The following is a 115,343-nucleotide window of genomic DNA, read 5'->3' on the forward strand; positions in this document are numbered from 1 at the left end:
CGCAAGATATCGTCAATTACCAATGTGGCGTCACCTTGCAGGTGCCGCGCACGGCTGACTACCCTTGGCTGGCCACGCTGATCAGCAAACGCGTTAAAAAGCTCAACCCGGATTTCGACCTCAAGCTTGAACGCCAGATCGTGCGCCACGTACCGGCGCAAATGGTGCTGATCCCCAGCAAACCCTAAATCCGCGCGCCCCCACAGTGCCTGCGGGTGGCCGCAGGTTGCGATCTTTTGATGGATCGCAGCCTGCTCCCTCCGTTAAAAAGTGCTACATCACGCCGGAATCGCCTTAGCCTTCGGCTCCCGCGCCCATACCCGATGCTGGCCAATGGCGGCAAAAAACGCTTTAACGTCCTTGGCGTCCTTGAGCACCAACAACCCTTCGTCCGCCTGCACATGCAGCACGTCCAGGAGCTGACTGGCTTCGCCGTGCAAGGCAATCGCCTTCAAGTGCTTGTAGGCTTCCAGCACATAATGCAAAGCCACCCCGTCGCCGCTGAGCGCCTTGATTGAGGCCGCACCGCCCGGCACATACACCGCGTCAAACGCCACCGAAGGCAAACCTTCCATCGACGCATCCACAGGCAACAACTTGCCATCGGCCGTTTTCACGGGCGCCGAAGTCGGCCCCAGTAATTTGGCGTGCGCGCCTTCTGCCGCCAGCGCCTGTTTGATGGCCTCAATCGCCGCACCATCAACACCGTTGGCCGCCAGAATCGCCACTTTTCGGGTTTTGATATTGCCCGGCAACAAGTTGGCCTGGCTCAACGCGGGCGACTGACTGAGGCTGGTTTTGCGTGCTGCGACCGTGCCCGCCTTGGGTGCAGGCAGCCCGAGGTTGTCAGCCACACGCTTGGCCAGCTCAAGATCAATGTTGGCCAGAATCTCATTCACTTGGCGTGCCCGAATGTGCTCGCGCTCGACCTTGCCCAACTCAAAGCTGTACGCCGAGATGATGTGCTCTTGTTCATGCTTGCTCATGCTGTGGAAAAACAGCCGCGCTTGCGAAAAATGATCGCTGAACGAGTCGCTGCGCTGGCGAATTTTGTTCGCATCAATGCGTTCCGGGTAGCTTTCAAACCCCCCATCGCGTGCAGCCGGCGGTGTTTCTTTCGGCCAGCCACCATCAATGGAGTTCGGCTCGTAAGACGCCCGACCGGTATGAATCGTGCTGCGATGCTGCGCATCGCGCTGGTTGTTATGGAAGGGCGCTACGGGGCGATTAATGGGTATCTCATGAAAGTTGGGCCCGCCCAGACGGCTGATCTGCGTATCGGTGTAGGAAAACAGTCGACCTTGCAGCAACGGGTCGTTGGAAAAGTCGATCCCCGGCACGATATGACCGGGGCAGAAGGCGACCTGCTCGGTCTCGGCAAAGTAATTGTCAGGGTTGCGGTTGAGCACCATCTTGCCCAGCGGGGTGATCGGCACCAACTCTTCGGGGATCAACTTGGTAGGGTCGAGGATGTCGAACTCGAACTTATGCTCGTCCGCCTCGCTAATGATCTGTACCCCCAACTCCCATTCCGGGTAATCGCCGACTTCAATCGAGTCCCATAGGTCGCGGCGATGGAAGTCGGTGTCTTTGCCTGCGAGTTTTTGCGCTTCATCCCACACCAGCGAACACGTGCCCGCGCTGGGGCGCCAATGGAATTTGACGAAATTGGACGTACCCTCAGCATTGATCAGCCGAAAGGTATGGACGCCGAAGCCCTGCATGCTGCGCAGGCTTTTGGGAATGGCGCGGTCAGACATCGCCCAAATCACCATGTGCGCAGACTCTGGCACCAGCGACACAAAGTCCCAGAAGGTGTCATGCGCCGAACCGCCTGTAGGAATCTCGTTATGCGGCTCAGGCTTTACGGCATGCACAAAGTCAGGAAACTTGATCGCATCCTGAATGAAGAACACCGGCATATTGTTGCCGACCAGGTCGAAGTTGCCTTCGTCGGTGAAAAACTTCACAGCAAACCCGCGGACATCACGCACGGTATCGCCGGAGCCGCGCGGCCCCTGCACGGTCGAAAAACGCACAAATACAGGCGTCTTTTTGCTCGGATCTTGCAGGAATCCTGCTTTGGTCAACGCCGAATGCGCTTCGTAGGTCTGAAAGTAGCCATGTGCGCCGGTGCCACGGGCATGCACGATGCGCTCAGGAATGCGCTCATGGTCAAAATGCGTGATCTTCTCGCGCATGATGAAGTCTTCCAGCAACGAAGGGCCTCGGGCGCCCACTTTGAGGGTGTTTTGATTGTCTGCAATCTTCACCCCCTGGTTGGTGCGCAGCGCTTGATCGGTCGCGTCATCCCTAAAAGGTTGGAGGCTGTCGAGTTTGACGTTCGTGTTGCCACGATCCAAGGTGTCGGTTCCGGCCATCTGGCTCTTGTTCGAAGACGGTTTTTTGCTGCTCATCAGACTAAACTCCTTGTTGGCAAAAGCCCCATTGGCCGGGCTTTGTAGACAAATGTCCCGAGACGGGAAGTGAGTTGCTCCACTAGTGACTGGCGGCCCTTGGCAGCGTTCCTTTTTTCTGACCTTTGATCGTCTTATTGCCAAATCAAAGGTTCGCGCACAAATAAATGCTAAGAACCTCTATACGGACAGGCTAAAATGCGCGCCCGGCTTACCGCTGATCTTCTTTTTACGCGCCCCACAAGGTTCGCTACGTGATTGAGTTTCATAACGTTCATAAAACTTACCGGGTCGCCGGTAAGGACATTCCCGCGCTGCACTCCACCAGTTTGCGTGTCGAGAGCGGCCAGGTGTTTGGCCTGATTGGCCACTCCGGCGCGGGCAAAAGTACATTGCTGCGCCTGATCAACCGCCTCGAAACACCGAGCGGTGGCCAGATCATCGTCGACAACGAAGACGTCACTGCGATGGACGCCAACGGCCTGCGCCGTTTCCGTCAGCAGGTGGGCATGATCTTCCAGCACTTCAACCTGCTGGCCTCCAAGACGGTGGCTGACAACGTGGCGCTGCCGCTGACGCTGGCTGGCGAACTGTCGCGCAGTGAGATCGAGCAGCGCGCCGCTGAACTGCTGGCCCGTGTCGGCCTGGCTGACCACGCCAAAAAGTACCCGGCGCAACTCTCGGGCGGCCAAAAACAACGGGTGGGGATTGCCCGCGCCTTGGCCACCAAGCCCAAAGTGCTGCTGTGTGACGAAGCCACCAGCGCCCTCGACCCGCAAACCACGGCCTCGGTGCTGCAATTGCTGGCCGAAATCAACCGCGAGTTGAAGTTGACCATCGTCCTGATCACCCACGAGATGGACGTGATTCGTCGCGTGTGTGATGTGGTCGCGGTTATGGATGCGGGCAAGATCGTGGAGCAAGGCCCGGTGGCCGATGTGTTCTTGCACCCCAAGCACCCGACCACCCGGCGTTTTGTGCAGGAAGACGAGCAAGTCGACGAAAGCGAACAGCGCGACGACTTCGCTCACGTGCCAGGCCGCATCGTGCGCCTGACCTTCCAGGGCGAAGCTACCTACGCACCTTTGCTGGGCACCATCGCCCGTGAAACCGGTGTGGACTACAGCATCCTGGCTGGCCGCATCGACCGCATCAAAGACACCCCTTATGGGCAACTGACCCTCGCCATCACCGGTGGCGACATGGACGCTGCTTTCGCGCGCTTCACCGCCGCCGACGTCCATATGGAGGTGCTGCGCTAATGGAAACCCTCTTGAGCTTCTTCTCTAATATCGACTGGTACGAAATCTGGCTGGCCACGGGCGACACCATGATCATGCTCGGCGGCTCGCTGCTGTTCACGGTGCTGCTCGGTTTGCCGCTGGGCATCCTGTTGTTCCTGTGCAGCCCGCGCCAGTTGCTCGAACAAAAGACCCTGTATGCAGGCCTGTCGTTTGTGGTGAACATTCTGCGCTCGCTGCCGTTCATCATTTTGCTGGTGGTCATGATCCCGTTCACCGTGCTGATTACCGGCACCTCACTGGGTGTGGCAGGCGCGATTCCGCCACTGGTGGTGGGCGCCACGCCGTTCTTTGCGCGGCTGGTTGAAACGGCCTTTCGTGAAGTGGACCGCGGCATCATCGAAGCCACTCAGGCAATGGGCGCCAACACGCGTCAGATCATTACCAATGCGTTGTTGCCCGAAGCACGCCCCGGCATCTTTGCTGCGATTACGGTGACCGCCATCACGCTGGTGGGCTACACCGCGATGGCAGGCGTTGTCGGCGCAGGTGGCTTGGGCGACTTGGCCATCCGCTTCGGCTACCAGCGCTTTCAACCTGACGTGATGATTGTCACGGTGGTGCTGTTGCTGATTCTGGTGCAAATTCTGCAAACCGTTGGCGATCGGCTGGTGGTGCACTTTTCGCGCAAGTAAGCGCGACCTCTCGTTAATAAACGTAACCGCCAGCTTCGCGGCTGGCAGGCACCTGAAGACAGGTGTTCACAAGGAGTTGCTGAATGAAGAAGTTATTTGCTGCTGTGGCCGCTGTAGCGGCGTTTTCGGCACAGGCCGACACGTTGACCGTGGCGGCTTCGCCGGTGCCGCACGCCGAGATTCTGGAGTTTGTGAAACCCGCGCTGGCCAAAGAAGGCGTGGACTTGAAGGTCAAGGTGTTCACTGACTACATCCAGCCAAACGTACAAGTGGCCGAAAAACGCCTGGACGCCAACTTCTTCCAGCATCAGCCGTACCTGGATGAATTCAACAAGGCCAAAGGCACGCAACTGGTCAGCGTGGCCAGTGTTCACCTTGAGCCACTGGGTGCTTACTCCGCCAAACACAAGAAGCTGGACGAGCTGCCAAGCGGCGCTAACGTGGTGATCCCCAACGATGCCACCAACGGCGGCCGTGCGCTGTTGCTGCTGGACAAGGCGGGCCTGATCAAGCTCAAAGACTCGACCAACATTCTGTCCACCATCAAAGACATCACCGAAAACCCGAAAAACCTGAAGTTCCGCGAACTGGAAGCCGCCACCATCCCGCGCGTGCTGACCCAGGTTGACCTGGCGCTGATCAACACCAACTACGCGCTGGAAGCCAAGCTGAACCCGGAAAAAGACGCGCTGGTGATCGAAGGCAGCGACTCGCCTTACGTGAACATTTTGGTGGCTCGCCCGGACGACAAAGACTCGGCAGACATGAAAAAGCTGGTTGCCGCACTGCACACGCCTGAAGTGAAAGCCTTCATTCTTGAGAAATACAAAGGCGCCATCGTCCCGGCGTTCTAAGCACTGCCCCTAAAAGCGGGTGCAGGCTGCGAGCAGTTGATTTTAAAAGCTCGCAGCCTGCGCCAGCGCCTACAGAAAATTTTGTCCCCCCCACTTACTTCCTCTCAACCAACCCCGGCAACTGGGCAACCATCTTTTGGTTGTTGAACGGTGCGCGGATGAAACCTCGCTGTGTGCCGTCCGGGCCAATCAGCGCCAGATTGCCGCTGTGATCGACCGTGTAGTTAGGCTTGCTGGTGTCCGCCGGAATAAACGGGATGCTCACCGCATTGGCCAACGTTTGCAGCGACTCAATGGAGCCGGGTGTCAGGCCCACAAACTGCGGGTCGAAGTAGCCCAGGTACTGTTTGAGCTGCTGCGGCGTATCGCGATTGGGGTCGACGCTGACCAGCACGATTTGCAGTTTGTCCTGCACCTCTTTAGGCAATTCACTTTTGATCTGACGCAGCTGGGCCAGGGTGGTCGGGCAGATGTCCGGGCAGAAGGTGTAGCCAAAGAACAGCAGGCTCCACTTGTCTTTCAGCTCATTCATCACCACCGGCTGGCCGTCCTGGTTGGTCATTTTCACGTCCGGCAGTTGGCGACTCTGCGGCAGCAAGATGATCCCCGCATCGATCAGCGTGGTGTTGTCGGCCTGACCTTGGCCCGACATGATTTTGTTAAACGTCAGGCCCATGATCAATGCCACCAGCGCAACGAGGATATAGACGGTTTTTTGAGTTTTAGTCATAGGTTCAACACTAAGTAGTGGTCGACAAGCAGCGCGATGAACAACGCAAACAGGTAGCAAATAGAGTACTTGAAGGTGTTGATCGCGGCGTGCGGCAGGGTGCCACGGTACAGCACCCACGCCCAATGCAGAAAGCGTGCGCCCAACCCCAGTGCACAGGCCAGATAGAGCACGCCGCTCATGTGGATCACAAACGGCAGCAAGCTCACCGCCAGCAGCACGCAGGTGTACAGCAGGATGTGGACTTTGGTGTAGTGCTCGCCGTGGGTCACGGGCAGCATCGGGATGTCGGCCTTGGCATATTCAGCCTTGCGGTGAATGGCCAGCGCCCAAAAGTGCGGCGGGGTCCAGGCAAAGATGATCAACACCAGCAGCAGCGGTTCGGCACTGATATGCCCGGTCACGGCAACCCAACCCAACAGCGGCGGCGCAGCCCCGGCCAGCCCGCCAATCACAATGTTCTGCGGCGTGGCGCGCTTGAGAAAGCCGGTGTAGATCACCGCATAGCCCAGCAAAGACGCCAGCGTCAGCCAGGCCGCCAGTGCGTTGGTGAACACCAGTAACAACGCCAACCCACAGACCGCCAGCAACAGGGCAAACGCCAGCGCCGACGCAGCAGACACGCGCCCCTGCGCCAGCGGGCGCTGCTGAGTGCGCGCCATCAGCGCATCAATGCGCCGGTCCACCACATGGTTAACGGCCGCTGCGCCGCCAGCGCACAAGCCGATGCCCAGGTTGCCGAACACCAGCACCGTCCACGGCACACCTGCGCGCGTGGCGAGAAACATGCCCACCAGCGAGGTGATGAGCATCAACACCACCACCTTGGGCTTGGTCAGCTCCAGATAATCACGCCACAACGCCTGACGCGGCCTTTCGCCAAGCAAGGTCGTCATGGCAGTTCTCCTTTGAGCAGGATGGGGCTGGGGGCCGGACGCCGGGGGCTGAAACGCCAACGGGCCAGACGTGGAGCTTTAACCCTGACCAGCGCCGTGCGCGCGTGGTAATTAACCAGCACCAGCGTCAGCAGCAACGCTGCACCACCCGCGTTATGTGCCACTGCGACGGCCAGCGGCAAACCGAACAGCACATTACTCAGGCCCAGGCAGATCTGGAGCGCCAGCGCTGACAGCAGCAACCCCGCCAGACGCGTCATGCCCACGCGGCGTAATTGCCAGGCCAGCCCCAGCAGTACCAGCGTCAGTAACAGTGCGCCCAGGCGATGGGTGAGATGAATCGCGGTACGTGCATCGCTGTCCAACTGGCCGCCCAAGTAATTGAGACCAATGTGTTGCGTAAGATGAAAACCGTTTGCAAAGTCGGCGTCTGGCCACCACTGACCGTGGCAGGTCGGCAAGTCGACGCAGGCCACCGCCGCGTAATTGGAACTGACCCAGCCGCCCAGTGCGATTTGCACAATGGCCAACACCAGCCCGGCCGTTGCCCAGCGCTGTAAACGCCGAGGCACGGCGAGGGCGGGCAACACGCCGGACAAACGCAACGTCAGTAAAAACAGCAGGCTCAGGGTCGCAAAACCGCCGAGTAAGTGCCCCGTCACCACCTGCGGCCACAGCTTGAGGGTGACCGTCCACATGCCAAACGCAGCCTGCGCCAGCACCACCACTAGAATGAACACCGGTAACTTGAGTGGCTGGTCGGCCACATGCCGTTGGCGCCAGGCACGCGCCGCCAGCAGGGCAATCACTAACGCCAAGGTGCCCGCAAAATAGCGATGCACCATCTCACTCCAGCCTTTTTCGACGTGCACGGGGGTGTCTGGAAAGTGCAGCTCGGCATGGGCCAACTGCGCATCCGTGTTGGGCACGCTGATAAAGCCATAGCATCCGGGCCAGTCCGGGCAACCCAGGCCTGCGTGGGTCAGACGGGTGTAAGCACCGAGCAATACCACCACCAGCGCCAGCAAGGTGGCAAACAACGCGAGGCGAAATCCGGCTTTGGCCATGGCGGTATTCCTATCCGATGTTGGACAGTTTCAACAGGTGGCGCAGGTCGTTGAGCACGTCCTTGCCTTTCACCCGTGGGTCGTAGCGCAGCACTAAATTGCCGTGAGGGTCGATGATCCACAGTTGCGCGGCGCCATTGCCTTGCGCGCCCTGTGTATAACTCGGCAGGTCCAGCGGGTAGCGCTGAAGTTGCGGGTATTCACGTTGCAGCAGGGCCGCGTAGTCATCCGCCAGCGGTTGGGCCATTGCCAACGCATGGGTCGCGCGTGAGGCATCGCGCCCCAGCCCCACTTGAATCTGTCGCGCCAGGTACACCAGTTGCTGGCAGTCCACAGCGCAGGTGCGCGGCGCCGTCACCAGCAATTGCCAGCGTGACTCCTGCGTTTGCACACCCAGCGCGGCGCGGTCCTGACCATTGCCAATCATTTCACCGTGATAGCTGCGGCTGTCGGGCACCCAGAACTTGAGCTTGTACATGCCCGTGGCCAATACCATCGGGCCAAGGGTCAGCAACAGGATAAGGAGCAGTTGCAATCGCCCGCGCCGCCGTGAAGCAGATGTCTGAGTGCGAGCCGTATCAGGCGGATTGATGGCCGTTCCCATGGCGTTTCTCCTGCGCGTTATGCCAACCGAGGTACAGATAAAGACCGCAAAGGGCCAACGCCATGGCGAACCATTGCACGGCATAGGCAGTGTGTTTTTCCGGGCCCATGCCCGTGGCAATCACCGACCAGTCGGCTTGATACGCCACAGGCCCTGGCTGAATACGAATTTCATCTGCACTGCCTGATCGCCCCAATTCGGCCCACAACCTGGCCGGGAATACGGCGGTTATCAGGCGTGGCCAGTCGGCGTGCGTCGGGTCGGCGTGCAACTGGAACGGCGCACCGGGTGATTCATACACCCAGCCTTCAAGTTCCAGCAGTTGATCGGGGGTGCTGAACACAGGCGGTGTACGCCGACTCGGCCACTCGATCCAGCCACGATTGAGCAACAGCCATTGACCGCTGGCCAGGTCCTGAAACGGTTGCAACAGCTCTACACCGACCTTGCCGTCCCGTATGCGGTTGTCCAGCAACAGGCTGTGTTGCGCATCCAGATGACCGCGCAATTGCACCCGTCGAAACGCCGGCTCAGGGCTGTTCAGCAATTGCTCCACGCTGAGCGGTGCAGCGTTGCGGTGCTGGGCATAGGTGTCGAGCAACTGGCGCTTTTGCTCTGCGCGCTGGAGTTGCCAAAACCCCAGCAACACCAACATGGGCAACAGCACAGCCACCACCAACGTGGGCACCAGACCTGGGCGAAAGACCGTCATGATCGGCCGCTTACAACACGTAAACAAACAGGAACAACGCCACCCACACCGCATCTACAAAGTGCCAGTACCAGCTTGCCGCCTGGAATCCGAACTGGTGCTCGGCATTAAAATGCCCGCGCACAATGCGAATCAGCATCACCAGCAAAATCAGGGTGCCGATGGTCACGTGAGCGCCGTGAAAACCCGTGAGCATAAAGAACGTCGCGCCATATACGCCCGAACCCAGCGTCAGCCCCAGCTCTTGATAGGCGTGGATATATTCCTCGGCCTGAAAGCCCAAAAACGCGATCCCCAACAGCACCGTCAGGCCCAGCCACACTTTCAATGCGCCGCGCTGGCCTTTGTTCAACGCGTGATGAGCGAGGGTCAGGGTCACGCTGGAACTGACCAGCAGCACCGTATTGAGCAGCGGCAAGCCCCACGGGTTGATGATGTCTTTGGGCGCGGGGTAGAGGACCGGATCGGGGCTGTGCAACAGCGGCCAGGCGAACTGGAAATTGGGCCACAGCATATGCGCCACCGCCTTGCTGCCTTCGCCGCCCAACCAGGGGCCCGAAAAGTTACGCACATAAAACAGCGCGCCAAAGAAGGCGGCAAAAAACATCACTTCCGAAAAAATAAACCAGGTCATGCCCCAGCGAAACGAGCGGTCCAGCTGTGGGCTGTACAGCCCGGCGCGGCTTTCTTTGATCACCGCCCCGAACCAGCCAACCATCATGTAAGCCACCAGCAGACTGCCGACGAAGAAAATCAACGGGCCATGGGACTCGGGGCGCGTGGCCTTGAGGTCGTTGAACCATGTGGCCAGGCCGCAGACCGTCACCAACAGACCGATGGTGGCAATGATCGGCCACTTGCTTTGAGCCGGGACGTAGTAGTGATCAGGGGTTGCCATGGAGCGTTCTCCTTATCGGGCTGGCCGGGCGACGTCATTGCCAGCAGCAGCGACGGGCGGTTGGCGCGCGGTGATATCGAACAGCGTGTAGGCCAGCGTCAGGTGCTTCACGTCCTTGGGCAGGTCGCGGTCGACGATAAAGCGCATCGGCATTTCAATGCGCTGCCCCGGTTGCAGCACTTGTTGGGTGAAGCAAAAACACTCGGTCTTGTGAAAATACTGCGCCGCTTGCGCCGGTGAGATGCTCGGCACCGCTTGCGCTGACATCGGATGGTCGGAGGGGTTGGACGCCACAAACACCATCTCGTAGACGCCGCCGGGGTTGACCACCAACTGTTCGCCCTTGGGGTAAAACTCCCACACCATGCCCAGATTATTGGTGGCCAAAAACTGCACCCGCACCTGACGGCGGGTGTCGACCACTTGCTCGCCTTCGTACTGCCCGGCGGTTTTACCGTTGATGCCAAATGCGCGGCACATCACGTCGTAGATCGGCACCAGGGCAAAGCCGAAGGCAAACATCACCACCACCATCAATGACAGGCGGATAACGAGACGCTTGATGGATGTTGAGTCGGCCATAGACGCTCCTGTTGCCTATAAAACCCCAACCCTCTCCCACCGGCAGAGGGTGGGTGAGGGCCAGCGGTTCACCTGATGTCTGGCGGAGTCGTAAAGGTGTGATACGGCGCGGGCGAAGGCACGCTCCACTCCAGGCCTTCAGCCCCGTCCCACGGCTTGGCCGGCGCTTTAGGCCCGCCGCGTATGCATTTGATGACAATGAACAGAAACAACAGCTGCGTGGTGCCGAACATAAACCCACCGATCGACGACACCATGTTGAAGTCCGCGAATTGCAGGTTGTAGTCAGGAATCCGTCTCGGCATTCCAGCCAATCCCACAAAGTGCATCGGAAAGAAGGTCAGGTTCATGCCCACAAACGACAACCAGAAATGCAGCTTGCCGAGGGTTTCGTCGTACATGTGGCCGGTCCATTTCGGCAACCAGTAATAGGTCGAAGCGAAGATGCCGAAGATCGCACCTGGCACCAGTACGTAGTGGAAATGCGCCACGACAAAGTAGGTGTCGTGGTACTGGAAGTCAGCGGGCGCAATGGCCAGCATCAACCCGGAAAACCCGCCGATGGTGAACAGGATCACAAACGCCACCGCGAACAGCATCGGCGTCTCAAACGTCAGCGAGCCTTGCCACATGGTGCTGGCCCAGTTGAACACCTTGACCCCGGTCGGCACCGCGATCAGCAACGTGGCGTACATAAAGAACAGCTCGCCCACCAGTGGAATGCCGACCACGAACATGTGGTGCGCCCACACGATAAAGGACAAGAAAGCGATGCTTGCCGTGGCATAAACCATCGAGGTGTAGCCAAACAGAGGCTTGCGCGAAAAGGTCGGGATGATCGCACTGACAGCGCCGAAGGCCGGCAGGATCATGATGTACACCTCGGGGTGCCCGAAGAACCAGAACACATGCTGGAACAGCACCGGGTCACCGCCCCCCGCAGCGCTGAAAAAACTGGTGCCAAAGTGGATGTCCATCAGCATCATCGTCACCACCCCGGCCAGCACGGGCATCACGGCGATCAGCAAGAACGCGGTGATCAGCCAAGTCCAGACGAACAACGGCATTTTCATCAGGGTCATGCCGGGCGCACGCAGGTTGAGGATGGTAGCAATGACGTTGATCGCGCCCATGATGGAACTGATACCCATCAAATGGATGGCAAAAATGAAATACGTCACGCTCTCGGGTGCGTACGTGGTGGACAACGGAGCGTAGAAGGTCCACCCGAAGTTCGGCCCGCCACCGGCCATGAACAAGGTCGATACCAGCAGCAAAAACGCGGCGGGCAGCAACCAGAAACTGAAGTTGTTCATGCGCGGCAGCGCCATGTCCGGCGCACCGATCATCAGCGGAATCATCCAGTTGGCCAGCCCGACAAAGGCGGGCATCACGGCGCCAAACACCATGATCAGCCCGTGCATGGTGGTCATCTGGTTGAAAAAGGCCGGTTCGACGATCTGCAATCCCGGTTGAAACAGTTCGGCACGAATGACCATCGCGAACGAGCCACCGAGTAAAAACATGCAGAAGCTGAACCACAGGTACAACGTGCCGATGTCTTTGTGGTTGGTGGTCAACACCCAGCGCATCAGGCCTTTGGCGGGGCCATGAGCATGGTCGTCGTGTGCAGGCCCGTGGTCATCAATAACAGCACTCATGTTCTGACTCCTTGCGCGCACATCAATGAACCGCTCATTTGCCTTGCGCCTGTTTCAGCGCGAGCACGTCTTTAGGGGTGACCATGTCGCCTTTGTTGTTACCCCACGCGTTGCGCTCGTAGGTCACGACCGCCGCCATGTCGACTTCTGACAGTTGCTTGCCGAACGCAGCCATTGCGGTGCCGGGCTTGCCGAAAAACACACGGTGCAAGTGGTCTTCAATAGGGCCGGTGGCAATCGGCGAGCCTTTAAGCGCCGGGAACATCGGCGGCAAGCCCTGGCCTTCAGCCTGGTGACACGCCACACAGGCGGTGTGATAGACCTTGTCGCCACGGGCGATCAGTTCCTCGCGGGTCCAGTCTTTACTGGTCAATTCCTTGAGTTGCGCAGCCTGGGCCTTGCGCTCCGCGAGCCAGGCGTCGTAATCGGGCCGGGTTTTAACGTCGACCACAATCGGCATGAAACCGTGGTCCTTGCCGCACAACTCGGCGCACTGGCCACGGTAGACGCCGGGTTTCTCGACGCGCGTCCAGGCTTCGTTGATAAAACCCGGTATGGCGTCACGTTTGACCGCGAAGGCTGGCACCCACCAGGAGTGGATAACATCGGCAGAGGTCACCAGAAAGCGCACCTTGGCGCCAATCGGCAACACCAGCGGCTCATCCACTTCGAGCAGGTAATGCTCATCCTTGGGGGCTTTGTTGTGGATTTGATCGGCGGGGGTGGCCAGATTGCTGAAGAACTCGACGTCCTGGCCCAGGTATTTGTAATGCCACTTCCACTGGTAGCCCGTGATCTGGATGTCGACATCCGATTCACTGCTGTCGTAGATGTTGATCAGGGTTTTGGTGGCCGGCACCGCCATTGCGACCAGGATGAGCAAAGGCACGACCGTCCAGAGGATTTCAACCGTGGTGCTCTCATGGAACTTGGCCGGTTCCTGCCCCGTGGAGCGACGATGAACAATCATCGACCAGAACATGGCACCGAAGACCAAAATGCCGATGACCACACAGATCCAGAAAATGGTCATGTGCAGGTTGAACACCGCATGGCTGACTTCAGTCGCACCGGGCGTCATGTTCACGGTCCAGGCGGCATGCGCCTGATTGAAAACAGACCACAACAACAGGCCCATCCATAGATGTGGATGTCGCTTCATTGCGGGTTCCCCTTTATTTTTCTTGTTATTGCGCCGGTGTGTACCTGCGTTACAAGGGGGCGGTTTTCAAACCAGTGAACCTTGACCGCCGAGCCTCGCCTGCTCAGGCAGTCGGGCATCATCAGAAAACGTTTACAAAATCGAGTATAGCCAGCGCCTTAAACCCCGCAATGTGAGGGGGCAAAACAGCGAAAAACTGACTCCAACGACAAATGGCACTCACTGCCCGGTCACAAAATGAATAACAATACGCGCCCTCTGAAAAAGGCCCTGGGTTTCACGTGGGCTATTTTTAACGATATTCCCTGTCTAGCGTTCCCCTGGAGTGCCCATGAACACCGCTGCCCTGCGCGAGCAGATCTTGCGTGCCCAACAGCATGAGGCCCTTACAGGCCTGCTCGCTCGCCAATTGGAAGACACGCTGCCACACCTTCACACAGCCATTCATCTGCCTGAACTCGACAAAAATGCGGTCATGACCCGGTTTGTCAGTGCCTACATCGCTCAGGTGCCTGACTTGCTGGACGCGGCCAACGAAGTCGCCCGCGAGGCGGGTATCGAATCGCAAATCAAGCCGGTGCTGAAGATTGCCGAGCAGTTTTTTCTTCAGCCACCTGCACTGATGGCCGGGCACGTCGGGCTGGAAAGTTTGCTGGATGAAGCGTACCTGGCGCACCGTCTGGTGGAAGAGGTCAACGACCTGTACATCAAGCACTTCCAACAGCCGCTGATCCCGCTGGACACCACCGTGGCCAACCTGATCGCGCACCAATTGATCGGCGAAACGTTCGCCAACCAATTGGACGAAGTGGTGCACCACGCCGTTGACGAGATGCTCAACGACGAAAGCTTTGCGCTGGAGTCGGTCGAAGCCTACCGCGAGAAGCTGATCAGCCCACAGACCGGTGCTGCCTGGAAACGCTGGCCGTGCCTGTCCAAGCAGTTGGGCGTCGGGCTGAATTTTTAACCTGACAGGCGGTGGTTAAAAGCGCGCTTTGGGCGTCGCACTCGGGATCGGGGTAGCGCCATCGAGCGGCAGGAAGGCACCTTTGTCCGCGTCGTACGCTTTAATGGCGCTGGTTTCGATGTCGTACACCCAGCCGTGAATGAACAGATGCCCGCTGGCCATGCGCGATGCCACTGAGGGGTGCGTGCGCAAATGCTGCAACTGGGCAATCACGTTTTCTTCGGTCAATACGTGCATGCTTTCGGCTTCGTTGGCGCAGTTACAGTTGTCCTGCACCATGGTTTTGGCCACTTCTACGTGGTGCAACCAGGCTTTAACGGTCGGCATTTTTTTCAAGCTGGCGGGGTTGAGCACGGCCCGCATCGCGCCGCAATCCGAATGCCCGCAAATGATGATGTGCTGCACGCCCAATGCCAGCACGGCGTACTCGATAGCGGTTGAAACACCGCCGTTCATCTGGCCGTACGGCGGCACTACGTTGCCCACGTTACGGGTCACGAACAGATCACCCGGCGCACTTTGAGTAATCAGCTCAGGCACGATGCGCGAATCTGCGCAGGCGATAAACATGGCGCGCGGGCTTTGTGCGGTGGCCAGTTTTTTGAAGAAGGCTTCTTGTTCGGGGAAGATTTCGTGATGGAAATGCAGAAAGCCATCAACAATGTGGTGCAAGGCTGCATCGGCGCTGTCAGCGGTAGCAGGACCTGTGGCCGAGGCAGCAGGCTGCGGTTTTTGTTTATCACTCATCGCGTATTCCCCAAGGCAAAGTGGCACGCGATGTTACCTGAACTCAAATCCTGGCTCTACGTTCAAAAGCGGGCGGGGCCTACACGGTCCAGCACGCTGGCTGCCTCTTCCAGCTCCAGTTCACTGAACACCTGCACCCCGGCCTGGGTCAGTAACGCTGCCGTCACCCCTTGGCCTTCGACTTTGATCCCGCTGAAGCTGCCGTCGTAGGTCAAGCGGTTACCGCATGAAGGGCTGTTGGCCTTGAGAATGGCAATTTTAATGCCGTGCTTTTCGACCAGCGCCAACGCCTGCTGCGCGCCGGACACAAAAGCATCGGTGACATTTTCGCCGTCCGCGGTCATGACCGGCACCTTGCCGCTGAGCACTTGCGTGCCTTGGCCACCGGGAATTTCAGCGGCGGCTCGCGGTGTGGGCAACCCACCGGCGACCTCGGGGCATAGCGCAATCACTCGGCCTTCGGCCTGCCATTTCGTCAGCTGTGGATAAGGCCCGCTGGCCCCGCCGTCATAGCGCACGCGATGGCCCAACAGGCAGCGGCTGACCAACACTTTTTGGCTCACAACAGCACCTGCGCTGCACGCCGCCGAAACCAGCCCGTCAACGACAGACGGTCGCGGGTCGCGGGCATCACTTCGTGAGGGACTTCGCCCGACAAAAACACCACCAGGCACCCGCCGGTCGGCAACACGTCGTACTCACCCCGGTCGTCGAGGTACATACGCAAATGCCCGCCGTGCTCAGGCAGCCAGGCGTCGTTGAGGTACACCACCGCCGAGACCATGCGTCGGTCATCGTCACGAAAACGGTCCAGATGCTTGAGGTAAAACGCGCCGGGCGGGTACATCGCAAAGTGACTTTCGAAGTCTTCCAGGCCCAAAAAAAGCCTGCGATTCATGGCGATTCGCAGGCTTTCCATTAAGCCGAGATAACTGTCACAAGCCAGTGCTTCACCGGGCTCCAGCCATTGGATATGGTCACCGCGGATACCTTCGCGGACCTCCTGATTGGGCCCACGCCCGACCGCTGCCGGGGACAGTTCACCCTGCACCGAACGTTTATGGCACTCGGCCGCCAGCTCCTGGGTCAAATCCTGGGGCAGAAAGATGTTTTGCTGCGACCATCCCTGTGCGTACAGGTCGTCGACAATGCGCAGCAGCAGCGGATGATCAGAAGGTATTTGCATGGCGGGCATAGTATCCATACGCCTCAAAATCTGACAGAGCCGCAGAGCGGTGTTCTGAAATAAATACCGCTCGCACATTTAAAGCGGGTTGGGAGAGACGATATCTCGACAAGTCCTACGCCACACCCGGACAATAGCGACCTGCTGACAGGAGTCCTTCATGCGCCGCTTGTTTTTATCGTTACTTATTTTTTGTTCATTACCCGCATGGGCTGACAACCTGGATGACTTGTTCAAGGTGGCTGGCTGGTCAGACCAACGTGCGCATTTCAATGACGCCCTGAGTGCCGCCCAAGAGCGCTATCGCAGCAACTTGCCGCCTGCTGTTTATCAAGCGTTAGTGACCAACAGCAGCCAGCGCTTCAACCCGCAAGCAATGGACAAGCGGGCCAAAGATCAAATGCGCAAGAACTTGCCGGATCCGGCCCCGGCGCTGAGCTTTTTTCAGTCCCCGCTGGGAAGCAAGATCGTGGCCGCCGAATTGCTGGCCACACGCCGCGACCAGTTGGCCAAGCATGCACAGGGCTTGCCGCGCATCGAGGCCAGCGCCACTCGCCAGCTGTTGATCAATCACTTGTCCAATGCGCTGCCAGCGCGTGAGGCCGGTGCAGAAGTGAGCCTGGCCATTGCCGGCGTCGCCGCAGACAGCTTGAGTTCAATGATCCCCGGTTTGCTCGGCGGTGGTCAGGCGCAAAGCATGCTCAATGGTCAGCGCCAACGGTTGATGGAGCAAATTGGCGGCGAATTGGATAACACCTTGCTCTTCGTCTATCGCGATTTGTCTGACCCTGAACTGGAAGAGTTCGTGACCTTCGCCGAGTCCCAAGACGGCAAAGTGTATTACCAGGCAGCCCTGACGGCGGTGCGCGCAGGCCTTGCCGTCGGGCAAAGCGCGTCGAGCCTGGCCCCGTAAGCGTTTTAGGACCTAAAGATCGCAGCCTGCGGGTTAGTCGTTGAAGTGCTGATCCAGAAACGCGAAGTAGCGCGCACGTATCGCGTCTGTTTCGTTGGCCAGATGGTGGCGTGCCTCAGGCAATAACAGCACCTCGGGCCGCGTGAATTTGGTTTTCAACACCCCCAGGTTGTGCCGCCAATCCACCGTTCTATCGGCCTCGCCCTGAATGATCAGCAGCGCGCGCGCACTCGGTGCAGCCTCTTCAATACGCCCAATCCAGCGCGCCAATGCGCCGACCCAGGCCGTGGGCAAACGCAGCGGCTGTAGCGGATCGGCCAGCAAAAAAGGCATGAAGTCAGGGTTATTGGTGTTTTCGCTAAAGCGTCGGGCAATGCCTTTGACGAACGGGCGCAGCAGGTAATAGCTCAATTTTGACCAACGCCAGTCTTTGGGTCGCACCAGCGGCGCCATCAAGATGGCCTGCCCTTGGGCCGGACTGTGGGTGCCCTGATGCAGCAGGTGATCAATCACAATCGCGCCGCCGGTGCTTTGCCCACACAAATGCCACGGTTGAGGCAAGCCAAGCGATTGCGCCTCGATGAACAAACCCTGGAGCGCTTCCTGATACTGGTTGAAATCGCCAATGCTGGCCCGTTCGCCGCTGGACAAGCCATGCCCCGGCAAATCACAGGCAATCACCACAAAACCTCGGCTCAGCCCCCATTCGATCACATGCCGATACAACCCCATGTGATCGTAAAACCCGTGGATCACAAACAACGTCGCCACTGGCACACCCTCGGGCCACCACACTTGGCTGACCAGATCGTAACCACCGGCGCGGTAACACCCCAGTTGCCGTTGCACGGGCGCGGCGTGATGCGCGAAGTCCAACCCGTAAAACCGCTGGTAGGCCAGCCCCTCGCTCGATAACGGCCGGGCTGCGGCTAAAGGCTGCAAACTGGCGCGTAAAGTGTCGGGGGAAAACGGGGCAGGCATAAGGGCTTCCAAACAGGGCGCGTGCGCGCAAAACAGGCTTTATAGACCGTCGATATTCATCTGTCAGGTCAAGCATGGCAAGCTACGCGGCCTTCGAGGATCTTTTTGCATGCGCCTGCCCACCTTCAAAACCCTGCTTGCCTGCGCGTTCACCCTTACCTGTGCGCTCAGTTTGTGGGCCGCGTATGACTGGTTTCAGGGCCGTTACATTCGCGCATTCAGTGATCAAACCGCGCTATTTGCCGGAGATGTATTAAGCCTGCCCGCCGAACTGTCCGGGCCGGGGCCGATTCGCGTGGTGCACTTTTGGGACCCGGCCTGCCCGTGCAATGTGGGTAATCAGCAGCACCTGAGCGAACTGCTCGCGCATTACGGACCGTTGGGCGTGGTGTTTTATTCGGTACAAAAACCCGGCACCCACGGCCAACTGCCAGCCACCTTGGGGGCGATCAAGCCGTTGACCAACCTGCCCGGCGCTGAGCACTTGAGCGCAAGCCCGGCCGTGGCGATCTGGGACCACAGTGGCCAATTGGCTTATTTCGGGCCGTACAGCGAAGGCGCCACCTGCAATGCCAGCAACAGTTTTATCGAACCCATCCTGCAAGCGCTGAGCGCAGGCCGCCCGGTAAGAGCCACTCACACTATGGCTGTGGGCTGTTATTGCCCGTGGCAGGCCGATCACGTCACCCCGTGATGGCGCTTTAAAGAACAAGGAGTTCACCCATGAAACGCAGTCTGACCGTCATCGCCCTTGTCGTTGCCGCAGTGGCCGGGGGAGGGGTCTGGTACGTACAGAGCAAGTTGCCCTCGCGTCAGGGCCAGGTCGAGCTGTATACGCTTAAAGAGCCTGTCACCGTGCGTTACGACGAGCGCGGCGTGCCGCATATTCGCGCCGGTAATCAGCTCGATATGTACCGCGCGCTGGGTTATGTGCAGGCGCAAGACCGGCTGTTTCAGATGGAAATCATGCGCCGCCTGGCCCGCGGAGAACTGGCCGAAATCCTCGGGCCCAAGCTGGTAGAAACTGACAAGCTGTTTCGCAGCCTGCGCATCCGCGAACGCGCAGCCACCTATGTGAACGCGCTGGATCAGCAGTCCCCTGCGTGGCAGGCGCTGCAAGCCTACCTGGACGGCATCAATCAATATCAGGCCACCCACGCCAAACCTGTGGAGTTCGACGTGCTGGGCATCACCCCGCGGGCCTTCACCGCCGAAGACACCATCAGCATCGCCGGTTACATGGCCTACAGCTTTGCGGCGGCGTTTCGCACTGAACCCTTACTCACCTACGTACGTGATCAATTGGGCAGCGACTACCTCAAGGTTTTCGATCTGCAATGGCAACCCAAGGGCGTCGTGCCCCCGGCGCTGGCGGCCAACGACTGGAAAACCCTGGGTGCTCTGGCGCAACTCAGCGACAGTGCGCTGAGTCAGGCTGGCTTGCCGCAGTTTGAGGGCAGCAACGCTTGGGCCGTGTCCGGCAGACGCACGCAAAACGGCAAGCCGTTGCTGGCGGGCGACCCGCACATTCGCTTTTCAGTGCCCTCGGTGTGGTACGAAGCGCAGCTGTCTGCGCCCGATTTTGAGCTGTACGGCTACCATCAGGCGCTGGTGCCGTTCGCCTTTTTGGGCAACAACCGCGAGTTCGGCTGGAGCCTGACCATGTTCCAGAACGATGACCTGGACCTGATCGCCGAAAAGACCCACCCCAAAAATCCCAATCAGGTCTGGTACCACGGCCAGTGGGTCGACATGACTCGCACCGAGCAAGAGATTGCCGTCAAAGGCCAGGCGCCGGTCACGCTGGTGCTGCGTCAATCGCCACACGGGCCGATTGTTAACGATGTGCTGGGCGATATTGCAGGCAATACGCCGATTGCCATGTGGTGGGGCTTTTTGGAGACCAAAAATCCAATCCTGGAAGGCTTTTACCAACTCAACCGCGCTAACACCGTGAGCAAGGCGCGCAAGGCTGCCACGTATATTCAGGCGCCGGGGTTGAATGTGGTGTGGGCCAATGCCCAGGGCAATATCGGCTGGTGGGCGGCGGCGCAACTGCCTAAGCGCCCGGCCGGGGTCAACCCGGCATTCATTCTGGACGGCAGCAGCGCGCAGGCAGACAAATTGGGCTTCTACCCTTTCAGTGCCAACCCGCAGGAGGTAAACCCGCCGCGCGGCTACATCGTGTCGGCCAACTTTCAGCCGGTATCGCCCACCGGGCTGGAGATTCCCGGTTATTACAACCTGGCCGATCGTGGTCAACAGCTCAATCGCCAACTGAGCGACGCCAGCGTGAAATGGAACCTGAAAAACAGCCAGGCGTTGCAGTTGGGCACCACCACCGACTATGCGCAGCGCGTACTCAAGCCTCTGTTGCCGATACTGCGCAAGGGTGTCAGCGACCCGGCCGAGCTTAAGTTGGTTGAGCAATTGGCGCAGTGGAAGGGCGATTACCCGCTGGACTCAACGAGTGCCACGCTGTTCAACCAATTGCTGTTCAGCCTGGCGGATGCCGCCATGCACGACGAGTTGGGCGATGCGTTTTTTGACATCCTGCTGACCACCCGCGTGATCGATGAGGCGCTGCCGCGTCTGGTCGCCAGCCCGGACTCGCCGTGGTGGGACAATCGTCACACGCTGACCAAAGAGACCCGGGCGGACACGGTCAACGTTGCCTGGCGCAACAGCCTCGTTCAACTCAAGGCCACCTTGGGCGACGACCCCGCGCAGTGGCAATGGGGCCGGGCGCACACCCTGACCCACGAGCATCCGCTGGGTAAACAAAAACCACTGGACTGGTTGTTCAATGTCGGACCTTTCGCAGCGCCGGGTAGCCATGAAGTCCCCAACAATTTGTCCGCAAAACTCGGCCCTGCCCCTTGGGCGGTGGGTTACGGACCGTCTACGCGGCGCCTGATCGACTTTGCCGATCCCACCCACACGCTGACCATCAACCCGGTGGGCCAGAGCGGCGTGCCGTTCGACAAACACTACAAGGATCAGGCGCAAAGCTACATCGAGGGGCGCTACGACAAGCCGTACATGGAGGACGCCGACGTGCAGCTCAATACCCGCAGCACGTTGCGATTGATGCCCAAGCCATAGAGGCGGGCAACGACTACGGGTGGCGTGGGATCACGCCAACGCGTAGTTGAGGACGATGCCGACAAAGATCGCCAAACCCGCCCAATGGTTGTGCAAGAAGGCCTTGAAGCAGCGTTGTGGATCGCGGTCGCGGGTGTACCAGAATTCCCACACGAAGCAGCCCGCGGCCACCAACAGCCCCATATGGAACCAGCCACCCAGTTCAAACTGGGTGCCGGCCAGCCACAGACAACCCAGCGCCAACCCTTGCAGGCTGAGGTTGATCACCCGGTCTGCGTCGCCAAACAGGATAGCGGTCGACTTAACCCCGATTTTCAGGTCGTCCTCGCGGTCCGTCATGGCGTAGTAGGTGTCGTACGCCACCGTCCACAGCAGGTTGGCGATGTACAGCAACCACGCCGCCGCTGGCAGGCTGCCCGTCTCGGCGGTAAACGCCATCGGCATGCCCCACGAGAAGGCTGCGCCCAGCACCACTTGCGGGTAGTAGGTGTATCGCTTCATGAACGGGTAGCTGGCGGCCAACGCCAAACCGCCGAATGACAGCCAGATCGTAGGCGCATTGGTGCACAGCACCAGCAGGAAGCTGATCCCCATTAGCACGGCAAAAAACACCAACGCTTCTTTGCCGCTGATTTTTCCGCTCACCAACGGCCGTTGTTCTGTGCGTTTGACGTGGCCATCGACCTTGCGATCTGCAAAGTCATTGATCACACAGCCGCCGGCACGGGTCAGGATCACGCCGAAGACGAAGATCAGCAGGTTGCTCAGCGACGGCACACCTTTGGCCGCAATCCACAGCGCCCACAAGGTGGGCCACAACAGCAGGTAAATGCCGATGGGCTTGTCCATGCGCGTTAACTGAATAAAGTCCCATGCGCGAGGGTTCAAACGGTTGAGTGATTTAAGCAGACGCACGTACATCAGTTGTTCTCCGACCGGGCACTCACGGCGGCCCACAGTTTGGGTAAAAACACCTCAGCCACCAGCACGCTCAGCTTTCCTCGAACAAAGCGCGACCGTCGCGCCCAGAGCGTATCGACCTGATCGGCCTGGGGCAGCCACTCGCGCGGGTAATGGCACACCTGCAACGCGCCGCGCTCGAACGCCTCATCGCTGAACAGCAATTGCCCCAAAGAACGCGTGCCCAGCTGGTCCATGTGCAAGCCGCCCGCTTCAAGTGCGCTTTGGCACGCTACGCTGCGCGCAAACACCCAGGGCTGCTGGTGCCCACACAAATACACTTCGCGCACCCAGCCCCGGCTGTTACCAGGCAGGTCGAGCGCGGCGCATTCGTCCTCGCGCAAGGTCTGCCAGCCTTCAAACAAGGGCAAGACACTGAAGTTATTCTCAGAAAGAGCTGTGAGACGAAGGGTCAACGAGCCTTGATCGAACAACCAGTTTAGGGTGTGTTCATCGGGCAACGCAGGAAGGCGGCTTTGTTCAAGCCAGACGGGGGAGATCAACGGGGAAGTCATGTGCGGCACAGTCGGTCATAATTGGCAGCCATTGAGGGCGCCGAGCTTATCACGCTGCCTCCCGAATGAGCGCTTGAGTGCCGATTGGCTGCAATCTCGCTTGCATCTACCGGTTTTGATCCGTACAAAACGCCCTGAACTCGACGAGCAACACAGCGTCACTGCAAAAGTCTGTGCCCTCGCCAAAGCCTGAACCCAAGGAAATACCCCCATGAAAAAGTGGCAATGCATCGTATGTGGACTGATTTATAACGAAGCCGATGGCTGGCCGGATGATGGCATCGCCCCCGGCACGCTGTGGCAGGACGTGCCCGAAGACTGGCTGTGCCCGGACTGCGGCGTAGGCAAAATGGATTTCGAAATGATCGAAATCAACTGATACCTTTTTGAGTTTCGCCTTTAGGGAGATTGGAATGAACGCACCTGTCGTGATCGTTGGCACCGGGCTGGCTGGCTACAACCTGGCCCGGGAATTTCGCAAGCTGGACAGCGAAACGCCGCTGCTGTTGATCACCGCCGATGACGGGCGTTCCTATTCCAAGCCCATGCTGTCCACCGGTTTCGGTAAAAACAAAGACGCCGACGGCCTGAGCATGGCCAGCCCCGGAGCGATGGCTGAGCAACTGAACGCCCAAGTGCGCACCCACACGCGCATCAGCGGGATTGATCCCGGCCACAAGCAGTTGTGGATCGGTGAAGAAGCCGTGCCGTATCGCGACCTGATTCTGGCGTGGGGCGCGCAAACGGTGCAGGTGACCGTTGAAGGCGATGCGCAGGACGCTATTTACCCCATCAACGACCTGGAAGATTACGCACGCTTTCGCACCGCCGCCGCAGGCAAGCGCCGCGTACTGATACTGGGGGCCGGCCTGATCGGCTGCGAGTTTGCCAATGACCTGATCGCAGGCGGCTATGACGTGGATCTGGTCGCCCCTTGCGAGCAAGTCATGCCCACGTTATTGCATCCTGCGGCAGCAGCAGCGGTGCAAACCGCTCTTGAAGGTATCGGCGCACGCTTGCACCTAGGCCCGATACTCACGCGCCTGCAACGCACTGCGGACGGGGTTGAGGCGCATTTGTCTGATGGTAGCGTCATACGTTGTGACGTCGTGGTGTCAGCCATTGGCTTGCGCCCACGGACTGATTTGGCCGCCGCGGCCGGGATTCGGGTCAATCGCGGGATTGAAGTGGACCGCCTGCTCAAGACCTCCCACGCCAACATTTTCGCGCTGGGTGACTGCGCGCAGGTTGAGGGCCTGAGTTTGCTGTATGTCATGCCGCTGATGAGCTGCGCCCGGGCACTGGCCAAAACCCTGGCTGGCAACCCCACTGCTGTCAGCTATGGCGCCATGCCCATCACGGTAAAAACACCGGTGTGCCCGCTGGTGGTGTCGCCTGTGCCCCCAGGGTATGAAGGCGTTTGGTCGGTCGAAGGCAGCGGCCCAGACATCAAGGCGGTGTGCCGCGACGCAGATGGCAAATTGCTAGGTTATGCACTGACCGGTGAGGCCGTTCGCGAAAAACTGGCCCTCAACAAAGAGCTGCCTGCACTTTTGGCGTAAACACTGGCAACTCTGTCGCATATGCCTTTGCCTTGGCTCAACAAAGGCCGGATCGAAGCTGGCGCCGGCCTTGGCCGCATGCCATTCTCACACCGGTCTGCCGCAGAGTAGAGCCTGCGGCGCCTAAGGCGTTGCTCCCTTGAGAGCAGCACGGACATAACAACAAAAAACCGTCAAAGAGGCTTCATCATGCGTAAACCCGATCTCGCCGCCGCTATCGCGGAAAAGGCTGACCTCACCAAAGAGCAAGCCAGCCGCGTGCTCAATGCCGTGCTCGAAGAAATCACCCAAGCCCTGCATCGCAAAGACAGCGTCACGCTGGTTGGCTTCGGCACCTTTGTTCAACGCCACCGCGGTGCCCGCACCGGCCAAAACCCGCAAACGGGTCAGCCAGTCACGATCAAGGCCAGCAACACCGTTGCGTTCAAACCGGGCAAGTTCTTGAAAGACAGCGTCAACCCTTAGTGACAAACCGGCCTTTCGTCACATGAGGCCTTGAAGAATGGGCAAGCTGGCGCGGCTGGCGGCCCATTCTTGATAGCGACAGGACAATCGTGCGGCCATAAGTGGCAAAACGCCCCCCATCTACGCCTATCCATGCAGATATATGGCGTTCTTTGAACAAATCGTTACACTGCGCCGGCCATTTATTTTTCCCTTGAGGCCGCGTACATGAAATTTCGTTTTCTGCTCTGGATGCTGGGCTTCATGATGAGCAGGGCCAGCCGAAAAAACCCGGCGTTTGCCCAACAACTGGTCGACAAAGACCTGGTGTTCCAGCTGCAAACCCTGGACGGCAGCGTCGCCCGTCACTTCAAAGTCAAAAACCAGCGCATTACCAGCCACTCAGGGCTGTACCCCGAGCCTGCGTTTGCTATCGCCTTCAAAGATGCGGCCTACGGTTTCGCGACCATGCAGGCCAAGAACAAACAACTGGCGTTCATGACCGGGATTCAGGACAAGTCGATCCAGATCAAGGGCAACCCTGCACTGGTGATCTGGTTCCAGGGCCTGACCAAGTACCTGAAACCACGTAAAAAACCAAAGGCTTAAACCCGGACTTCGACCGTGGCAGCCTTTGGCAGCTTCTACGAGGAGGGAGTAGCGCTGCGCGCTGTTCTTCGGCCAACCTGGCCCCGTAGGTCAGGCCTGACTGAATTGGGCGGCCAGCTCACGCAATAACACCTCGGCCTCCAGCACTTTGCTGACGACGTCTTCGGCTTTTTCGCGCGTTACGCCCAAGCTTTCAAACAGCGCGTCAGGCAGCGGGTCGTATGGGCCGTGCCCAATGCCACGGCTGCGCAGCAGCCCCACCGCCACGCCCACCAGATTGGGGTACTGCGCATGTTCACCGGCGTAGTGCGGGTCATGTTGAAACCGCAGGGCCGCCGCCAGTTCGTCCGGCATGTCCCAATAGCGCATCAGCCAGGCGCCGATTTGCTCACGGGTAATACCCAGCAAATGCTGTTCAACCATGCTGTGACTGACATGCGGGTTGACTTCAAGGTGACGGCAAATCAGCGAGAAGTGCGGCGGAAACACGTGGGCCAACAGCAGATAGCCAAAATTGTGCAGCAGCCCCGCCAGGTACGTCAGACCGGTTTCAGGGCGTTCGGCCCGGGGCATGGCACGGGTCAGCCCCTCAATGACCGCCGCGGTGTAAATCGACTGCTGCCAGTAAGGCGTGCTCGATTGCGGGTGATCCTTGGGCAGGCTCAGGGTTTTACCCAGCGCCAGCCCCAGTGCCAGGTTAATCACCAGATCAAAGCCCAGTACGCGCACGATCGCGTCTTCAACTGAACGGATCTTGCCCGGCGAAGCGTAGTACGGTGACGCCGCCCAACTCATGACTTGTGCCGCCAGCGCAGGGTCCGTTTCGACAACACCGGTGATGTCGTCGATGGTGGCGTTGGGGTCTACGCGCAGGCGGATGATTTTGCGGGCGGTTTCGGCCAACGGCGGGATTTCGATTGTCGCTTCAAGACGCTGCTGAATACGGCGCGCAGTGAACGCGTGCACCGCTTGAGTGATGGCATCACCGTCTTCATCCGGGCGGTCCAGATTAAGCTTGATGGCTTCCAGCGGCTCGGCAAAACGCCCTGCGCTGGCCTTGGTCAGCATGCTTTTGAAGTGTTCCTGAGAAATCTCCAGCAACAGCCCCGGCTCACCGGCGTTAATCAACAGCAAGGGCTGTTGCAGCAGCTGTTCTTCATACAGGCAAGGCGAACTGGTGAGGGCCGGCAAACCTGGCAGCAGCGTCAGCTCATGCTTGCCGAGCATACGCTCAAGGTGCGCGGGCGCGACAGTCGTCATGCGCCGCCCGATCAGCTCGGCCAGACGATTGAGGTCAAGCAAGTGACTCTGCGGAAACAGCACCATGAGCGCGCCGACCGTGTCATCGAGCAACGCTGCTTGAACTTTGCGTGCGGGGTTAAGGCCGGGGTGGTCAATGACTTCCCGGTACGGGATGGCCAACTCGCCAAGCAGCTGTCGAATAACCGACGGCGTGTGGGGAACAGTTGGGGCGCTGGCAACTTCAGTCATGGTGTGTGTCCGGTTCTTACAACTCAAATGTGGTAATCAGACAGTTAATCGGCCGCTGATCTATTTACTGAACGCGCCTTTAAACCTGCCCGTATTGCTGACCGTGGCGCAGCCAGCGGTCCAGCAAAGGGCTGACGTGGGTGGGCCAGCGTTCCAGCAGGGCTTGTGCCGCGTCGCGAACAGCGGGAAGCAGGTCGGCGTCACGCATCAAATCGGCAACTTTAAACTGCAAAAGCCCGGTTTGCCGGGTGCCAAGCATTTCGCCGGGGCCGCGCAGTTCGAGGTCTTTTTCGGCGATGACGAAACCATCGTTGGTCTCGCGCATGATGCCCAAACGCTGACGGCCAATTTGCGACAGCGGCGGGTGATACAGCAGCACACAATGGCTCACTGCGCTGCCTCGACCGACGCGCCCGCGCAATTGGTGCAACTGCGACAAGCCCAGTCGTTCGGGGTTTTCGATGATCATCAGGCTGGCATTGGGCACGTCCACGCCGACTTCAATCACCGTAGTGGCAATCAGCAATTGCAACTCGCCGGCTTTGAACCGGGCCATGACCTCAGCCTTTTCAGCAGCTTTCATGCGCCCGTGTATCAACCCGACGCGCAATTCACCCAAGGCGCTGGAGAGGTCTTCAAAGGTGGTTTCAGCCGCCTGACAGGTCAGTTCTTCAGACTCTTCAATCAGCGTGCACACCCAGTACGCCTGACGCCCTTCGGCACAGGCCGCACGCACTCGCTCAATGACTTCGAAACGCCGCGTGTCGACCACCAGCACCGTGTTAACCGGGGTTCGGCCCGGCGGCAGTTCGTCGAGGATCGAGGTGTCGAGGTCGGCGTACGCACTCATGGCCAGGGTGCGCGGGATCGGCGTCGCGGTCATGATCAATTGATGCGGGCACATGACGCCGCCCACGCCTTTATTACGCAGGGCCAGGCGCTGTTGCACACCGAAACGGTGCTGCTCGTCGATGATGACCAGCGCCAGGCGCTTGAACTGCACCTGATCCTGAAACAAGGCGTGCGTGCCCACCACCATCGGCGCGCCGTTGGCGATGTGCTCCAGTGCAGCGATACGCGCCTTACCTTTGAGTTTGCCCGCCAGCCATGCCACCTCAAGCCCCAACGGTTCCAGCCAGCGCTTGAAGCTGATGAAGTGCTGCTCGGCGAGGATTTCGGTGGGCGCCATCAGCGCCACTTGATAACCCGCCTCCAGCGCTTGCAAGGCGGCCATCGCCGCCACCACCGTTTTACCCGACCCCACATCCCCTTGAATCAGGCGCAACATAGGCTCGGGCTGACTGAGATCGTAGGCAATTTCGTTGCCGACACGCACTTGCGCCCCGGTCGGGGAAAAGCCCAAGTTGCGCAGAAACTGCTCAGGCAACGTTCGGGCTTTAGCCAGGGCGGGCGCACGTTGCGAGCGCAAGCTTTCGCGCAAACGCTGCTGAGACAGCTGATGGGTCAGCAGTTCTTCAAACGCCAGGCGGTGCTGTGCCCAGTGATGGCCCAAGGCGAGTTCTTCAACGTCTGCATCGGCCGGTGGCTGGTGCAGATAGCGAATCGCCTCATCCAAAGGCGCCAGTTGATAGTCTTTGGCCAGCTCGCGCGGCAACCAGTCCGGCAGGCTGCGTGGCCCCAACATCGCCAGGCTTTGCAGGCTCAGTTGGCGCAAGCGCTGCTGAGTCAGGCCTTCAGTGGTGGGGTAGATCGGGGTCAGCGTGGTGTCGACCGGCGGTGGTTCATCGCCCGTAATGGCACGGTACTCCGGGTGGTAGATTTCCAGCCCCGACGCGCCGGGACGCGCTTCGCCATAGCAACGCACTTCAGTGCCGCGCTTCAGGCTTTCCTTTTGCGCATTACTGAAGTGGTAGAAACGCAGGCTCAGGCCACCCGTGCCGTCATTGATGCGCACCAGCAAGCTGCGGCGCTTGCCCATGACCACATCGGTGCCAATCACCCGCCCTTCGACCACCGCATCCTGACCGGGGCGTAACGCCCCGATCGGCACAACGCGGGTGCGGTCCTGATAGCGCAACGGCAAATGAAACAGCACGTCTTGCACGGTTTCCAGCCCGACTTTGGCCAATTTCTCGGCCATCGCCTCTCCCACGCCCTTAAGCGCCGTGACCGGCACATTCGACAACTCGGTCATAACAGTTCTTACGTCGCCGCAGGCGGCTTGGCCACCGAGCACAGACGGATCGAGTCCGCGAGGATCTCAATCGCTTTAGGCCGAGGGAAGCTGGCACGCCATGCAATCGCCACCGTGCGGAACGGCACTGGCGGGGTCAGCGGGCGTACGGCCAGCACACCGGGGGAATAATGGTGACTGTCGACAGCAGAGAGCGGCAGGATCGAAATGCCCAGGCCTGAGGCCACCATGTGCCGGATGGTTTCCAGCGAGCTGGATTCGACCGTGGTGTGCTTGGCGCCGTCATTGCCCTTGGTCAGGGTGGGGCACGCCTCAAGCACTTGATCGCGGAAGCAGTGACCTTCACCCAGCAACAGCAAGCTCTTGTCGTTGAGCAGGCTGGCGTCGATGGTGTCTTTTTTGGTCCACGGGTGCTCGCTCGGCATCAGCACGTAGAACGGCTCGTCGTAGAGCGGCAGGGTCAGCACGTCAGCCTCATGGAACGGCAGGGCGATGATGATCGCGTCCAGCTCACCGTTACGCAGCTTGTCGCGCAGGATGTGAGTGAAGTTTTCTTCGATGTACAACGGCATTTGCGGGGCGACCCGATGCAGTTGTGGAATCAGATGCGGGAACAGGTAAGGACCTACGGTGTAGATCGCGCCGACCTTGAGCGGTGCGGTGAGCTGGTTTTTGCCCGCCTGCGCCAATTCACGGATGCCTTGGGCTTGCTCCAGTACCTTCTGGGCCTGGGCAACAATGCCCTCGCCCACAGGCGTCAGGCGCACGGCGCTTTTGCTGCGCTCAAAAATCAGCACACCGAGTTCGTCTTCCAGTTTTTTCACGCCCACCGACAGGGTCGGTTGGCTGACGTGGCAACGCTCGGCCGCGTGGCCGAAGTGCTGCTCTTGGGCAAGCGTAACGATGTAGCGCAATTCTGTAAGGGTCATAGCGGGCGTCCATGAGGCTGCGGGCCGAAGCATAACGGCTGCAATCGATAGACGCACGTTATCAGACATTACCCACAGAGCTACAGTCGCTAATCACGCGCTTGCCGGTTTTTATCTATACAGCAGATGCAAAAAAGGCACCTTACGGTGCCCTTTCTGGTATCAGCGTCGACGTTTATCGATGGAATAAACGAAGGGTGCCACGATCTCGATGCTGCCATTGGTCAGCATGTCAGCCGGAGGCTTGGGCAGAGGTTGTGCCCGACGGATCATTTCCAGGGTGGCCCGGTCCAGATCAGCATTGCCTGAGCGCCCGACCAATTCGTAGGACAGCACCTTGCCTTGCGCATCGACTACAAAGCGCAGACGGTTCAGACCTTCTTTGCCCCGCGATTGAGCAGCAGCCGGGTACTTTTTGTACTTGCCCAGGTGGGCCAGTAAAGTACCTTCCCAACTGGCTTTGGCTGCCAGTTGTTGCGCCGAAGGGCCACGGGTCTGTGCGGCTGACTTCTCGCTGGGCGCCTTGGTCGGCGTCGCGTCGCTCGGTTTCTCTTCTGAAGGTTTCTCTTTGACCGGGTCAGGTTTTTCCACAGGCTTGGGCGGTTGAGGCTTTTGCTTGGGTTTGACCGGCTTGGGAACAGAAATCTTCGGCTTGGGCGCTTCGGCCAGCTTGGGGATCGGCAACTCTTCTACTGGAGCCGGCGGTTGTGGTGGTGTCACCACTTTCGGCGGCGCAGGAGGAGGCGGTGCCGGCAGCGGCGCGAGATCGACCATCATCGCCTGGGGCGGAAGTTCGATTGCGCGCGGGTTAGACCATTGCAGGGCGAGTATTACCGCCACTGCATGGACACCCAACACCACGGCCAGGCTGGTTGCGTAACGCGTCATCTTTTGGCGCGCTATGGTCATTTCTTGGCTGCCGTCTCAAGTCCGACCAACCCGACCTTCAAGTAACCGGCTGCGCGCAATGCATCCATGACGCTCATCAAGTCACCGTAGTCCACACCCTTGTCGGCCTGGAAGAAGATCGTTGTGTCTTTGTTGTTATGCGTACGGGCGTCCAGAGTCGGACCCAGCGCTTCAACGGTGACGGGTTCTTCGCCCAGGTACAGGCGCTGATCCGCCTTGACGCTAAGGAACACCGGTTTCTCGGGGCGCGGCGCCGGTTTGGCGCTGGACGCGGGCAGGTCAACCTTGATATCCACGGTGGCCAGCGGTGCGGCCACCATGAAGATGATCAGCAGTACCAGCATTACGTCGATAAAGGGTGTGACGTTGATTTCGTGGTTCTCGGCCAGATCGTCGTCTGCGCCTTCTTTCAAATGCAGGCCCATGGCCGATTACCCCACTTTCACCATGTGCGGTTGCGAGCTGCGCTCAGGCGGCAGGTGATCAAGGTCACGGCTAACCAGCAGCAACACTTCAGCCGATGCGTCCGCCACCTGAGCTTTGTAGCCGGTGATGGAGCGGGCGAAAACGTTGTAAATCACAACCGCAGGGATCGCCGCTACCAGGCCCAATGCCGTGGCCAACAGCGCCTCGGCAATACCCGGCGCCACAACGGCCAGGTTAGTGGTTTGGGTTTTGGCGATGCCGATAAAGCTGTTCATGATGCCCCACACGGTGCCGAACAGACCCACGAACGGTGCTGTCGAACCAATGGTGGCCAACACGCCTGTGCCGCTGCTCATGTTGCGACCGCACGCCGCAACCAGACGCTCAAGACGGAAGCTGACGCGCTCTTTGATGCCTTCTTTTTCACGGCTATTGGCCGACAGACGCATCTCTTCAAGGGCGTCTTGTACCAGCAGGTGAGCCAGCGTGCCCTCTTTAGTGGCCGATTCGCTGGCTTCTTTAAGGGTGCGAGCTTTTTTCAGGCTGGCGATTTCGGAGCGCAGACGACGCTTGGCGCCCAGCACTTCGAAGCCTTTGGCGATCCAGATGGTCCACGTGATGATCGAAGCGATTGCCAGACCGATCATCACGATTTTGACGATGATGTCGGCATTTTTGTACATGCCCCACGGCGACAGGTCATGGGCCATGCCCAAGCTGTTGTCTTCTTCGGCGACGATTTGTGGTGCGTCATCCGCAGGGGCCACAACACCCTCAGCCTGGGCTGGATCTGTAGCACCCGGCGCTGCAACAGGCGCGGTGGCATCAGCGGCAGCGGCACTAACGGTTGCAGGAGGTACGGCAGCGTTCGCTGGCTCATCGGCAAATGCCGCAGCCGGAGCAAGCAACAGGCTGAACATCAGCGCCGCCACACCACGCCAAAGGCGTGCAGGGCTCAACAGCTGGGTTGGCGAAGCGGTGGAATGATTGCGTGTCATGCTAGCCGGACCTGAGAAGTTTTGAGGTTTTGCCCTACAACGCGTGTAAGACCAAGGACAAATGATGCGTTATTATTGCAAGTAATTCTTGTTAACAAAAGCAATAGCACCTGTTTTTTTCCAAGGTCACGACCAACGTCTGACCTTTTTTGGCCGCTTTGCAGCTTTTCATTAGGAGTTTGAGATGCCCAACGCCTCTGTCTTGATCGTCGGTTGTGGCGATGTCGGAAGTCGACTCGCCACTCAGTTACTGAAGGACGAATGGAAGGTTTACGGATTAAGGCGATCCATCGATCAACTGCCTGAAGGCGTGAATGGCGTCGCGGCCGACCTGTTTAAAGACCCGTGCCCGGCGCAATGGCCCACGGGCCAAATCGACTATGTGGTGTACAGCGTCGCCGCCACCGAGCACGACGAAGCGGGTTACCAAGCCGCGTATGTCGATGCGCTCAAACGCACGCTCAGTTGGCTCAAGCAACATAATCAACAACCCAAACACCTGCTGTTCGTTTCCAGCAGCGGTGTTTATGTGCAGCAGGCAGGTGAGTGGGTCGATGAAACCTCACCGGCCGAGGCTACCAATTACTCGGGGCGGATCATGCTGGACGCGGAGCAGATCGCCTTGAACAGCGGCATTCCCGCCAGCGTAGTGCGCTTGACCGGGATCTACGGTCCTGGCCGGGAGTGGCTGCTGGGGCAGGTGCGCAAGGGCTATCGCGTGGCTGTTGAACCGCCTCTTTATGGCAACCGCATCCACGCCGATGACGCGGGTGGACTGCTGGCCTATCTGCTTGAGGCTCATCAACACGGCAAAACGTTGGAGGACTGCTATATCGGGGTCGATGATGCTCCCGCGCCATTGTCAGAGGTTGTGAACTGGCTCCGGGAGCAATTGGGCGTGACCGAGTGGTCTGAAGAGGCAAGCGTAAGGCGGGCGGGGAGCAAGCGTTGCAGTAATGCACGCGCCAAGGCCCTCGGATGGGAGCCGCGCTACCCAAGCTATCGCGAAGGTTATGCGGCGATTTTGGCGGGACAGCCTGGCAAAGCACACTGATTACGCATGAGCTGGCGAAGGCTGCGCGCTTTTGACCTTAAAGGCTCGCAGCCTGCGGGGCGTTGGGAGTGATCAGCGCTGCTTCTCAAGCACCCATTCGCGCTTGCCGGGGTACAACTGAGGCATTTCGTCTGGCTGGGAGGCATCCAGCGCTTCAAAAATTTCGAGCTGTTTGCCATTGCGCACAAAGATGTGAGCCGCACCGGTCTCACCTTGCTGGAGCCAAAGGCTGTCGTATTCGCCGCTCATCGACGCACAATCACCTGCCAGGCACAGGGCGTAGGCGTTCATGCCCGGCAAGCCCTTGAGCTGCCCGCCAGCCAAAAAGGTCACGCTGGCGCCTTGGCCTGCACCCTCGGCAATACGCCATTGGCCACCCAGATAAGCCGTTTTGAGGGCTTTTTCAAAGCTGGTGCCCAGCGGATCTTGCGCCGCCACATTCACTGACGAGCGGGCAAAGACCTGTTGAGGATCGGCGTCTGCCGCCGCTTGTACCAGCTCTTCGCCTGCAAGGCTCAAAGCCGTTGCCGAACTGCCATAGAAATCGACTTGCCACACGCCCTTGTCTTCGGGTTGCAGCTTGCCCTCCACTCGCTCAAAGCCATTGGTGTAGCGGGCTTGAGCGGTTTGAGTGTCGATGTCCCACTCAAGGTTAGGGCCATACGCCAGCAACGCTTCACGCAGGTTGCCACCTTTGGCCGCCGCATCAATCGCTGCTTGGTTGATCCAGATACCACTGATATCGCGGTGGGCGGGTTCGCTGGCACAGCCACCCAGAAAAACGGTGAGCAGTGACAAGACTAGCGCTTTGCGCATAGTGGAATCCTTTTAAAACGGGGAAAAGCGAGGGTTGGCGCAGCATGAAGACGCTGCGCCGAGGGTGTTACTCGATGACCAGAATCGCGTCCATCTCAACCTGCGAACCCTTTGGCAGGGCTGCTACGCCAATGGCTGCACGCGCCGGGTACGGCTGCTCAAAGTAGGTGCCCATGATCTCGTTAACCTTGGCGAAATGGCTAAGGTCGGTCAGGAAGATGTTCAGCTTGACGATATCTTTGAACGAACCACCCGCGGCCTCAGCTACCGATTTCAGGTTTTCAAATACCTGGATGGTCTGGGCTTCAAAGCCTTCAACCAGCTCCATGGTTTTTGGGTCCAGCGGGATTTGACCGGACATGTAGACGGTATTGCCAGCTTTGATCGCTTGGGAATAAGTACCGATGGCAGCAGGTGCTTTGTCGCTGGTGATAACAGTCTTGGTCATGTGTGACTCCTTGAAATGGCCATTTGTAACGGCCTATGCACGCATCCGAGTGATGCGGATAACCCCGGTAAGGGCACGCAGTTTTTTGATCACGCGGGCCAGATGCACACGATCGTGCACGCTGACCACCAGTTGGACCACGCTGATACGACCATCGCGTTCGTCCATGCTGATCTTCTCGATGTTGCCGTCGGCGGCGTTCACGCTGCTGGCCAGCAGCGCAATCAAGCCACGCTGGTGTTCCAGCTCGACGCGCAACTCGACGTTAAATTCGCCGGTAACGTCTTTGGCCCACGAAAGCTGGATGCATTTTTCGGGGTTGTGGCGGATTTCACTGATATTGCGGCAGTTGTCCAAGTGCACAACCATCCCTTTGCCCGCCGACAGGTGACCCACAATCGGATCACCCGGAATAGGCGTGCAGCATTTGGCATAACTGAGCACCAGGCCCTCGGTACCGCGAATGGCCAACGGACCTTCGGGGCTTGGCAATTGCTCACCCTCACCCATCAAGCGGCGGGCGACCACATAGGCCATGCGGTTACCCAGGCCGATGTCTTCCAGCAGATCTTCAATGTGCTCCAGGCGGTACTCGCTGAGCATGGCCTGAACGCGTTCGGGCGCAATTTTGTCCAGCGAGCTGTTGAAGCCGTTGAGCACTTTGTTCAGCAGGCGCTCGCCCAGGTTCACGGACTCGGAACGACGCTGCAACTTGAGCGCGTGACGGATATGCGTGCGGGCTTTACCAGTGACCACAAAGTTGAGCCAGGCCGGGTTAGGGCGTGCACCCGGAGCACTGACGATCTCGACCGTGGAGCCACTTTGCAGCGGCTCGGACAGCGGTGCGAGACGGCGATTGATCCGACAGGCAATACAACTGTTACCCACGTCGGTATGTACGGCGTAAGCAAAGTCGACCGCCGTGGAGCCTTTGGGCAGCTCCATGATCCGGCCCTTGGGCGTGAAGACATAGACCTCGTCCGGGAACAGGTCGATCTTCACACTTTCGATGAATTCGAGGGAGTTACCTGCGCGTTGCTGCATTTCCAGCACGCCTTTGACCCATTGCCGCGCCCGGGCATGCGTACCGGTGTGCTGCTCATCACCACTGGATTTGTAGAGCCAGTGCGCCGCGATCCCGTTGTTGGCCATTTCTTCCATTTCACGGGTACGGATCTGAATTTCGATCGGTACGCCATGCATGCCAAACAGCGTGGTATGCAACGACTGATAGCCGTTGGCTTTGGGAATCGCGATGTAGTCTTTGAAGCGGCCCGGCAGCGGCTTGTACAAATTATGTACAGCGCCTAACACGCGGTAGCAGGTATCCACCTTGTCGACGATGATGCGGAACGCATAAACGTCCATGATCTCGTTGAAAGCCCGGCGCTTGCCGCGCATCTTTTTGTAGATGCCGTAGATATGCTTTTGACGCCCGCTGACTTCGCCCTGAATACCATCAATGGCTAGACAGTGACTCAGCGACTCTTCAATTTTGTTGACGATTTCTTTGCGATTGCCCCGGGCGCGTTTGACGGCCTGATAGATGCGCGCTGAGCGCATCGGGTACATCGCCTTGAAACCGAGGTCTTCGAATTCGATGCGAATGCTGTGCATGCCCAGCCGATTGGCGATGGGCGCGTAGATTTCCAGGGTTTCCTTGGCAATCCGCCGGCGCTTTTCGCCGGACAGCACTTCGAGGGTGCGCATGTTGTGCAGGCGGTCAGCCAACTTGACCAAAATCACGCGGATGTCCCGCGCCATGGCCATGGCCATCTTCTGGAAGTTTTCGGCTTGCGCTTCGGCTTTGGTTTCGAAGTTCATCTGGGTCAGCTTGCTGACACCATCAACCAGTTCTGCCACGGTTTCGCCAAACTGCGCAACCAGCGCTTCCTTGGCAATACCGGTGTCTTCGATCACGTCATGCAGCATGGCTGCCATCAGGCTTTGATGGTCCATATGCATATCGGCAAGGATATTTGCGACTGCCAGCGGATGCGTGACATAAGGTTCGCCGCTACGTCGGCGCTGGCCGTCGTGGGCTTGTTCTGCGTAGTAGTACGCTCGGCGGACCAGATTAACCTGGTCCGGGCCGAGGTACGCCGACAAGCGATCGGCGAGGGCGTCTATGCTCGGCAAGAGGGAGCCTCCTGCCAAAACTGTGAACCCTTCGCCGTGCTACGTCGACCGGGCATAGGCTTAGTTCGCCTCGTTGGACTCGTCCTCGAACGCTGCGAACAGCGGTTCGTCTTCGACGATTTCAGCGTTGGCGATAAACTCGTAGCTCATCAGGCCTTCAGCGATTTCACGCAGGGCAACAACGGTAGGCTTGTCGTTTTCCCACTGAACCAGAGGCTCTTTACCACCGGTGGCCAGTTGACGGGCACGCTTGGTAGACAGCATGACCAGCTCAAAGCGGTTATCCACGTGTTCTAGACAGTCTTCAACGGTTACGCGGGCCATGGTCTTCCTCGTAGCAAATGCAATATGCGCGCTGCCCGGATGGGCGAGCGGACTGAACAGTTTAAAAAATCACCAGCCATTAGGGAAGCGCTGATTTTTCAAGCCCTGCCCCAAAACCCTCTGTAAGCGCCAATGTAAAGCCCTTACAGGGGTTTTGGGAAGAGGCTTTTAGCCAAGCAATTCGGCCAGTAACTTGCCATAACGCTGCTGCTGACGATTGTGCTGCAAGCGATTGGCGCGAAAAATCGCCTTCAAATCCTCAAGCGCAACCGCAAAATCATCATTGATGATCAGGTAGTCATACTCGACGTAGTGGCTCATTTCACTCACGGCTTCGCGCATACGGCCGTCAATGATTTCGTCGCTGTCCTGCCCGCGGTTATCCAGACGCTCACGCAATGCTTGCTGGCTAGGCGGCAGGATAAAGATCGAACGCGCCTGAGGCATCAACTTGCGAACCTGTTCAGCACCTTGCCAGTCGATTTCCAGAATCAGGTCATGGCCTTCATCCAGGGTCTGCAGCAAGTGGCTTTGCGAGGTGCCATAGAGGTTGCCGAACACCTCGGCGCGCTCCAGAAAATCACCGTGTTCGATCATTTTCACGAACTCTTCGCGCTCGACGAAGTGATAGTTCACGCCGTTCACTTCACCGGGGCGCATGGCCCGGGTGGTGTGCGAAACCGAGACGCGAATTTGCTTGTCAAGATCGGTAAGCGCATTGACCAGGCTGGTCTTGCCTGCGCCCGAAGGGGCAGAAACGATGTAAAGGGTGCCAGTGCTGTGGGTCATGTCAGGGGGAGCCTTACTCAATATTCTGTACTTGTTCGCGCATCTGCTCGATCAACACTTTGAGGTTGACCGCCGCTTGAGTGCTGCGTGGATCGAAAGCTTTGGAGCCCAAGGTGTTAGCTTCGCGGTTGAGCTCTTGCATCAGGAAATCGAGGCGACGCCCAGCGGCCCCACCGGACTTGAGCACACGTCGCACCTCAAGGATATGGGTGCTCAGCCGGTCGAGCTCTTCGGCCACATCGCTTTTCTGCGCCAGCATCACCATCTCTTGTTCAAGACGCTGCGGGTCTAGCTCAGCCTTCATGTCGTTGAAGCGGTCGAGCACCTTTTGACGCTGAGTCGCAAGCATTTGCGGCACCAGCTCACGCAAAGTATCGACATCACTTTCGATGGAGGTCAGACGCTCACTGATCAAGCGGGCCAGCTCTGCACCTTCGCGCTCACGGCCGTCTTTCAACTCTTGCAGACCTTGCTTGAACAAGGCCAGCGCCTGCGTATTGAGGGCTTGCGGGTCGCTCGCATCCGCCACCAGGACGCCAGGCCAGGCCAGCACTTCCAGCGGGTTGAGTGCCGCCGGCTGCTTGATCAGGCTGGCAATCGATTCGGCGGCTGCCACCAGTTGCGCAGCGCGCTCGCGATCGACTTGCAGGGGCTTTCCGGTGGTTTCTTCGGTAAAGCGCAACGTGCATTCCAGCTTGCCCCGCGAAATACCCTGGCGCAGCGCTTCACGCACCGCGCCCTCAAGGTCGCGAAATGACTCGGGCAAACGCAGGTGCGGCTCCAGGTAGCGGCTGTTGACCGAACGCAGCTCCCAGCTAAGGGTGCCTTGAGTGCCAGCGCTTTCAACGCGGGCAAAGGCGGTCATGCTATGCACCATGGAGGTACCTCGCGATCTGATGAGTTAAGCCAAACGGCTACTAAGGCGGCGGATTGTAGCGCAGTGCAGCGAACGTCCCAAACGACGTCTGTCGTAATCACGCGCAATGGTAGGCCCCCGTGGCAGCGGCGACAGGCTTCGTTATCAGCTTGCTCCTACAAAACACAACGCAGTTTTAGGTGTGCCCCTGTCGGCCTATGGCCTTTATAATGCTCGACAGTTTTCCGTCCCGTACAGGTATCCCACATGAAACGTCCAAGTGGTCGCGTTGCCGATCAGCTACGCCCGATCCGCATCACCCGCAACTACACCAAACACGCAGAGGGTTCTGTACTGGTCGAGTTCGGTGACACCAAAGTCATCTGCACCGTCAGCGTCGAGAACGGCGTGCCACGTTTCCTTAAAGGCCAGGGCCAAGGCTGGCTGACCGCCGAATACGGCATGCTGCCGCGCGCCACAGGTGACCGTAACCAGCGTGAAGCCAGCCGTGGCAAGCAAGGCGGCCGCACCCTTGAAATCCAGCGCCTGATCGGCCGCTCCCTGCGCGCCGCACTGGACATGTCCAAACTGGGTGACATCACCCTTTATGTCGACTGCGATGTGATTCAGGCCGATGGCGGCACTCGCACTGCATCGATTACGGGCGCAATGGTTGCCTTGGTCGACGCCCTGAAAGTGATCAAAAAACGTGGTGGCCTCAAAAACGGCGATCCGATCAAGCAGATGATCGCAGCCGTGTCGGTGGGCATGTATCAGGGCGTACCTGTGCTTGACCTCGACTACCCTGAAGATTCAGCAGCCGAAACCGACCTCAATGTGGTGATGACCAGCACCGGTGGTTTCATTGAAGTTCAAGGCACCGCCGAAGGCGCGCCGTTCCAGCCGGACGAACTGAACGCCATGCTGGCACTGGCTCAAAAAGGCATGACCGACATTTTTGCACTGCAACAAACTGCGCTGGCTGACTGATTGCCTGCGCTTTCGCTGACCACCTGGAGAACACCATGAGTGAGCTGGACCTTTCAAAACCCGAGCCAGGCCCGAGCCGCGAAGCTCGGCAATGGGCCATGTTCTGCCACTTCTCGGCGTTCCTGGGAATGTGGTTTCCGTTTGGCAGCCTGATCGGCCCGCTGATCCTGTGGCAAATGAAGCGCGAAAGCGACCCGTTCATTGACGACCAAGGCAAGGAAGCCATGAACTTCCAGATCACCGTGGCGATAGCTTCGGCTATTTGCTACGTACTGATGTTCGTCCTGATCGGTTTTGCCCTGATCGGACTGTTATTTATCGGTGCGGTGGTGCTGGTGGTGATTGCCGGCGTCAAGGCCAATGACGGGGTGAGTTATCGTTACCCCTTCACCTGGCGCCCGATCAAGTAAGCAGCCTGTCGCTTGCAGCAAAAAAAATGCCCGTATCCTTGGATACGGGCATTTTTTTAAGGCGAACAAGACACTTAGATCGTCAGTGTCCAGTCGTAGTCCACGATCAATGGCGCATGCTGCGAGAAGCGTGGCTGGCGCGACATACGCGCACTGCGCACAAAACGGCGCAAGCCGGGTGTGAGCAACTGGTAGTCAAAACGCCAGCCAAGGTTGAGCATTTCAGCCTGTTCGTTATCCGGCCACCAGCTGTACTGGTCACCTTCACGGCTGACTTCACGCAGGGCATCGACATAGCCCATGTTGCCGACAATCTCATCCATCCAGGCCCGCTCAGGCGCCAGGAAACCAGGAGACTGCTGGCTGTCACGCCAGTTTTTAATATCGAGCTTCTGCTGCGCCACATACAGCGAACCGCAGTAGATATACTCGCGACGCTTGCGACGCTGCTTGTCCAGGTAGCGTGCGAAGTCGTCCATCAACTTGAATTTTTGATTCAAGTCTTCATCGCCGTTCTGCCCCGAAGGGAGCAGCAAGGTCGCGATGCTGACCTTATCGAAATCGGCTTGCAGGTAGCGCCCGTAGCGATCGGCGGTTTCGAAGCCGAGCCCAGTAATGACCGCTTTCGGTTGCAACCGCGAATACAAAGCCATACCGCCTTGGGCAGGGACTTCAGCTTCGCAGGCATAAAGAAAGTAGCCATCCAGCTGGTAGGCCGGATCGTCCAATTCAAAGGCGGAGGCGCGGGTGTCCTGCAGGCAAATAACGTCGGCATTCTGAGCTTGCAGCCAACTGAGCAAACCGCGCTCGACTGCCGTCTGAATGCCATTAACGTTCACACTGATGATCCGCATAAATGGCCCCAAAAATCACGTGCGTGTATGATACACGCCGTCTTACTATTTAGCTAAATCCGCGGTATCAGGGGCTTTTTTCATGCAAGCGTATCAGCGCGATTTCATCCGTTTTGCCATCGATCGCGGCGTTTTGCGCTTCGGCGAGTTCACCTTGAAGTCCGGGCGCACCAGTCCTTACTTCTTCAATGCCGGCCTGTTCAACACCGGCTCTGCGCTGGCTCAACTGGGGCGCTTTTATGCTGCCGCCATCGTAGACAGCGGCATTCCTTTCGACGTGCTATTTGGCCCGGCTTACAAAGGTATTCCTTTGGCCGCAACCACCGCTGTAGCCCTGGCCGAACATCACGACCGTGACGTGCCGTGGTGCTTCAACCGCAAAGAAGCCAAAGCCCACGGCGAAGGTGGCAGCCTCGTAGGCTCCCCGCTCGAAGGCGACATTTTGATCATCGACGACGTGATTACTGCGGGCACCGCTATCCGCGAAGTCATGCACATCATTGCTTCGCAAAACGCCAAAGCAGCGGGCGTGCTGATCGCACTTAACCGCCAGGAACGTGGCAATGGCGAGCTTTCAGCCATTCAGGAAGTCGAGCGCGACTTCGCCATTCCGGTTGTCAGCATCGTTTCGTTGACCCAGGTTCTGCAATTTCTGGCCGACGACGACCAGCTCAAGCAACACCTTCCTGCCGTTGAAGCGTATCGGGCGCAGTACGGGATCTAACCCGCCGCCCACAAAAAAGGCCCCGTACGGGGCCTTTTTACTAAGGTTTAAACCGGCTTGCTGTTGGTAATCAGCGTGCCCACACCAGTGTCCGTGAAAATCTCCAGCAACACCGCATTCGGCACGCGACCATCCACGATGTGCGCCGTGGTGACGCCGCCTTGCACCGCTTCCAGCGCGCAGCGAATCTTGGGCAGCATGCCGCCATAGATAGTGCCATCGGCAATCAGCTCATCCACTTGGGTGGTGGTCAGCCCTGTCAACACGTTGCCCTGCTTATCCATCAAACCTGCAATGTTGGTCAGCAACATCAGCTTCTCGGCCTTGAGCGCTTCAGCCACTTTACCGGCAACCAAATCCGCATTGATGTTGTAAGACTCACCATTGGCCCCCACGCCAATCGGCGCAATGACGGGGATGAAATCACCGTTGGTCAGCATGTGCAGCAGGTCGGTGTTAATGCCCACCACTTCACCCACGTGACCAATGTCGATAATTTCCGGCGAAGTCATTTCCGGCGTCTGACGCGTTACCGTGAGCTTTTTCGCACGGATCAGCTCGGCATCTTTACCCGTCAGGCCAATCGCACTACCGCCGTGACGGTTGATCAGGTTCACGATGTCTTTGTTGACCTGACCGCCCAGCACCATTTCCACCACGTCCATGGTTTGCGCGTCAGTCACGCGCATGCCATCAATGAAATGACTCTCGATGGACAAACGCTTGAGCAAATCACCGATTTGCGGCCCGCCACCGTGTACGACGACCGGGTTGATGCCCACCGCCTTCATCAGCACGATGTCACGGGCAAACCCGGTTTTCAGGTCGTCGTTCTCCATTGCGTTGCCGCCGTACTTGATCACCAGCGTCTTGCCGACGTAACGGCGAATGTAGGGCAGCGCTTCGGACAATACCTTGGCGACGTTGGAGGCGGCATCACGTTCGAGGGTCATTCAGGGCTCCGGTAGAACAAGTCGATCAAAACGGTAGAGGGAGATCAGGTGCCACACGCTTGAGTTGAGCGTGGAAAACATCCTTGATGCGTTGCAGCTCGGCCTCGGTATCGGCCTCAAATCGCAGCACCAGCACCGGCGTGGTATTGGATGCGCGAACCAGGCCCCAGCCGTGTGGGTAGTCGACCCGCACACCATCAATGGTGGTCAGCTCGGCGGCTTCACCCCATTGGGCGTCGTGCAGGGCGCTAATAATGCTGAATTTGCTCTCATCCGTCACATCGATATTGATCTCAGGGGTCGAAATATCGTTGGGGAATGCGGCAAACAGCTCTTCGGCGCGCTCTTCACGCTTGCTGAGGATCTCCAGCAGGCGTGCCGCGCTGTAAATACCGTCATCAAAACCGAACCAGCGCTCTTTGAAAAAGATGTGCCCGCTCATTTCACCGGCCAGCAACGCGCCGGTTTCTTTCATTTTCTTTTTGATTAACGAATGACCGGTCTTCCACATCAGTGGGTGGCCGCCATATTCCTTGATCAGCGGGATCAAGCGACGCGTGCATTTCACGTCGAAGATGATTTCAGCCGCCGGGTTGCGCACCAAAACGTCCTGCGCAAACAGCATGAGCAAGCGGTCCGGGAACACCATAGTGCCCGTGTTGGTCACAACGCCGACACGGTCGCCATCGCCGTCAAATGCCAGGCCCAAGTCGGCGTTCACTTCCTTGACCTTGGCGATCAAGTCCACCAGGTTTTCCGGCTTGCCAGGGTCCGGGTGATGGTTGGGGAAGTTGCCATCCACCTCGCAAAACAACGGGATCACTTCGCAGTTCAGCGCTTCGATCAGTTGTGGCGCGATCACACCCGCAGCACCGTTGCCACAATCGACCACCACCTTCAACCGCTTGGCCAACTGGATATCGCCCGTAATGTGCTTGGCATACGGCTCAAGAATCTCGACCTGGGCAATGCTGCCTTGGCCCCACGTCAGATCATGGGTTTTAAGACGTGTGTGCAGGGCCTGAATTTGCTCATTGGCCAGCGTATCGCCTGCAATCACGATCTTGAAACCGTTGTAATCCGAAGGGTTATGGCTGCCCGTGAGCATCACCCCGGACTTGCCGGCCAACACATTGGCGGCGTAATACAGCGCCGGCGTCGGCACCAGCCCCACGTCACTGACATGGCAACCACTGTCGGCCACGCCTTGAATCAATTGCGCCACCAGCTCAGGCCCGGAAAGCCGCCCGTCACGGCCCACCGACACATTCTGCTCACCCTTGGCCAGGCTCTCAGCGCCGATGGCACGCCCGATCCAGTAGGCGGTTTCTGCGGTCAGCGTCTTCGGCACTACGCCTCTGATGTCGTATGCGCGAAAAATGCTGTCAGGAAATGCAGGTGCGACCGCAGATGGGCTAGTCATTACAAGAGGTACTCCACTTTCAGGGAATTTGGGGCATGCGCTGAAGTGCTCAGCCATACAAAAGTCGACCGCGCCACACGGCGTAAAAACGCCCCTGCGACACACGGGGTCGAACACAAACTGAAGGTTTGGACGGTGTTTTGACGCGAGAGTTCGAGAGGCCAATTGGCATCACGGGCCGCATGGCAGAGGGCCGCCATGGGTGCAAGCAATGAAAACGGAGACAACAAGGGCGCGAGCTTCATCCTGAATTACCACGCGATCAGTTCAGGTCGGGCAGGGCGCCCGACCTGATGCAGCATAGTCAGAGGCTGCCGGAATGGCCAAAACCACCTGCGCCGCGCTGACTTTCGTCAAATTCCTCAACCAATTCAAAGTGCGCTTGCACCACCGGCACGAGCACCAGCTGAGCAATACGCTCGCCCACTGCGATATTGAAAGCCGTCTGGCCACGGTTCCAGCACGACACCATCAACTCACCCTGATAGTCCGAGTCGATCAGGCCCACCAGGTTGCCCAGCACGATGCCGTGCTTATGGCCCAGGCCCGAGCGCGGCAAAATCAGCGCCGCCAGGCCAGGGTCGCCGATGTAGACAGACAGACCGGTGGGGATCAACAGGGTTTGGCCCGGCTCCAGAACGGTGTCTTGTTCAAGCATGGCGCGCAGGTCCAGACCGGCCGAGCCGGGCGTGGCGTATTGCGGCAGCGGGAATTCGTTTCCAATGCGTGGATCAAGGATTTTGGCTTGCAAAGCGTGCATACGAGTTAAACCTGGTTCAGACGTTCGGCGATAAAAGTAACCAACTGACGGGCAATTTTGCCCTTGCTGGTCTGAGCAAATACGGTGGCGTGTAGCTGGCGATCAATCACGCTGCACGCATTTTCCTCGCTGTTGAAACCGATGCTGGGGTTAGCCACATCGTTGGCCACAATCAGGTCGAGGTTTTTGTCTTTCAGCTTGCGTGCCGCGTAATCAAGCAAGTGCTCGGTTTCGGCAGCGAAGCCGACACTAAAAGGGCGATCAGGACGTGAAGCAATGGTGGCCAGAATGTCTGGATTGCGCACCATTTGCAGCAACAGGCCGTCACCACTCGTAGGGTCTTTCTTGAGTTTTTGCGGGGCTACTACTTCCGGGCGGTAATCCGCGACGGCTGCGGACGCGATAAACACGTCGCACGGGATCGCGGCCTCACACGCTGCCAGCATGTCGCGCGCACTGACGACATCAATGCGGGTGACGCGGTCCGGCGTAGGCAAATGTACCGGGCCAGTAATCAACGTGACGCGTGCACCCGCTTCTACGGCAGCTTCGGCCAGAGCAAAGCCCATTTTCCCCGAGCTGTGGTTGGTGATGTAACGCACCGGGTCGATGTTTTCCTGCGTCGGCCCCGCCGTAATCAGCACATGCTTGCCGGTCAGAATCTGATGCTGGAAGCACTCCGCCGCACAACTGACCAGATCGCCAGCTTCAAGCATGCGACCAAAACCCACGTCGCCACACGCCTGGCTGCCTGAGGCTGGCCCGAAGACCTTCACCCCACGGTTCTGGAGCAAGTGCGTGTTGGCTTGGGTCGCCTGATCACGCCACATGGCCTGGTTCATCGCCGGCGCGATGGCCACGGTAGCGTCTGTGGCGAGCACCACGGTGGTCAGCAGGTCATTGGCAATGCCTTGAGCCAGGCGGGCGATCAAGTCGGCCGTTGCAGGCGCGATCAGCACCAGATCAGCCCATTTGGCCAGTTCGATATGCCCCATCGCGGCTTCAGCCGCAGGGTCGAGCAGGTCCAGATGAACCGGGTGCCCGGACAACGCTTGCATGGTCAAAGGGGTGATGAACTCACTGCCGCCTTTGGTCATTACTACCCGCACTTCAGCGCCTTGATCCAGTAAGCGGCGAACCAGCTCTGCACTCTTGTAGGCAGCAATGCCGCCGCCGACGCCCAAAACGATGCGTTTTCGATACAGCCGCTGCATAGGCCTGCCTTTTAGTTCGATGAGGACTGCGCGGAAAATGGCCAAATGCCACGCAAAAATGATGGGCTAAGATAACACAGCGCCTGCTATGGAACAGCGGCGCTCACAGAACATGGAGCGGTTATGAGCATTAAAGACTGGCCCGCAGCGGAGCGTCCGCGGGAGAAACTTTTAGCGCTGGGATCATCCAGTCTTTCAGACGCAGAACTGCTGGCAATCTTCCTGCGCACCGGTGTTTCGGGCAAAAGTGCCGTGGATTTAGCCCGCCATTTGCTGGCTGAGTTCGGCAGCCTGCGCGCATTGCTTGAAGCCGACCTGGGGTCGTTCAGTCGCCAACTTGGACTGGGCCCCGCCAAGTTCAGCCAGTTGCAGGCAGTGCTGGAAATGGGTCGCCGACACCTGGCAGAACGGCTGCGTCGCGACTCAGCACTTGAGAGCCCGCAAGCGGTGCGCGACTACCTGAAAGCACTGCTGCGCCACGAACCTCACGAAGTCTTTGGCTGCCTGTTCATGGACTCAAAACATCGCATGCTGGCCTTTGAGGTGCTGTTTCGAGGCTCTATCGACAGCGCCAGCGTGTACCCCCGCCAAGTGGTCAAGCGCGCCCTGATGCACAACGCCGCGGCGGTGATTTTTTGTCACAACCACCCCTCGGGTATCACAGACCCCAGCGAGGCCGACCGCACCTTGACCCAGCGCCTCACAGAGGCGCTGGATCTGATCGAAGTGCGGGTGCTCGACCATTTCATCGTCGGTGACGGCGAGCCGCTCTCAATGGTCGAGCACGGCTGGATGTGAGGCTTAAGGCTTAACGCTCACGGTCGAAAAGTCCTGGCGACCAAACGGACTCACCTGATAACCCTGTACGTCTTTACGGGTAAGTGCGTAAGCCGTTGGATGCGCCAGCGGCAACCACACCGCTTGTTGCTGAATCAGCGCCTGAGCTTTCTGATACAGCGCACTGCGCTTGTCCTGGTCGCTCAGGGTTTTGCCCTCGCTGATCAGGCTGTCCAGCGTCTTGTCGCAATAGCGCGCAAAATTGGTCCCGGACTTCACCGCTGCACACGAGAACTGCGGCGTCAGAAAGTTATCCGGGTCACCGTTGTCACCCGCCCAGCCCATAAACAGCAAATCGTGTTCGCCCGCTTTGGCCCGGCGAATCAATTCACCCCATTCGATCACACGAATATCTGCCTTGATCCCGACCTTGGCCAAGTCCGCCTGCAACAACTGTGCGCCCAGGCTCGGGTTAGGGTTCAACACACTGCCCGTGGGCCGGGTCCAAATGGTGGTACTGAAGCCGTCCTTAAGACCTGCTTTAGCCAGTAAATCGCGGGCCTTTTGCGGATCATGGGCATAGCCCGGCAACTGTTTGGCATACCCCCACGTGGTCGCCGGGTAAATACCGTTGGCCGCTTGCGCGCTGTTTTCAAAGACTGCCTTGAGGTAAGTATCGCGATCAAACGCCAGGTTAATGGCCTGACGCACCTCAGGTTTGTCCAACGGCGGGTGCTGGCTGTTTATGGCCACAAAAGCGGTCATAAACGCGGGGGTTTGAGCGACTTTCAAGGCCGGGTCTTTCGTCGCCGCGTCCACATCCAGTGGCTTGGGCGACAGTGCAATCTGGCACTCATTACGCCGCAGCTTTTGCAGCCTCACGTTGGCATCCGGGGTAATCGCGTAAATCAGCCCGTCCACCGCAGGCTTGCCCGCAAAGTAGTCCGGGTTGGCCTTGTAACGCACCACGGCATCTTTTTGGAAACGCGTGAACACAAACGGCCCCGTACCAATCGGCTGACTGTTCATCAACTCGGGCGTGCCGGCCTTGAGCAACTTGTCGGCGTACTCCGCTGAATAGATCGAGGCAAAGCCCATGCTCAGCGCAGGCAGAAACGTGGAGTCCGGGTGCGCAAGCGTAAAGCGAACAGTTTGCGCGTCCGGGGTTTCGATTTTTTTGATCAGTTGGGGCAACTGCAAGGACTGCGCATGCGGGAAGCCACTTTGCGCAATTTTGTGCCATGCATTGGCCGGGTCGAGCATGCGCTCAAAGCTGAAACGCACATCCTCGGCGCTCAACTCACGCGTCGGGGTGAAATACGCGGTGGTGTGAAATTTAACCCCAGGGCGCAACTTGAAGGTGTACTCAAGGCCGTCAGGGGACACTGACCAGCTTTGCGCCAGGCTGGGGACTAACTTCCCGGCCTGGGCGTCAAAGTCCACCAAACGGTTCATCAGCACGTCTGCCGACGCATTGGTGGTGCTGAGCGAGTTGTACTGCACCACATCAAACCCTTCAGGGCTTGCCTCGGTGCACACGCTCAACGTGGCAGCGTGCGCCAACGGCGCCAAACAAAAAGTGAGCAATAACGGGGCGGCAGCGAGGCGCATAGTCGGTTTCCTTTGCAAGTCGTTGGCCCATCTGCGTATGCAGTCTGGAAAAGGGCCTACCCTAGTGTTCTGGTGACCAAATGACTACTTTTAAGCGTAGCCCGTTCCCTTTAATCACTTCGAAAACACCCTTCAGGGCCGCGCAACCCTCCTTTTCTGCTCGTTCAAGGATGGCCCTGACATCCGCCGGCGAGGCCTCTGAGCCAATTGCACGGGTATCCGCCCCCTGAAACCTTTCATCTTGCGACGAGCGGCAACACCCAGTCTGGCATAGGCATCAGGGCGGATTGCCGCTAGAATGCCGCCTTTATTAATCGATGCAAATCACACTGCATGTTGTTGCTCTTTAGTCTTTCTGGTATAAAGCAGCGCTCTTTTCTAGGGGCCCGGTTCCTTCGTTTGTAGGCGTAACCGGTAAGACCCTTAAAGAAACGCGGCGCCTGGCGCCAAATGACTGAGAGATTAAGCGGCCAACCCATGCCGGGTTGGGCATGTGGTTTTAGAGGGCTGAGGCATGTCGAGAGTCTGTCAAGTTACCGGTAAGGGTCCGGTGACTGGGAATAACATTTCCCACGCAAATAACAAAACCCGTCGTCGTTTCCTGCCGAACCTGCAGCATCACCGCTTCTGGGTTGAAGAAGAGAAACGTTTCGTGCGTCTGCGCGTATCTGCCAAAGGCATGCGTATCATCGACAAGCGTGGCATTACTGTCGTGCTGGCCGAAATCCGCCGTGCTGGCAAGATCTAAAGGAGCTAATCATGCGTGAATTGATCCGTTTGGTGTCGAGCGCTGGTACAGGCCATTTCTACACCACTGATAAGAACAAGCGCACCACTCCGGACAAAATCGAAATCAAAAAATTCGATCCGCGGGTTCGCAAGCACGTGATCTACAAAGAAGCCAAAATCAAGTAATTGGTTTTTCTTCTTTACGAAAAAGGCCCGTATCTCACGATACGGGCCTTTTTTGTATCTATCTGCCAAGGCTTTGAATCTCGGCAACAGGTGCCGATGATTCAGGGGAACGGATACCCCTGCCCAACCTGAACCACTTTTATCATCAAGATGCCATCCTCGCCCGAGCTGCTTTCACTCAGATACGGGAAGCCTTGTTGGTACAACCGCTTCACCGCGTGCCCCCTGGGGCTGCGCAGGGTCATGCCATTGAGCCAATACCCCACGGCTAAATGGGCCGGATCAAACCCTTCGAGTTGCCATAACTGCGCCTCAGAAGGTTGGCGACGATCATCTTCGGGGATATACCAGCCTAAAAAGCCATTACGACTGGGCTCCAGCCGGGCGGCGAAGAACGGCTCATCTCGCGTCAGTGAAATGCAGCGTATATCAAAAAAATACTGGCCCGCCCTGACGTAACAGCCGAGCCAGAAATCCATTTTTATGACTTCTCTGACACGCACTACACCGTTGAACTGGGTGTAGTTGTCTATGCCTGCGAAGAGCCAGCCATCGTTGGTTTTAAAGATCGTTGAGTCATCCAGACTCGCACCGATCCGATGCTTGAACATTCGGGTGTCGCGCCAGTAAAGCTCTGCCCTGAAGCTGTAACCCTGCGTGTACTCCATATCCATATGGAACTTCCCGTTCAGCATTCGACTTACCGATCAATGCGCAGCGTTATCCTTAGCCGCACAGGTATCGCACCAAAATGTTGTTTTTATCTACGATCACGCGCAGGCGGTTCGGATTCACCTCCTGGGTGAATATGTCGCCCGGCTTCTCGACCCGTACCAGCGTTGCGCCAGACTCCTTGCGCAGCATTTCCAGCAGCGCTGGAGTGACCTCAGGGGCAACTACAAAGTTAAGGGTGAACGCTTTGCACTGGCCTGCCTGGGCAGCCATTGCAGGCATGGAGCAAGCGCCCAGAACAAGACTGGTCGCTAAAATCAAACGCGTAACTGCATTGATATTGAACATAAGACTTCCTTGTTTAAACACTTCAGATAAAGGGATTGACGCTTGGGCCGATCATTCCATTCGGACCCGGCGCACTCCAAAGACTGGCCTAGTTAAACGCTGACGGTGCGGCCAACGTATGTCTAAGTTTGTGCATGGCTACGGAAATGACACCTACAAAAAAGCCCCGCGAACGTTCGATACCGGGGCTTTGAATAGTTCTAAATCAGCGGGCTCAGGCTTTCTGTTCAAACACCACGTAAATTTTCCGACATGGCTCCAGCACTTCCCACGTCCCTTTGAATCCAGCCGGGATGACAAAGCGATCACCCGCTCTCAGGGTCTTGGCGTTACCTTCCTTGTCACGCAGAACAGAAACGCCCTGCAAGATTTCGCAATATTCATGCTCGGTGTAATTGACTGTCCACTGCCCCACAGCTCCTTCCCACACCCCGGCATTCATTTGCCCACAAGGGCTGTCGTAATGGTTGTGGATAACTTGTTCGGGATCGCCTTTGAGCACCTTTTCAGGTGCCGGACGAAAACGTTCGGCCTCTGTGTTGGCCGTGCTGAAATCGACGATGTTTTCGATGCTCATGGTGTTAGTCCCCCCGAAATTGCGGCATGTGTGATCAGAAAGACCAAAGTCTATGTTTATTAAAACGAACAAGCCATGCCGTTTACGGCACCTGTGTCAAATATATTGAAAGTCCCACAGCCACTGGTTTAGGGTGGCGCATGTCTTGTGCCGATCACATTGGTGGATCGGACAGCATTCCTGACGTGCCACGTGAAAGCCGTGGTGCTTTTTTATTAATAAGAGGAGGACACTCGAATGACCACCCTGACGCGTGCTGACTGGGAACAACGGGCCCAACAGCTGAAAATCGAAGGTCGCGCTTACATCAACGGTGAATACACCGCCGCGGTCTCCAATGAAACATTCGAGTGCCTCAGCCCGGTCGATGGCCGTTTGCTGGGCAAGGTTGCCAGCTGCGATAGCGCAGATGCGCAACGCGCCGTCGAAAACGCGCGCAAAACATTCGATTCCGGCGTTTGGTCGCGCCTGGCACCCGCCAAACGCAAGGCCACCATGATCCGCTTTGCAGGTCTGCTCAAGCAAAACGCTGAAGAGCTGGCGCTGCTTGAAACCCTGGACATGGGCAAACCGATTTCTGACTCACTGGGCATCGACGTCCCGGGCGCCGCCAATGCGCTGAGCTGGAGCGGCGAAGCCATCGACAAGATTTACGACGAAGTGGCCGCGACTCCGCACAATCAACTGGGCTTGGTGACTCGCGAACCCGTGGGTGTTGTTGCGGCTATCGTGCCGTGGAACTTCCCTCTGATGATGGCCTGCTGGAAGCTTGGTCCGGCGCTGTCCACCGGTAACTCGGTGATCCTCAAACCGTCCGAAAAATCGCCTTTGACTGCAATCCGCATCGCCGCACTGGCCGTCGAAGCCGGTATTCCGGCTGGCGTGCTCAACGTCCTTCCGGGCTATGGCCACACGGTCGGTAAAGCACTGGCGCTGCACATGGACGTCGACACACTGGTGTTCACCGGCTCGACCAAAATTGCCAAGCAGTTGATGGTGTACTCCGGCGAATCCAACATGAAACGCGTGTGGCTCGAAGCGGGCGGTAAAAGCCCGAACATCGTGTTCGCCGATGCCCCGGACCTGCAAGCCGCCGCCGAGTCAGCCGCCAGCGCTATCGCCTTCAACCAGGGCGAGGTCTGCACCGCCGGTTCGCGCCTGCTGGTCGAGCGTTCGATCAAGGACACTTTCCTGGCACTGGTGATCGAAGCCCTGAAAGGCTGGAAACCGGGCAACCCGCTGGACCCCGCCACTAACGTGGGTGCGCTGGTCGACACGCAGCAAATGAACACCGTGCTGTCGTACATCAAGTCGGGCCACTCCGAGGGCGCCAAGCTGGTGGCGGGCGGTAACCAAATCCTGAAAGAAACAGGCGGCACTTACGTCGAACCGACCATTTTCGACGGCGTGAGCAACGCGATGAAAATCGCCCAGGAAGAAATCTTTGGCCCCGTGCTGTCGGTGATTACCTTCGACACGGCTGAGGAAGCTGTACAAATCGCCAACGACACGCCATACGGCCTGGCGGCAGCGGTCTGGACTGCCGACATCTCCAAGGCTCACCTGACCGCCAAAGCCCTGCGCGCTGGCAGCGTGTGGGTTAACCAATACGATGGCGGCGACATGACGGCACCGTTTGGCGGTTTCAAGCAATCGGGCAATGGTCGTGACAAATCGCTGCACGCGTTCGACAAATACACCGAGCTGAAATCCACCTGGATCAAGCTCTAACACGCAAGCCCCGTAGCCGTTGCCCGCTTTGAGCAACGGCTACGGCCGGTAAAACGCCTGTGGGAGCGAGCTGGCTGGCGATGAACGTACCGAAAGGTATGTAAATCGTTAGCCAGCTCGCTCCCACAGCTGTTTTGCACCTTTGAGTTCACGTTATCCACAGGAGCACACCCATGCGTTGGGCGACTTATTTCGCCGTACTCGCCTCAGTCCTGAGCGTCGGGTTGGCGCTGGGCGTCAGCATGCCGCTGGTGTCGTTGCGGCTTGAAAGCTGGGGCTACGGCGGCTTTGCCATCGGTGTGATGGCCGCCATGCCCGCCATTGGCGTATTGGTCGGTGCCAGCATCGCCAGCAAACTGGCAGCGCGCTTTGGCACGCCGGGCCTGATGCGTCTTTGCCTGTGGTGTGGCGCGCTGTCCATCGGTTTGTTGGGGTTGCTGCCCAGCTATCCGGTCTGGCTGGTGCTCAGATTGCTGATCGGCGTAGTGCTTACGGTGATTTTTATTCTCGGCGAAAGCTGGATCAATCAACTGGTGGTCGAGCAATGGCGAGGCCGCTTGGTGGCGTTGTATGGCTGCGCGTACGCCCTGAGCCAGCTGTCCGGGCCGCTACTTTTGGGTCTGGTGGGTTCGCAAAACGACTACGGCTTCTGGATCGGCGTGGGTTTGCTCACGCTTGCGCCCTTGCTGCTGATGGGGCGTGATGGCGCACCGACAACCGAGTCATGCAGCGTCACCTTCAAGGATCTGCTGGTTTTCTGCCGCGGCTTACCCGCTATCGCCTGGGCCATCGCGCTGTTCGCCGCGTTTGAAGCGATGATTCTGACCCTGCTACCCATCTACTGTCTGCGCCAGGGGTTTACTGCCGATATCGCACTGGCGATGGTCAGCACCGTGGTTGTGGGCGATGCCTTGCTGCAACTGCCCATTGGCGCACTCGCCGACAAACTCTCACGCCGTACACTGTTCACCGGCTGCGCAGTGCTGTTGATGCTATCGAGCCTTGCGGTGCCGTTGCTGCTCAATACCTTGCTGATATGGCCGCTGTGGGTGATTTTCGGCGCCAGTGCGGGAGGTTTGTTCACGCTGTCGCTGATCCTGATCGGCGAACGCTACCGCGACGACGCGCTGGTTCGCGCCAACGCGCACGTGGCCCAGTTGTGGGGCATTGGCTGTCTGATCGGACCGCTGGCGGCAGGGGCGGGCAGCCAATGGATCAGTGGGCATGCGCTGCCGTTGTTCATGGCCGTTGGCGCAATGGGCTTGGTGATATTGGTGCTGCGCCAAGGCGCGTTTGGCGCTGAACAATCACCCGCCTGAACCCGTCGCTAGAGCATTTTTTCCAAACCCACGCGCGTGCTGAACCACGCATTGAGCCGGCGCCACCAACTGCCCGGCTCATGGCTCAAGGTGTGCAATTGCCCGTTGTCTTCGGTCTGCCACACAATCGTGCCTTCACGCAGCACCGGTTGATAACTCAATGCCGGGGACATGCCTTGCAGCGCAAGCTCTCGGGCCTGCGCAGCCAGTGCGGGACTGTCCACCAGCACCCCGACTTCGGTGTTCCACAAGCCCGAGCGCGGGTCGAAATTGAATGACCCGATAAAGGATTTTTGCTGATCAAAAATCATCGCCTTGCTGTGCAGGCTCGAATCCGAACTCAGGCTGGTCTTGAACAAGTGCGGTCCACTGCCGCCGGTGCTGCCCGGTTGGCGACGCAGCTCAAACAGCTTGACCCCATGCTCAAGCAACGCCTTACGGTACGGCGCATAGCCACCGTGCACCACGGGCACGTCCGTGGCCTCCAGCGAGTTGGTCAATAAACGCACATCAACCCCGGCGTCGGCTCTGCCGGTCAGGTAAACCAACCCGGTTTCACCCGGCACAAAGTAGGCCGACACCAAAATCAACTCTTTGCTCACACCGGCAAGGTCGGGGGCCAGTTGAGTGGTCAGCAGCAAATGCGGATCTGGCTCATCCTTGGCCAGCACCTTGCTCGGTGCGTCCCACAACGCCTGATTCCAGGCCCAGATCAGCTCTTTGCGCCACACCTCCATTTGCGGACGGGTCTCATACGCGGCCAACTCCTGATACAAAGCGGGGTTGCGTCGCTGCGCTTTTTGCAAAGACGCCTCCAGCTCTTTGCGCGCCTTGGACAGCTCGCGCCTGGACAAGCGCGACGAGACAAAATCGCCAAGGGGCTGGCTCAATGCGCTGTTCCAATACTGGTCGAAACTGTGCCCCAATTGCTCAGCCACCGGGCCAACGCTCAATAAGTCGATATCTGTGAAGTTCAGGTCGGGCTGAGCATCGAAATACTCATCGCCCAAATTACGCCCACCGACAATTGCGACGCTGTTATCCGCCAACCAAAGCTTGTTATGCATGCGCCGGTGTTGACGCGACAAATTGAACAGCCGCCCCATTGCCCGCGTTACGCCAGTACCGCGACCTAACTGCAAAGGGTTGAACAGACGGATCTGCACATTGGGGTGCGCGGCCAAGGTGGCCAGTAATTCGTCCAGCCCGTCACTGGCGGTGTCATCGAGCAACAGCCGCACACGCACCCCGCGATCAGCCGCTTTGAGCAGCTCGTCCACCAGCATGCGCGTGCTCAAGCCGTCGTGGACGATGTAGTACTGCAAGTCGAGGCTGGTTTGCGCGTTGCGAATCAGCTCGGCCCGCGCGCGAAACGCCTCGCCGCTGTTGGGTAACAGACGAAACCCCGAGCGCCCCTGATACGGCGCTGCCTGCGCCTGGATCGAGCGACCAAAGGACGAATTCGCGGCCGGCGTGGCCTGGCTCGGTTCGCGAGGGACGTCCATGCTGGCGCAGCCTCCCAGCACAACACTCATGATTAATACACACAGTGATTTCAACGGGGAGCGCCTCGGGCCAAACGTTGCAAAGAAGTTAAAGGGCGCCAGCCAACAGCTTAGTGGCCGCCAGCCCGACCTTGCGCACGGCGTCCTCGATCTGGGACGCAGGCTTGGCTGCGTAGTTCATTCGCAAGCAATTACGGTACTTGCCCGACGCCGAAAAGATACTGCCCACCGCGATCTGCACGCCTTGCTCCAACAGCGCGCGATTGAGTCGCAAACTGTCAAAACCCTCTGGCAACTCAAGCCACAGCATAAAACTGCCTTGGGGCCGACTGGCCCGTGTGCCCGCTGGAAAGTAGCGACTTACCCAACCCAGCATCAAGTCGCGATTACGCTGATATTGGGTGCGCATTTTCCGCAAATGTGGCTCGAAATGCCCATTTTTCAAAAAGTCGGCAATGGCCAGTTGTGGCTGCGGCGCGGTGGAACCGGTGCAAATGTATTTCATGTGCAGCACCCGTTCCAAATAACGACCCGGTGCGACCCAGCCGATGCGCAAACCCGGCGCCAGGGTCTTGGAGAACGAGCTGCACAGCAACACGCGGCCATCGTCGTCGAACGACTTGATCGTGCGCGGGCGAGGGTAGGTGTAGGCCAGCTCGCCATACACATCGTCTTCAATGATGGCCACATCAAAGCGCTGCGCCAATGCGACCAAAGCCTGCTTACGCGCCTCGGGCATGATGTAGCCCAACGGATTGTTGCAACTGGGGGTGAGCTGGATTGCCTTGATCGGCCACTGCTCAAGCGCCAGTTCGAGCGCCTCAAGGCTGATGCCGGTGAGCGGGTCTGTAGGAATTTCCAGCGCCTTCATGCCTAACCCCTTGAGGGTTTGCATGGCGCCATGAAAACTCGGTGAATCGACCGCCACAATGTCGCCCGGCTCACACACGGCGCGGATGCTGCACGACAGCGCCTCGTGGCAGCCAGTGGTAATCACCAGCTCGTCAGGGCCTAACTGGCAACCCGAGTCGAGCAGCAACCGCGCCAGTTGCTCGCGCAGGGCAAGCACGCCGTGAATATTGTCGTAATACAGACCGGGCAGGTCCTGACGTCGACTGATTTGCGCCAGGCTGCGCAACAGCGGCTTGAGGGTGGGCGTGGTGACGTCCGGCATACCGCGCCCCAGCTGGATCACATCTTTGTGCGGCACCGACCGCACCAACTCCAGCACTTGTTCCCACTGCGAAATTTCCACCGGGCGTTGAGCTGGCTTGCCCATCCCCGGCAAGGCGGGAAGCTCACGCTCCATAGGCACAAAGTAGCCAGACTTGGGCCGCGGCGAAGCCAGTCCGTTGTCTTCCAGCAGCCGATACGCCTGCTGAACGGTGCTCAAACTCACCCCGTGCTCGGCACTTAAGGCACGCACGGAAGGCAGACGGTCACCGGGGCGATAAAAACCCTGCTCGATACGCGTACCAAGTAAGTCAGCGAGGTTGACGTAAAGGGTCATGGCAGCACTCTGGGCAAGGTAGCGAACAAAAACCATGACAGATGGGGCGCAAAACGGGGATTCAGCCCCCGAAAAGCATCATCTGTATGCACGTAAAAACAGTTTGCTGAATCTGTCATGGTTTTCACCACAAGGCCATCATTTTGCTCTGAGCCAACGAGTCAACAAGGAGCCTGGTCATGAATGGTTTAAGCGATGTACGCCTGACGCTGCACGCCCCGCAATTGCAGGATGAGCAGCACGTGTTTCAGGTGATTAAAGCCCCGGCGGGCCTGAGTGGCTGGGGCCTGATGTGGCACCGCTCTCGTACGCGTCGCGCACTGCTCGCACTGGACGAGCAACAATTGCGCGACGTGGGGTTGAGCCGGACGATGGCCCTGCGTGAAGGCTGCAAACCGTTCTGGCGCTCTTGAACACACGTCGTGTAGTCGCTGCCTACGGCCGCGACTACACCCTATTTAGCGCAGCTCTTTGAGCCGATGCCACAGCATGCCGAGCGCCAGCAGGGGCGAGCGCAGGTACTTGCCGCCAGGGAAGGTGATGTGCGGGACTTTGGCAAACAGGTCGAAGCCATCGCTGTGCTGGCCACTGATGGCCTCGGCCAATAGCTTGCCCGCCAAATGCGTGGCATTCACCCCATGCCCGGAATAAGCCTGAGCGAAGTACACGTTCGGCTGATCGGGCAAACGGCCAATCTGCGGTATGCGGTTGGCACCAATACCGATCATGCCGCCCCATTGATAGTCGATTTTCACGTCTTTTAGATGAGGGAATACTTCGAGCATTTTCGGCCGCATGTAAGCCGCAATGTCCTGTGGGTCACGTCCTGAATAATGGCAAGCACCACCAAACAACAAGCGCCGATCGGCCGAAAGGCGGTAGTAGTCCAAGGCCACGCGCTGATCGCACACCGCCATGTTTTGCGGCAACAGCGCGTGGGCCTGCGCTTCGCTCAACGGTTCGGTGGCGATGATGTAACTGCCAGCCGGCAGCACTTTGCCACTCAATTGAGGGTTGAGGTCTTTAAGGTAGGCGTTGCAGCCCAGCACCAAGCTGTTGGCGCGCACAGAACCTTGAGCGGTGTGCACGCGCACTTGCGGGCCGTAATCAATGCGCGTCACTGCGCTGTGTTCGAACAGCTTGACGCCCAGCTGTGCCGCTGCACCCGCTTCCCCCAACGCCAGGTTGAGCGGGTGAAGGTGCCCCGAGCCCATGTCGACAAACCCGCCCACATAACGATCAGACCCCACCACACTGCGCACTTCGTTGGCCTGCAACAATCGCGTCTCATGGCGATAACCCAAACTGCGCAATTCATCTGCTTCTTCGGCAAAGCCTTCGAGGTCGCGAGGCTTGTTGGCCAAATCGCAATATCCCCAGGTCAGGTCGCAGGCGATATCGAAGCGCTCAACACGCTGGCGCACGATTTCCACAGCTTGCAGCCCCATCAGCTTCATCTGACGCACACCGTCCTTGCCGATGATGCCTTCAAACTGCTCAAGGCCATGGCCCACGCCACGTATCAGTTGCCCGCCGTTACGCCCACTGGCACCCCAGCCGATCTTGTGCGCTTCAAGCAAGATCACGCTCATACCGCGCTCGGCCAGCTCCAACGCCGTGTTCAACCCGGTAAAGCCCCCGCCCACTACGCACACATCGGCCACATGTTCGCCTTGCAGCACCGGATGATCGGGCTGCGGCAAGCTGCTGGCGGCGTAATAAGAGGCGGTGTGCTGGCTGCGCTGAACAGGGGCGTTCATGTGCGTGATCCTGATTATTTGTGTTTGGAAAATTTGACGGAGCATAAGCCGTGCCATTCACATGGGGCAAGAACAGCTGGACGGCGCTGTCTAGGGCAGGGGTTTTCAGGCAGACTCTGCGGCCTTTTAAAAATCGGTACGCCCTGGATGAGCTGCAACAGTCATAAAATCCGCTTCCTGCGCCAGCAAATACCATCGTTTGAGTGCGTACCGGGTTGCCATGACTGCTGCGGACCGGTGACCACCTCATCTGAAGAAATGGCGCGCTTGCCGCGCAAGACAGCCGCCGAGCAGGAAGCGGCCATGGACGAGCTGAACTGTGTGCATTTGGGCCCCAACGGCTGCACGGTGTACGAAGAACGCCCGCTGATTTGCCGCCTGTTCGGCACCACACCGACCTTGCCTTGCCCCAACGGGCGGCGACCGGTGGAGCTGATCCACCCCAGCGCTGAAAAATTGGTGCATGAATACATCGCCAGTACGCGACAGGTTTTGGTCTGAAACACCAAAAGCCTCTCCCTCAGGGACAGGGCAAGGACCGCTGTTAATCTGCAATCGGCAAATTCAGGCTCTCTTTCACTTCTTCCATCACGATGTAGCTTTTGGACTCGCGCACATGGGGCAATTTCAACAAGATATCGCCCAATAGTTTGCGGTAGGACGCCATTTCGCTAATGCGCGCCTTCACCAGATAGTCAAAGTCCCCCGACACCAAATGGCATTCCAATACATGGGGAAGCTTCAACACGGCCCGTCTGAACTCATCAAATGTATCGCCAGATTTGTAGTCGAGGCTGATCTCGACGAACACCAGCAAACTGCCCTGCAAATGCTGCGGATTGAGCCGGGCGTTGTAGCCCATGATGATCCCTTCGCGTTCCAGCCTGCGCACCCGCTCGGTACAGGGCGTGGTAGACAGCCCGACCTTCTCTCCCAGCTCGGTAAACGAGATCCGGCCATCGGCCTGCAAGATGCGCAAAATGTTGCGATCAATCTTGTCCAGCTCACGCTTTGTTTGATGATTTGTACGCATAGGAGAATCTCCTTTGTCAAAAGCGTTTTGGCCGAGAATTGTCGCCAAATATAGCCGTTTATACAGTGAATTCCACTAGCCAATGGTTCCTATACTGCGCCCATCTTCGCTTTGAACAATAAACGTCTGCGGCTGGCCGCGATGAGGGATATAAATATGCGAGTTATGGTATTGGGTGGCGGCGTTATTGGTACTGCCAGCGCCTATTATCTGGCCCGAGCCGGTTTTGAAGTGGTCGTGGTCGACCGTCAGCCAGCCGTAGCAATGGAAACCAGTTTTGCCAACGCAGGCCAGGTCTCGCCAGGCTATGCCTCGCCGTGGGCCGCACCGGGCGTGCCGCTCAAGGCCATCAAATGGTTGCTGGAGCGCCACGCGCCTTTGGCGATCAAGGCCACTGCCAATATCGACCAATACCTGTGGATGGCGCAGATGCTGCGCAACTGCACCGCCAGCCGTTATGCCGTGAACAAAGAGCGCATGGTGCGCCTCTCTGAATACAGCCGTGACTGCCTCGACGAACTGCGCGCCGAAACCGGCATTGCCTACGAGGCCCGTAACCTGGGTACGACTCAACTGTTCCGCACCCAAGCGCAATTGGATGGCGCAGCCAAAGACATCGCCGTACTCAAAGAGTCTGGCGTGCCCTACGAACTGCTCGACCGCGCTGGCATTGCCCGCGTTGAGCCGGCGCTGGCCAATGTGACCGACATTCTGGCTGGCGCCCTGCGCCTGCCGAACGATCAAACCGGCGATTGCCAGATGTTCACCACTCGCCTGGCCGAAATGGCAAAAAACCTTGGCGTCGAATTCCGCTTCGGTCAGGACATTCAGCGCCTGGACTACGCAGGCGACCGTATCAACGGCGTAATGATCGACGGCAAGCTCGAAACCGCAGACCGCTATGTGCTGGCACTGGGCAGCTACTCTCCACAGCTGCTCAAGCCGCTGGGCATCAAGGCGCCGGTCTACCCGCTCAAAGGGTACTCGCTGACCATTCCGATCACTGACCCGAACATGGCGCCGACGTCGACGATTCTCGATGAGACCTACAAGGTCGCGATCACCCGCTTCGATAACCGCATCCGCGTCGGTGGCATGGCTGAAATAGCCGGTTTTGACCTGTCGCTTAACCCACGTCGGCGCGAAACCCTGGAGATGATCGTCAACGACCTTTATCCTTTGGGCGGCGATTTGAGCCAGGCCAGCTTCTGGACCGGCCTGCGCCCAACCACCCCCGATGGCACCCCGATTGTGGGCGCGACCCCGTTCAAGAACCTGTTCCTGAACACCGGTCACGGCACACTCGGTTGGACGATGGCGTGTGGTTCGGGCCGCTACCTCGCAGACGTCATGGCGAAGAAAACGCCGCAGATCAGCACCGAAGGCCTCGATATTTCCCGTTATGGCAACCCACAGGAGACTGCAAAACATGGCAATCCAGCGCCAGCTCACCAATGAACGCATGAGCCAAATCGTTGCCCATAACGGGACGGTTTACCTCTCAGGGCAAGTGGGTGACGACATGAATGCGGGCGTAGAGCAGCAAACCCGCGAAACCCTGAAAAATATTGAGCATTTGCTGGATATCGCGGGCACCGACAAAAACCACATCTTGTCAGTCACCATTTACCTCAAAGACATTGATGCCGACTTTGCGGGCATGAACAGTGAATGGGACAAATGGCTGCCAAAAGGCGTGCAGCCCGCTCGCGCCACGGTTGAGGCCAAGCTGTGCGAACCCGAGATTCTGGTCGAGCTGTCGGTGATTGCAGCGCTGCCGTAGGTTTTTTGCTCCTGTAACAGTCCCTCTTCCGGTGCAGCACGCAGTCAACGCTGCGGGTGAGCGCCGGTTTTTTATTCAACAGCCGTTAGAAGCCCGCCATGCGCCCAGCCCGTGCCCTGATCGACCTTCAAGCCCTGCGTCACAACTACCAACTGGCCCGCGAAGTGACGGGTGCCAAAGCCCTCGCCGTGATCAAGGCCGACGCTTATGGCCACGGTGCCGTGCGTTGCGCCCAAGCGCTTGAAGCGCAGGCCGACGGGTTCGCCGTCGCGTGCATTGAAGAAGCGCTGGAGTTGCGTGCGGCCGGTATTGGCGCCCCGATCCTGCTACTTGAGGGTTTTTTCACTGCCGATGAACTGCCGCTGATCGTTGAACACGATTTGTGGTGTGTGGTGCATTCGTTGTGGCAACTGGACGACATCGAGCAGGCCCGCCTCGCCAAACCGATCAACGTGTGGCTCAAACTCGACTCCGGCATGCACCGCGTGGGTCTGCATCCCTCGGACTACAAGGCCGCTTATCAGCGCCTGCAAGCCTGTGCCAACGTCGCAAAAATCGTCCTGATGAGCCACTTTTCGCGGGCCGATGAGCTGGGCTGCGGCCGCAGTGATGAACAACTGGCAGTGTTTCAGGCCGCCCGCGCCGAGTTGTCGGCTGAAGTCAGCTTGCGTAACTCCCCCGCCGTGCTGGGCTGGCCTCAGGTGCCGAGCGATTGGGTACGCCCTGGACTGATGCTTTACGGCAGCACGCCGTTTGAAGAGTCGCAGGTGCTTGCCGAGCGCTTGCAGCCGGTCATGACGCTGGAATCCAAAGTGATTTGCGTGCGCGAACTACCCGTCGGCGAACCCGTGGGCTACGGCGCCAAATTCGTCACCGACCGTCCTATGCGTATTGGCGTTGTGGCCATGGGTTATGCCGACGGTTATCCGCGTCAGGCACCTACGGGCACCCCAGTGTGGGTGGCCGGCCAACGTAGCCGGTTGCTGGGCCGCGTGTCGATGGACATGTTGTGCATCGACCTCACCGATGTGCCACACGCAGGGCTGGGTTCGACCGTTGAACTGTGGGGTAAAAACATCCTCGCCAGTGAAGTGGCGGCCCACGCTGAAACCATTCCTTACCAGATATTCTGCAACTTAAAACGCGTGCCACGCCTCTATTCCGGGAGCTGATGGGCTACGTGCACGGTGCGGGGCCAAACGGGCGCACAGGATTGAAGTCGAAGTGTTGTAAATACTGAACGCTATCGCCATGATGGCGCCAATTCGACCTGAATCTGAACCCTAGGAGGCTCCCGCATTGGACGTCGGTGAACGACTGCAATCCATCCGCAAACTGAAAGGGCTATCTCAGCGTGAACTTGCCAAACGGGCGGGCGTCACCAATAGCACCATTTCAATGATCGAAAAGAACAGCGTCAGCCCCTCGATCAGTTCGCTGAGAAAAGTGCTGAGTGGCATCCCCATGTCCATGGTCGAGTTCTTTTCCGAAGAAATACTGCAAGAAAAACCCACGCAGATTGTCTACAAAGCCAATGAGCTGATCGACATTTCGGACGGTGCCGTGACCATGAAGCTGGTCGGCCGCGCACACCCCAGTCGCGCCATTGCCTTCCTGAACGAAATCTACCCGCCGGGCGCCGACACTGGCGACGAGATGCTGACCCACGAAGGTGAAGAAACCGGCATTTTGGTGGAAGGTCGCCTTGAGTTGACCGTAGGTCTTGAGACCTTCGTGCTTGAAGCCGGTGACAGCTACTATTTCGAAAGCGCCAAGCCGCACCGTTTCCGTAATCCGTTCGACGTCGCTGCGCGACTAATCAGCGCAGCCACCCCGGCGAATTTCTAAGAACAGAGGGGCCCTGCACGCCTTGCAGAGGCCGCCCGCGTTGCATTTCGCCACTTATAAGACCCCTTCTACTTTAGGGTTGTTTCAGAGTGGCGGGCTAACCGTTATACTTTCGCCGCCCGCGAAACCGTGGTTGTGGGCGTGACTAGCCACCATTGAGGGTGAACGCGTGAACCTAATTATGAAAATGCTGGCCGTACCAGCAACAGTAGTGGCCCTATGGGCAGTCAACGCTCAGGCAACAACGAACGATGACATTGCAAAACGCCTTGAACCGGTCGGTAAGGTCTGTATTCAAGGGCAAGAATGTAAAGGGATGGAAGTGACGGCCTCTGTGGGCGGCGGCGGTGGTATGTCGGCTGATGACATCATCGCCAAGCATTGCAGCGCTTGCCACAGCACCGGGCTGCTGGGCGCACCGAAAATCAATGACACCGCTGCCTGGAAAGAACGTGCTGATCACCAGGGCGGCCTCGACGGCATCCTGGCCAAGGCCATCACCGGTATCAACGCCATGCCGCCAAAAGGCACGTGCATGACGTGCTCCGATGAAGACCTGAAAGGCGCCATCGAGAAGATGTCTGGTTTGAAATAAACCGATCTCCTGCAAAAAAGCCGCTGATGGGCGGCTTTTTTGTGCCTGTTTTCCAGGTAGCCGCTGTGCGCCTTTATCCCCGCCCCCTCCGCACAATTGAAAGACCCGGTTACAAACCCACTTGAACATCTCAGAATCCTCCTATATGCCCCGTACCGGCGCTTGGCTAGCATCACGACAACCCTCAGTCAGTGAATCATGCTTGTGTACGAAACCTGCGTCGCGACCCTTCACCCACGTTGCCAATGTGCCGCGTGCCGCCAACGACACAAGGCCGCACGGACGAGTACACCCTTGGCCAACGCGCCGGTCAGGCTGATCCGGGGCTGCGTATTCGCCAAGTCATGTGCATTGCCTGACGGGCTGCTGGACTTCAACAACTACAACGACTTTGTACCCGTCGAAGCACTGACCCAATACGGCGCCTATGCCGTATTGGGCACCACCGCCAAGGCCAGCCATGCAGGCACACCCTTGCAATGGATTGGCGGCTCAACCAGTGCCAGGATCTTTGGCGCACGCCTGCAGGGGACGCTATCGGCCACGGCACCGCCACACACCAACGTCATCGTTACCGTGTTGATGCCCAGCACCAATTCGGGCGACAGCGCCTTTTATCGCGCCGAGCAATACGCCCACCTCACCGATGGCAACACCCGCGTGCGCTTGAACGTCAAACGCCTGTCAGACGGATCGGTGAGCGCCTACGGTTTTTACACGGGCACCCAATCCCAATGGCAGCGCGTACCGGTGATTGCCGCGCAAGCACGCGGCGATCAACAGGTTGCAGACATGGGCCGCGGCATCGAAGTCATCTGGACGCCGGCCGCAGACCCCGCGTCAGTCATGAGTATCCCGGCGCTCGAAGGCGTCACGCTGAACCCGCCGGCCTGGGTATTCCCGCCGACCGAACAGGCCAACAAGATTCTGGTCAACCCCGTGCATCCACCGGAGTATCAGGATGCGATTGTCTGGTTCCCGGAGCACCCGCACAGGGCGCCCGTCTATTTATCAATCAACACCCGCATGCCCAAAAATGAAGACGAGCCCAGCGCCTGATAAACGCGCTGTTCCTGTTCTGATCAGTGAAGGCAGGGTTACAGTGCAACCAACACCCGTCACGCTCAGTCACATCTCTACACATGGATGGTTTAGGAGGATCAGATGGTGCAGTCCTGTTCAATCGAATGCGCAGTGGATGACGTGCTGGCGCGGCTGCCCCCGCATATCCACCTGGGTTTGCCGCTGGGCCTGGGCAAGGCCAACCGTTTCGTCAACGCGCTGTATCAGCGCATCAGGCAACTGCCCGAGCGGCATTTGACGATCTACACCGCACTCAGCCTGGGTCGGCCGGCGTTGGGTGAAGGGTTGCAGCGCCAATTTCTGGAGCCTTTCATTGATCGGGTTTTTGGCGATTACATCGAGCTGGATTTCCTTGGCGACTTGCACCGCAATACCTTGCCCCACAACATCCATGTCGAACAGTTCTTCATGCAACCGGGCAGCCTGCTCAACAGCCCGCCCGCCCAGCAAGATTACGTCAGCAGCAACTACAGCCATGCCGCCCGCGACATCAACGCCAACGGCCTGAACCTGGTGGCGCAACTCATCGCCCGCGACCCGCAGGATGCCAGGCGCCTGAGCCTGAGCTGCAACCCCGACATCACCCTCGATTTACTGCCGATGATCGCCAAACGCCGCGCCGCAGGTGAAACCATTTTGCTGCTCGGTCATGTACACGCCGACTTGCCCTTCATGCCCGGCGACTCAGAATTACAGGCCGAGGATTTTGACCTGCTGATCGACGAAGATGAACGCACCACACTGTTTTCCACGCCCAACATGCCGGTGAGCACGCAAGACCACTTCATCGGGTTGCACGCCAGTACCCTGGTACGCGACGGCGGCACCTTACAGATCGGCATTGGCGCGATGGGCGATGCTCTGGTGGCGGCTTTGTTGGCGCGTCAGGCCGACAACGCGGGTTATCGCGCGTTGCTCGATGAGGTGGACGTCACGCCCTGGGGCACGCTCATCGAGCGCGAAGGCGGGCTCAATCCTTTCGCTCAGGGCCTGTACGGATGCAGTGAAATGTTCGTGCACGGGCTGATGGTGCTCGCGGACGCAGGCATTGTGCGGCGCAAGGTGTATGCCGATGTGGAGCGTCAGGCGCAGGCCAATGCCGGCACGCTGGACGAAAGCCTGCACACCGATGGCGTCTGCGTGCATGGTGGTTTCATCCTCGGCCCCGCCAGTTTTTACCAGCGCTTAAGAGAACTGCCCCACAGCAGACGCTGTGAGTTCAACATGACGGCTATCAGTTTTATCAACGAACTGTACGGCCATGAAGCACTCAAGCGCCTGCAACGGCGTGATGCACGGTTTGTGAACAGCGCATTCACCATGACCCTGCTCGGCGCCGGTGTCGCCGATCAGTTACAGGACGGCCGCGTGCTCAGCGGCGTGGGCGGGCAATACAACTTCGTCGCCCAGGGCCACGCGCTGCATGACGCACGCTCGGTGATTATTCTGCGCAGTTGGCGCGAGTCGGGCGGGGAGGTGAGTTCCAACATCGTCTGGGAGTACGGCCACTGCACCATCCCGCGGCACTTGCGCGACATCGTGATCACCGAATACGGGATTGCCGATTTACGTGGCAAGACCGACCGCAAGGTCATCGAAGCCTTGCTCAACATCACCGACTCGCGTTTCCAGACCGAACTGATCGAGCAGGCACAGCAGATCGGCAAATTGCCCAAGGACTTCTGCCTTGATCCGCGCTTTGCCGACAACAGCCCACAACGCTTGCAGGCGATAGCGGCGCGCCACCCGCACTTATTTCCCGAATACCCGCTGGGGAGTGATTTCAGCGCACAGGAACAAGACCTGCTGCGAGCCTTGAACTGGCTCAAGAGCAAATTCAAACTCACGCAAATCTACGAACTGGGCAAAGCCACCCTCGACGCGCCGTCGCCGCAAGCTTTCGCGCAACATCTGGAACGCATGCAACTGGCACACCCCAGTGGCCTGCGCGAAGAGCTGTATCAGCGCTTGCTGCTGGCGGGGTTACAGGCCACGGCCAAATAGCAGACACCGCTCTTCGTAGCAGCTGGCGAAGGCTGCTGCTACGAAGAGCGGTGTCAAGCGCACTTACTCGATAAAGGTCACGTGGCCGTCTGCCAGGGATTTAACCCGGGCCAGCGACTCAACGCGGTAACCCTGCGCGTCCAGTTCGGCACGGCCGCCCTGAAACGACTTCTCGATCACGATGCCCAGACCTGCAACAGTCGCGCCCGCTTGTTTGATGATCGAAATCAGCGCCTGCGAGGCTTTGCCGTTCGCCAGGAAGTCGTCGATCACCAGCACGCGGTCGGTGCTTTTGAGGTGACGCGGCGAGATCGCAACGGTGCTTTCGGTCTGCTTGGTGAAGGAATACACCGTGGCCGTCAGCAGGTTTTCAGTCAGGGTCAACGACTGGTGCTTACGGGCAAAAATGACCGGCACGCCCAGGTTCAAGCCCGTCATCACGGCCGGGGCAATGCCCGACGCTTCGATGGTGACAATCTTGGTGATGCCCGCATCCTTGAACAAACGCGCGAACTCGTCGCCGATCTCTTTCATCAGTTGCGGATCGATCTGATGGTTCAAAAAGGCGTCGACCTTCAAAACCTGATCGGAAAGCACGATGCCTTCTTCGCGAATTTTCTTGTGCAGTGCTTCCAACGTAACGTCCTCAAATAGCGCTTATGCGCTGAAGGTAGAATGAAAAAATAGTCGATTTTAGCGTTTAAGCATGGCGCGTATATCGGCCAATGCTGTATTTCCGCGAACCGCTTTAACTTCGGTAGGGGTGTCGTCGTTGCCTTCCCAGGCCAGATCGTCCGGCGGCAACTCATCCAGGAAGCGACTCGGCGCACAGTCGATGATTTCGCCGTACTGCTTACGCTTCGCTGCAAAGGTAAACGCCAGTGTCTGACGGGCGCGGGTAATACCCACGTAGGCAAGACGCCGTTCTTCTTCGATGGTGTCGGCTTCAATGCTGGAACGGTGCGGCAGGATTTCTTCTTCCATGCCCATGATGAACACGTAAGGGAATTCCAGCCCTTTGGACGCGTGCAACGTCATCATCTGCACGCCTTCGGCGCCGTCTTCCTCTTCCTGCTGGCGTTCGAGCATGTCGCGCAACACCAGCTTGCCGATGGCTTCCTCGATGGTCATGGCGCCGTCTTCGTCTTTTTCGAGGGTGTTTTTCAACGCCTCGACCAAGAACCAGACGTTGGACATGCGGTAGTCCGCCGCCTTCTCACTGGAACTGTTGGTGCGCAGCCAGTTTTCGTAGTCGATGTCCATGATCATGCTGCGCAGCGCCGAGATCGGGTCTTCGCCCGAGCATTGCTGGCGCACACGGTCCATAAACCGTTTGAACCGGGCCAGGCGGTCGGTGTAGCGCGCATCAAGGTGCTCGCCCAGGCCGATTTCGTCGGTGGCGGCGTACATCGAAATTTTGCGTTCGGTCGCGTAGTTACCGAGCTTTTCCAGTGTCGTAGAACCGATCTCCCGGCGTGGGACGTTGATCACGCGCAAAAACGCGTTGTCGTCATCCGGGTTCACAATCAAACGGAAGTAGGCCATCAGGTCTTTCACTTCCTGACGTCCGAAGAAGCTGTTGCCGCCTGATAGACGATAAGGAATCTGATGGTGCTGCAACTTCAGCTCAATCAGTTTGGCCTGATAGTTACCGCGGTACAGGATCGCAAAGTCGCTGTACGGCCGGTCAGTGCGCAGGTGCAAGGTGAGGATCTCGACCGCCACCCGCTCGGCCTCGGCGTCTTCGTTGCGGCAACGAATGACCCGCACCTCATCGCCGTGGCCCATTTCGCTCCACAACTGTTTTTCAAAGGCATGCGGGTTGTTGGAAATCAGCACGTTGGCGCAACGCAAAATACGGCTCGTGGAGCGGTAGTTTTGCTCCAGCATCACCACTTTCAAGGACGGGTAATCGTCCTTGAGCAGCATCAGGTTTTCCGGGCGGGCGCCGCGCCAGGCGTAGATCGACTGATCGTCATCGCCCACCACGGTGAACTGATTGCGTGTGCCGATCAGGTACTTGACCAGCAAATACTGGCTGGCGTTGGTGTCCTGATACTCATCCACCAACAGGTAGCGCACCTTGTTCTGCCACTTTTCGAGGATGTCGGCGTGTTCTTCGAACAGCTTCACCGGCAGCAGGATCAAGTCGTCAAAGTCCACGGCGTTGTAGGCTTTGAGGGTGCGCTGGTAGTGGGTATAAACGATCGCGGCCGTTTGCTCTTTGGGGTTGCGGGCGTTTTCCAGCGCCTGAGGCGGCAGGATCAGGTCGTTTTTCCACGAGCCGATCATGTTCTTGATTTCGTCGACCCCGTCCTCGCCCGAGTATTCCTTTTGCATGATGTCGGTCATCAGCGCTTTGACGTCCGCTTCGTCAAAGATCGAAAACCCCGGTTTGTAGCCCAGCCGCGCGTGTTCCTTGCGGATGATATTGAGCCCCAGGTTGTGAAACGTACTCACCGTCAGGCCCCGGCCTTCGCCCTTTTTGAGCAACGTGCCCACCCGCTCCTTCATCTCGCGCGCGGCCTTGTTGGTAAAGGTCATGGCGACAATGTACTGAGCGCGCACGCCACAGTTCTGGATCAGGTGCGCGATTTTGCGGGTAATCACGCTGGTTTTGCCGGAGCCTGCGCCGGCGAGCACCAAAAGAGGGCCGCCGACGTAGCTCACGGCTTCTTGCTGCCGGGGATTGAGTCGGGACATGACGAGTCAGGGGGTCGTATCTGAAAAGGGCGGGCATTTTAACAGGCTGAGCAAATATTGCTGCCACTCTGCGACAGTGTGACGTAGCACTCTGTCTAAATTTGCTGCTTTTGTTACTTTCGCGCAGGATGCCGGCCAAATTTGCGGCTACCGTTCGGTTATTACTGCAAATATGTATTTGATAACCAGTGTCATTTGCCATTGGTCGGCGGCGCGTCATAATGCCCACCGCCTGAAATTATTGCAGAGTCTAGGGAGCCAGCTTGTCTACGCCTGTCGAACCCTTGCGTTTACTGCTACTGGCCCAAGAGCCTTCTTGGGCAGCGTTATTGCGCGAGTGTCTGGCGCCAATGAAAGGCGCAGCCGTGCTGGTGTGCGCGCCCAATTGGGAAGCTGTCAGCTATCTGTTCGAAAACGACCGCCACGCGTTGTTACTGACCACCCCCACGCTACAGCCCGCACCGGGTCGCTGCCGGTTGTCGACGATTTTGTTGCTGGACACCGAACCCCAGGCAACGCCCCAAGGTGTCAGCGACTGGTTAGTGGCCCCCCAACTGAACGCTGATTCGCTGCGCCGCAGCTTGCGCCATGTGCGCGAGCGTGGCGTGCTCGAACACACCTTGCAGCGCCTGGCCGAAGAAGACCCGCTGACCGGTATCGCCAATCGCCAGGGGTTCCAGACCTTGCTGGCGGTGCGGCTGGCCGAAAGCGAAGGGCGCGGCATCGCCCTCGGGCACCTTGATCTGGACAACTTTCGTCATGCCAACGACGCCCTTGGGCATCAAGCGGGCGACCGCCTGATCCTGCAAGTGGTGGCGCGACTCAAAAGCCAGCTAGAAGCGGGCGATCAATTGGCACGACTGGGCAGCGACGAGTTTGCGCTGTTGATCGACACTCGCCGCGCCCCCGAACGCGCTGAACTGATCGCTGAGCGCATCACCGAAGCGCTGGCCGAACCGTATTGGGTCGACGGCGAAAGCCTGCTGATTGGTTGCAGTCTGGGCATCGCCCACGCTCGGGCCAACGCCGGGGCTGACCCGCTGATGTGGCACGCCCACATCGCCATGCAGCAAGCCAAAAGCACCCAGGGCTGCACGTATCACCTGTTCAATGAGCGCATCAATCGCAACGCACGCAGCCTGGCCGATCTCGAAAGCGAGCTGCGCCGGGCGTTGCGCCGTGACGAACTGGAACTGCACTACCAGCCGCGCCTGGACTTGGCCAGCGGGCAAATTGTCGGCCTCGAAGCGCTGGTGCGCTGGCGTCACAGCGAGCGCGGCTTGCTGGCCCCCAGCGAATTTGTGCCGCTGGCCGAGCAAAGCGGGCTGATCGTGCCCTTGGGTTACTGGGTGATTTCGCGCGCATTGCGTGACATGCAGGCCCTGCGCGAACGCGGGCTGGCGCCGTTGCACATGGCGGTCAACCTGTCGTTTCGCCAGTTTCAGGACAGCCAGTTGCTCTCCACCCTCAGCCGCTTGATCACCGAGCGCGGGGTTGAAGCGCAATGGCTGGAATTTGAGCTGACCGAGACCGCCGTGATGCGGCGCAGCGACCTGGTCAAGCAAACGATGGATGCACTGGGACGCTTGGGCGTGCGCTTCTCGCTGGACGACTTCGGCACCGGATTTTCGTCCTTTGTGCACCTCAACAGCCTGCCGATCACCCTGCTCAAGATTGATAAAAGCTTCGTTGGCGGTATGGAAAGTCGCGAAGAAAACCGCCAGTTGGTGCCTGCCATGATCAACCTGGCGCACAACCTCAAGCTGGAAGTGGTCGCGGAGGGCGTCGAAACGCCTGAGCAATTGGCACTGCTGCGCAGTTTTGGCTGCGATCAGGTGCAAGGCTATTTGATCAGCAAGCCGTTACCACTGGCCGAACTGGTCACGTTCCTGACCCAAGACAGCGGCCGATACGCTGTTGCCGGCCACGCATCGCGCCCGTAAACCTAATAGCCGCTGTCGAGCAATGCGGGGCCGCGATCGGGCGCAAACCCGATAACGGCTACAGGGTAATGGCGGCGTTGCTCGCACGCTTGAGCATGCGCCGCATCTTCCATTCAAATGCCAGCGTCAGACTGATGGCGGCGCACGCCAGGCCCACCGCCAACCCCCACCACACGCCCGCAGGGCCCCAATTGAAGGTGAACGCCAACACCCAGGCCAGCGGTGCGCCAATCGCCCAATAGCAAAACAGGCCGACCAAAAAAGTGGTCTTGGCGTCTTTAAGCCCGCGAATGGCGCCCATAGCAATGGTTTGCGCACCGTCGAACAGTTCGAACCACGCGGCCACCGCCAACAGGCTCATTGCCAGTTCAAACACCGGGCGGAACGCCAGATTGTCGTAATCGAGCAACAAACCGACCAACTCTTTAGGCCACACCAGAAACACAAACGAAAAGCACAACATGGTCGCCGCGCCAAAACCGATGCCGACCCGGCCTGCGAGTCGCGCCCGTAGCAAGTCGCCACCCCCATAATGCTGGCCAATGCGCATGGTGATCGCATACGACATGCCCGCCGGAACCATGAACGCCGCTGACACGATCTGCAACGCGATTTGATGCGCTGCCAGTTGCGTGCTGCCCATCGTGCCCATGCACAACGCCGCGAACGCAAACAGGCCGACTTCGACTGCGTAGGTGCCGCCAATCGGTAAACCCAGGCGCCACAGCTCGCGCAGGTAGGTCAGGTTAATACGCGACAACCCCTTGCGAAGGGGATACGCGTCGTAGGCCGGATGCCGATGAATATGCCAGGCAAGGCCCAGCGCCATGCAAGTCGCCACAATGGCCGTGACCAGCCCGATGCCCATCAAACCCAACTTGGGCAAGCCGAACATCCCGGTGATCAGCGCGTAGTTGAGTAAAAAGTTCGCCACCGTGCCGATCACGCTGATGACCATGACCGGCATCGGCCGACCCATCGCGCTGGTGAAGCCGCGCAAGGCCATGAATGTCATGTAGCCGGGCAGGGCGAAGGGCAGCAGCAACAGAAACTGCCCGGCCATCTCGACGTTGCTCGGGGTTTGCCCGAATAACAGCAACACCGGCTTGATGTTCCACAAGATCAGCGCCGCGCCCAACGCCAGCCCCCACGCCAGCCACACACCGGCCTGGGTCAGACGGGTAGCGCCCTCGATATCTCCCGCGCCCTGACGGATCGACACCAGCGTGCCCACCGCCGCAATCACCCCCAGGCAGAAGATCGACACAAACGAGTAGCTGGCCGCCCCCAGACTGCCGCCTGCCAAAGCCTCGGGGCTCAGGCGCGCCATCATCAGCGTGTCGGTGAGCACCATCAGCATGTGCGCCAACTGCGAGGCGATCAGCGGCCCGGCCAACCGCATGATGGCCTTGAGTTCAATAGCGGCAGAATGCTGTTTGGTCATCGGTTCGATTTCTTAAGATACGTTCAAAGGCTGGATTCTCGGCGCCTTGCGTGTTTTAAGCAAAGGGATAAAAACGATCCATAACATGATAAAAACTCATAGCTGATGCCGTCATATAAGTCCTGATCCGGTGTATTCAAGGAATATTCCTCATGTCGCGTAGCCTTCCTCCTCTGTATGCCTTGCGCGCCTTCGAAGCAGCAGCCCGCCACAGTTCGTTTACCCGTGCGGCAGACGAATTGTCGATCACACAAAGTGCGGTAAGCCGCCATATCAAAACCCTCGAAGCGCACTTTGCCTGTCGGTTATTTCAGCGCAATGGCCGCCACTTGCAACTGACCGAAGCCGCCCGTTTGCTGGTGCCGGGGGTGCGTGAAGGGTTTATCGCGCTGGAACGCGCCTGCACCACGTTGCGCGCCGAAGATGACATCTTGCGCATGAAGGCGCCTTCGACCCTGACCATGCGCTGGTTACTGGCGCGGCTGAGCCGCTTTCGGCATTTGCAGGCGGGCAATGAAGTGCAACTGACCAGCGCGTGGATGGACATCGACCACGTCGACTTCAATCAGGAACCGTTCGACTGCGCCGTGCTGCTGAGCAACGGGCATTTCCCGCCTGACTGGGAAGCAACGTTGCTGTTTCCAGAAATGTTGATTCCGGTGGGGGCGCCCAATTTGCTCACAGATCAGCCCTGGAATATTCAACGTCTGGCCACCACCGAGTTGCTGCACCCGACCCCCGACCGGCGTGACTGGCGCCGCTGGCTCGACTGCCAGGGCTTGACCGGGCAGGTATCGCTCAAAGGCGGACAGGTGTTCGACACCCTGGAACTGGGCATGATCGCGGCCGCACGCGGGTACGGCATTTCGATGGGCGACTTGCTGATGGTGGCCGAAGACGTGGCGCAGGGCCGTCTGAGTTTGCCGTTCCGCACGGCGGTGGCCAGTGGCGAAAATTACTACTTGGTGTGGCCTAAAACCCGACCCGGCGGTGAGCGCTTGCGCCGCCTGAGTGACTTTTTGCAACAGGAAGTCGAGGCCATGCACCTGCCTGAGGTACAGCGCTTGACGTAACCGCCGCAGGCGCTGGCGCAGGCTGTGAGCGTTTAAATCAAACGCTCGCAGTGGGCGGCAGCGCCTGCGCGTTAATCACATTCTGAAACGGCCTCGGTCGCGTTTTTCAGGGCGTTGGCCAAGTCGCTGGCGTTGCGGCTGGAGTAGATGCTGCCACCGGTGTTTTCTGCAATGCAGTTGGACAACGAGCTGTCGCCGATATTGACCACGTTGACCCGCAGACGAGGTTGTTCGATGGCGATGTTTTGCGCCACTTTGCAGACGTTTTCGTTGCAGCCATCGTCGCCGTCGACAAACATCACGATCACCGCATCACGGTCTCGGCCATTGACCTGCCTGGCGGCTTTTTTCAGGCTCGACGCCAACGGCGTGCCTTCATTGGCGGTCAATCCTTGAATGCCCGCGATCAGTTGCGGGCGCTGCGCGGCGTTAAATACGCCGTGATCCGGTTGACGGAAACACCCGGCAAACGTCATCAACCGCGTGTCGATGTCCGGGTGCAAGTTGTTGATCATCCCGGTCAGCGACGCCTTGGCCACATCCAGACGGGTTTGCGCCGCGAAAATTTTGACCGTGCGCGGGTCATCGTCTTCGGGTTGCGGGCGGCTCTTGAAGTACCAGTCTTCATCGTCCTTGGTGGCGTCGATGTTGAGGTTCATCGACCCCGAAGTGTCGAGGATGACCACAAACTCTGGCGGCAACTCGCTGCCCACCGGCGTTTTGGCGCGGCAAACCTGGTGGGTCTGGCTCGGCAACAGGTTCATCGCCGGCAGACGCCAATGCCATAACGCCCACAGCAACAGGCCCAGCAACAACAACCCGAGCAGCAACCACGGCCAGCCGCGCCAAACGCGGCGCACCACCACCGGGCGCGGCACAGGCGGCGGGGGGGGCGCGGGCGCGACCACCGGCTCCGGCGCCAGGCCCCAGCGCACCACCACCGGATCGCCATTGATGCTGTAAAGATTGTTGAGGTCTGGCGGGCCAATCAGCGTGCGCAAGCTGGCCGCCTGCTCCGACTGGCCACGGGTGACCAACTCATCGGCCAACAGCCCCAGGGTTTCCTGGCGCTGGTGGTAACGCTCCAGCAACGCGACCTGCCGGTCTTCGTCCAGCTCATGAAAACGCGTGGGCTGGCCGCCCAACTCGGTCCACCACTCCACCACATCGCCGCTGCCCAGCCGCGGGATCGCGTAGACACTCGCCACCGAGGGCGGAAAGTGCTTGAGGATCAAGGCGATCTTGGCTTTGAGCGCGTCCAGCCCTGCTGAGGTGGCGTGCTCGTCCCGGGTAATGCGCTGCATGCAGTGAGTTCCTGAAAATGACGTCGGCGGCGCAAGGCCGCCGACTGAATGCACCCGAAGGGGTTATTCGTAACCGAGGCTAAATTGCAGCTGATTAACCTTCTTTTGCAGCGCTTTGAGTTCTGCCTGCTTGGCCGCCAATTGCTTGGGGTTGGTGCTGCTGGCAGGTTTGGCTTGCGCGGCCTTGAGCTGCTGTTCAAGGCTGGCGATCTGCTGCTGAACCTGCGCCTTGTTACCTTTGCGGGCCTTGAGCGAGCCGAGCAATTGGCTCAGCGACTGGTTCAACGCCGCCTGAGATTTTTGCTGCGCTTGCAGGTCAGTGCGCGAGGCCGCTTGTTGCGCGGCAATGTCTTGATAGACCTGATGGAACATCGCGTTTTCTTGCTGCGACTTGGCCAGCTCCGTTTCGTTTTGGCGAATCTGCTCGCTGTAACCGCCGCCCGCGTCGCAGTTCACTTTGGTGAACAGGCTCGCGTCGCGGTTGTTGGCGTCACATTCACCCGGTTGGGTGGCGCAGCCAGACAACGCCAATAGAGCAGCAAAACCCAGCGTCAATCGTGCGTTCATAGTCTTAACCCAACGTGATCGCGGAGCGCTGGCTGTACAAACCATCGACTTCTTTTTGCAGGCTGGCCACTTTCTGGTTCATCTTCGAAATGTTGGCATCCATTTGCTTAAGCTCAGGCGCATTGCCCTGGGCGCGTTCAACTTTGACCACGTCGTTGTAGCCTGTGACTTTGGCCTGCATGTTTTTGACTTCGCTGCGCAACTGGTCGATGTTGCTGTCGATGACCGCAATCTGCTGCTGTGCCTGGGCCTTGTCGATTTTCTTGCTGGCCAGGTCGCGTTTGATCTGAGCGATCTGCTGCTTGTCATCGTTGATCACTTGCTGGGCCGTGGCGGTACGGGTCACGACTTTTTGCGTGTCCAGTTGTACGTCGCTGTTGTACTTCTGCAAACGCTGCGAGGTGTTGGCGTATTCGCTGCGACGCTGATCCACGTAGTAGTTGGCGCCCATCGCCACACCACACGCCGCCACACCGGCGGCCACCATGCACACTGCTTTGTTGCCGGAGTTGGACAGGGTGCAGGCCAGAATCGCCGCGCCCGCGCCCATCGCGCACGCCTGATAACCGGACTTGCTGAAGAACTCTGCATCGGTGCCCTGAGTCAGGCGTGGGTCCGGTGCCGGAGCGCCCGCCCCCAACATGCCGCTGCCGGTGCTGGCGCAACCCCCCAGCAGCAGGCTGCCTGTGAGTACAAAACTGATCAGTAATTTGGATGAGGACCACAGGCTGCGCATCATCGTATTGCTCCTTGTTGAAACAGGTGTTGGGCTTATTGGGTGACCGACTTGCAGCTTTTCAGCCAGGCGTCAGTGTCGATCTTCTGCTTTTGCAGGTAGGTCTTCTGATTCGCCCAGTGGGTGCGCAGGTAAGGTTTGAGTTCTTGCAGTTGTTTGTTCTGGCTGATGATTTCTTCCATCACCGGCACTTGTGGCTCCAGCAGCGGCTGGCCATACAACGAGGCGGATTCCACCAGGCTGCTGGCGTAGTAGCGGCTGAGTTTGTGCAAACGGTCTTTTTGCTCCTCCAGCTTGCCTTTGCGCATGTCGCAGCTGGGGTCTTTGTCTTCGGATTCGCAGTTAAGCGCGTAGTTCTTCTGCAAGAAGTCCAGGTACTGGCCGTCGTCGAGCATCTTGGTGCACAAAAAGGCGCCCAGGTTGAGGCTGGCGCGAATCGCCTGATCGCGGGTTTCTTCTTGCTGCTGGTTGCTGGCACGCAGCTGGTTTTCCAGGGCTTGCAGCTTCTCTTTGAGGGCCTTGTCTTCGACCGCCGACGCCAGGTTGTTCAATTCTTGAACAGCGCCTTTGTCTTTGGCTTGATCGCCTTCTTGAGTCCCGGTGCCGAGTTTTTTCCAGCTCTTCTCGATGCTGCCCACGCGCTCGCGCGAGGTCAGCGTGGGCGAGACCAGCACCAGCCGCAGGCCAGTGGTTTTGTTTTTAACCTGGCCGTCAGCGTTGTAGTAAGGCTCTTCCTTGCGCAGCGCTGTGCGCAGGTCCGCTTGCGGCGTCAGGTAGTTGCCGCCGCGCACCACGTAGCCGCCAGCCTGACCGTGCTGGCGGTCGAGTTTGTTGAGGCGGAACGGTTCAAACATCATTTCATCGGCGTTGCCGAGCATGTCATGCAGGCCCAGCGGGTTGGGCTTTTGCAGGCCCGTGAGTTGCAACTTGCCGTTGGACGATTGCGCGCCGCCGAACCATTCGTAAGCGTTCAGGCCCTCGGGCATCGGGTAGCGCGTGTCGCTGAATTCGGCAGCGCCGACTTCCAGCCCGCCACGGGCAGCAAACTCCCACTCGGTTTCAGTCGGCAGGCGCAAAAAGCCCAGCGCACCGTCTTCTTTGGGCAACTTGTCGGCCGCATTTTTGCGCAACCACAGGTTGTACTTGTCGCTGGCGTCGATGGCTTGCACCCAGCTCACGGCCACTTGCGCCAAGCGCAGTTTGTTGGACGGTGCGGGGCAGGTCTCGGCGGTCAGTGCCTGGTATTGCAACTGACTCATTTCGTACTTGGCCATCAAGTAGTAACGCGACTTGTCGCTCTTGGCGCCGGTAAAGCTACCCGCAATGAACGAGGGGCGCTTTTGCTCGACGTAACCCCACTCCGGGCTGTCCTGACCAATGTTGATCGGGTAGTCGTCCAGCGGACCGGTCACCGGGATGAACACCTTGCGAAACACCATTGCACCGTCGCACGGCATTGGCAGCACCACGTCATTGGCGTCGGGCGCGGGGTTGTAATACTTCTCGTCCCAGCCCGCCGCCGAGGCGTTGAGCAGGTAGCCAAGGCTTAAGGATGCGATCAACACAACACGTTTATAGCTCACGCAGACTCTCCGCAGGTTGGATGCTGATGGCCCGTAGCGCGCCGATAATGGCGACCAGTGCTGCGACCAATAAAGCAATCAGCAGGGCTGCCAGCCCGTGCCAGACAGTGATGTGACAAACAAAGGTGCCGGTGGCCTGACTGCTGCCGAGCAAGTGGTCGAACAGCAGGCTGCCGACCCCATAAAATGCGAGCCCGCCGACATAGCCCACCAGGCTCAACAACAACGCTTGGGCAATGACGAATCCAGCCACCGCAGGGCTGGTAAAACCGAGCAAGCGCAGCACCGCGAGGCTTTTGCGCTTGCGATCGATGTTGGCCAAAAAGGCGCCGATCATCGAGGCAATACAGCCGATCAGCGCCGCCGCGGCAATCACGCCGAAGATCAGGCCCAGCACATGGTTGATGGCTTTAACGTTGTCGATATCGGCCAAACGGCTGGCGGTTTCGATGTTTTGTTGGTTGAGCCAGCGCTCCAGCGGCGCGACCCCATCGATGTCGCGGGCATACACGCGGGCACGGGCGTAAAGCGGTTGCAGCGCCCCCTGCGGCTTGCCGGTGTCAAGGCCGAACGCGGGCACCTGATAGCCGTCGCGAAAACGCTCAAGTTGCAGCAGCAACGGCGGTGCGACAAAACCTGCGGCGCGGCCAAAGCGTGCGGCATCGAGCACGGCCACCACCTGCACATTCAGTTCGCCGCGCTCATTGATCCCGTCCAGACGCCGTGAGACGCGTAAGCGCACGTTATCACCGACCTTGGCCTGCAAACGCTGGGCGGCGCGATCACTGAGAATCACTTGTTGGCCGTCGAGGCGGATCTGCGGCAGATTAAGCAGCGGGTCGCTCGCATCGCTGGGGATGATTTCGGCGTTTTCGACAAAACGCTGCATGCCCACCAGCAGGTCAGCCTGCGTATTGAGCGAGCGGGTCTGGCCGATGGCAAAACCGACCTCAGGTTGCAGGCGCAAACGCTCGATCCACGCCGTGTCGTAATTGCCGCTGCTGAGCATTTTCACTTCAAGGTTGCGCGGATCGCTCAGCAGTTCGTTCTGCAACTGGCTGACCACCCCGTGTTTGAGTCCGAACAGCAGCAACAGCGGCGCGATCACCGCCACCAGCGAGGCGGCGATACAGAACGATACTTTGCGGTCGTGCCAGAGGTCCTGGACCGCCAGCGAGCCGAGCAGGCCGAGGCGGCTAATCCATCGCTTCAAACAGTGTTTCTCCCTGACGGCTGACCGCGCCCAGGCGCGGCAAGCCAAAGTCGCGTACCAGCGCCCAGTCGTGGGACACCACCAGCGCGCTCAAGCCCAACTCGTTAACCAGGCTGAGCAACAACTCAAACAGACGCTTGGCGCTGTGCGGATCGAGTGAGGCCGTGGGTTCGTCAGCCAGCAGCAATTGCGGTTCATGGGCGATGGCCCGCACACACGCCACACGCTGGCGCTCACCGATGGACAAAGCCTGCGGCAGTTTGCCGAGCAAGCCGTCGAGGCGCAGGGCGTGGACCGCGCGATCTACCTGCGCACTCTCTGCTGGCATGCCCAACAAACGCCGGGGCAGGCTGATGTTGTCGCGCACGCTCAAAAACGGCAGCAGGCCGCCACTCTGCAAGATGAAACCCAAGTGCCGCGAACGCACCTGCGACAGCCCCGGTTGGTCGTTGCCCGCCAGCATCTGCGCGATGTCCAGCGTGGCGCGCGGCGGGCCGAGGTCAAAACGCCCCAGCTCAACCGGTTGCAGCAACAGGCCGATGGCTTCGAGCAAGGTGCTTTTGCCGCAGCCACTTTCACCGGTGATGGCCAGAATTTCTCCGGGCTTCACCTGCAAGGTCGCCAAGCGCACGCTGTGCGCCTGCGCGCCGCTGCCACGGCGCACGAGCATGTCTTGAATATCGAGCATGCGCGCCCCGTTACGGCATCATTTCCAGCGGCACCGGGTACACGTTGTCCCGTGCATCGCTGTCTTTGGCCAAGGCCACCCAACGGTCCACGTCCGCGTTGTAACGCTGGTAGTGGCGCAGTTTGGTGCTCAGGTTACGAATGAAGCGCTCTTGGGCCAGACCGTCCCAGCTCTTCCAGGTTTCTTCGTCCAGATTGAGCACTTCGCTCTGATAGGGCAGGTCTTCGAGGTATTCGCCGAGCACGCCCATGTCAGCCAGTTTGGCGTTGCCGTTTTGCTTGAGCTGATTAGGATCGGCGCCCATCGTCGCGGCCACCGAACGCAAGCGATCAAACATCTCGGTGGGAGAGATCAGACCCTCGTTGGCGGCGTCCAGAATCTGTTTCATCACGTCGCTCAAGTCGCTGAGCTGGGCCTTGGTCAGCAGCACCCGCACATCGGTGGTGGGGATGTTTTGCTTGATCAAGTCACGGTCGGTGATCCACGCCTCAAACACCGGCGGCGCCTGGCTGTTGGTTTTTTCACCCAGATACGCCAACTGCATGGCGTGGCCGATCAGCGCTGCGTCAGCGAGCATTTTCTGTTCAGCCGGGTCTTTTTTGGCGACCACGTCCTGCTTGGCATTCAGCGCGCTGCCGATGGCGTCGTCGCCCATGTAAGCGGCTTTCACCTGCGCGGTGATAGCGCCTGCCAGCGCATCGACTTTCTGCCCGAACGCTTGCACATCACCGGCATTGACCGGGTAGTACAGCGAGGTGTTGGTGCCGGGGTAAGTCGACAGGTTCTGGTACTGCGCCTCGGCTTTGCCGTGGTCTTTGATACCGGCCGGGGTTTTGAGGTGCAGGGTGTAAATCGCCACGCCAGGGTTGGCCGCTTCGAGCCGCACCTGGTCGGCGCTCAGGCCGGTGCTGCTGAGTTTGTCGTCTCCCTCAAGGGCGCCCGCGTCGGTGATCAGTACCACGTAACGGGCACCGAACTGCGACCAGTCCACCTTCTCGATGCTGTGCATCACGCCCGCATACGAGTCTTCGTCGAAGCTTTTGCTGGAGACTTTGGCTTGTTTGAGGTCAGCCACTTTGGCCAAAAAGTCGTCACTGCCCGTGACCTTGTTCGGGTCTGCGTACATTTTGGTCACGTACTCAAGCCCCGGCACCGCCTGGGTGTTGGAGCGAAACGCGACCAGACCGAACTTGACCTGATTGCCCAGGTTCTCGCTTTCGATTTGCTTGTAGACCTTGCGAATCGCTTCGCGGGTGCGGTCGATGTACGGGTCCATCGAGATGGTGGAGTCGATGACGAACACCACCGCCGCGCTGAATTCCTTCAACTGACTGGTTTTCACCGCGCCGGCATCGGGCGCATTGGCTGCGCCGGCCTGCACCGGCTTATCTTCGGCTTTACTCACCGAGGCCACGTTGAGCAGGCGGGTGCGAAAGCCTTCTTCGGTCATGACTTCTTCGCCGCTGAGCACCGGCAGCAGGTAGAACTGCTTGTGCAGGTCGACGAAGTATTCCGGCTCTTGCGCCAACACACCCGGCGCCAGCGTGCCTTGCTTGAGCTTGGCGCGCAGCGGGGCGACCTGGCTCACCGGGTCCGGGGCATCAAGGATGCCTTCGAGGGTGGCGCGGTCTTTGAAGAACATCAGCCGGTCGCGGTTGGCCGGGTTGGTGAAGGCCAGTGTGAGCTGCATCTTCCAGTCGGTGGTGCAACTGGCCGGTAGCCAGCCGATGGTTTTGCCGTAGCTGTCGGGGCCGACTTTGAGCCATTGCGCATTCGCTGCCTGCGCCCGCTCGTACACGTAAAAGCGGCTGAAGGTGGGCTGCGCGGCGCCGGGTTCGCCACCGGCGCTGCTGCTGAGTGTGCAACCGGGCGTGGTCAGGACGCGTTGAAACAGGGTTTTCTTGCCTTCCTGAATCAGCGGCTTATCGTCGGCGTGGACCAGCGAGCTGCCAATGCACAAGGCGAGCACCGCGCTGGCGGCCAGAGCAAAACGGCTCATGGTTTCAATTCCTCAAAACGGGCCTTGGCTTCGGCATTCTCAGGCTCTTGGGTGAGGATGGTTTCGTACCAATACGCGGCGGTGGCTTTGTCCGGCTCAGCGAAACAGGTGCTGGCCTGATGGAATTTCGGGTCGTATTCGTGGGCATACGCAGCGGCGATTTGCAGGTCGCCCGCTTGCGCACGGTTGGCGTACAAACGCTGGGCCACGCCACAGTGGTTGTTGGCTTTGGCCACGTTGATGATTTCCAGCAGTTCGGCGCTGCCAGGTGCTTTTTTGATGCATGCCTGCACGAAGGCCAGCTCAGGCAGGGTAGTCATGCTGTCCAGGGTGCAGGCCTGGTTATCGGCAGGCGGCTCGGGCTTGGGTTCTGGCATCTGTGTTGTGTCGCCCGCCGGAGCATCCACTGCCGGCGTTTTGTTCAGCCAAAACCAGGCACCCACGGCGATCGCCGCCAGCACCAGCACGGCGATGATCAATGCAATCAGCCAGCCTTTCTTTTTGGCAGCCGCGGGCTCAGGGGGTGGCGCTGGCACAGGTTCAGGCGCCACGGGTTCCACGACCGGTTCAGGGACTGGCTCAGGTTCAGGTTCTGGCTCGGGTTCTGGTGCAACCACTGCCGGTGGCGACACCGGCGTTTTCAACTGACCGGTGTCTTCGTGCGCAACCTGTTTTTCATCACTGGCCGCGACGGACGATTGCAGGTTGGGCGCAGGGCTCAACATGCCGACTTCGGTATGCCCCTCGCCGCCTTGCTCGCGCAAGACAATACGAAACGTGGCCATGCCGCCCACGTCGAGCAACGGGTCGACCAACTGCGGGCCGACCACGGTTTCCAGCTCGTCGCCGTTGGCGGCGGCGCTGAAATGCGCGACCTTGAACCAGTACTGGCTGTTGCTCCAGTGCTGGTCGCCTTGCAGGAAGTAGCCGTCCTGATTGCGCTGGATAGAGAACTCCAGACGCTCGTGGCCACCGGTCCAGTTCTTGACGATCAGGCATCCCTGACCGGCAATGTGGGGTTGCAGGGTGACCAGCTCGACGAAAATTGACATGTCTTATCTCGCTTCAAACGCGCTGAGCACGTGGCCCAGGCGTTCATTTTGTTCAGGGGTAATTTCGCTGCCGGTGCCGTGGCTGGCGTTGTCCATGGTGATGTACGCCACACTGGACAACCAATCGCCGAGGAACTGCTGCGCCTGATTGATCGGCTGCGCCGGCAGTTGCGGCAAGGCATCGCGGGCGACGTCGCCGTAGAACGAAAACAGCGCTTCACGGTTGCCTGTATGGCTTTTTGGCCGCGTCTCGACCGGCGCGGCGGTGTAGCCGAACCACGCCACAAAGTCGCTGAGCACGCGCTGCACTTCGAGCACCTGGCGTTCAACCATTTGGTCGCGGCGCGAGCCGCTTTGCGCGCGCTTGAGCACGACGCTGATCAACTGGTCTTGCAGGCCAAGGCGATCGCCACTGACGATCAACTCTTGAATCAGCGCCTCAATCGACGCTTTATCCAGCTCCAGCGCGCGCATCAGGCCGTCGCGCTCAGGCACTGCCCGCAGGTAGGTCACCCAGTTGCGAAACACCGCACGGGCAAACTTGTGCTCATTGCTTTGCAGCGCCGGGGCCGCAGTGGTGGCTTGTACCGGCGCGCTGGGCGCCGCATCGAAGTCCAGCGACAAGTCGCCAAAGTCATCGCCAAAATCGAATTCGTTGCTGGAGGCATAAACGATGGACTGCTGGGTGCCGTCCTGCGCGGTGTCACCGGGCGCGGCGTCGGTGTCTTCTTCGTACACGCCGTTGAGGTACAGCTCGCGAATCTCCTCGCTGGGCAGTTGCAACGCATTGATCAACTCGCCCAACGCCGAACCCCGGCGCTTGAGCTGGCCCAGAATCATCTGCGCCTGCGCACGTTTGATCGCCACCATGTCGGCGCCATCTGCCACGTACAGGCTGCTCAAGGTGTTTTTGGCTTTGCCGTTCAAGACTTTATCGAGCTGTTCGCGGATGCGCTTGAGCTTGAAGTCCACGCTGGCCAGCGCCGTGAAGCTCTCGCTGAAACGGGTGATACCGCCATCGTCCAGAGTGAGCATGGCATCCCATGCCTGCTGCGCATCCTTGATGTGTTTCTTGACCGTGGGCCGCTCGACAAAGGTGCTGGCCATCATCTCCAGCGTGTCGTGGCTGTCGTCGGTGAAGTGAGTTTCGCTGCCCTCGGTGCGCCCGATAAAGGCCGTCTGATGACGCGGCTTGCGCACCAGATACGTGTTGTTGAACGGCTGCGAAGCTTGCCAGTTCGACATCCACGGGTAGTCCTTGAAGCGCTCCAGCATGGTGCGCGTCATCATGCCGTCCCACTCTTCCTCCAGCGCCAGTCGGGACTGCTTGTTCAGCGACTGGGAGATGCACAGGTCGAACATGGTCAGGGTCCAGATCAGGCCCGTGGCACGGCCACCGCGCTCTTGCGGAGTGTCGCCCTGCGTGGCGTTGATCCAGCGCGTCAGCACCGGGCCGACATCGTTGACGTCGCTCTGCTTGGTGCTGTTGGTGCAGATCACCAACGCGTTCATTTCCTGATCTTCGACATAACGCTCGAACAGGTACGCCACCTTGCCGCGACGGATCAACTGGGAGATGGAGTTGGTCTGACCGCTTTCTTTGGCGATGGACGTCACGTTCAACCGCCCGCGATAACCGGGGAAGTCCAGCAGGTCCATTTGTTCAACGATCTGGGCAGCGGGCACTTCGATCAGGCGGAAGGTCATTTCGGCCGTCAGCGCCGCCAATTGCACCAGTGAAATGCTGCTGGCGTTGTGCAATTTGCCGTCGATCCACGGGCGCACCGACACGGGCACGTCAATGGCCGAGCCATAACGCTCCAGAATGTCGACGTTCATGATGCTGTTGCGGCGGTCGTATTCGGTGCCGACCCGCTCGGCCAGCACCGACAGCGGCGCAAACACGGTGTCGGGCATGCCCAAGCGATTGAGCGAGGCACCCAGCTGTTGGTAAACCTGGGTCAGGCCGTCTTGCTTGCCCCACAGGATCGAGAACACTTCGCCGCGCTCTTGTGCCGTCAGGCGCGGCGCCAGTTCGATCACTTTGGGCCAATAGTGGTGAGTCAGAATCTTCAGTGATTTTTCAAAACTCTGGTTCAGGTAATCCATCAGCGAGACGACGTCTTCGGCGCTGAAACCCGACTGAACCGGGCCTGACTCACGGCCTTCAAAAGGCTGCAACACCTGGCGCACCATCGCCTCGTCGATCTCGAAGGCGATTTTTTCCTGATCGAAGTCCTTGAACCAGGTATTGCCAAAGATCTTGGCCAGCTCGACCTCACGGAACAACTTGAGCTCAACCGGGTAAGCGGAGTCTTCACTGGGCTTGGCTAAACGGCTGAAACGCGTCACCAGACCCGTGGCTTCGGTACCGCCGCCACTGGGGTTGATGTCTTGAATGAAGTCCAGGCGCTCTTCACCGAACTTAGTTTCGAGTGCGCCATTGGCACCGGCTGCCAGCGCCGAAATCAGGTACGACTTGCCCGCTTGCGACAGGCCGAAGAAACCGGTGGTCATCGGTGTGCCTGCCACGCGCCCCAGGTTGCGGGCCAGGTTGCGCGCCTGATACAAACCCAGCTTCAAGTCGTAGGCATCGCGCTCCAGCTTGGGCGCGGTGACGCGGGTTTTGTCGACCCACTCAAGGGCCTGACCGGCACCGTCGTAGACAGCGTTCCAGCCGTGGGTGAGGGCGATTTGTTCTGGGGTCTGGTTGCTCATTTGCGTTTTACGCTCCCGCTGTCCAGCCAATATTTGTTGCCGCTCAAGCCCTCGACCAAGGTGGTGTTGAGTTGCAGCGAGAGGTCTTTTTTGATGAAGGTTTTGTCCGTGTTGGACTCCACCTGATCGATCACCAGCAGGTCGCTCAGTTGCCCTTGGCGCTTCATCTTCTCGGTGGCTTCGAGGACCTTGAAGTACACGTTGACCACGGGCATTTCGTTGTTCTCAGACTTGGCTTCGGTAAAGCGCTGACGCCCCTGCGGGGTGAAGTTCAAGGTGTACAACGGTGTGGCAGACCAACGCTCGGCGGCCAACTGGCGAAAGCCCAGGCGCATGTCACCGCGCATTTGCAGCGCCGGTGGGCGGGCGTCCAGCCCTTCGCCGATTTCAGGCAGCACGATGCGGCCGTTGTCCGAGGTCAGGTCGCGGTACAGCACGTCCGAGTCGATGATGATGTTGGCCTGGTCGATCTTGCCGATGTGCTTGATGGTCGAGTACGGCTTGAGCGCCGAGGTGCGGAAATAGAAGTTCGGCACGCTGTGGTTGGCGCACAGCAGGCACAGCATGGCGCCCACCGAAGCGGTGCTTTTCGGGTCGTCGATCAAGCCGTTTTTATGGAACGGGTACCAGTTGCCGGTGCGGTAGTTTTGCAACGCCAGAATGCGCCCTGGCGGCAGCGGCAGCATTTTGCGGATAAACGCCTGAATACCCGGCAAACGCGAAGGGCGCCCGGTCAGCAGCAGCATGTCGCACGGGTAATGGGCGATGACTTCGCACAGCCCGGACAAGATTTTGGTGATGTTGATGCGCCCACTGGTGAACGCCACATGCAGGGCTTGCAGGTCGAATGTGATGGCGGTTTTGAGCAGGTCGAAATCGGTCTGCATCCCCAGCTCACGGCGCACGGCGCTGTTCACATAGTCCAGCACGTTGCTGCTCACGGTCTCGTTGCCCAACAACTCCAGGTACGTGTGGTCGGTGGCGGCCCCGGCGAACTCGGGGTTGAACAGCTCGTAGCGGCGTAACAGCTCCAGCGCCAGCGGGGTGAACACTTGCAGGTTCAGTTGCTGGCGCAGCACCTGGTCTTGCGCGCTGCCCGACTCGGCGCCGCACAAACGCGACATCAATGAGGCAGGCACGTTAACCCCGGCGTGCAGCAAGGCACTGTCGAAGCTGGGCAGGATGAAGTCTTGAATCACATCCAGCAGGATGTCATCGCCCGCCACCTTGAAGCCGTCACGGAAGCGCTGCTCCGGCACGATGTGCACGTTGCTGCCGCTGGTGGCATTGCCAGCACGGTCGAGTCGGTAGTCGGTGATCACCAGGTCTGTGGTGCCGCCACCAATGTCGATGGTGGCCAGCGTGATGCGTTCACGGTCGGTCTTGCCGGGGCGCGAAATGGCATCGAAGAACTCTTCCGGGTGACCGGCAAAGTTTTCGTTCACTTCGGTGTAGAGGTACACCAACTGCCCGCACGATGCCTCGTCCCACTCCACGCGCACGTTGGGCAGCGGGGTGGTGGCCGGGGCCGAGTCCTGATCGAACGGGTCTTTTTTGTCGACCTGCCAGCCCAGCGCTTTCCACACCAGGCCAATGGCGTGGCGCATGCGTTTTTCGAGGATGCTGCGTTCGGCTTGCGGCATGCCTGGCGGCACGGTCAGGGTGATGCTGTTCAGGCGGCGCGGCACACGGGTATGGCCTTGGCGCGAACGCTGCGCGGGGCTGTTGATTTGCATCAGCGCATGCGTCAGCACTTCGGCGAGCATGAAGGTCATCAGTGAGCTGCGCGAATAGCGCGGGACGAATACCGGCAGCTCCATCCACTCAAAACTGTGCAGCGCATCGCCGGTTTCGTTGATTAACAGCGAAAAGGGCGGGGCGGTGGCAAACGGCTCTTTATCGGTTTTGACGTAGGCGTGACTGAAACGCCAGCCGTGGTCGTAGGGGTTTTCGTCCCACAGATAGCGCTTGGGGCTGGACAGCCCGGTGGAGCCTTCGGTCCCGCGACGGCGGCTGGCCAGACGGCCTGCTTCGCGACCCACGCGCGCCATCGTCGGCCATTGGAAGGCATCGGCGCGACCACTTTTGGTCGAGCTTTCGTCCTTGCCGAAGGCGGCCTGGGCGAACTCGACGCGGCTTTCGAAAGCATCGTTGTACACGTGCTCGGGGGTCATCAAGTCCCGCAGCTCAAGCACGTAATTGTCTTTAAGCCCGGAGCCGGACTGGCCGTGGTTCTCGATCAAGATCCCGCAGGTGCGCGAGTTGCCCACATCGAGCACCAAATCGACCGGAATCGGCGGCGTGACGCCACTGCCGTGGCTGGCCACGATTTTCATTTCCGGCAGTTTGACTTGCGGCGCCGGGGTGGTGCTGTCCCGCGTGGTGCACGGCTCCATAAACAGGCTGAGCAGGTTCAAGTAGTGGGCTTCGGGGTGGCCCTCCTTGATGTCCTTGTCCAGCTCCTCGCGCGGGGTTTTGGGATGGCCCTCCTTGAAGACCTCCAGCAGCCACTCCTTGACCCAGATCTGGTCCAGAAACCAGCGCGCCTGTTGCGGTTTGCAGGCCAGTTTGAATGACACGCCGGAGCTGGCATCGGAGTCCATCGGCCCCAGGTAGAGGCAGCCCTTGTTCTCTTTTTCCGTGCGCGTGCGGGTGTCGAACGCAACGGTCAGGCGATGGGTGTTGCCATCGATGTCCGGCTCGGCCAGCCGTACCAGGCGCATCCGCGACCAGTTGATCGGACCTTGGTCAAAGCTGAACGGGGGACGATGACGGAACACCGGCAGTGGCAGCCAAAGCCCGTCAAACAGCTTGAGGCTGGCCTCCATGCCGATGTTGAGCGTGCTGCGTGCTTCAACGGTTTTGCCTGGCTCACTTTCGTAAAAGTAGCTAGTCATGCCATTGCGCTCGCCTTCTTCAAGGCGGCACAGCAAGCCGTTGGTCAGCGGCGCAAAGTCGCCCGCAGGCAACTTGCGCGGGTCCAGACGCAGGGCGAAATCCATGAACTGGATGCCGGTGTCACCCACAAGGATGACGGTGTCTTCAAATTGGGTAACTTGAGGCAGCATGTCAGAGTCTTCCAGTCATTATTCGCCCGTCTGGCGCATGGAGATGGGGAATTTTTTGTCTTCATAAACGCCGGTGCAGTCAGCAATGCTCTGCGCACCCTGACGGCAATCGACTTGTGGCATGTCGTAACTGCTGCCATCGCTGCACGCCGCCTGGCCCTGGCTGGTGATCGCCAGGCTGCCACTCTGCATGGCGGCGGACACCGGGCCGGTGCAGTTGATGCCATTGGCCTTGCGCACAATCACCTCGCCTTTGCCATCCTTGAATTGATACTCAAGGCGCAGTGACTTGCCGGTGTTTTTGTCTTGAATACCCGCACCCGCGCGGTAGTGCCCGTTCAGGAAGTCCGCCTGGCCGTCGGGGCTGTCCGCCGGAATGGTCAGAGGCTCGCCCGGTACCTGCGGCGTTGGCCCTGGCGCGGGCTGCGGCTCTTGCGGGATCTGTGGCGGTTCAGGCGGGGTTGGGGCGGGTTGTTCGCCCGCGTCCGGCGCAGGTGACTCATCGGGCACCGGTGGCTGCGCGCTATCAGGCTCGGGTTGTGGCTCAGTCGCAGGCGTCTGATCCGGCTGTGCGTCAGGTGGCAGGGGTGCGCCTGTGCCGGTAGTCGGCACTTGCGTGGTCGACGTGCCTTGGCCATTGCCGGGCACCGTCGTCGAGCCGTCGGTGTTGGGCAATTGCCAATCGGCATCGGGGTAAGGCTCGGTCACATCCGGCTTGGGGTCAACGTTGGGCCAGGTCGGCAGCGTCAAGCCCAACTGTGGCCCACAACCGCGCAAGCCGAACAACAGCAACAGCAGCAGTAAAAGCAGCAGCAACAGCCACCACCAACGGCGCCACCAAGGGCGCGCAACCACCGGCAACGGTGCAGGCACAGGCGCAGGCGGCACCGGCTCGGCAATTGGCGCGATGACTGGCGCGGGGGTCACGGGCGCGGGTTGTGGGCGCAGGCAATGCAGCGGATCTGCGTTGTGATCGGCGCCCGGGCGGCGAAAGCCCCAGAACGTCAGGACCGGTTTGCCGTTGACCAGGTAAACGTAGTTTTCATCCGGAAAGGGCAGCACGTGTGCCAGCAATTTGCCGAAGACGGTGCGGTCGACCGACGGCTTACCGTTAGGGTTGGGGGCCAGGTAAGTGGCGCTCAACTGGTTGAGATAGGTCTGGAGTTTTTCCAGCTCAGCGAGCGCGTTGGCCCGCTCTTGCGGGGTGGCACTGCACCAGGGGATCACATCGCCTGGCAGCTCGCTGTACCAGTCAATGTTATTGCCCTGCTCATCACTTTGCGCAATGGCCAGATGCTGGGCCATCTCAGGATTATTGCGCGCAATGGCTTCACGCAATTGCAGTGCGGCCCGGTAAACCGGTTGTCCGGTTTCGCCAAGGGCTGTGAAATCACCGCTTTTGCCACTGCGTAGAAGTGCGCCGCGCATCCGTGCTCCGTTTTTTAAGTTCGCGCGGTTAAACCCGGACTTATGCCCGAACCGCTTCCCTGATGAGCGTGCGACAGTAATGGCTAATAGACATCGGCGTCAATTAGCCATTGGCTGATGGGTGTCATTTTTGTGGCGCGACAGGTACGTGCTGCGTGGCAGGACAGTGCCGAATGAACCTGAAGAATTCAGAAACCCCTACAAACTGCCGCGATACGTGCTCATAGACTGCGATCTCCATTCAAGAGCGAGGAGAAGGTGACTTTTTACGCAGCGAATGGGGTAACGGTGGTGGGTGGGGTTCGTAGGGTGTCGCCACCCCCCTCGCCGGACTGTTTATCAGCCATGGTTTAAACAATGTCTTTGAGGGCGGATCAAATATGTAAAACGGCCCTGTGGCACCGATGACTAAGGGCCTATACGCGACATATACGCGTCTATTTTTAGGGACCCTGCAAAAGGCGACCTCCTGTATGCCGCTACGGACAAGGGTTTATCTGCCTATGGCCTGCTCAGGCTTGTTCGCAAACCGGACACCGTGGCGTTATTCAGGCGTGACCCGCGCAACCGGGGCATCTATAGCCACCCACCGCTCAGACACACCCCGAGCACGACAACATAGATCGCTTTCAACATAAGGACTTCAATGATTAAAACTCAGGGATACACCCCCACAACCATCCCGGAATAGAACAGTGAACAGCTGCCGCCCGCCACTGTGTCTACTGCGCTAACGCCTTCCTACACCCCATCCGATAAAGCTGATCTGTTACGACGCGCACCCTTTGTCGCGCCGTATAAATCCGCTACTTACCAGCACATACCCAACGCACGTCACCGCAGACCAGTCCTTCAGCCACTCGATGGCCGATACTGCAATGCCTCCGCCAAGTGCTGCCGTGCGATGTCTCCATCACCTTCCAGGTCCGCCAGGGTGCGCGCCACTTTCAGTAAGCGGTGTGCCGCACGTAACGACAACGTCATCCGTTCACAGGCGTTTTCCAGCCAGGTGTTGTCGACCGCGCTCAATTGGCAATGGCTGCGTACACCGGGCAAATCGAGAAAGGCATTGGCGCAGCCCTGACGCTGCAATTGACGCTCACGCGCCAAGGCGACCCGTACCGCCGCCGTGGCGGTGTTGTCACCGGTTTGCGCCAGAGGGTTGAGCAAGGTGGTTTCTCGTGCCACGGTCAGGTGCAGGTCAATGCGATCGAGCAAGGGGCCGGAGAGTTTGTTGCGATAGCGCTGGATTTGCTCCGGCGTGCAACGGCAGCGACCGCTAGGTTCGCCCAGGTAGCCACAGGGACACGGGTTCATGGCCGCCACCAGTTGAAAACGGGCCGGGAAGCGCATGCGATCCCGCGCGCGGGCTATCACGATAAAACCCGACTCCATCGGCTCTCTTAACACTTCGAGTACTTTGCGATCGAATTCGGGCAGTTCATCAAGGAACAGCACCCCGTGGTGAGCCAGCGTGATCTCTCCGGGCTGCGGTTTGGACCCGCCCCCCACCAGCGCAGGCCCGGAAGCGGAATGGTGGGGTTGGCGAAACGGGCGCTGCGGCCAACGCCTCAAAGGCATATGGCTGGCCACCGACTGTATGGCCGCCACCTCCAGTGCTTCGTGTTCAACCAGCGGCGGGAGTAAGCCAGGCAGGCGACTGGCCAATAACGTTTTGCCGGTGCCAGGCGGGCCTGTGAACAGGATTTCAGCTAGCATTGGACCTACTCAAATTTGCAGGTTCAAGACCTATGACGAAGATTTGGCCCTACATCAGATTCAGCAGTGATGAGCAAAAGCACGGTGATAGCCGCCGGAGGCAGCGTGAGCTTGTGGAGAGCTTTGCTCGTCGTCCTGAGATCGTTGCCGAAGGCTCTGTCATTGACGACAGCCTTGACCTGAATGACTTAGGAGTCTCGGGGTATCGGGGTAAGAATTTGCTCACAGGACGCTTCAAGGCCTTTTTGGACGCGGTGGAAGCGGGGGTTGTGAAGCCCGGTGATTATCTCGCTGTGGAGGCCCTGAATCGGATTACGCGATTAGATCCAATGGAAAGTCTTCCTATCATCCTTAGCTTGATACAGGAGAAAGGCATAAGAATTGCCATAACTTCTGGAAGTCAGATTTATAAGAAAGGCGACGATATAAGTTCTCTTTATATAGCGGTTGGAGAATTGCAACGTGGATTTAAGGAGTCACAGGAAAAAGGGGTAAGGGTCAAGGAAGCTTGGAATAGCAAAAAGAAGAGAGCAGCAGATCATGGGGAAATAGCTACATCGAGAGTGCCTCTATGGTTAGCAGTAGATGTGACTAAGTTGGAGAGCGGTACAACCAAGAGGACCATTCGGGAAATAGACGAACGAGTTGCCGTGGTTAGGGAGATATTCCGCCTTTCAGATATCAATATTGGAGCTGTCGCCACAGCCCGAATTTTAACAGATAGAGGCGTTCCTACGTTCACGCGGGAAAATGCGAGAAAAAACAGCAATTACGGTGACTTTTGGCAAGTGACGTATATTAGGAAGATTCTTGCAAATAGAGCTGTCTTAGGACATTACCAGCCTATGCAGTGGTTGGAGGTAGATGGTAAAAGATCAAGAGTGAATCATGGCGCTGAAATAAAATATTATTTCCCTCAGATAATCAGCTCAGAACTTTTTGATCGAGTTCAACTTAAGAAAGACTCGCGAAAAAATGAAGGTCAGGGAAATAAGGGGCTAAAATTTAGTAATCTTTTTACCAAAATGGCATTTTGCTCTGAGTGCGGAGCTGTTGCACACCATGTGAACAAAGGCAAAGATCCTAAAAAAGGCGGGCGATATCTAGTATGCTACAGGGCTAAATATGGCTCTTGTGCATATAAGTCGTGGCGATATGAAAAAGTCGAATCGATGATTCTAAGCTATCTTGCAGAGGCAGATATTAAAAGCATAATGCGCGACGATAATAAGGTAGATGTGCTGATTAACGAAAGATATAAGATCGAGAGCGAGCTTGTAGCAGTACGCGAGATGCTTGAAAATTTCAGAAAAGACTTCAAAGCTCTAAACGGACGGATATCTAATATAGAAAGAGAGCTGGCAATAGAAAACGAAGCCAGACTTATTGAGTTCAAGTCCAAACTACAAAGTTTGGATGCGGAGATTCTAGACGCAATCGAACAACAAAAAGCGGACATAAAACAAGAAGTGAAATCGCTTCAAGAAATGGAAAGTGTCGCCGACGAGAATACAGTTTTTGAAATTCGCTCGAAAATTAATGCACGTCTAAAGTTAGTGGTTGATAGGATAGTGCTAAATTTTGCATTGCAGGTTGCGGAGGTTAGGTTTAAAAATGGTGTAGTACGCTATATCCACGAGGGCGGCGTCTTTGGAAATATAATGCCCCCGCCGACTCCTGAGCAGAGTCTGGAAGATCTCAGGCAAATTGAAGAATGGTCTAAGTTGAGTCACGATGAAAAGAAATCAACATGGGCAGATTCCGCATTTCCTATTGTGCCTCTCAAGATATAATTTAGGTGTCGTTACCAATTTAGGCTATCCATCACTCTTGATGACTTTAAAAGCTATGGTAAAGTTATATAGTGAGCATCAAAGGCAGGCGAGCAATGGTAATGGGTAGCCAAATTCTTCGAATTTCTCTACGCGAAAAAGTCCTTCGGACATTTTTCTCCATTACCCACTCGGTTTGTTGCACAAACAAAAACAAAAACAACCAGAAGAGGGCTTATGAATGACAGAGCAAGAAGCAAGCAGATTAGTATAAGAGTTAATGAGGTAGAACATGCTTTAATAAAAAACACAGCAGCAATTAGCGGTTTGGATTTGAATTGCTTCATCTTGCATCTTATCACCTCTAAAGTAACTAAGGTTATAGAAGTGAGAAATGAAAGATTTGTAGATGTGTGCGAAAGACACTACGAGGCTCTAAAGAAGCAAGCTAATAACCTCAACCAAATAGCAAAAGTCGTTAACTCGACAAAGATGTTAACAGATGAGCAGTTTTCAACTCTTGCCTCCATTGGGCGAAACATTGAAAAGCTCATACACATTCTTGAAGCGCACACTCAAAAATCTGAGCTAGTAGATAATCAACATCCAATTAAAAAATCATGATCATCAAGAAGTTGTCAGTCGCCAAAACTGGCCCGGAGGTTAAGCGAACTTTATTATATATTTTAAAAAAAAGCGCGCTTTCAGATACCTCTAAAAAAATCACTCAAGGAAGTGAGCCGTTTGCTGCATTCTTAGCCGATAAAATCGAAGCTCGGCGCGTTTCTCGCCAAAAAAATTTGGCTGCTCACTTCACGGTATCTTTCCACCCCAGCGATAAGGTGGACGAACTTAAGGCATTAGAGATCGCTAAGTCATTATTCGAAAGTCAGATGGGCTTAAACAGGAACTATACATTTGCTGTTCATACCGACACGTCAAATATTCATGTCCATGCTGTATTGGAACTAAGAGATAATACCAAAAAGGTTTATAGCAAGCTCAACGATTTTAGAGAGCTGGAGGCTTTAGCTGCCAAGGCGGAGATTAAGCATAATCTTTATCGTGTCGAGCGGAAGGTATGCTCTAGCCATGAAGTTGAAAAGCCAAACCCGAACCCGCTCAATAGTGTTAGAAGGCTGGAGCAGCGGACAGGAAAAGATTCGAATAAGCGTAAGTTAATGTTACAGCTTAAACCTGAAAACTTTAATAGCTCAGATGATTTTTTAGCTGCACTAATACTAAACGACTTCAAAATTAGAGTTAAATCGCATAATGAAAAGTACATTGGATATACGTTAGAAAAGGAAAGTCAGGTATTCAAGGCTTCAGAGCTGGGTGTCTCATCCGCGCAGCTATCAAGAAGATACGGAGAAGATATTAAAAGCGTTATGGCTAAAGTTGTCGCCTACTCACAAGTGGTGATTTCAGCAGTCGAGAAAATAGTGCAGTCATATTCCAAACCAAGAAAGGATAATTTTGTCGATTCGTATGGGGTTGAGTATGAGCCCTCTAATAGCATAGAACTTCACAGAGGTAATGACCAGAAAGAAGAGAAGATAGATAGTGTTGGTAAAACAAAAGCAAGGCGGGTGAAAAAGTATTCGCACTATCACTAGGCAATTATAGATTGTGATGGGATGCTGTTTGACTTATTTTAACTGCATGGTACAAATAATAAGAGCCGAAATAATCGGCTCTTAAAAATAAACAAAGCACTCTCCCCAGACTGCTCTATTCATATGTTATCGCAACTTGGTTATATGTCAATAGTCTTCATGAGTTATTTGTTTATAAGCAAATGAACTTATGAGGATTTTATGTTATGTATAGACAAAGCGTTTGAAAAATATATTGATCGCCTTCCGCCCAAACCCTACCATGTTAATGATTTTCATTGCCCGAAAATGATTTCGAAGAAGGCATCAGCATTACGATCTGTTTACCTTCAGCCAAACTCCCTAACGCACCAGTATTTTATGCTATTCGACGTGGATAGACCAACTGCTGTGTTTGATTGGTCCGACAGAGGCCTACCCTCACCACACCTAGTTGTAAAGAATCCCAATAATGGACATGTACATCTGACCTATATTTTGACCAAAAGTATAAAGTCTGACTTTTCTGGTAGCTACAAGGCTCAAAAATATTGCTCTGACATCGAACTTGGACTATCGCTCAAGTTGGGTGCTGATGCTGCATACAATCGAGTGCTGACTAAGACCCCAGCTCATGCTAAATGGCAGACATACAGCTTTGAGTCAGAGACCTATGATCTAGACTATCTATGTGAGTTCATATGTAAGGAAAAAATTGCTGCTCTTAAGGCTGAGTTAAAGGCCACGAAGAGTTCGCATGGTGTTCGTAGAAACTGTGATTTATTCGAAGAATTAAGACAGTTCGCGTACTCCGAACGATGCAAGCACGTATGTTATGAGGCTTTTTACAGCAGGCTTGAAAGCTATGCAGGAGCTTTCAATGGTTCGATGTATCCACACAAACCGATTAGCTTTTTAGAACTTCGTGGAATCGTAAAGAGTGTTGCTCGCTGGACGTGGAAAAGGTTTAGTTTAGAAGTGCTTAATGAGTTGAAAACTAAAAGGGCCCGAGAATCTGGCCTTAAAGGAGGACGACCGAAAACAACCACATCAGAAGGCAAGCCTTGGGAGATGGAAGGGGTAAGTAGGGCGACTTGGTATCGTAAAAAAGACCTTTCAAATATTATAGTGGCGTGAGACAAAAGCTATATCAGGATAATAGCCAATAAGAAAAAATCATTAGAGTTAAGTTAAACCTACAATTTTGTTTTTCTTGTTGGTCCTTTTACATGCAGAGGTAAAAAACCACCTCCACATGTAAAACGACCTCGACTCATCATGTGTTAGCTGCCATAATCTCTTCAATAGCGCTTCTCATTGTTTCATATTGCATTTTGATCGTGCTTAGAGGCTTGATAAAATCGAATAATATTCTATCTGCTAGACCTTTGCCGATAAACCCTTTGGCTTCACCGAGTTTATAACCTAGAGCTAATCCATTCAGAGACAAGAATTGATAATATCCCTCCAGTGCTCGTTTGCTCTCCTCTTTGGTTTCCAAGTATAGGAAATCAGGATACAGCTCGTTACTTTTTTCTATTAGTTTTTGAATATTAAGACACATTACAACTATCGTTTTGTCTGAAGCTATCTCGTTTAGGAACTTGGTTGATAAGTCCAGTATAGGCAATGGCCTACAGTGTGGGTTTTTTATAAAGTCTAGTATGTTGTAGATCTTGCTGGTGCAATTGTTGGCCCTCATCCAACTGTTGAAGTGAGTTATTGCCAACTTTCGATCTGTGTATATCCCTACATGCAAGCATTCGTCTATAGTACCTATCACGCCTTTGCGGTTATCGTTCAGCTTTTTGTATAGTTCCGACATTGTTTTCGCATAACTCTCTGGCGCCGACTCTATCTCTGAGATAGTGACTGTGGCACCAGTATTATGATCTTTGCCCTTGCCGGTGTTTATAACGCCTATTATTGTATCCGCTCGGTCTAGCTGCCGTTTTGAGCGTTCAAAATGCTTTTTATCTTTGTCTGATAGGTCGCTAGTGTACAGCTCTGAAAATTTTTCGCACTTGGACTTTACTGCAAATTGAGCTGCCTTACTCATCTCAAAGTTTTTGTCACCACTTTTTAGCTCGATAAATTGGGTGCCCTTTATAGGGTTGACTGTGATTATGTCGCAAGTGTGGATAAATGTTGTGGCATCAGTTACAAGGGCCATCGTCAGGGGATCTTCATTCACTGAGTCTGCGTATTCTAATCCCTCTTTTAAAGTCGCAATTGACATGTTGTCAGTTGCCCCTTTGTTCGAAAGTCGTCGAATAGTTGAGTGTTCACAGTTAAGCATTGACCAAGCAATTGCATCGATGAATCTACGTAACAAAAAATTTTGTAGCCCTATTGACTCTATATGGTCAATAATCTCATCTTTTAAAGCTTTATTCTTGGACTGGTGTGCGCTCTTCTTTTCAATTTCCAAGCGTTTTATTTCTTCAATGCCTTCTATAAGCTTTTCTATTATGAGCCGTTGCGCACTCTTCCAACCCTCGTGGACGAAGCCAACAAATTTTAGGTATTCATCCGGCCCTTTTGTGAGATCGGGATTTAGCTTATTAATTCCATGCTCACGAATGAGGGAAATCAAATCACTGACAAGCAATTTAAATTGCTCATCAAAATTTATGCTCAGGGATCCAAATGGTTTCAACCATTGCTTGGCCTCTGCCTGTGACAGGGGGTTCTCGTCCATTGACATGTACAGCCCCTCGGGGATCAAAACCTTAATGTGAATTCACAAATCTCACCGCGCAAGCTCTTTTTTTGGCGAGAGATCCAAGGCTTCCGTAATTGAAGCAAATTAAACCAGCCCGTCACTAAAAAAATGACAGGCTGATCTCGTCAAACCGCAACAGGTTTAGGTGGGGCGACAACCTCCACCATTTCGTTGTAGTGAACTAAATCAATTTCTTCAATCCATTTAAATATGTCTTCAATTACGCTATGGCTTTCCCCCGCCAAGTTTTCAGCCGACTCCTCGTTGATTTCTATTACATCGCTGTGAGAGTACTTATTAATAAAGCGATAGATTTTTTCTTTTGTTTCAGCCGTGGTTACTGTGCAGTTCTTTAACCCGCTTTCCAATAGGGCGTTGACGTCTGAACGCCCTTTAGGGAATTTGAAAGTGAAAAACGACTCTACTAATTTTCTGGATAGGTTCGCTGTTAAAAAAGCTTCGTCTCTATCAAGAGTCTTGCGCTCTTTATACAAATATAATTTCGAAAAAATGTAATGGTACTCTGAGTTGTAGTCTGTCAAAGAAGAGTCAGCATTCATTAGTAGGGACTCTCTTGGCAGCGCTGCTGTAGTGTCGATTCTGAAAAAGAATGCTACTGGCGGCTTGGGCGGTGTTTTTTTATTTCTATTTTTATTAGTCCCGTTGAACCAGTCTCGAACCAGTTTGTAGTAGGTGAAGTTGTGAGTGAGCACAAAAAGCTGCTTAGCATCGATACATCTGGTTTTTAGAAATGAGTATGCGTGGAATAAATGATTTGAGTCAAAGCTTGATACCGGATCATCCACTACGATAATCGTATCTTGTATTCGATTGTTGTTTTCTTCCAGCTTAGTTATGAAGTATATAAATGCGATCGCAGTTTTTTCACCCTCGCTGAGATTGCCGTCATGTGTGCCCACATTGTTTCTTATTATCTCGTAACCTTTTCGAGCACTGTTGAACTTTAAGCACAGTTCGCTACGGCCTATGAATTTATGCAGAGAGTCATTGAATTTGTCCGCACCTATTGTTTCGTTTGATAGAGATGCCTCGATAGTCTTTATTTCTTGTTTGGCTTTTTTTATTGTCTCATCTAAAGCGTTAAGTCCCGCTGTCTTGGTTTCAATAGTTTTTGCTTTACTTCCGAAACCGAATGCTTTGATTTCACTTGCTGCGTAGTGAAGCTCTAACGCTTCCTTGCTTTTTTTTGTTTCTTTTTCAAAGTTGTCGGTTTTATTGTCATGTTGTTCGGTGATGTTTTGGACTTCAGCTAGAGTGCTGTTGAATGCATCAATTGAAGTCGCATCTATCTCTTCAATTTTGATTTCGACGTCAAAAGGATTCTCTATTTTTTTATCTAAAGCGATTTGCCACTTTTTGATTTGCTCATTGATTTCGTTCACCGCCGCTGAATTGCGTTGAGTCGCCGCATTTAGAGCTTTGGAAAACTCTTTATATAGTGTCGCTGGGGATGGCAGCATAGGTTGAGTGATACTTTGGTTAATAAGCCACTCGTGAGCGTTGGCTAACCTAGATTGGAAGTTTTTAAATTCTTCACTGAAGTGGCTTTCTATTTCCTTAGCTCTTTGTTCCGATACTTGGTTTCCACAAAACTCACAGCAGCTTGAATTGTGCCGGTGATGTATCTCTATACCATCCTGCACCCATTTCTGAATATCGCTGTTCTGACTTAACCTTTCCAAGGTTTTGCTAACAGCTGTAGTTTTTAGCAAGTCTCTGAGCCTAGTGGAAGCTTGTTTGTAATACTCGTTGTCAAGAGCGGTTTTGACGAATCGTATAGCCGGAAGCTGTGCCGATTTAGCTGAGTTGGTAAGCTCAACTATCTTGTCTTTTTGTAATATAGAAGTCGGGTCGTCAATTTTTTCTTTATTTCGACCTAAGAAACCCTCTAGTTTTCGTTTGTCATAATTTAAGTAGTAGCTATCACTTGTATCAATTGACTGCAATCCAGTCTTAACATGCCTTGCACTATCCGTCATGAATTTGGCTTGGTCAGTGACAAGTCGGCCGAGCGACGTATTTTCAATAGTGTATTTTGCGTCTTCTTCTTTTACTTTCTTCTTAAGCTCTTCAAGTTTTTTAATGTCGTCTATCTTTTCTTTAGCCACTAGCAGTATGCTTTTAACAGAGCTGTTCCAATCTATGTTGTCTTGCACAAATTTCTGATTGAAAACTTGAATGTTAAGGTTGCTGGCAGCTAGATTTTTTTCTGTTACTGTCGACCCAGCATCTGTCGTAATAGTGAACTCTGAGCCTGTGAAGCTCGGATTAGTAGTCCGCTTTTCAAGGGAGGAGAAAAGACCTGAAAGTGTTGATTTTCCTGTGCCATTCCAACCATATACAAGATTGTATCGCCCAAAGTTCTGGGTCGCCTTGTTATTATAGTTTTTGAATATTCCGAAGTTCTTGAGTTTTTGAATGTTACTTATCATTGCTGCGCTCCGTGCTGACAATTGCATTTTTTATATGTCGGTTGATACCCAGACTGCATTATTTGTAGTAGTGGCAGGGTGATGGTAGACCAGAACCGAGGATTGCGTATTCACACGTGGCTTGAGCCCCACGATTAGTACCCGCCTTTACGAATGAATGAGGTCCAATGCTTCCGTAATTGAAGCAGGTTATGACTGCCCGCCGCCGCCACCAACAACGCGCGTTTGGCTGACAGTTGGCCTTGCACGTCGCTCAAGTCCGGGTAGGGTTGGCTCTCGTGCAACAGACCGCTGGCCGCGTAAGGCGCCATCACTGCACGACCCGCAAAATGCGCCACCACTTGCAACAAATGCTCCACCGCAATCACCGTCAACCCGCAGGCCATGCACGCTTCCTCGGCGTTGATGAGCGGCACCACCAAGGCGCGTCCAGCGGCCCGCGCCGCCAATGCCGCCGGTAATACGCCTTGCACCGGGCGAATCGCGCCGGATAACGCCAGCTCCCCCAACACTTCAACGTGCTCCAACGCACCCGCTGGCAACTGCCCGCTGGCGGCCAAAATGCCCAATGCGATGGCCAAATCAAAACGCCCGCCGTCCTTGGGCAGGTCGGCGGGCGCCAGATTTAAGGTGATACGACGGGCCGGGAATTCAAAGCCAGAATTGAGGATCGCGCTGCGCACTCGGTCTTTGCTTTCCTTGACGGCTGTTTCTGGCAGCCCGACCAAGGTCAGCGCCGGTAATCCATTGGCCAAATGCGCTTCAACTGTCACAACGGGTGCTTCGACGCCCACTTGGGCGCGGCTGTGAACAATTGCCAGAGACATGACTCATTCCTTGAGTGCGCAAAAAACACATCCTGCGCGCCTTGAAGCGCTGGGTGAGCATTTGAATGAATACCGAATGTGAACACCTCACCAGACTTCAACGGTGCCTAAACCGTTGTGGCCATGACCTGCGAATTGAGGGTGCTCGCGGGAGTGAAGGCGACCATGGAGCCTAGACCGTCGTCCATGAATTGTTGCAGCCCCCGTTGTCTTTGCGCATCAAGTGCATACACATTGGCTTTACCGGCCGTTGCAGGGAGGTTTTCGATACCACCCAGAAAGCGGTCCAACTGATGTGAATTGGAATGATACAAGTACGTCTGGTTGTCACTGGCTTTGTGAAGATAGGCCATGTGCGTGACCTTATCTTTGTTGTATCCATTTTTACTGACGAACGAGAGGAGGCCGGACTCATTGACATCGGTCAGGCGGAAAGTGTCCTTTAGGGTGTCGGTATTAATGTTCATCTTTCGATAAAAATCGGCAGACGCGCCATTCTTCGTTTGATTGATCAATGAATTAAACACTGTGTGTGTGATTTTTTTATCTGCTTGCGCAATGTGCAGTGCGGTCGCATAGCAAATATCCAACCGTGGTTCGCGCCCAAAGCTCTTATATAAAATATCGATGTTTTCTTTAAGGGCATCACGAGAGAGTGCCGCGGCTTTGAAGCTTCCAAGCGGGCGGCCATATGGTTTTTTTGTGTAGGGATCAAGGGCATACCAAAAGCCGCTTGTCTCATCCAGTTTGGCCAATAGCTTGATCTCATCACCCGCGCTGAACGCCTTGCAGACCCCCTGGGCAATGCCAGGTTTTCGTATAGATGAGGCGAGGTCGACCCCGCGCAGTTGATGCATGCCATGGCCCATCGCCCTGAACGCTTTACTGCCCCCTAATATCATCCCGCGCGCCAGATCATCGACCCCACTCAACGGGTTAAGCGTACCTGCGGCAGCGCGACCGAGGGTTCTGACACCGTGCGCCACCTTACTGGTAGTGGAGAGGCCCATATGAAACGCCTTCGTACCTTTAGCCGCCACGCCCAATCCAAAGGCAAAACAGAAGACGTCCAGCGTTAAATCAATGACACCCTCCCCAATATTGCCTTCACTAAAGTTAATGATGGCGGATCGCAGCGGGATCAGGCTCAGAAAGAACTCGTTCACTTTTTTGTAGAGCGGTACTTCGGATTCAAACGTGGTAAGTCCCCGGGCTTCGGCCGCCAGGCGCCTGATGCCTACATCGTCTACCATGGCAGCCGCGATGTACCGCGTGCGCTCACTGGCATAAGTATTGACGAGCGTTATGTCTTTCTTTTCATCGGTTATCTTCGCGGCCCATGTACCCGAAGGTACAACGGTGTTCAAGGTAGGCGATGTGCGCAACCGGCCACTGACACGGCCATGGCTAAGGCTGGAGAATTGCGCGCCTAACGGCACGGTATTTAACTCATTGCGTTTAACGACTGTGTTCTTCTGCACATTTATTTCATACGTATTGATAACACCATTGCGCTCTGTTTTAAGGAGCAATGTTTGCGGCACCGGGATGTCTTCAACCCCCCTCCCTCCTCGTGTGGTACTGACCGTGGATTCTTTAAGAACCGTTACTTTTCCAGCCTCAATATTTTTCCGATCCTCCAAAGGCAAGTTGCTTATCAAGTGTTTAACGTGCACAGCAATTGCTTTTTCCATCGCGGTGGAAAAAGTGGCCAAATGTGATGAGAAATATTTATTGAAATTAATCAGTTTGGAACTGTCGCGTTTGATCGTATTGAGGGGAACGTCTTGACTGGAGCTCGACCAATTCTTGGCATGGAAATTTTCTTGTAAATACAGATCTACGACCGAGTAAGGGCCCGGATAGTCACGATTCGGGGGGCAAACCGTAATGCATTTTTTTTTCAAACGGCACGCTGTCACCGAACGCTTGCTTCAACACTTTTAACGCCATTTCTTTACGGTCGGGCAGTGGCGTTGAATACGCCTTGGACGCAGTACTTAATTCTGCCATCTGATGGCTGAAGGCCTGAGAAACAGTACTCATCTGGGCGTCGGTATACCCATCATCAGCCCTTACGGGCATTAAACCGTTGACCACACCCCAGTCAACGAGTGCATCACGCTGCGCCGCGTAATCCATCCGTTGTTCTCGAACAGTGATCGGGCTCGTAGTGGCACGGGCTAACACTTGGGAAAATGTCATGAGGGCCGATGCGCCTGGCGCCTGGGCCTCGATACGTGCAACGGCAGTGGTCAAGTTCATCCAGGCATGAGACCCATAAGTTACCTGGGCAGGAATGTCCTTGACCAAAAACTCCGGCGCCCTGCGTGACAGCAACAAATGCGCGGCAGCGGGCGCCATGGCAGCGCTGATAGACCTGTTGGCAATCAGGTGGCTAATCAGACCTTTGACAACCGTTGCCGCCGGTTTGCCCCAATGCCCCTGACGCGCCAGATTAAAACCGGCCACGCGCGTTCGAACACGGTTCAACCTGCTTGTTGCGACCTTGGGCTGATCAAGGGAGGCGCCCAAGGCCGCCAGCGTCCAGTCTTTAATACTGTCCGGGTTACTGAAGCCTTTGAATTTTCTTTCAAGGGCCAACCCAAGCGCTTGAGCCTTGGGCGTGGCCAAAAGAGCCTGGAGGGCCGCGCGAGGATTTTGACGCTCCTCTTGCGTCAGTTTCAGGTTGTGCGCCAGATAGTTCAGCACACCTTTTTTATCGCTCGGCAGCCCCCCGATACCCAGACCGTTCTGGGTGATGGCGTCCAGAACGCTGCTTTGATCTGCGTCGTTCAACGGGATGGGCCAGGACAACGCGCCGCCAAGATTACCTTGTGGCGGTGTAGCGAGTGCGGGTTGGGTCACGGCTTGAACAAGGCTGGTCAGGGCATCATCACTGTTGGGCGCTAACCAACCATTTTCAGAAATAAATGTGCCCAGCTTCGTGGTTGAGTCTGGATACAACGCGCGCCAAGGGGATTGGGGGTGCAGGGTGAGGCTCGTGCTGCTGACGTCGCTGGTAATGGCTTGCGAAAGCTTATTTTCAAGCTGCGCCGGTTGTATGTGTTCACTGTCGCTAACCGGCAATTCCACGCGCCGTTTGAACACAATGGCACGCTCTTTACTTCGCTGGAGAATGTCCGTTAATTGAACGATGAGTTGGTGCGTGTCGTGGTTTTCTATCAGTTTGTTCCGTGTCTCTTGAAGCGCCTCTTCGGATCGCGCCGCACTAGAGCGCATGGGGTCCGTGGGCGGGAGGTTCACAAAAGCGTTGGCCTGTTCAAGACGTGTCGCGCGATACCCCATGTCCTCCCGGGATTGGGGGTCAATCCTTTCACCATAAAAATTAGCCACCACCTTGTAGGGCGCTGACGTACTGCGAGCGGGTGACTCAAACAGGTTCGTCGTACCCACCGTCGGACTGATAATCCTGGCGGCTTGCATGATGGGGTCGAGGGCCCATCGATTGTCCCGGTCCGAGGCTAAAAATAGCGTGCGCTTACCGCCAACCATGCCTGTTAAGTAATCCCGTTGAGGCGGTTCGGCGTTGGCACAAAATTGAACAGGTTTTGACAGATCCAGCTTCTTTGTGGCGGCCCAATGCAGAAAAAACGGTGACTGCATGCCCTCATGCAAATGTGCCCACCACTGACCAAATGTTGAAGTCGGTACAATATTTTCAATACGTTCTGGAACACTTCCCGTGCTTTCACCCAGGCGCAATGCTTGTGCAACACGCAGAGCCATCTGGCTGTCGCCGCTCTTTCGCAGGTTGCCCGGCGTGGCTGGCGCAGCACTCTGGGAATCGACCGCGCGGGGTTTACGGATCAAAGTCCATTGAGGTTCAGCCTCCTCAGACTCCAGAGCACTACGGTTTCGGGTTGTATCTGTCGGGCGCCGGCTGTTGGAATCCAGCTCAGCGTTACGGTTATCGGCCCGTTTTCGCGTGCTGCCAAACGTGGTTTGTTGCGAAGCTGGCAAGGCCCCCTTGACCTCGCGAGCACTTGGCTTGCTTATCTCAGGGCCTTTAAGAACCGAATGTTCTGGCAACTGAGATGAGGGGCGAAAGTGCACGGGAGTGATAGTCATGGTTTGCTCTGAATGGGTTCACAAGAGGCCGCGGCAATGGGAGCGTGTCCCTTGCGGTTTAATTCTGTGTACCCAAGGGTTCCACGACGGTTCCGGGTCGTATGGCAGGCAAACGCTACTGGCTTTGTCCTGACTCTGGGCCGATCTGCTTGAGAACAGGGACGGGCGTCTCCGTTCTCAATACGCAGGGCCTAGAGCGTGCGGCGCGCAAGGATTGCATCCAACCCTGCGCCTGGGTGTTACTGCGCGGGTGGCAGCAAGCGGGCTTCCAGCGCTGCGACTTTCGCTTCCAGGCTTTCAAGACGCGCCCGAGTACGGGCCAGGACAACCATTTGGCTGTCAAATTCTTCACGGCTTACCAAGTCGAGTTTGCTGAAGCCACTTTGCAGCAGCGCTTTGAACTGGCTTTCGATTTCGTTGCGCGGCAGCGCGGTGTCGCCGCTGAATAAACGTGATGCATGGCCACTCAGGGCATCGAGAAAATCTTTGGGCGCGAGCATGGGTAAGGTCCTTAAAACTGATGGCGGCGAGTGTATCACGGGGGTTCGACGCTCACGGTGCAGGGGCCGCTGCACAGTTTTGAGCACTGGCCGCGCCGCACGCGCACTGTTTTTGTGCGCAAAATCCGCCTGCAAACAGGCCAAACGCCACCTTGTGTCGATAACCACCTGTAATTGCTGAAATTTCCAGACATGGCAAGGTTTCTGCTTAGTCGCCTATGACTCATGCACTGATGCAGTCGCTGTGACGAAGGCAGTGCGCCAGGTGGTTCAAGGCATGTTTTCGTCGCCAGCGATTAACTCGCGCAGTGCGGCCTGAAGAAGGCTGACGGCGCGTTACAAAGCCAGACACTGCGCTTAGACTTGGCCCGGGTTTGTTTTCCTGGGGCAAGTCCACCAATTCGGGAGAAGTTTCATGAAGCTAGTCACCGCCATTATCAAACCGTTCAAGTTAGACGACGTGCGCGAGTCGCTGTCCGAGATCGGCGTGCAGGGCATTACCGTTACTGAGGTCAAAGGCTTCGGCCGGCAAAAAGGCCACACCGAGCTGTACCGTGGCGCGGAGTACGTGGTCGATTTTCTGCCAAAGGTGAAGATTGATGTCGCCATCGACGACAAAGATCTTGACCGGGTTATCGAGGCGATAACCAAGGCTGCCAACACCGGCAAGATCGGTGATGGCAAGATTTTCGTGGTCAATCTGGAACAGGCTATCCGCATCCGTACCGGCGAAACCGATACCGACGCCATCTAAGCCGCCAAACCCAACGCCCCAGGAGAAAACACTATGACTCTGCGTAAATTCGCAGGGCTCGCAGCCCTGCTGTCTGTCGTAATGCCTGGCCTGGCCATGGCGGCAGACGAAGTGGCTGCGCCAGCCCTCAACTCCGGCGACACCGCCTGGATGCTGACTGCAACGGCTTTGGTACTGTTTATGACCATTCCCGGCCTGGCGCTGTTCTACGGCGGCATGGTGCGCTCCAAAAACCTTCTTTCTGTGATGATGCAGTGCTTCGCCATTACCGGCCTGATCAGCATCCTGTGGGTCATTTATGGCTACAGCATCACGTTCGACACCACCGGTATGGAGCAGGGCGTCACCAACTTCAACTCGTTCATCGGCGGGTTCGGCAAAGCCTTCCTCGCGGGTGTCACGCCGGCCAGCCTGACCTCGCCCACCGCACTGTTTCCCGAAGCCGTGTTTATCACCTTCCAGATGACATTCGCCATCATCACGCCAGCGCTGATCGTCGGGGCGTTTGCTGAGCGCATGAAGTTCTCGGCCATGCTGATTTTCATGGGTGTGTGGTTCACTCTGGTGTATGCGCCCATCGCACACATGGTGTGGAGCGGCAACGGCGGCCTGATGTGGGACTGGGGTGTACTCGATTTCGCGGGCGGCACGGTGGTGCACATCAACGCAGGTGTTGCCGGCCTTGTGGCGTGCATCGTGCTGGGCAAGCGTAAAGGCTACCCGACCACCCCAATGGCGCCGCATAACCTCGGTTACACCCTGGTCGGCGCGGCAATGCTGTGGATCGGCTGGTTCGGCTTCAACGCAGGCTCTGCTGCCGCAGCGAACGGCACGGCGGGCATGGCAATGCTCGTGACCCAAATCGCCACCGCCGCTGCCGCACTGGGCTGGATGTTTGCCGAATGGATCACCCACGGCAAGCCAAGTGCACTGGGCATCGCGTCAGGCGTGGTCGCGGGTCTTGTGGCCATCACCCCGGCGGCGGGCACCGTCGGCCCAATGGGTTCAATCGTGATCGGCCTGGCCTCCGGTGTGATCTGCTTTTTCTGCGCCACCAGCCTCAAACGCAAACTGGGTTATGACGATTCGCTGGACGCCTTTGGTGTTCACGGTGTGGGCGGTATTGTCGGCGCGATCCTCACGGGTGTATTCGCAGCACCCGCACTGGGCGGCTTCGGCGCCGTGACCGACATCGCGGCCCAAGTCTGGATCCAGTGCAAAGGCGTCGCCTTCACTGTGGTCTACACCGCAATCGTCACCTTCGTCATTCTCAAAGTGCTGGATGCCGTGATGGGTCTGCGCGTGACGGAAGAAGAAGAGGCGGTCGGCCTCGACCTCGCGCAACACAACGAGCGTGGCTACAACTTGTAAAAAATCTTTGAAAAAATACCCGGCTTGCCGGGTATTTTTTTGCCTGGAATGTGGCGCTATTCGCACCAATAGAATGATTTTTCCTACACCTTTAAGGAGAGATCAGTTCTACGATGAAATAAGCGACGAAGACTTACAGCACAACTCGACTATTAGCTGCTTTGCTTTTTCCTTGAGCACGCTAGAATGCGCGCCGAAGGGCGAAGTAAAACGCCCCAAGAACGACGAAGGCACGGAGCATCTCCACATGCCTTCAAGGCCAGTGTTGCAAGCTATTAATTGGGCACTTGGCAAGGTGTTTATATAACGAGCGCCATGCTTACAACGGCACTTGTAAAGTCCTACCGCCGTCAAAGGCGTCGAGGCGTAAGCCACGGGTAATCCAGGGCTACTTTTTCACCAGCGGCAGTCGACAGTGGCCGTAGCTGGTCTATAACTAATCTGCTTTACGTAAGTCATGGGGTAGAACATGAGCGACGATGATCTGGAAAATGATGACCTCGAAGTAGGTGACGAAGACGAAACCGAAGAAGGTCTGGAAGCTGCTGCGGATGACGTGGCTGACGACGACGGTGGCGAAGATGCACCGGCTCCGGTCGCCAAGGGTAAATCCAAGGCTGCGGTGTCCGTTGATGACCTGCCCAGCGTAGAAGCCAAGAATAAAGAGCGTGATGCTCTGGCTCGCGCCATGGAGGAGTTTCTTTCCCGTGGTGGCAAAGTGCAGGAAGTTGAGGCCAATGTGGTGGCAGACCCACCCAAGAAGCCTGATAACAAGTACGGCAGCCGCCCTATCTAAGGGTGTGATGCTTGCTTGAAAAAAGCCCGCCGTCGCTGCGGGCTTTTTTGTGAGCGCGAGAAGCGTTTCCTGGCGGGCACCTGACATGTAGCCGCTGACGCGCTACGCCAAAAGCCCTGCAAGGCGTTCACTTAAGGTGCTTGAGCACCTGTGCCAACTCGCTCAAACAGCCAATTTCGGCATCCGGGCGCTTATCACCGTTCCACGACTTGCCGCCAGGGTTGAACCACACCGCGCGCAAACCTGCCTGCTGCGCACCGGCAATATCATCGCCCGGGTGATCACCCACGTGCACGGCCGCATGGGCTGGCACGCCGCCTCGCGACAATGCTTCATGGAACAACCGCGCATCGGGCTTGGCAATGCCAATGTCCTCGGCACAGAGCACAAATTTAAAGTGGTGCCCCAGGCCGATGCGGCGTACGTCCGCATTGCCATTGGTGACCACGCCCAACGCGTAATCACGGGCCAACGCGCTCAAGGTCGGTTCAACTTGGGCGAACACCTCAAGCGCATGCCGCGCCTCAAGGAAGACCTCGAAAGCGTGATCTGCCAACGTGTGCGCATCCGCCTGCGGGTAACCCGCGTCGTGCAACGCGTGAAACAACACCCGACGGCGCAGCGCACTGATTCGGTGCTCTAACTGCGGCTGCGCGCCCAAAACCCGCTCGCGCAGGGTTTGAAAGTGCGCAACCTCAAAAACGCCCAACTTTGGTGCATGTACTGCTAGCCACTCGCCCAATACCGTCTCGGCCCGCACGATGACCGGCGCGGTGTGCCACAAGGTGTCGTCAAGATCGAAGGTAACCAGTTCAATTGTCATTCACTGCCCTTACTGCGTTTGGCCCGCGGGTGGGCGCTGTCGTAGACCGAAGCCAGATGCTGGAAGTCCAGATGGGTATAGATCTGCGTCGTTTTGATGTCCGAATGCCCGAGCAGTTCTTGCACCGCCCGCAAATCCTGAGAGGACTCTAGCAAATGGCTGGCAAAGGAATGGCGCAGCATGTGCGGGTGCAGGTTTTGTCCCAACTCACGCTCACCCGCAGCCTTGACCCGCATTTGAATCGCACGCGGCCCAAGCCGTCGACCACGCTGGCTGATAAACACCGCGTCATCTTGCGGGTTGGCCAGGGCCCGCAGAGGTAACCAGGCCTGCAAGGCCTCGCGGGCCTTTTTACCGACCGGCAGCACACGCGTCTTGCTGCCCTTGCCCAACACTTGCACCAGCCCGTCAGCCAAATCCAGCTGATCCATATTCAGACCGGTCAGCTCCGACAAGCGCAGCCCGGAGGAGTAAAACAACTCCAGAATGGCCTGATCACGCAATGCCAGAAAATCCTCCTCCACTGCGCCTTCCAGCAGTTGCAGGGCACGGTCGGTGTCGAGGGTTTTGGGCAGGCGCCGTTCACCCTTGGGCGGTGCCAGACCATTGGCCGGGTCGTGGTCGCACAGGCCTTCGCGGTTGAGGTAGTGATAAAGCCCGCGCACCGCCGACAGCAGTCGCGCAATGCTGGGTGAAGACTGCCCTTGCTGATGCAGGCGGGACACCAACTGGCGCAGGCGCTGGATATCCAGTGCTGACCAACTGCAGATTGATTCTTTATTGCAAAACGCCAACACCTTGCCCAGGTCACGGCGGTAGGCTTCAAGCGTGTGAGGCGACACTTGGCGCTCACTGCGCAGGTGGGTGCAGTAAGCGTCCAATTGCCGTTCCATGCCTAGCGCACCGAGCGCAGGGCGTTGGTAAAGCGCGGTAACACACGGCCGAGCACTTGCGCGATGTAGCTGAGGAACAAGGTGCCCACCGAACTTTTGTAATGCTGCGGGTCACGGCTGGCAACCGCCAGAACGCCATGCAGGCCCAGATGATTGAGTGCGACCACCGCGGTCGAGCCGATTTGTTTGCGCTGCTCTTCGCCAAACAGGAAGTCCAGCTCGTGCTCACGCAAGCTGCCGCTCACCGCCTTGCCTTCGGTCAGCAAGCCACCCAAAGCGCGCTGGGCGTCGGCACTGTTCACCCAACGGCCAACCGGCATCGGGTTATCGCCAAACAGCACCAGGCTTACGAAAGGCACCTGAAAGTCCTGACGCAAACTGTCTTCGACGGCGATCACCAAGTCTTCAAGGCTGGTGGCATCCATCAACGCCAGGTTCAGGCGACGGGTTTTTTCAAAGAGCCGGTCGTTGTCGCGGGCCACGTCCATCAACTGCGATAAACGATGGCGCATCTCGATATTGCGACCGCGCAACAGTTCCAGTTGGCGCTCGACCAGCGACACCGTATCGCCGCGCTGGTGAGGAATGCGCTGCGTCAGCAACAACTCTTCACGCTGGCTGAAGAAGTCTGGATGCGCCTGGAGGTAGGCCGCCACGGCCGCAGCCTCAGGGCTTTGATCAAGAATGTCGAGGTCTGCTGGCTGTGGCTGGTCGCTCATCGTATGCGCTCGCTCATAAACGGACTTGTCCTTCGTAAACCCGCATCGCCGGGCCGGTCATGATCACCGAGCGCCCCGGGCCTTCCCATTCAATGGTCAGGCGACCACCGGGCAGGTCCAGCGTCACGGGCGAATGCATCCAGCCCTGGCTGATCGCGGCCACCGCTGCCGCACAGGCGCCGGTGCCGCAGGCCTGGGTTTCCCCGGCGCCACGTTCCCACACACGCAATTGCGCGCGATGACGATCAATGACGTGAAGAAAGCCGACATTGACCCGGGCCGGGAAGCGCGGGTGATGTTCGATTTTGGGGCCCAATTCGTGCACGGGCGCGGCATTGATGTCGTCGACGCGCAACACCGCATGCGGGTTGCCCATTGAGACGGCGGCCAACTGCACGGTCTGGCCGTCAACGTCCACGTCATAGCTCAACGCCTGCGCATCCGCCACGAACGGGATGTCGGCCGGTACCAGACGCGGCGGGCCCATGTCGACGCTGATTTGCCCGTCACTGCGCACGTTCAGTTCAATGATGCCGCTTTTGGTTTCGACCTTGATCTGGCGCTTGGTGGTCAGGCGCTTGTCGAGCACGAAACGCGCAAAGCAGCGCGCACCGTTACCGCACTGCTCCACTTCGGAACCGTCGGAGTTGAAGATCCGATAACGGAAATCCACCTCCGGGTTGCTGGGCGCTTCAACGATCAGTAATTGATCGAAGCCGACGCCTGTGTGCCGGTCACCCCATTGCTTGGCGTGTTTGGGCAGGATGTGCGCGTGCTGGCTGACCAGGTCGAGAACCATGAAGTCATTGCCCAGGCCGTGCATTTTGGTAAAACGCAGCAACATGGGTTCACTCCGCCAGCAGGCTTTCGCCAGCAAACAACTCGGCAACGGTCTCGCGACGACGCACTTCGAACGCCTGATCGCCGTCCACCAGAATCTCGGCGGCACGACCACGGGTGTTGTAGTTCGAGCTCATGACAAAGCCATAAGCACCGGCCGAATGCACTGCCAGCAGGTCACCTTCGACCAGCGCCAACGGGCGGTCTTTGGCCAGGAAGTCACCGGTCTCGCAGATCGGGCCCACGATGTCGTAGGCGCGGGTTGCGGTGTCACGCGGGCGAACCGCAGTCACGTCCATCCAGGCTTGATACAGCGCCGGGCGGATCAAGTCGTTCATCGCCGCATCGACAATGGCGAAGTCTTTGTGTTCGGTGTGCTTGAGGTATTCGACCTGCGTTAACAGCACGCCTGCGTTAGCGACGATGAAGCGCCCCGGCTCAAACACCAGCGCCAGCTCTCGGCCTTCGATACGCTCGCGCACCGCCTTGATGTAATCGGCGGCCAACGGTGGCTCTTCGTCGCGATAACGCACGCCCAGGCCGCCACCCAGGTCAATGTGGCGCAGGTAAATGCCGCAATCGCTCAAACGGTCGATCAGTGCCAGCAGGCGGTCGAGCGCGTCGATAAACGGATCGAGCGTGGTCAGTTGCGAACCGATATGGCAATCGACGCCGATCACTTCAAGGTTGGGCAATTGCGCGGCGCGGATGTACACGTCTTCGGCATCCGCAATGGCGATACCGAATTTGTTTTCTTTGAGGCCGGTGGAAATGTACGGGTGAGTGCCTGCATCGACATCCGGGTTAACGCGCAGCGAGATCGGCGCACGCACGCCCATTTCGGCAGCAACAATTTGCAAACGTTCAAGCTCGTCGGTGGACTCGACATTGAAGCAGTGCACGCCCACTTCGAGCGCGCGGCGCATGTCATCGCGGGTCTTGCCGACACCCGAAAACACGATTTTGTCGGCCGAACCGCCCGCCGCCAGCACACGCTCCAGTTCGCCGCGGGACACGATGTCAAAACCGGCGCCCACACGCGCCAGGACATTGAGTACACCCAGGTTGGAGTTGGCTTTTACTGCAAAACACACCAAGTGCGGCATGCCCTGCAAAGCGTCGGCGAAAGCGTTGTATTGCGCCTCGATGTGCGCCCGGGAATAGACGTAAGTCGGTGTACCAAAACGCTCGGCAATGGCCGTCAGCGCGACACCTTCGGCGAATAACTCGCCGTCCCGGTAGTTAAAAGCGTCCATGGTGTTCCCTTATTGGTGCTTGTGCGCTTGCGATTGCGACGACTTCGCTTGGTCATCAGGGGACTGGCTGTCGTCTGGCAGATACAGCGGGCCTTTTTGACCACAGGCAGAAACAAGGCAAGCAACCGCAACCAGTGCAGCAATAGAAGAGATCAGGCGCTTCATGGCGAAATCCTTTGAAAAGCATTAATTGCGCCCGAGTATACCGAGCACCTACCAGCTTGCCTATGCGCCAGAGCGGTCGGGCAAAACAGCCTGTGTGGATAATCAGTGGTGCTGTGACCAGCGCTCAGTTGGGGTTTGCAATCGGTCTGGAGCGCCCGTATCTTGCGAGCTCCGAGCATGACTAGACATTACGAGGTTCCACCATGAGTTTGACTGAAGCCCGTTTCCACGATCTGGTCGATGCAACCCAGCAAAACCTGGAAGACGTTTTTGATGAGAGCGGTCTGGACCTGGACCTTGAGAACTCGGCCGGTGTACTGACGGTCGAGTTTGAGGGCGGCGCGCAACTGATTTTCAGCCGCCAGGAACCGCTACGACAGCTCTGGCTGGCTGCACGCGCAGGTGGCTTTCACTTCGAGTACGACGAAGAAGAGTCACGCTGGAAATGCCACAGTTCTGATGAACTATTGAGTGAGGTGGTTCAGCGCCTGACCGAGGAACACACCGGCGTCGAGCTGGATTTTAACGAGATCTAAACGTGACTGCTCCTGCTAAACCCGCAAAACCGCTCTACAGCAACGTCAGTCCGGCAGTGCCGTCGCCTTGCATCAGCACTTGCCGGCTGGATGAACAAAAAGTCTGTCTGGGCTGCTTTCGCCATGTCGAAGACATCCGTGAGTGGCGCTCGGCTGACGACCAGCGGCGCCGGGTCATCTGTGAACAGGCCCGGCAACGCCAAGACTACATTCAGCTATAGGTGCGAGCGAGTCTCAGCGACCCCCTCTGGCTTGTGTATTTATTTTGCTGTGGTAGTGTCCGGGTTCGCCTCGCACTAACGAGGTTGGTCAAAACCCCGCCATTTTCTGGCGGGGTTTTGCTTTTTCGTGCAGAAAAAAGGAGTCTGCCAGGTCATGACCACTTCACCCGCCATCACGCTCACTCGCCTGGACGTGCAACGTCTTGAGCAACTGATCGACAAACTGGATGACACGTTGCCGGGCGTTGTTGCCCTGCAAGCCGAACTTGATCGCGCCGAAACCCTCGTAGGCCACGATGAAGTGCCCGCCGATGTCGTCACCATGAACTCGCGCGTGCACTGCCGCGAACAGAGCAGCGGCAAGGATTACCACCTGACGCTGGTTTACCCCAAGGACGCCAACGCGGACGAAGGCAAAATTTCGATCCTCGCGCCGGTGGGCAGCGCCTTGCTGGGCTTGCAAGTCGGTCAGCACATCGATTGGCCAGCACCGGGCGGTAAAACCCTGAAGATGGAACTGCTG

107 protein-coding genes and 3 pseudogenes (2 of these 110 cut by a window edge) are annotated in these 115,343 nt (G+C 57.5%); 42 read left to right on the forward strand and 68 right to left on the reverse strand.

The window, feature by feature from the left end:
- Positions 1-188, forward strand: partial view of a PA5502 family lipoprotein gene (locus AP059_RS20520; RefSeq protein WP_059765823.1) — the end only. Its footprint begins 529 nt before the window's first position; the window shows 188 of its 717 coding nt (coding positions 530-717); its start codon lies off the left edge, out of view; the stop codon is at positions 186-188.
- Positions 189-278: 90 nt separating this feature from the next.
- Here the strand turns inward: AP059_RS20520 and katE are convergent, their stop codons facing one another.
- Positions 279-2,471 (reverse strand): catalase HPII, encoded by a 2,193-nt coding sequence (katE, locus tag AP059_RS20525; protein WP_082706854.1) that lies wholly within the window; start codon positions 2,469-2,471, stop codon positions 279-281.
- Positions 2,472-2,671: 200 nt separating this feature from the next.
- On the opposite strand from katE, the gene AP059_RS20530 reads away from it, so the two are divergent.
- The 3 genes from AP059_RS20530 to AP059_RS20540 all read left to right on the forward strand — a co-directional run bounded on the left by AP059_RS20530 (position 2,672) and on the right by AP059_RS20540 (position 5,207).
- Positions 2,672-3,679 (forward strand): methionine ABC transporter ATP-binding protein, encoded by a 1,008-nt coding sequence (locus AP059_RS20530; RefSeq protein WP_059765828.1) that lies wholly within the window; start codon positions 2,672-2,674, stop codon positions 3,677-3,679.
- The gene (locus tag AP059_RS20535; RefSeq protein ID WP_048363897.1) at positions 3,679-4,353 is read left to right on the forward strand and encodes a methionine ABC transporter permease; all 675 of its coding nucleotides are present in this window, start codon (positions 3,679-3,681) and stop codon (positions 4,351-4,353) included. The genes AP059_RS20530 and AP059_RS20535 overlap by 1 nt, the downstream gene beginning before the upstream one ends.
- 83 nt (positions 4,354-4,436) lie before the next feature.
- On the forward strand, positions 4,437-5,207 hold the full coding sequence (locus AP059_RS20540) for a MetQ/NlpA family ABC transporter substrate-binding protein (protein WP_059765830.1): 771 nt from the start codon (positions 4,437-4,439) through the stop codon (positions 5,205-5,207).
- Positions 5,208-5,301: 94 nt separating this feature from the next.
- Here AP059_RS20540 and AP059_RS20545 read toward each other — a convergent pair whose 3' ends face one another.
- The 9 genes from AP059_RS20545 to coxB form a co-directional block, all read right to left on the reverse strand.
- Complete coding sequence (locus tag AP059_RS20545) at positions 5,302-5,937, reverse strand: SCO family protein (protein ID WP_059765833.1); 636 nt, start codon at positions 5,935-5,937, stop codon at positions 5,302-5,304.
- Complete coding sequence (gene cyoE / locus AP059_RS20550) at positions 5,934-6,833, reverse strand: heme o synthase (protein ID WP_059765836.1); 900 nt, start codon at positions 6,831-6,833, stop codon at positions 5,934-5,936. The genes AP059_RS20545 and cyoE overlap by 4 nt, the downstream gene beginning before the upstream one ends.
- The gene (locus AP059_RS20555) at positions 6,830-7,900 is read right to left on the reverse strand and encodes a COX15/CtaA family protein (protein ID WP_059765839.1); all 1,071 of its coding nucleotides are present in this window, start codon (positions 7,898-7,900) and stop codon (positions 6,830-6,832) included. The genes cyoE and AP059_RS20555 overlap by 4 nt, the downstream gene beginning before the upstream one ends.
- 10 nt (positions 7,901-7,910) lie before the next feature.
- Positions 7,911-8,504 carry a hypothetical protein gene (locus AP059_RS20560; protein WP_059765841.1) on the reverse strand — a complete coding sequence of 198 codons (594 nt, stop codon included), beginning with the start codon at positions 8,502-8,504 and terminating at the stop codon, positions 7,911-7,913.
- Positions 8,479-9,216, reverse strand: a complete 738-nt coding sequence (locus AP059_RS20565) for an SURF1 family protein (RefSeq protein ID WP_059765844.1) — start codon at positions 9,214-9,216, stop codon at positions 8,479-8,481. The genes AP059_RS20560 and AP059_RS20565 overlap by 26 nt, the downstream gene beginning before the upstream one ends.
- A gap of 10 nt (positions 9,217-9,226) precedes the next feature.
- Positions 9,227-10,114: a cytochrome c oxidase subunit 3 gene (locus tag AP059_RS20570; RefSeq protein ID WP_059765846.1), complete on the reverse strand. Its 888-nt coding sequence runs from the start codon at positions 10,112-10,114 to the stop codon at positions 9,227-9,229.
- A gap of 12 nt (positions 10,115-10,126) precedes the next feature.
- The gene (locus AP059_RS20575; protein ID WP_048363889.1) at positions 10,127-10,696 is read right to left on the reverse strand and encodes a cytochrome c oxidase assembly protein; all 570 of its coding nucleotides are present in this window, start codon (positions 10,694-10,696) and stop codon (positions 10,127-10,129) included.
- Between the two features lie 68 nt (positions 10,697-10,764).
- Positions 10,765-12,357: a cytochrome c oxidase subunit I gene (ctaD, locus tag AP059_RS20580; protein ID WP_048402066.1), complete on the reverse strand. Its 1,593-nt coding sequence runs from the start codon at positions 12,355-12,357 to the stop codon at positions 10,765-10,767.
- A gap of 34 nt (positions 12,358-12,391) precedes the next feature.
- Positions 12,392-13,519 carry a cytochrome c oxidase subunit II gene (gene coxB / locus AP059_RS20585; protein WP_048363887.1) on the reverse strand — a complete coding sequence of 376 codons (1,128 nt, stop codon included), beginning with the start codon at positions 13,517-13,519 and terminating at the stop codon, positions 12,392-12,394.
- A 331-nt stretch (positions 13,520-13,850) separates the two neighbouring features.
- Here coxB and AP059_RS20590 point away from each other — a divergent pair, with 331 nt between their 5' ends.
- Positions 13,851-14,486 (forward strand): hypothetical protein, encoded by a 636-nt coding sequence (locus AP059_RS20590; RefSeq protein WP_059765848.1) that lies wholly within the window; start codon positions 13,851-13,853, stop codon positions 14,484-14,486.
- 15 nt (positions 14,487-14,501) lie between these two features.
- Here the strand turns inward: AP059_RS20590 and AP059_RS20595 are convergent, their stop codons facing one another.
- The 3 genes from AP059_RS20595 to AP059_RS20605 form a co-directional block, all read right to left on the reverse strand.
- The gene (locus tag AP059_RS20595; RefSeq protein WP_059765851.1) at positions 14,502-15,233 is read right to left on the reverse strand and encodes a carbonic anhydrase; all 732 of its coding nucleotides are present in this window, start codon (positions 15,231-15,233) and stop codon (positions 14,502-14,504) included.
- A gap of 62 nt (positions 15,234-15,295) precedes the next feature.
- A complete protein-coding gene (locus AP059_RS20600) occupies positions 15,296-15,796 on the reverse strand; it encodes a DUF523 domain-containing protein (RefSeq protein WP_059765853.1) in 501 nt (166 codons plus the stop codon).
- A complete protein-coding gene (locus AP059_RS20605) occupies positions 15,793-16,428 on the reverse strand; it encodes a 2OG-Fe(II) oxygenase (protein ID WP_059765855.1) in 636 nt (211 codons plus the stop codon). The genes AP059_RS20600 and AP059_RS20605 overlap by 4 nt, the downstream gene beginning before the upstream one ends.
- 151 nt (positions 16,429-16,579) lie before the next feature.
- Here AP059_RS20605 and AP059_RS20610 point away from each other — a divergent pair, with 151 nt between their 5' ends.
- On the forward strand, positions 16,580-17,332 hold the full coding sequence (locus AP059_RS20610; protein WP_059765857.1) for a DUF2059 domain-containing protein: 753 nt from the start codon (positions 16,580-16,582) through the stop codon (positions 17,330-17,332).
- A 33-nt stretch (positions 17,333-17,365) separates the two neighbouring features.
- Here the strand turns inward: AP059_RS20610 and AP059_RS20615 are convergent, their stop codons facing one another.
- A complete protein-coding gene (locus AP059_RS20615) occupies positions 17,366-18,313 on the reverse strand; it encodes an alpha/beta hydrolase (RefSeq protein ID WP_059765859.1) in 948 nt (315 codons plus the stop codon).
- 109 nt (positions 18,314-18,422) lie between these two features.
- Here AP059_RS20615 and AP059_RS20620 point away from each other — a divergent pair, with 109 nt between their 5' ends.
- Positions 18,423-19,007 carry a DUF6436 domain-containing protein gene (locus AP059_RS20620; protein WP_059765861.1) on the forward strand — a complete coding sequence of 195 codons (585 nt, stop codon included), beginning with the start codon at positions 18,423-18,425 and terminating at the stop codon, positions 19,005-19,007.
- A 29-nt stretch (positions 19,008-19,036) separates the two neighbouring features.
- Positions 19,037-21,418, forward strand: coding sequence for a penicillin acylase family protein (locus AP059_RS20625; RefSeq protein WP_059765863.1), 2,382 nt, complete (start codon positions 19,037-19,039; stop codon positions 21,416-21,418).
- Between the two features lie 30 nt (positions 21,419-21,448).
- On the opposite strand, the gene ubiA is transcribed toward AP059_RS20625, so the two are convergent.
- Both ubiA and AP059_RS20635 read right to left on the reverse strand, forming a co-directional pair.
- Complete coding sequence (gene ubiA, locus AP059_RS20630; protein WP_059765865.1) at positions 21,449-22,339, reverse strand: 4-hydroxybenzoate octaprenyltransferase; 891 nt, start codon at positions 22,337-22,339, stop codon at positions 21,449-21,451.
- Positions 22,339-22,893 carry a chorismate--pyruvate lyase family protein gene (locus AP059_RS20635; protein WP_165599951.1) on the reverse strand — a complete coding sequence of 185 codons (555 nt, stop codon included), beginning with the start codon at positions 22,891-22,893 and terminating at the stop codon, positions 22,339-22,341. Before AP059_RS20635 ends, ubiA begins: the two co-directional genes overlap by 1 nt.
- Before the next feature lie 211 nt (positions 22,894-23,104).
- On the opposite strand from AP059_RS20635, the gene AP059_RS20640 reads away from it, so the two are divergent.
- The 4 genes from AP059_RS20640 to AP059_RS20655 all read left to right on the forward strand — a co-directional run bounded on the left by AP059_RS20640 (position 23,105) and on the right by AP059_RS20655 (position 25,508).
- Positions 23,105-23,272, forward strand: a complete 168-nt coding sequence (locus AP059_RS20640) for a rubredoxin (RefSeq protein WP_003437744.1) — start codon at positions 23,105-23,107, stop codon at positions 23,270-23,272.
- Positions 23,273-23,306: 34 nt separating this feature from the next.
- Positions 23,307-24,455 carry an FAD-dependent oxidoreductase gene (locus AP059_RS20645; protein ID WP_059765871.1) on the forward strand — a complete coding sequence of 383 codons (1,149 nt, stop codon included), beginning with the start codon at positions 23,307-23,309 and terminating at the stop codon, positions 24,453-24,455.
- A gap of 189 nt (positions 24,456-24,644) precedes the next feature.
- Entirely contained in the window at positions 24,645-24,920 is a 276-nt protein-coding gene (locus AP059_RS20650; RefSeq protein WP_048363875.1) for an HU family DNA-binding protein, read from the forward strand.
- A gap of 207 nt (positions 24,921-25,127) precedes the next feature.
- Entirely contained in the window at positions 25,128-25,508 is a 381-nt protein-coding gene (locus tag AP059_RS20655; protein ID WP_048363874.1) for a hypothetical protein, read from the forward strand.
- Between the two features lie 90 nt (positions 25,509-25,598).
- Here AP059_RS20655 and AP059_RS20660 read toward each other — a convergent pair whose 3' ends face one another.
- The 6 genes from AP059_RS20660 to exbB all read right to left on the reverse strand — a co-directional run bounded on the left by AP059_RS20660 (position 25,599) and on the right by exbB (position 32,416).
- Positions 25,599-26,999, reverse strand: a complete 1,401-nt coding sequence (locus tag AP059_RS20660; protein ID WP_059765874.1) for an aminoacyl-tRNA deacylase and HDOD domain-containing protein — start codon at positions 26,997-26,999, stop codon at positions 25,599-25,601.
- Between the two features lie 79 nt (positions 27,000-27,078).
- A complete protein-coding gene (gene recG, locus AP059_RS20665) occupies positions 27,079-29,154 on the reverse strand; it encodes an ATP-dependent DNA helicase RecG (RefSeq protein WP_059765877.1) in 2,076 nt (691 codons plus the stop codon).
- 8 nt (positions 29,155-29,162) lie between these two features.
- Entirely contained in the window at positions 29,163-30,083 is a 921-nt protein-coding gene (locus AP059_RS20670) for a hydrogen peroxide-inducible genes activator (RefSeq protein WP_048363871.1), read from the reverse strand.
- 162 nt (positions 30,084-30,245) lie between these two features.
- Positions 30,246-30,992: a TonB family protein gene (locus AP059_RS20675; RefSeq protein ID WP_059765879.1), complete on the reverse strand. Its 747-nt coding sequence runs from the start codon at positions 30,990-30,992 to the stop codon at positions 30,246-30,248.
- Positions 30,989-31,417, reverse strand: coding sequence for a TonB system transport protein ExbD (gene exbD, locus AP059_RS20680; RefSeq protein ID WP_059765881.1), 429 nt, complete (start codon positions 31,415-31,417; stop codon positions 30,989-30,991). Before exbD ends, AP059_RS20675 begins: the two co-directional genes overlap by 4 nt.
- A 6-nt stretch (positions 31,418-31,423) precedes the next feature.
- On the reverse strand, positions 31,424-32,416 hold the full coding sequence (gene exbB / locus AP059_RS20685; RefSeq protein ID WP_059765883.1) for a tonB-system energizer ExbB: 993 nt from the start codon (positions 32,414-32,416) through the stop codon (positions 31,424-31,426).
- A 184-nt stretch (positions 32,417-32,600) separates the two neighbouring features.
- Between exbB and AP059_RS20690 the strand changes: the two genes are divergently transcribed.
- Positions 32,601-33,470, forward strand: a complete 870-nt coding sequence (locus AP059_RS20690) for an SDR family oxidoreductase (protein ID WP_059765885.1) — start codon at positions 32,601-32,603, stop codon at positions 33,468-33,470.
- 72 nt (positions 33,471-33,542) lie between these two features.
- Here the strand turns inward: AP059_RS20690 and AP059_RS20695 are convergent, their stop codons facing one another.
- The 6 genes from AP059_RS20695 to AP059_RS20720 form a co-directional block, all read right to left on the reverse strand.
- Positions 33,543-34,286 carry a hypothetical protein gene (locus AP059_RS20695; RefSeq protein ID WP_059765887.1) on the reverse strand — a complete coding sequence of 248 codons (744 nt, stop codon included), beginning with the start codon at positions 34,284-34,286 and terminating at the stop codon, positions 33,543-33,545.
- A 67-nt stretch (positions 34,287-34,353) separates the two neighbouring features.
- Entirely contained in the window at positions 34,354-34,734 is a 381-nt protein-coding gene (locus AP059_RS20700; RefSeq protein WP_019828190.1) for a RidA family protein, read from the reverse strand.
- A gap of 33 nt (positions 34,735-34,767) precedes the next feature.
- Entirely contained in the window at positions 34,768-36,873 is a 2,106-nt protein-coding gene (gene spoT / locus AP059_RS20705; protein WP_048363865.1) for a bifunctional GTP diphosphokinase/guanosine-3',5'-bis pyrophosphate 3'-pyrophosphohydrolase, read from the reverse strand.
- A gap of 60 nt (positions 36,874-36,933) precedes the next feature.
- Entirely contained in the window at positions 36,934-37,197 is a 264-nt protein-coding gene (gene rpoZ / locus AP059_RS20710) for a DNA-directed RNA polymerase subunit omega (RefSeq protein ID WP_016782707.1), read from the reverse strand.
- Positions 37,198-37,365: 168 nt separating this feature from the next.
- The gene (gene gmk, locus AP059_RS20715) at positions 37,366-37,986 is read right to left on the reverse strand and encodes a guanylate kinase (RefSeq protein ID WP_048363864.1); all 621 of its coding nucleotides are present in this window, start codon (positions 37,984-37,986) and stop codon (positions 37,366-37,368) included.
- A gap of 13 nt (positions 37,987-37,999) precedes the next feature.
- Positions 38,000-38,863 (reverse strand): YicC/YloC family endoribonuclease, encoded by an 864-nt coding sequence (locus tag AP059_RS20720; RefSeq protein WP_048363863.1) that lies wholly within the window; start codon positions 38,861-38,863, stop codon positions 38,000-38,002.
- 246 nt (positions 38,864-39,109) lie between these two features.
- Here AP059_RS20720 and rph point away from each other — a divergent pair, with 246 nt between their 5' ends.
- Both rph and AP059_RS20730 read left to right on the forward strand, forming a co-directional pair.
- Positions 39,110-39,832 carry a ribonuclease PH gene (rph, locus tag AP059_RS20725; RefSeq protein WP_048363862.1) on the forward strand — a complete coding sequence of 241 codons (723 nt, stop codon included), beginning with the start codon at positions 39,110-39,112 and terminating at the stop codon, positions 39,830-39,832.
- 35 nt (positions 39,833-39,867) lie between these two features.
- Positions 39,868-40,242, forward strand: a complete 375-nt coding sequence (locus AP059_RS20730) for a DUF4870 domain-containing protein (protein ID WP_059765889.1) — start codon at positions 39,868-39,870, stop codon at positions 40,240-40,242.
- Between the two features lie 74 nt (positions 40,243-40,316).
- Here the strand turns inward: AP059_RS20730 and AP059_RS20735 are convergent, their stop codons facing one another.
- Positions 40,317-41,096, reverse strand: coding sequence for an exodeoxyribonuclease III (locus AP059_RS20735; protein WP_059765891.1), 780 nt, complete (start codon positions 41,094-41,096; stop codon positions 40,317-40,319).
- 82 nt (positions 41,097-41,178) lie between these two features.
- Between AP059_RS20735 and pyrE the strand changes: the two genes are divergently transcribed.
- A complete protein-coding gene (pyrE, locus tag AP059_RS20740) occupies positions 41,179-41,820 on the forward strand; it encodes an orotate phosphoribosyltransferase (RefSeq protein WP_059765893.1) in 642 nt (213 codons plus the stop codon).
- 47 nt (positions 41,821-41,867) lie between these two features.
- On the opposite strand, the gene argB is transcribed toward pyrE, so the two are convergent.
- The 4 genes and pseudogenes from argB to coaBC form a co-directional block, all read right to left on the reverse strand.
- Positions 41,868-42,773: an acetylglutamate kinase gene (argB, locus tag AP059_RS20745; RefSeq protein ID WP_048363859.1), complete on the reverse strand. Its 906-nt coding sequence runs from the start codon at positions 42,771-42,773 to the stop codon at positions 41,868-41,870.
- A gap of 25 nt (positions 42,774-42,798) precedes the next feature.
- Positions 42,799-44,184 (reverse strand): annotated as a pseudogene (locus tag AP059_RS20750) (phosphomannomutase/phosphoglucomutase); the annotation flags it as partial.
- A gap of 316 nt (positions 44,185-44,500) precedes the next feature.
- The gene (gene dut, locus AP059_RS20755; RefSeq protein WP_048363857.1) at positions 44,501-44,956 is read right to left on the reverse strand and encodes a dUTP diphosphatase; all 456 of its coding nucleotides are present in this window, start codon (positions 44,954-44,956) and stop codon (positions 44,501-44,503) included.
- A gap of 5 nt (positions 44,957-44,961) precedes the next feature.
- Entirely contained in the window at positions 44,962-46,170 is a 1,209-nt protein-coding gene (gene coaBC, locus AP059_RS20760; RefSeq protein WP_059765898.1) for a bifunctional phosphopantothenoylcysteine decarboxylase/phosphopantothenate--cysteine ligase CoaBC, read from the reverse strand.
- 123 nt (positions 46,171-46,293) lie between these two features.
- On the opposite strand from coaBC, the gene radC reads away from it, so the two are divergent.
- Positions 46,294-46,968 (forward strand): RadC family protein, encoded by a 675-nt coding sequence (radC, locus tag AP059_RS20765; protein WP_059765900.1) that lies wholly within the window; start codon positions 46,294-46,296, stop codon positions 46,966-46,968.
- Between the two features lie 3 nt (positions 46,969-46,971).
- Here radC and AP059_RS20770 read toward each other — a convergent pair whose 3' ends face one another.
- Positions 46,972-48,558 (reverse strand): ABC transporter substrate-binding protein, encoded by a 1,587-nt coding sequence (locus AP059_RS20770; RefSeq protein ID WP_059765902.1) that lies wholly within the window; start codon positions 48,556-48,558, stop codon positions 46,972-46,974.
- A 514-nt stretch (positions 48,559-49,072) separates the two neighbouring features.
- On the opposite strand from AP059_RS20770, the gene rpmB reads away from it, so the two are divergent.
- Both rpmB and rpmG read left to right on the forward strand, forming a co-directional pair.
- The gene (rpmB, locus tag AP059_RS20775) at positions 49,073-49,306 is read left to right on the forward strand and encodes a 50S ribosomal protein L28 (protein WP_019410280.1); all 234 of its coding nucleotides are present in this window, start codon (positions 49,073-49,075) and stop codon (positions 49,304-49,306) included.
- Between the two features lie 11 nt (positions 49,307-49,317).
- On the forward strand, positions 49,318-49,473 hold the full coding sequence (rpmG, locus tag AP059_RS20780) for a 50S ribosomal protein L33 (RefSeq protein WP_003437824.1): 156 nt from the start codon (positions 49,318-49,320) through the stop codon (positions 49,471-49,473).
- A gap of 101 nt (positions 49,474-49,574) precedes the next feature.
- Here rpmG and AP059_RS20785 read toward each other — a convergent pair whose 3' ends face one another.
- From AP059_RS20785 to AP059_RS20795, 3 genes are all read right to left on the reverse strand, one after another.
- On the reverse strand, positions 49,575-50,147 hold the full coding sequence (locus tag AP059_RS20785) for a hypothetical protein (RefSeq protein WP_131811538.1): 573 nt from the start codon (positions 50,145-50,147) through the stop codon (positions 49,575-49,577).
- Between the two features lie 52 nt (positions 50,148-50,199).
- The gene (locus AP059_RS20790) at positions 50,200-50,493 is read right to left on the reverse strand and encodes an I78 family peptidase inhibitor (RefSeq protein ID WP_059765907.1); all 294 of its coding nucleotides are present in this window, start codon (positions 50,491-50,493) and stop codon (positions 50,200-50,202) included.
- Positions 50,494-50,707: 214 nt separating this feature from the next.
- Complete coding sequence (locus tag AP059_RS20795) at positions 50,708-51,070, reverse strand: cupin domain-containing protein (RefSeq protein WP_059765910.1); 363 nt, start codon at positions 51,068-51,070, stop codon at positions 50,708-50,710.
- A 237-nt stretch (positions 51,071-51,307) separates the two neighbouring features.
- Here AP059_RS20795 and AP059_RS20800 point away from each other — a divergent pair, with 237 nt between their 5' ends.
- Both AP059_RS20800 and AP059_RS20805 read left to right on the forward strand, forming a co-directional pair.
- Complete coding sequence (locus AP059_RS20800) at positions 51,308-52,801, forward strand: aldehyde dehydrogenase (protein WP_059765913.1); 1,494 nt, start codon at positions 51,308-51,310, stop codon at positions 52,799-52,801.
- Positions 52,802-52,974: 173 nt separating this feature from the next.
- Entirely contained in the window at positions 52,975-54,120 is a 1,146-nt protein-coding gene (locus tag AP059_RS20805) for an MFS transporter (protein ID WP_059765916.1), read from the forward strand.
- Positions 54,121-54,128: 8 nt separating this feature from the next.
- On the opposite strand, the gene AP059_RS20810 is transcribed toward AP059_RS20805, so the two are convergent.
- The gene (locus tag AP059_RS20810) at positions 54,129-55,655 is read right to left on the reverse strand and encodes a phospholipase D family protein (protein WP_059765918.1); all 1,527 of its coding nucleotides are present in this window, start codon (positions 55,653-55,655) and stop codon (positions 54,129-54,131) included.
- 58 nt (positions 55,656-55,713) lie between these two features.
- Positions 55,714-57,135 carry an aminotransferase-like domain-containing protein gene (locus AP059_RS20815; RefSeq protein ID WP_059765920.1) on the reverse strand — a complete coding sequence of 474 codons (1,422 nt, stop codon included), beginning with the start codon at positions 57,133-57,135 and terminating at the stop codon, positions 55,714-55,716.
- 179 nt (positions 57,136-57,314) lie between these two features.
- On the opposite strand from AP059_RS20815, the gene AP059_RS20820 reads away from it, so the two are divergent.
- Complete coding sequence (locus AP059_RS20820; protein ID WP_059765922.1) at positions 57,315-57,548, forward strand: DUF1127 domain-containing protein; 234 nt, start codon at positions 57,315-57,317, stop codon at positions 57,546-57,548.
- 45 nt (positions 57,549-57,593) lie between these two features.
- On the opposite strand, the gene AP059_RS20825 is transcribed toward AP059_RS20820, so the two are convergent.
- Positions 57,594-58,895 (reverse strand): NAD(P)/FAD-dependent oxidoreductase, encoded by a 1,302-nt coding sequence (locus AP059_RS20825; RefSeq protein ID WP_059765924.1) that lies wholly within the window; start codon positions 58,893-58,895, stop codon positions 57,594-57,596.
- A 147-nt stretch (positions 58,896-59,042) separates the two neighbouring features.
- Here AP059_RS20825 and AP059_RS20830 point away from each other — a divergent pair, with 147 nt between their 5' ends.
- Complete coding sequence (locus AP059_RS20830; RefSeq protein ID WP_048363845.1) at positions 59,043-59,396, forward strand: YkgJ family cysteine cluster protein; 354 nt, start codon at positions 59,043-59,045, stop codon at positions 59,394-59,396.
- Between the two features lie 43 nt (positions 59,397-59,439).
- On the opposite strand, the gene AP059_RS20835 is transcribed toward AP059_RS20830, so the two are convergent.
- A complete protein-coding gene (locus tag AP059_RS20835) occupies positions 59,440-59,928 on the reverse strand; it encodes an Lrp/AsnC ligand binding domain-containing protein (RefSeq protein ID WP_019828215.1) in 489 nt (162 codons plus the stop codon).
- Positions 59,929-60,084: 156 nt separating this feature from the next.
- On the opposite strand from AP059_RS20835, the gene dadA reads away from it, so the two are divergent.
- The 7 genes from dadA to AP059_RS20870 all read left to right on the forward strand — a co-directional run bounded on the left by dadA (position 60,085) and on the right by AP059_RS20870 (position 67,241).
- Positions 60,085-61,386 carry a D-amino acid dehydrogenase gene (gene dadA / locus AP059_RS20840; protein WP_048363844.1) on the forward strand — a complete coding sequence of 434 codons (1,302 nt, stop codon included), beginning with the start codon at positions 60,085-60,087 and terminating at the stop codon, positions 61,384-61,386.
- Positions 61,358-61,711, forward strand: coding sequence for a RidA family protein (locus AP059_RS20845; protein WP_048363843.1), 354 nt, complete (start codon positions 61,358-61,360; stop codon positions 61,709-61,711). Before dadA ends, AP059_RS20845 begins: the two co-directional genes overlap by 29 nt.
- Positions 61,712-61,809: 98 nt before the next feature.
- Positions 61,810-62,883: an alanine racemase gene (alr, locus tag AP059_RS20850; RefSeq protein ID WP_059765926.1), complete on the forward strand. Its 1,074-nt coding sequence runs from the start codon at positions 61,810-61,812 to the stop codon at positions 62,881-62,883.
- A gap of 127 nt (positions 62,884-63,010) precedes the next feature.
- Positions 63,011-63,559 carry a cupin domain-containing protein gene (locus tag AP059_RS20855; RefSeq protein ID WP_048363841.1) on the forward strand — a complete coding sequence of 183 codons (549 nt, stop codon included), beginning with the start codon at positions 63,011-63,013 and terminating at the stop codon, positions 63,557-63,559.
- A 181-nt stretch (positions 63,560-63,740) separates the two neighbouring features.
- Entirely contained in the window at positions 63,741-64,154 is a 414-nt protein-coding gene (locus AP059_RS20860) for a c-type cytochrome (RefSeq protein ID WP_059765928.1), read from the forward strand.
- Positions 64,155-64,448: 294 nt separating this feature from the next.
- Complete coding sequence (locus AP059_RS20865) at positions 64,449-65,213, forward strand: S-type pyocin domain-containing protein (RefSeq protein ID WP_059765930.1); 765 nt, start codon at positions 64,449-64,451, stop codon at positions 65,211-65,213.
- Positions 65,214-65,318: 105 nt separating this feature from the next.
- Positions 65,319-67,241 carry an acetyl-CoA hydrolase/transferase C-terminal domain-containing protein gene (locus AP059_RS20870; RefSeq protein WP_059765932.1) on the forward strand — a complete coding sequence of 641 codons (1,923 nt, stop codon included), beginning with the start codon at positions 65,319-65,321 and terminating at the stop codon, positions 67,239-67,241.
- A 63-nt stretch (positions 67,242-67,304) separates the two neighbouring features.
- Here AP059_RS20870 and AP059_RS20875 read toward each other — a convergent pair whose 3' ends face one another.
- Complete coding sequence (locus tag AP059_RS20875; protein WP_059765934.1) at positions 67,305-67,877, reverse strand: xanthine phosphoribosyltransferase; 573 nt, start codon at positions 67,875-67,877, stop codon at positions 67,305-67,307.
- 57 nt (positions 67,878-67,934) lie between these two features.
- Positions 67,935-69,944, reverse strand: coding sequence for a DNA helicase Rep (gene rep, locus AP059_RS20880; RefSeq protein WP_059765936.1), 2,010 nt, complete (start codon positions 69,942-69,944; stop codon positions 67,935-67,937).
- 263 nt (positions 69,945-70,207) lie between these two features.
- On the opposite strand from rep, the gene AP059_RS20885 reads away from it, so the two are divergent.
- A complete protein-coding gene (locus AP059_RS20885; RefSeq protein WP_059765938.1) occupies positions 70,208-71,887 on the forward strand; it encodes a putative bifunctional diguanylate cyclase/phosphodiesterase in 1,680 nt (559 codons plus the stop codon).
- A gap of 58 nt (positions 71,888-71,945) precedes the next feature.
- Here AP059_RS20885 and AP059_RS20890 read toward each other — a convergent pair whose 3' ends face one another.
- On the reverse strand, positions 71,946-73,331 hold the full coding sequence (locus tag AP059_RS20890) for a NorM family multidrug efflux MATE transporter (RefSeq protein ID WP_059765940.1): 1,386 nt from the start codon (positions 73,329-73,331) through the stop codon (positions 71,946-71,948).
- 152 nt (positions 73,332-73,483) lie between these two features.
- Between AP059_RS20890 and AP059_RS20895 the strand changes: the two genes are divergently transcribed.
- Positions 73,484-74,404 (forward strand): LysR substrate-binding domain-containing protein, encoded by a 921-nt coding sequence (locus AP059_RS20895; RefSeq protein ID WP_059765942.1) that lies wholly within the window; start codon positions 73,484-73,486, stop codon positions 74,402-74,404.
- A 71-nt stretch (positions 74,405-74,475) separates the two neighbouring features.
- Here AP059_RS20895 and AP059_RS20900 read toward each other — a convergent pair whose 3' ends face one another.
- The 12 genes and pseudogenes from AP059_RS20900 to AP059_RS20955 all read right to left on the reverse strand — a co-directional run.
- Entirely contained in the window at positions 74,476-75,708 is a 1,233-nt protein-coding gene (locus AP059_RS20900; RefSeq protein WP_059765944.1) for a VWA domain-containing protein, read from the reverse strand.
- Positions 75,709-75,771: 63 nt separating this feature from the next.
- Positions 75,772-76,275, reverse strand: a complete 504-nt coding sequence (locus AP059_RS20905) for a hypothetical protein (protein WP_059765946.1) — start codon at positions 76,273-76,275, stop codon at positions 75,772-75,774.
- A gap of 4 nt (positions 76,276-76,279) precedes the next feature.
- A complete protein-coding gene (locus tag AP059_RS20910; protein ID WP_059765949.1) occupies positions 76,280-77,014 on the reverse strand; it encodes a hypothetical protein in 735 nt (244 codons plus the stop codon).
- A 32-nt stretch (positions 77,015-77,046) separates the two neighbouring features.
- Positions 77,047-78,594 (reverse strand): formylglycine-generating enzyme family protein, encoded by a 1,548-nt coding sequence (locus AP059_RS20915; RefSeq protein WP_059765951.1) that lies wholly within the window; start codon positions 78,592-78,594, stop codon positions 77,047-77,049.
- A complete protein-coding gene (locus AP059_RS20920) occupies positions 78,584-79,807 on the reverse strand; it encodes an ABC transporter permease (protein ID WP_059765954.1) in 1,224 nt (407 codons plus the stop codon). The genes AP059_RS20915 and AP059_RS20920 overlap by 11 nt, the downstream gene beginning before the upstream one ends.
- Positions 79,791-80,495 carry an ABC transporter ATP-binding protein gene (locus AP059_RS20925; RefSeq protein WP_059765957.1) on the reverse strand — a complete coding sequence of 235 codons (705 nt, stop codon included), beginning with the start codon at positions 80,493-80,495 and terminating at the stop codon, positions 79,791-79,793. Before AP059_RS20925 ends, AP059_RS20920 begins: the two co-directional genes overlap by 17 nt.
- 10 nt (positions 80,496-80,505) lie before the next feature.
- Complete coding sequence (locus AP059_RS20930; protein WP_059765960.1) at positions 80,506-82,494, reverse strand: vWA domain-containing protein; 1,989 nt, start codon at positions 82,492-82,494, stop codon at positions 80,506-80,508.
- Positions 82,491-83,546 (reverse strand): hypothetical protein, encoded by a 1,056-nt coding sequence (locus AP059_RS20935; RefSeq protein ID WP_059765962.1) that lies wholly within the window; start codon positions 83,544-83,546, stop codon positions 82,491-82,493. Before AP059_RS20935 ends, AP059_RS20930 begins: the two co-directional genes overlap by 4 nt.
- Before the next feature lie 3 nt (positions 83,547-83,549).
- A complete protein-coding gene (locus AP059_RS20940; RefSeq protein ID WP_059765964.1) occupies positions 83,550-86,264 on the reverse strand; it encodes a virulence factor SrfC family protein in 2,715 nt (904 codons plus the stop codon).
- The gene (locus tag AP059_RS20945) at positions 86,261-89,332 is read right to left on the reverse strand and encodes a virulence factor SrfB (RefSeq protein WP_059765966.1); all 3,072 of its coding nucleotides are present in this window, start codon (positions 89,330-89,332) and stop codon (positions 86,261-86,263) included. The genes AP059_RS20940 and AP059_RS20945 overlap by 4 nt, the downstream gene beginning before the upstream one ends.
- Before the next feature lie 18 nt (positions 89,333-89,350).
- Positions 89,351-90,760 carry an SrfA family protein gene (locus AP059_RS20950; protein WP_059765968.1) on the reverse strand — a complete coding sequence of 470 codons (1,410 nt, stop codon included), beginning with the start codon at positions 90,758-90,760 and terminating at the stop codon, positions 89,351-89,353.
- 852 nt (positions 90,761-91,612) lie between these two features.
- Positions 91,613-92,467 (reverse strand): annotated as a pseudogene (locus AP059_RS20955) (YifB family Mg chelatase-like AAA ATPase); the annotation flags it as partial.
- Between the two features lie 44 nt (positions 92,468-92,511).
- Here AP059_RS20955 and AP059_RS20960 point away from each other — a divergent pair.
- The 4 genes from AP059_RS20960 to AP059_RS20975 all read left to right on the forward strand — a co-directional run bounded on the left by AP059_RS20960 (position 92,512) and on the right by AP059_RS20975 (position 96,986).
- A complete protein-coding gene (locus tag AP059_RS20960; protein WP_059765970.1) occupies positions 92,512-94,272 on the forward strand; it encodes a recombinase family protein in 1,761 nt (586 codons plus the stop codon).
- Between the two features lie 216 nt (positions 94,273-94,488).
- The gene (locus AP059_RS20965; protein ID WP_059765973.1) at positions 94,489-94,875 is read left to right on the forward strand and encodes a plasmid mobilization protein; all 387 of its coding nucleotides are present in this window, start codon (positions 94,489-94,491) and stop codon (positions 94,873-94,875) included.
- A complete protein-coding gene (locus AP059_RS20970) occupies positions 94,872-95,870 on the forward strand; it encodes a relaxase/mobilization nuclease domain-containing protein (RefSeq protein WP_059765976.1) in 999 nt (332 codons plus the stop codon). The genes AP059_RS20965 and AP059_RS20970 overlap by 4 nt, the downstream gene beginning before the upstream one ends.
- A 201-nt stretch (positions 95,871-96,071) precedes the next feature.
- Positions 96,072-96,986, forward strand: coding sequence for a replication initiation protein (locus tag AP059_RS20975; RefSeq protein ID WP_059765978.1), 915 nt, complete (start codon positions 96,072-96,074; stop codon positions 96,984-96,986).
- A gap of 139 nt (positions 96,987-97,125) precedes the next feature.
- Here the strand turns inward: AP059_RS20975 and AP059_RS20980 are convergent, their stop codons facing one another.
- The 6 genes and pseudogenes from AP059_RS20980 to AP059_RS21005 form a co-directional block, all read right to left on the reverse strand.
- The gene (locus AP059_RS20980; RefSeq protein WP_059765980.1) at positions 97,126-98,556 is read right to left on the reverse strand and encodes a hypothetical protein; all 1,431 of its coding nucleotides are present in this window, start codon (positions 98,554-98,556) and stop codon (positions 97,126-97,128) included.
- 143 nt (positions 98,557-98,699) lie between these two features.
- The gene (locus AP059_RS20985; RefSeq protein ID WP_059765983.1) at positions 98,700-101,027 is read right to left on the reverse strand and encodes an AAA family ATPase; all 2,328 of its coding nucleotides are present in this window, start codon (positions 101,025-101,027) and stop codon (positions 98,700-98,702) included.
- A 182-nt stretch (positions 101,028-101,209) separates the two neighbouring features.
- Positions 101,210-101,854, reverse strand: a pseudogene (locus tag AP059_RS20990) (magnesium chelatase domain-containing protein); the annotation flags it as partial.
- A gap of 107 nt (positions 101,855-101,961) precedes the next feature.
- Complete coding sequence (locus AP059_RS20995; protein WP_131811539.1) at positions 101,962-103,761, reverse strand: hypothetical protein; 1,800 nt, start codon at positions 103,759-103,761, stop codon at positions 101,962-101,964.
- Positions 103,721-105,604: a hypothetical protein gene (locus AP059_RS21000; protein ID WP_131811540.1), complete on the reverse strand. Its 1,884-nt coding sequence runs from the start codon at positions 105,602-105,604 to the stop codon at positions 103,721-103,723. Before AP059_RS21000 ends, AP059_RS20995 begins: the two co-directional genes overlap by 41 nt.
- Positions 105,605-106,185: 581 nt before the next feature.
- Positions 106,186-106,446 (reverse strand): accessory factor UbiK family protein, encoded by a 261-nt coding sequence (locus tag AP059_RS21005; RefSeq protein ID WP_059765992.1) that lies wholly within the window; start codon positions 106,444-106,446, stop codon positions 106,186-106,188.
- Between the two features lie 415 nt (positions 106,447-106,861).
- Here AP059_RS21005 and glnK point away from each other — a divergent pair, with 415 nt between their 5' ends.
- From glnK to sutA, 3 genes are all read left to right on the forward strand, one after another.
- Positions 106,862-107,200, forward strand: coding sequence for a P-II family nitrogen regulator (gene glnK / locus AP059_RS21010; protein ID WP_002555808.1), 339 nt, complete (start codon positions 106,862-106,864; stop codon positions 107,198-107,200).
- Between the two features lie 33 nt (positions 107,201-107,233).
- On the forward strand, positions 107,234-108,571 hold the full coding sequence (locus AP059_RS21015) for an ammonium transporter (protein WP_059765994.1): 1,338 nt from the start codon (positions 107,234-107,236) through the stop codon (positions 108,569-108,571).
- 469 nt (positions 108,572-109,040) lie between these two features.
- Positions 109,041-109,367 (forward strand): transcriptional regulator SutA, encoded by a 327-nt coding sequence (sutA, locus tag AP059_RS21025; protein WP_059765998.1) that lies wholly within the window; start codon positions 109,041-109,043, stop codon positions 109,365-109,367.
- 127 nt (positions 109,368-109,494) lie between these two features.
- On the opposite strand, the gene AP059_RS21030 is transcribed toward sutA, so the two are convergent.
- From AP059_RS21030 to lptM, 6 genes are read right to left on the reverse strand one after another with little or no spacing between them, the layout of a single operon-like run.
- Complete coding sequence (locus AP059_RS21030; RefSeq protein WP_059766000.1) at positions 109,495-110,190, reverse strand: HAD family hydrolase; 696 nt, start codon at positions 110,188-110,190, stop codon at positions 109,495-109,497.
- Complete coding sequence (xerC, locus tag AP059_RS21035; protein WP_059766002.1) at positions 110,187-111,083, reverse strand: tyrosine recombinase XerC; 897 nt, start codon at positions 111,081-111,083, stop codon at positions 110,187-110,189. Before xerC ends, AP059_RS21030 begins: the two co-directional genes overlap by 4 nt.
- A 2-nt stretch (positions 111,084-111,085) precedes the next feature.
- Positions 111,086-111,802 (reverse strand): DUF484 family protein, encoded by a 717-nt coding sequence (locus tag AP059_RS21040; protein ID WP_059766004.1) that lies wholly within the window; start codon positions 111,800-111,802, stop codon positions 111,086-111,088.
- Positions 111,803-111,815: 13 nt separating this feature from the next.
- Positions 111,816-112,646 carry a diaminopimelate epimerase gene (gene dapF, locus AP059_RS21045; RefSeq protein ID WP_048363812.1) on the reverse strand — a complete coding sequence of 277 codons (831 nt, stop codon included), beginning with the start codon at positions 112,644-112,646 and terminating at the stop codon, positions 111,816-111,818.
- A gap of 4 nt (positions 112,647-112,650) precedes the next feature.
- Complete coding sequence (gene lysA, locus AP059_RS21050) at positions 112,651-113,898, reverse strand: diaminopimelate decarboxylase (RefSeq protein ID WP_059766007.1); 1,248 nt, start codon at positions 113,896-113,898, stop codon at positions 112,651-112,653.
- A 9-nt stretch (positions 113,899-113,907) separates the two neighbouring features.
- Positions 113,908-114,063 (reverse strand): LPS translocon maturation chaperone LptM, encoded by a 156-nt coding sequence (lptM, locus tag AP059_RS22160; protein ID WP_048363810.1) that lies wholly within the window; start codon positions 114,061-114,063, stop codon positions 113,908-113,910.
- A gap of 203 nt (positions 114,064-114,266) precedes the next feature.
- Here lptM and cyaY point away from each other — a divergent pair, with 203 nt between their 5' ends.
- The 3 genes from cyaY to rnk form a co-directional block, all read left to right on the forward strand.
- Positions 114,267-114,599 carry an iron donor protein CyaY gene (cyaY, locus tag AP059_RS21055; RefSeq protein WP_059766010.1) on the forward strand — a complete coding sequence of 111 codons (333 nt, stop codon included), beginning with the start codon at positions 114,267-114,269 and terminating at the stop codon, positions 114,597-114,599.
- Between the two features lie 2 nt (positions 114,600-114,601).
- Entirely contained in the window at positions 114,602-114,820 is a 219-nt protein-coding gene (locus AP059_RS21060) for a DUF1289 domain-containing protein (RefSeq protein WP_059766011.1), read from the forward strand.
- 154 nt (positions 114,821-114,974) lie between these two features.
- Positions 114,975-115,343: the 5' portion of a nucleoside diphosphate kinase regulator gene (gene rnk, locus AP059_RS21065; RefSeq protein WP_059766014.1), read on the forward strand. The gene runs 45 nt beyond the window's last position; only the first 369 of its 414 coding nucleotides appear in the window; its start codon is at positions 114,975-114,977; the stop codon falls past the right edge of the window.

It is taken from the genome of Pseudomonas sp. TAA207 (genome assembly GCF_001529285.1).
Lineage (GTDB): Bacteria > Pseudomonadota > Gammaproteobacteria > Pseudomonadales > Pseudomonadaceae > Aquipseudomonas > Aquipseudomonas weihenstephanensis.

Coding starts and splice junctions, on each gene's coding strand:
- AP059_RS20535 (WP_048363897.1), top strand. CDS start 3,679: ATGGAAACCCTCTTGAGCTTCTTCTCTAATATCGACTGGTACGAAATC.
- AP059_RS20540 (WP_059765830.1), top strand. CDS start 4,437: ATGAAGAAGTTATTTGCTGCTGTGGCCGCTGTAGCGGCGTTTTCGGCA.
- AP059_RS20545 (WP_059765833.1), bottom strand. CDS start 5,937: ATGACTAAAACTCAAAAAACCGTCTATATCCTCGTTGCGCTGGTGGCA.
- cyoE (WP_059765836.1), bottom strand. CDS start 6,833: ATGACGACCTTGCTTGGCGAAAGGCCGCGTCAGGCGTTGTGGCGTGAT.
- AP059_RS20555 (WP_059765839.1), bottom strand. CDS start 7,900: ATGGCCAAAGCCGGATTTCGCCTCGCGTTGTTTGCCACCTTGCTGGCG.
- AP059_RS20560 (WP_059765841.1), bottom strand. CDS start 8,504: ATGGGAACGGCCATCAATCCGCCTGATACGGCTCGCACTCAGACATCT.
- AP059_RS20565 (WP_059765844.1), bottom strand. CDS start 9,216: ATGACGGTCTTTCGCCCAGGTCTGGTGCCCACGTTGGTGGTGGCTGTG.
- AP059_RS20570 (WP_059765846.1), bottom strand. CDS start 10,114: ATGGCAACCCCTGATCACTACTACGTCCCGGCTCAAAGCAAGTGGCCG.
- AP059_RS20575 (WP_048363889.1), bottom strand. CDS start 10,696: ATGGCCGACTCAACATCCATCAAGCGTCTCGTTATCCGCCTGTCATTG.
- ctaD (WP_048402066.1), bottom strand. CDS start 12,357: ATGAGTGCTGTTATTGATGACCACGGGCCTGCACACGACGACCATGCT.
- coxB (WP_048363887.1), bottom strand. CDS start 13,519: ATGAAGCGACATCCACATCTATGGATGGGCCTGTTGTTGTGGTCTGTT.
- AP059_RS20590 (WP_059765848.1), top strand. CDS start 13,851: ATGAACACCGCTGCCCTGCGCGAGCAGATCTTGCGTGCCCAACAGCAT.
- AP059_RS20595 (WP_059765851.1), bottom strand. CDS start 15,233: ATGAGTGATAAACAAAAACCGCAGCCTGCTGCCTCGGCCACAGGTCCT.
- AP059_RS20605 (WP_059765855.1), bottom strand. CDS start 16,428: ATGCCCGCCATGCAAATACCTTCTGATCATCCGCTGCTGCTGCGCATT.
- AP059_RS20610 (WP_059765857.1), top strand. CDS start 16,580: ATGCGCCGCTTGTTTTTATCGTTACTTATTTTTTGTTCATTACCCGCA.
- AP059_RS20615 (WP_059765859.1), bottom strand. CDS start 18,313: ATGCCTGCCCCGTTTTCCCCCGACACTTTACGCGCCAGTTTGCAGCCT.
- AP059_RS20620 (WP_059765861.1), top strand. CDS start 18,423: ATGCGCCTGCCCACCTTCAAAACCCTGCTTGCCTGCGCGTTCACCCTT.
- AP059_RS20625 (WP_059765863.1), top strand. CDS start 19,037: ATGAAACGCAGTCTGACCGTCATCGCCCTTGTCGTTGCCGCAGTGGCC.
- ubiA (WP_059765865.1), bottom strand. CDS start 22,339: ATGTACGTGCGTCTGCTTAAATCACTCAACCGTTTGAACCCTCGCGCA.
- AP059_RS20635 (WP_165599951.1), bottom strand. CDS start 22,893: ATGACTTCCCCGTTGATCTCCCCCGTCTGGCTTGAACAAAGCCGCCTT.
- AP059_RS20640 (WP_003437744.1), top strand. CDS start 23,105: ATGAAAAAGTGGCAATGCATCGTATGTGGACTGATTTATAACGAAGCC.
- AP059_RS20645 (WP_059765871.1), top strand. CDS start 23,307: ATGAACGCACCTGTCGTGATCGTTGGCACCGGGCTGGCTGGCTACAAC.
- AP059_RS20650 (WP_048363875.1), top strand. CDS start 24,645: ATGCGTAAACCCGATCTCGCCGCCGCTATCGCGGAAAAGGCTGACCTC.
- AP059_RS20655 (WP_048363874.1), top strand. CDS start 25,128: ATGAAATTTCGTTTTCTGCTCTGGATGCTGGGCTTCATGATGAGCAGG.
- AP059_RS20660 (WP_059765874.1), bottom strand. CDS start 26,999: ATGACTGAAGTTGCCAGCGCCCCAACTGTTCCCCACACGCCGTCGGTT.
- recG (WP_059765877.1), bottom strand. CDS start 29,154: ATGACCGAGTTGTCGAATGTGCCGGTCACGGCGCTTAAGGGCGTGGGA.
- AP059_RS20670 (WP_048363871.1), bottom strand. CDS start 30,083: ATGACCCTTACAGAATTGCGCTACATCGTTACGCTTGCCCAAGAGCAG.
- AP059_RS20675 (WP_059765879.1), bottom strand. CDS start 30,992: ATGACCATAGCGCGCCAAAAGATGACGCGTTACGCAACCAGCCTGGCC.
- exbD (WP_059765881.1), bottom strand. CDS start 31,417: ATGGGCCTGCATTTGAAAGAAGGCGCAGACGACGATCTGGCCGAGAAC.
- exbB (WP_059765883.1), bottom strand. CDS start 32,416: ATGACACGCAATCATTCCACCGCTTCGCCAACCCAGCTGTTGAGCCCT.
- AP059_RS20690 (WP_059765885.1), top strand. CDS start 32,601: ATGCCCAACGCCTCTGTCTTGATCGTCGGTTGTGGCGATGTCGGAAGT.
- AP059_RS20695 (WP_059765887.1), bottom strand. CDS start 34,286: ATGCGCAAAGCGCTAGTCTTGTCACTGCTCACCGTTTTTCTGGGTGGC.
- AP059_RS20700 (WP_019828190.1), bottom strand. CDS start 34,734: ATGACCAAGACTGTTATCACCAGCGACAAAGCACCTGCTGCCATCGGT.
- rpoZ (WP_016782707.1), bottom strand. CDS start 37,197: ATGGCCCGCGTAACCGTTGAAGACTGTCTAGAACACGTGGATAACCGC.
- gmk (WP_048363864.1), bottom strand. CDS start 37,986: ATGACCCACAGCACTGGCACCCTTTACATCGTTTCTGCCCCTTCGGGC.
- AP059_RS20720 (WP_048363863.1), bottom strand. CDS start 38,863: ATGGTGCATAGCATGACCGCCTTTGCCCGCGTTGAAAGCGCTGGCACT.
- rph (WP_048363862.1), top strand. CDS start 39,110: ATGAAACGTCCAAGTGGTCGCGTTGCCGATCAGCTACGCCCGATCCGC.
- AP059_RS20730 (WP_059765889.1), top strand. CDS start 39,868: ATGAGTGAGCTGGACCTTTCAAAACCCGAGCCAGGCCCGAGCCGCGAA.
- AP059_RS20735 (WP_059765891.1), bottom strand. CDS start 41,096: ATGCGGATCATCAGTGTGAACGTTAATGGCATTCAGACGGCAGTCGAG.
- pyrE (WP_059765893.1), top strand. CDS start 41,179: ATGCAAGCGTATCAGCGCGATTTCATCCGTTTTGCCATCGATCGCGGC.
- argB (WP_048363859.1), bottom strand. CDS start 42,773: ATGACCCTCGAACGTGATGCCGCCTCCAACGTCGCCAAGGTATTGTCC.
- dut (WP_048363857.1), bottom strand. CDS start 44,956: ATGCACGCTTTGCAAGCCAAAATCCTTGATCCACGCATTGGAAACGAA.
- coaBC (WP_059765898.1), bottom strand. CDS start 46,170: ATGCAGCGGCTGTATCGAAAACGCATCGTTTTGGGCGTCGGCGGCGGC.
- radC (WP_059765900.1), top strand. CDS start 46,294: ATGAGCATTAAAGACTGGCCCGCAGCGGAGCGTCCGCGGGAGAAACTT.
- AP059_RS20770 (WP_059765902.1), bottom strand. CDS start 48,558: ATGCGCCTCGCTGCCGCCCCGTTATTGCTCACTTTTTGTTTGGCGCCG.
- rpmB (WP_019410280.1), top strand. CDS start 49,073: ATGTCGAGAGTCTGTCAAGTTACCGGTAAGGGTCCGGTGACTGGGAAT.
- rpmG (WP_003437824.1), top strand. CDS start 49,318: ATGCGTGAATTGATCCGTTTGGTGTCGAGCGCTGGTACAGGCCATTTC.
- AP059_RS20785 (WP_131811538.1), bottom strand. CDS start 50,147: ATGGATATGGAGTACACGCAGGGTTACAGCTTCAGGGCAGAGCTTTAC.
- AP059_RS20790 (WP_059765907.1), bottom strand. CDS start 50,493: ATGTTCAATATCAATGCAGTTACGCGTTTGATTTTAGCGACCAGTCTT.
- AP059_RS20795 (WP_059765910.1), bottom strand. CDS start 51,070: ATGAGCATCGAAAACATCGTCGATTTCAGCACGGCCAACACAGAGGCC.
- AP059_RS20800 (WP_059765913.1), top strand. CDS start 51,308: ATGACCACCCTGACGCGTGCTGACTGGGAACAACGGGCCCAACAGCTG.
- AP059_RS20805 (WP_059765916.1), top strand. CDS start 52,975: ATGCGTTGGGCGACTTATTTCGCCGTACTCGCCTCAGTCCTGAGCGTC.
- AP059_RS20810 (WP_059765918.1), bottom strand. CDS start 55,655: ATGAGTGTTGTGCTGGGAGGCTGCGCCAGCATGGACGTCCCTCGCGAA.
- AP059_RS20815 (WP_059765920.1), bottom strand. CDS start 57,135: ATGACCCTTTACGTCAACCTCGCTGACTTACTTGGTACGCGTATCGAG.
- AP059_RS20820 (WP_059765922.1), top strand. CDS start 57,315: ATGAATGGTTTAAGCGATGTACGCCTGACGCTGCACGCCCCGCAATTG.
- AP059_RS20825 (WP_059765924.1), bottom strand. CDS start 58,895: ATGAACGCCCCTGTTCAGCGCAGCCAGCACACCGCCTCTTATTACGCC.
- AP059_RS20830 (WP_048363845.1), top strand. CDS start 59,043: ATGAGCTGCAACAGTCATAAAATCCGCTTCCTGCGCCAGCAAATACCA.
- AP059_RS20835 (WP_019828215.1), bottom strand. CDS start 59,928: ATGCGTACAAATCATCAAACAAAGCGTGAGCTGGACAAGATTGATCGC.
- dadA (WP_048363844.1), top strand. CDS start 60,085: ATGCGAGTTATGGTATTGGGTGGCGGCGTTATTGGTACTGCCAGCGCC.
- AP059_RS20845 (WP_048363843.1), top strand. CDS start 61,358: ATGGCAATCCAGCGCCAGCTCACCAATGAACGCATGAGCCAAATCGTT.
- alr (WP_059765926.1), top strand. CDS start 61,810: ATGCGCCCAGCCCGTGCCCTGATCGACCTTCAAGCCCTGCGTCACAAC.
- AP059_RS20860 (WP_059765928.1), top strand. CDS start 63,741: ATGAAAATGCTGGCCGTACCAGCAACAGTAGTGGCCCTATGGGCAGTC.
- AP059_RS20870 (WP_059765932.1), top strand. CDS start 65,319: ATGGTGCAGTCCTGTTCAATCGAATGCGCAGTGGATGACGTGCTGGCG.
- rep (WP_059765936.1), bottom strand. CDS start 69,944: ATGTCCCGACTCAATCCCCGGCAGCAAGAAGCCGTGAGCTACGTCGGC.
- AP059_RS20890 (WP_059765940.1), bottom strand. CDS start 73,331: ATGACCAAACAGCATTCTGCCGCTATTGAACTCAAGGCCATCATGCGG.
- AP059_RS20895 (WP_059765942.1), top strand. CDS start 73,484: ATGTCGCGTAGCCTTCCTCCTCTGTATGCCTTGCGCGCCTTCGAAGCA.
- AP059_RS20900 (WP_059765944.1), bottom strand. CDS start 75,708: ATGCAGCGCATTACCCGGGACGAGCACGCCACCTCAGCAGGGCTGGAC.
- AP059_RS20905 (WP_059765946.1), bottom strand. CDS start 76,275: ATGAACGCACGATTGACGCTGGGTTTTGCTGCTCTATTGGCGTTGTCT.
- AP059_RS20910 (WP_059765949.1), bottom strand. CDS start 77,014: ATGATGCGCAGCCTGTGGTCCTCATCCAAATTACTGATCAGTTTTGTA.
- AP059_RS20925 (WP_059765957.1), bottom strand. CDS start 80,495: ATGCTCGATATTCAAGACATGCTCGTGCGCCGTGGCAGCGGCGCGCAG.
- AP059_RS20930 (WP_059765960.1), bottom strand. CDS start 82,494: ATGAGCCGTTTTGCTCTGGCCGCCAGCGCGGTGCTCGCCTTGTGCATT.
- AP059_RS20935 (WP_059765962.1), bottom strand. CDS start 83,546: ATGTCAATTTTCGTCGAGCTGGTCACCCTGCAACCCCACATTGCCGGT.
- AP059_RS20940 (WP_059765964.1), bottom strand. CDS start 86,264: ATGAGCAACCAGACCCCAGAACAAATCGCCCTCACCCACGGCTGGAAC.
- AP059_RS20945 (WP_059765966.1), bottom strand. CDS start 89,332: ATGCTGCCTCAAGTTACCCAATTTGAAGACACCGTCATCCTTGTGGGT.
- AP059_RS20950 (WP_059765968.1), bottom strand. CDS start 90,760: ATGCGCGGCGCACTTCTACGCAGTGGCAAAAGCGGTGATTTCACAGCC.
- AP059_RS20960 (WP_059765970.1), top strand. CDS start 92,512: ATGACGAAGATTTGGCCCTACATCAGATTCAGCAGTGATGAGCAAAAG.
- AP059_RS20965 (WP_059765973.1), top strand. CDS start 94,489: ATGAATGACAGAGCAAGAAGCAAGCAGATTAGTATAAGAGTTAATGAG.
- AP059_RS20970 (WP_059765976.1), top strand. CDS start 94,872: ATGATCATCAAGAAGTTGTCAGTCGCCAAAACTGGCCCGGAGGTTAAG.
- AP059_RS20975 (WP_059765978.1), top strand. CDS start 96,072: ATGTTATGTATAGACAAAGCGTTTGAAAAATATATTGATCGCCTTCCG.
- AP059_RS20980 (WP_059765980.1), bottom strand. CDS start 98,556: ATGTCAATGGACGAGAACCCCCTGTCACAGGCAGAGGCCAAGCAATGG.
- AP059_RS20985 (WP_059765983.1), bottom strand. CDS start 101,027: ATGATAAGTAACATTCAAAAACTCAAGAACTTCGGAATATTCAAAAAC.
- AP059_RS21000 (WP_131811540.1), bottom strand. CDS start 105,604: ATGGCTCTGCGTGTTGCACAAGCATTGCGCCTGGGTGAAAGCACGGGA.
- AP059_RS21005 (WP_059765992.1), bottom strand. CDS start 106,446: ATGCTCGCGCCCAAAGATTTTCTCGATGCCCTGAGTGGCCATGCATCA.
- glnK (WP_002555808.1), top strand. CDS start 106,862: ATGAAGCTAGTCACCGCCATTATCAAACCGTTCAAGTTAGACGACGTG.
- AP059_RS21015 (WP_059765994.1), top strand. CDS start 107,234: ATGACTCTGCGTAAATTCGCAGGGCTCGCAGCCCTGCTGTCTGTCGTA.
- sutA (WP_059765998.1), top strand. CDS start 109,041: ATGAGCGACGATGATCTGGAAAATGATGACCTCGAAGTAGGTGACGAA.
- AP059_RS21030 (WP_059766000.1), bottom strand. CDS start 110,190: ATGACAATTGAACTGGTTACCTTCGATCTTGACGACACCTTGTGGCAC.
- xerC (WP_059766002.1), bottom strand. CDS start 111,083: ATGGAACGGCAATTGGACGCTTACTGCACCCACCTGCGCAGTGAGCGC.
- AP059_RS21040 (WP_059766004.1), bottom strand. CDS start 111,802: ATGAGCGACCAGCCACAGCCAGCAGACCTCGACATTCTTGATCAAAGC.
- dapF (WP_048363812.1), bottom strand. CDS start 112,646: ATGTTGCTGCGTTTTACCAAAATGCACGGCCTGGGCAATGACTTCATG.
- lysA (WP_059766007.1), bottom strand. CDS start 113,898: ATGGACGCTTTTAACTACCGGGACGGCGAGTTATTCGCCGAAGGTGTC.
- lptM (WP_048363810.1), bottom strand. CDS start 114,063: ATGAAGCGCCTGATCTCTTCTATTGCTGCACTGGTTGCGGTTGCTTGC.
- cyaY (WP_059766010.1), top strand. CDS start 114,267: ATGAGTTTGACTGAAGCCCGTTTCCACGATCTGGTCGATGCAACCCAG.